The organism is Tardiphaga sp. (assembly GCF_028290495.1).
Lineage (GTDB): Bacteria > Pseudomonadota > Alphaproteobacteria > Rhizobiales > Xanthobacteraceae > Tardiphaga.
In genome coordinates, this window is record NZ_JAQGJT010000017.1 from 1 (window position 1) to 107,115 (window position 107,115).

The 107,115-nt window shown below is 61.5% G+C and carries 127 protein-coding genes, 3 tRNA genes and 1 pseudogene (1 of these 131 only partly in view); 77 read left to right on the top strand and 54 right to left on the bottom strand.

Annotation, left to right across the window (positions count from 1 at the left end):
* From JWQ24_RS01885 to JWQ24_RS01900, 4 genes are all read left to right on the top strand, one after another.
* Nucleotides 1-185, top strand: a 185-nt coding sequence (locus JWQ24_RS01885; protein WP_299803651.1) for a hypothetical protein, incomplete at its 5' end; no start/stop codon positions are given.
* A gap of 82 nt (nt 186-267) precedes the next feature.
* Nucleotides 268-1,290, top strand: coding sequence for a TRAP transporter substrate-binding protein DctP (dctP, locus tag JWQ24_RS01890; protein WP_299803654.1), 1,023 nt, complete (start codon nt 268-270; stop codon nt 1,288-1,290).
* On the top strand, nt 1,290-1,838 hold the full coding sequence (locus JWQ24_RS01895; protein ID WP_299803657.1) for a TRAP transporter small permease: 549 nt from the start codon (nt 1,290-1,292) through the stop codon (nt 1,836-1,838). Before dctP ends, JWQ24_RS01895 begins: the two co-directional genes overlap by 1 nt.
* A complete protein-coding gene (locus JWQ24_RS01900; RefSeq protein ID WP_299803660.1) occupies nt 1,835-3,193 on the top strand; it encodes a TRAP transporter large permease in 1,359 nt (452 codons plus the stop codon). Before JWQ24_RS01895 ends, JWQ24_RS01900 begins: the two co-directional genes overlap by 4 nt.
* A gap of 34 nt (nt 3,194-3,227) precedes the next feature.
* Here JWQ24_RS01900 and JWQ24_RS01905 read toward each other — a convergent pair whose 3' ends face one another.
* The 4 genes from JWQ24_RS01905 to JWQ24_RS01920 all read right to left on the bottom strand — a co-directional run bounded on the left by JWQ24_RS01905 (nt 3,228) and on the right by JWQ24_RS01920 (nt 8,188).
* Nucleotides 3,228-4,130, bottom strand: a complete 903-nt coding sequence (locus JWQ24_RS01905; RefSeq protein ID WP_299803662.1) for a hydroxymethylglutaryl-CoA lyase — start codon at nt 4,128-4,130, stop codon at nt 3,228-3,230.
* Entirely contained in the window at nt 4,127-6,133 is a 2,007-nt protein-coding gene (locus JWQ24_RS01910; protein WP_299803664.1) for an acetyl-CoA carboxylase biotin carboxylase subunit, read from the bottom strand. Before JWQ24_RS01910 ends, JWQ24_RS01905 begins: the two co-directional genes overlap by 4 nt.
* Nucleotides 6,134-6,135: 2 nt before the next feature.
* On the bottom strand, nt 6,136-7,740 hold the full coding sequence (locus JWQ24_RS01915) for a carboxyl transferase domain-containing protein (protein ID WP_299803667.1): 1,605 nt from the start codon (nt 7,738-7,740) through the stop codon (nt 6,136-6,138).
* A gap of 142 nt (nt 7,741-7,882) precedes the next feature.
* Entirely contained in the window at nt 7,883-8,188 is a 306-nt protein-coding gene (locus JWQ24_RS01920; RefSeq protein ID WP_299803670.1) for an ETC complex I subunit, read from the bottom strand.
* A gap of 219 nt (nt 8,189-8,407) precedes the next feature.
* On the opposite strand from JWQ24_RS01920, the gene JWQ24_RS01925 reads away from it, so the two are divergent.
* A complete protein-coding gene (locus tag JWQ24_RS01925; protein WP_299803672.1) occupies nt 8,408-9,592 on the top strand; it encodes an OpgC domain-containing protein in 1,185 nt (394 codons plus the stop codon).
* A gap of 58 nt (nt 9,593-9,650) precedes the next feature.
* Here the strand turns inward: JWQ24_RS01925 and JWQ24_RS01930 are convergent, their stop codons facing one another.
* The 7 genes from JWQ24_RS01930 to JWQ24_RS01960 form a co-directional block, all read right to left on the bottom strand.
* Nucleotides 9,651-9,956 carry a hypothetical protein gene (locus JWQ24_RS01930; protein WP_299803675.1) on the bottom strand — a complete coding sequence of 102 codons (306 nt, stop codon included), beginning with the start codon at nt 9,954-9,956 and terminating at the stop codon, nt 9,651-9,653.
* A gap of 173 nt (nt 9,957-10,129) precedes the next feature.
* Complete coding sequence (locus JWQ24_RS01935; protein WP_299803678.1) at nt 10,130-11,557, bottom strand: L,D-transpeptidase family protein; 1,428 nt, start codon at nt 11,555-11,557, stop codon at nt 10,130-10,132.
* Between the two features lie 84 nt (nt 11,558-11,641).
* Nucleotides 11,642-12,487, bottom strand: coding sequence for a phosphodiesterase (locus JWQ24_RS01940; protein WP_299803681.1), 846 nt, complete (start codon nt 12,485-12,487; stop codon nt 11,642-11,644).
* Nucleotides 12,487-13,548: an ABC transporter ATP-binding protein gene (locus JWQ24_RS01945; protein ID WP_299803683.1), complete on the bottom strand. Its 1,062-nt coding sequence runs from the start codon at nt 13,546-13,548 to the stop codon at nt 12,487-12,489. Before JWQ24_RS01945 ends, JWQ24_RS01940 begins: the two co-directional genes overlap by 1 nt.
* A complete protein-coding gene (locus tag JWQ24_RS01950) occupies nt 13,545-14,330 on the bottom strand; it encodes an ABC transporter permease subunit (RefSeq protein ID WP_299803685.1) in 786 nt (261 codons plus the stop codon). The genes JWQ24_RS01945 and JWQ24_RS01950 overlap by 4 nt, the downstream gene beginning before the upstream one ends.
* A 3-nt stretch (nt 14,331-14,333) precedes the next feature.
* Nucleotides 14,334-15,149, bottom strand: coding sequence for an ABC transporter permease (locus JWQ24_RS01955; protein ID WP_299803688.1), 816 nt, complete (start codon nt 15,147-15,149; stop codon nt 14,334-14,336).
* Between the two features lie 55 nt (nt 15,150-15,204).
* The gene (locus JWQ24_RS01960) at nt 15,205-16,212 is read right to left on the bottom strand and encodes an ABC transporter substrate-binding protein (RefSeq protein WP_299803690.1); all 1,008 of its coding nucleotides are present in this window, start codon (nt 16,210-16,212) and stop codon (nt 15,205-15,207) included.
* Nucleotides 16,213-16,542: 330 nt separating this feature from the next.
* On the opposite strand from JWQ24_RS01960, the gene JWQ24_RS01965 reads away from it, so the two are divergent.
* The 18 genes from JWQ24_RS01965 to JWQ24_RS02050 all read left to right on the top strand — a co-directional run bounded on the left by JWQ24_RS01965 (nt 16,543) and on the right by JWQ24_RS02050 (nt 28,974).
* A tRNA-Pro gene (locus tag JWQ24_RS01965) sits at nt 16,543-16,619 on the top strand.
* A gap of 273 nt (nt 16,620-16,892) precedes the next feature.
* On the top strand, nt 16,893-18,113 hold the full coding sequence (locus tag JWQ24_RS01970) for a phage portal protein (protein ID WP_299803692.1): 1,221 nt from the start codon (nt 16,893-16,895) through the stop codon (nt 18,111-18,113).
* Nucleotides 18,110-18,745, top strand: a complete 636-nt coding sequence (locus JWQ24_RS01975) for a hypothetical protein (protein ID WP_299803695.1) — start codon at nt 18,110-18,112, stop codon at nt 18,743-18,745. Before JWQ24_RS01970 ends, JWQ24_RS01975 begins: the two co-directional genes overlap by 4 nt.
* Nucleotides 18,742-19,071: a gene transfer agent family protein gene (locus JWQ24_RS01980; protein ID WP_299803696.1), complete on the top strand. Its 330-nt coding sequence runs from the start codon at nt 18,742-18,744 to the stop codon at nt 19,069-19,071. Before JWQ24_RS01975 ends, JWQ24_RS01980 begins: the two co-directional genes overlap by 4 nt.
* Nucleotides 19,064-19,573: an HK97 family phage prohead protease gene (locus JWQ24_RS01985; RefSeq protein WP_299803699.1), complete on the top strand. Its 510-nt coding sequence runs from the start codon at nt 19,064-19,066 to the stop codon at nt 19,571-19,573. Before JWQ24_RS01980 ends, JWQ24_RS01985 begins: the two co-directional genes overlap by 8 nt.
* Nucleotides 19,570-20,733, top strand: coding sequence for a phage major capsid protein (locus tag JWQ24_RS01990; protein ID WP_299803701.1), 1,164 nt, complete (start codon nt 19,570-19,572; stop codon nt 20,731-20,733). Before JWQ24_RS01985 ends, JWQ24_RS01990 begins: the two co-directional genes overlap by 4 nt.
* A gap of 5 nt (nt 20,734-20,738) precedes the next feature.
* On the top strand, nt 20,739-21,341 hold the full coding sequence (locus tag JWQ24_RS01995) for a hypothetical protein (protein ID WP_299803706.1): 603 nt from the start codon (nt 20,739-20,741) through the stop codon (nt 21,339-21,341).
* Nucleotides 21,341-21,703: an HNH endonuclease gene (locus JWQ24_RS02000; RefSeq protein WP_299803708.1), complete on the top strand. Its 363-nt coding sequence runs from the start codon at nt 21,341-21,343 to the stop codon at nt 21,701-21,703. The genes JWQ24_RS01995 and JWQ24_RS02000 overlap by 1 nt, the downstream gene beginning before the upstream one ends.
* 68 nt (nt 21,704-21,771) lie before the next feature.
* Nucleotides 21,772-22,080 carry a hypothetical protein gene (locus JWQ24_RS02005; RefSeq protein WP_299803711.1) on the top strand — a complete coding sequence of 103 codons (309 nt, stop codon included), beginning with the start codon at nt 21,772-21,774 and terminating at the stop codon, nt 22,078-22,080.
* 16 nt (nt 22,081-22,096) lie between these two features.
* Complete coding sequence (locus JWQ24_RS02010; RefSeq protein WP_299803714.1) at nt 22,097-22,381, top strand: head-tail connector protein; 285 nt, start codon at nt 22,097-22,099, stop codon at nt 22,379-22,381.
* Nucleotides 22,381-22,785: a DUF3168 domain-containing protein gene (locus JWQ24_RS02015; RefSeq protein ID WP_299803717.1), complete on the top strand. Its 405-nt coding sequence runs from the start codon at nt 22,381-22,383 to the stop codon at nt 22,783-22,785. The genes JWQ24_RS02010 and JWQ24_RS02015 overlap by 1 nt, the downstream gene beginning before the upstream one ends.
* Nucleotides 22,782-23,099: a phage head closure protein gene (locus JWQ24_RS02020; protein ID WP_299803720.1), complete on the top strand. Its 318-nt coding sequence runs from the start codon at nt 22,782-22,784 to the stop codon at nt 23,097-23,099. Before JWQ24_RS02015 ends, JWQ24_RS02020 begins: the two co-directional genes overlap by 4 nt.
* Nucleotides 23,096-23,500: a phage terminase small subunit P27 family gene (locus JWQ24_RS02025; protein ID WP_299803723.1), complete on the top strand. Its 405-nt coding sequence runs from the start codon at nt 23,096-23,098 to the stop codon at nt 23,498-23,500. The genes JWQ24_RS02020 and JWQ24_RS02025 overlap by 4 nt, the downstream gene beginning before the upstream one ends.
* Complete coding sequence (locus JWQ24_RS02030) at nt 23,469-25,076, top strand: terminase TerL endonuclease subunit (RefSeq protein WP_366521404.1); 1,608 nt, start codon at nt 23,469-23,471, stop codon at nt 25,074-25,076. The genes JWQ24_RS02025 and JWQ24_RS02030 overlap by 32 nt, the downstream gene beginning before the upstream one ends.
* Nucleotides 25,073-25,474, top strand: coding sequence for a hypothetical protein (locus tag JWQ24_RS02035; protein WP_299803727.1), 402 nt, complete (start codon nt 25,073-25,075; stop codon nt 25,472-25,474). The genes JWQ24_RS02030 and JWQ24_RS02035 overlap by 4 nt, the downstream gene beginning before the upstream one ends.
* The gene (locus tag JWQ24_RS02040; RefSeq protein WP_299803730.1) at nt 25,467-25,817 is read left to right on the top strand and encodes a gene transfer agent family protein; all 351 of its coding nucleotides are present in this window, start codon (nt 25,467-25,469) and stop codon (nt 25,815-25,817) included. Before JWQ24_RS02035 ends, JWQ24_RS02040 begins: the two co-directional genes overlap by 8 nt.
* Nucleotides 25,817-28,072, top strand: coding sequence for a hypothetical protein (locus JWQ24_RS02045; RefSeq protein ID WP_299803731.1), 2,256 nt, complete (start codon nt 25,817-25,819; stop codon nt 28,070-28,072). Before JWQ24_RS02040 ends, JWQ24_RS02045 begins: the two co-directional genes overlap by 1 nt.
* Nucleotides 28,073-28,227: 155 nt before the next feature.
* On the top strand, nt 28,228-28,974 hold the full coding sequence (locus tag JWQ24_RS02050) for a hypothetical protein (protein WP_299803732.1): 747 nt from the start codon (nt 28,228-28,230) through the stop codon (nt 28,972-28,974).
* A 478-nt stretch (nt 28,975-29,452) separates the two neighbouring features.
* On the opposite strand, the gene JWQ24_RS02055 is transcribed toward JWQ24_RS02050, so the two are convergent.
* Nucleotides 29,453-29,878: a hypothetical protein gene (locus JWQ24_RS02055; RefSeq protein WP_299803733.1), complete on the bottom strand. Its 426-nt coding sequence runs from the start codon at nt 29,876-29,878 to the stop codon at nt 29,453-29,455.
* Nucleotides 29,879-30,070: 192 nt separating this feature from the next.
* On the opposite strand from JWQ24_RS02055, the gene JWQ24_RS02060 reads away from it, so the two are divergent.
* From JWQ24_RS02060 to JWQ24_RS02075, 4 genes are read left to right on the top strand one after another with little or no spacing between them, the layout of a single operon-like run.
* On the top strand, nt 30,071-30,358 hold the full coding sequence (locus tag JWQ24_RS02060) for a hypothetical protein (protein WP_299803735.1): 288 nt from the start codon (nt 30,071-30,073) through the stop codon (nt 30,356-30,358).
* Between the two features lie 40 nt (nt 30,359-30,398).
* Nucleotides 30,399-30,821, top strand: a complete 423-nt coding sequence (locus tag JWQ24_RS02065) for a hypothetical protein (RefSeq protein ID WP_299803737.1) — start codon at nt 30,399-30,401, stop codon at nt 30,819-30,821.
* Nucleotides 30,818-31,018: a hypothetical protein gene (locus tag JWQ24_RS02070; protein WP_299803739.1), complete on the top strand. Its 201-nt coding sequence runs from the start codon at nt 30,818-30,820 to the stop codon at nt 31,016-31,018. Before JWQ24_RS02065 ends, JWQ24_RS02070 begins: the two co-directional genes overlap by 4 nt.
* Nucleotides 31,015-31,194: a hypothetical protein gene (locus JWQ24_RS02075; protein ID WP_299803741.1), complete on the top strand. Its 180-nt coding sequence runs from the start codon at nt 31,015-31,017 to the stop codon at nt 31,192-31,194. The genes JWQ24_RS02070 and JWQ24_RS02075 overlap by 4 nt, the downstream gene beginning before the upstream one ends.
* A 116-nt stretch (nt 31,195-31,310) precedes the next feature.
* Here the strand turns inward: JWQ24_RS02075 and JWQ24_RS02080 are convergent, their stop codons facing one another.
* Nucleotides 31,311-32,576, bottom strand: coding sequence for a hypothetical protein (locus JWQ24_RS02080; protein WP_299803744.1), 1,266 nt, complete (start codon nt 32,574-32,576; stop codon nt 31,311-31,313).
* A 123-nt stretch (nt 32,577-32,699) separates the two neighbouring features.
* Nucleotides 32,700-34,481 (bottom strand): site-specific integrase, encoded by a 1,782-nt coding sequence (locus tag JWQ24_RS02085; protein WP_299803746.1) that lies wholly within the window; start codon nt 34,479-34,481, stop codon nt 32,700-32,702.
* A 315-nt stretch (nt 34,482-34,796) separates the two neighbouring features.
* Here JWQ24_RS02085 and JWQ24_RS02090 point away from each other — a divergent pair, with 315 nt between their 5' ends.
* Nucleotides 34,797-35,165 carry a nuclear transport factor 2 family protein gene (locus JWQ24_RS02090; RefSeq protein ID WP_299803748.1) on the top strand — a complete coding sequence of 123 codons (369 nt, stop codon included), beginning with the start codon at nt 34,797-34,799 and terminating at the stop codon, nt 35,163-35,165.
* 32 nt (nt 35,166-35,197) lie between these two features.
* Here JWQ24_RS02090 and JWQ24_RS02095 read toward each other — a convergent pair whose 3' ends face one another.
* From JWQ24_RS02095 to JWQ24_RS02110, 4 genes are all read right to left on the bottom strand, one after another.
* Nucleotides 35,198-35,674: a DUF192 domain-containing protein gene (locus JWQ24_RS02095; protein ID WP_299803749.1), complete on the bottom strand. Its 477-nt coding sequence runs from the start codon at nt 35,672-35,674 to the stop codon at nt 35,198-35,200.
* A gap of 129 nt (nt 35,675-35,803) precedes the next feature.
* Nucleotides 35,804-36,469, bottom strand: a complete 666-nt coding sequence (locus tag JWQ24_RS02100; protein ID WP_299803750.1) for a cold-shock protein — start codon at nt 36,467-36,469, stop codon at nt 35,804-35,806.
* A gap of 194 nt (nt 36,470-36,663) precedes the next feature.
* Complete coding sequence (locus JWQ24_RS02105) at nt 36,664-37,425, bottom strand: Sir2 family NAD-dependent protein deacetylase (protein WP_299803751.1); 762 nt, start codon at nt 37,423-37,425, stop codon at nt 36,664-36,666.
* 81 nt (nt 37,426-37,506) lie between these two features.
* A complete protein-coding gene (locus JWQ24_RS02110) occupies nt 37,507-37,743 on the bottom strand; it encodes a hypothetical protein (RefSeq protein WP_299803753.1) in 237 nt (78 codons plus the stop codon).
* 151 nt (nt 37,744-37,894) lie between these two features.
* On the opposite strand from JWQ24_RS02110, the gene JWQ24_RS02115 reads away from it, so the two are divergent.
* Nucleotides 37,895-38,302 carry a hypothetical protein gene (locus JWQ24_RS02115; protein ID WP_299803755.1) on the top strand — a complete coding sequence of 136 codons (408 nt, stop codon included), beginning with the start codon at nt 37,895-37,897 and terminating at the stop codon, nt 38,300-38,302.
* 80 nt (nt 38,303-38,382) lie between these two features.
* Here JWQ24_RS02115 and JWQ24_RS02120 read toward each other — a convergent pair whose 3' ends face one another.
* The 3 genes from JWQ24_RS02120 to JWQ24_RS02130 all read right to left on the bottom strand — a co-directional run bounded on the left by JWQ24_RS02120 (nt 38,383) and on the right by JWQ24_RS02130 (nt 39,281).
* Nucleotides 38,383-38,580, bottom strand: coding sequence for a DUF3606 domain-containing protein (locus JWQ24_RS02120; RefSeq protein ID WP_299803757.1), 198 nt, complete (start codon nt 38,578-38,580; stop codon nt 38,383-38,385).
* 88 nt (nt 38,581-38,668) lie between these two features.
* A complete protein-coding gene (locus tag JWQ24_RS02125) occupies nt 38,669-38,911 on the bottom strand; it encodes a hypothetical protein (protein ID WP_299803759.1) in 243 nt (80 codons plus the stop codon).
* Nucleotides 38,912-39,074: 163 nt separating this feature from the next.
* Nucleotides 39,075-39,281: a hypothetical protein gene (locus JWQ24_RS02130; protein WP_299803761.1), complete on the bottom strand. Its 207-nt coding sequence runs from the start codon at nt 39,279-39,281 to the stop codon at nt 39,075-39,077.
* Between the two features lie 318 nt (nt 39,282-39,599).
* On the opposite strand from JWQ24_RS02130, the gene JWQ24_RS02135 reads away from it, so the two are divergent.
* Nucleotides 39,600-39,767: a hypothetical protein gene (locus tag JWQ24_RS02135; protein WP_299803764.1), complete on the top strand. Its 168-nt coding sequence runs from the start codon at nt 39,600-39,602 to the stop codon at nt 39,765-39,767.
* Nucleotides 39,768-39,878: 111 nt separating this feature from the next.
* On the top strand, nt 39,879-40,052 hold the full coding sequence (locus JWQ24_RS02140; RefSeq protein ID WP_299803766.1) for a hypothetical protein: 174 nt from the start codon (nt 39,879-39,881) through the stop codon (nt 40,050-40,052).
* A gap of 86 nt (nt 40,053-40,138) precedes the next feature.
* Here the strand turns inward: JWQ24_RS02140 and JWQ24_RS02145 are convergent, their stop codons facing one another.
* Nucleotides 40,139-40,432: a hypothetical protein gene (locus JWQ24_RS02145; RefSeq protein ID WP_299803935.1), complete on the bottom strand. Its 294-nt coding sequence runs from the start codon at nt 40,430-40,432 to the stop codon at nt 40,139-40,141.
* 250 nt (nt 40,433-40,682) lie between these two features.
* Between JWQ24_RS02145 and JWQ24_RS02150 the strand changes: the two genes are divergently transcribed.
* Complete coding sequence (locus JWQ24_RS02150; protein WP_366521405.1) at nt 40,683-40,931, top strand: hypothetical protein; 249 nt, start codon at nt 40,683-40,685, stop codon at nt 40,929-40,931.
* Nucleotides 40,932-41,164: 233 nt separating this feature from the next.
* Complete coding sequence (locus JWQ24_RS02155; RefSeq protein ID WP_299803769.1) at nt 41,165-41,428, top strand: hypothetical protein; 264 nt, start codon at nt 41,165-41,167, stop codon at nt 41,426-41,428.
* A gap of 7 nt (nt 41,429-41,435) precedes the next feature.
* On the opposite strand, the gene JWQ24_RS02160 is transcribed toward JWQ24_RS02155, so the two are convergent.
* Nucleotides 41,436-41,621, bottom strand: a complete 186-nt coding sequence (locus tag JWQ24_RS02160) for a hypothetical protein (protein WP_299803771.1) — start codon at nt 41,619-41,621, stop codon at nt 41,436-41,438.
* 334 nt (nt 41,622-41,955) lie between these two features.
* Between JWQ24_RS02160 and JWQ24_RS02165 the strand changes: the two genes are divergently transcribed.
* Entirely contained in the window at nt 41,956-42,099 is a 144-nt protein-coding gene (locus JWQ24_RS02165; protein ID WP_299803773.1) for a hypothetical protein, read from the top strand.
* An 80-nt stretch (nt 42,100-42,179) separates the two neighbouring features.
* Here the strand turns inward: JWQ24_RS02165 and JWQ24_RS02170 are convergent, their stop codons facing one another.
* Nucleotides 42,180-42,410 (bottom strand): hypothetical protein, encoded by a 231-nt coding sequence (locus tag JWQ24_RS02170; RefSeq protein WP_299803775.1) that lies wholly within the window; start codon nt 42,408-42,410, stop codon nt 42,180-42,182.
* 141 nt (nt 42,411-42,551) lie between these two features.
* Here JWQ24_RS02170 and JWQ24_RS02175 point away from each other — a divergent pair, with 141 nt between their 5' ends.
* Together JWQ24_RS02175 and JWQ24_RS02180 are read left to right on the top strand one after the other, a co-directional pair.
* Nucleotides 42,552-42,962, top strand: coding sequence for a PAS domain-containing protein (locus JWQ24_RS02175; RefSeq protein ID WP_299803778.1), 411 nt, complete (start codon nt 42,552-42,554; stop codon nt 42,960-42,962).
* Between the two features lie 118 nt (nt 42,963-43,080).
* Nucleotides 43,081-43,530, top strand: a complete 450-nt coding sequence (locus tag JWQ24_RS02180; protein WP_299803781.1) for a VOC family protein — start codon at nt 43,081-43,083, stop codon at nt 43,528-43,530.
* A gap of 44 nt (nt 43,531-43,574) precedes the next feature.
* Here the strand turns inward: JWQ24_RS02180 and JWQ24_RS02185 are convergent, their stop codons facing one another.
* Entirely contained in the window at nt 43,575-43,826 is a 252-nt protein-coding gene (locus JWQ24_RS02185; RefSeq protein WP_299803784.1) for a hypothetical protein, read from the bottom strand.
* Between JWQ24_RS02185 and JWQ24_RS02190 the strand changes: the two genes are divergently transcribed.
* Nucleotides 43,825-44,475 (top strand): glutathione S-transferase family protein, encoded by a 651-nt coding sequence (locus JWQ24_RS02190; RefSeq protein ID WP_299803788.1) that lies wholly within the window; start codon nt 43,825-43,827, stop codon nt 44,473-44,475. The two genes, JWQ24_RS02185 and JWQ24_RS02190, sit on opposite strands and share 2 nt — an antisense overlap.
* Before the next feature lie 2 nt (nt 44,476-44,477).
* Here the strand turns inward: JWQ24_RS02190 and JWQ24_RS02195 are convergent, their stop codons facing one another.
* Nucleotides 44,478-44,630 (bottom strand): hypothetical protein, encoded by a 153-nt coding sequence (locus JWQ24_RS02195; protein WP_299803790.1) that lies wholly within the window; start codon nt 44,628-44,630, stop codon nt 44,478-44,480.
* A 4-nt stretch (nt 44,631-44,634) separates the two neighbouring features.
* Complete coding sequence (locus JWQ24_RS02200; RefSeq protein ID WP_299803793.1) at nt 44,635-44,892, bottom strand: PilZ domain-containing protein; 258 nt, start codon at nt 44,890-44,892, stop codon at nt 44,635-44,637.
* Nucleotides 44,893-45,182: 290 nt separating this feature from the next.
* Here JWQ24_RS02200 and JWQ24_RS02205 point away from each other — a divergent pair.
* The 3 genes from JWQ24_RS02205 (at nt 45,183) to JWQ24_RS02215 (ending at nt 47,254) form a co-directional block, all read left to right on the top strand.
* Nucleotides 45,183-45,257 (top strand) — tRNA-Glu (locus tag JWQ24_RS02205).
* 252 nt (nt 45,258-45,509) lie between these two features.
* Nucleotides 45,510-46,247, top strand: coding sequence for a hypothetical protein (locus JWQ24_RS02210; protein WP_299803796.1), 738 nt, complete (start codon nt 45,510-45,512; stop codon nt 46,245-46,247).
* Nucleotides 46,248-46,273: 26 nt separating this feature from the next.
* Complete coding sequence (locus JWQ24_RS02215) at nt 46,274-47,254, top strand: hypothetical protein (protein WP_299803798.1); 981 nt, start codon at nt 46,274-46,276, stop codon at nt 47,252-47,254.
* Nucleotides 47,255-47,447: 193 nt separating this feature from the next.
* On the opposite strand, the gene JWQ24_RS02220 is transcribed toward JWQ24_RS02215, so the two are convergent.
* A complete protein-coding gene (locus tag JWQ24_RS02220; protein WP_299803801.1) occupies nt 47,448-48,083 on the bottom strand; it encodes a hypothetical protein in 636 nt (211 codons plus the stop codon).
* Nucleotides 48,084-48,325: 242 nt separating this feature from the next.
* Here JWQ24_RS02220 and JWQ24_RS02225 point away from each other — a divergent pair, with 242 nt between their 5' ends.
* The 8 genes and pseudogenes from JWQ24_RS02225 to JWQ24_RS02260 all read left to right on the top strand — a co-directional run bounded on the left by JWQ24_RS02225 (nt 48,326) and on the right by JWQ24_RS02260 (nt 52,896).
* Nucleotides 48,326-48,613: a hypothetical protein gene (locus JWQ24_RS02225; protein WP_366521406.1), complete on the top strand. Its 288-nt coding sequence runs from the start codon at nt 48,326-48,328 to the stop codon at nt 48,611-48,613.
* A 376-nt stretch (nt 48,614-48,989) separates the two neighbouring features.
* A complete protein-coding gene (locus JWQ24_RS02230) occupies nt 48,990-49,181 on the top strand; it encodes a hypothetical protein (protein WP_299803804.1) in 192 nt (63 codons plus the stop codon).
* Nucleotides 49,182-49,226: 45 nt separating this feature from the next.
* Entirely contained in the window at nt 49,227-49,400 is a 174-nt protein-coding gene (locus tag JWQ24_RS02235; protein ID WP_299803806.1) for a hypothetical protein, read from the top strand.
* Between the two features lie 63 nt (nt 49,401-49,463).
* A complete protein-coding gene (locus JWQ24_RS02240; protein WP_299803809.1) occupies nt 49,464-49,934 on the top strand; it encodes a thermonuclease family protein in 471 nt (156 codons plus the stop codon).
* Nucleotides 49,935-49,949: 15 nt separating this feature from the next.
* Nucleotides 49,950-50,170 (top strand): annotated as a pseudogene (locus tag JWQ24_RS02245) (SOS response-associated peptidase); the annotation flags it as partial.
* 147 nt (nt 50,171-50,317) lie between these two features.
* Nucleotides 50,318-51,220, top strand: coding sequence for a hypothetical protein (locus tag JWQ24_RS02250; RefSeq protein ID WP_299803810.1), 903 nt, complete (start codon nt 50,318-50,320; stop codon nt 51,218-51,220).
* Nucleotides 51,221-51,222: 2 nt separating this feature from the next.
* Complete coding sequence (locus JWQ24_RS02255; RefSeq protein ID WP_299803812.1) at nt 51,223-51,747, top strand: hypothetical protein; 525 nt, start codon at nt 51,223-51,225, stop codon at nt 51,745-51,747.
* A 255-nt stretch (nt 51,748-52,002) separates the two neighbouring features.
* Nucleotides 52,003-52,896, top strand: a complete 894-nt coding sequence (locus JWQ24_RS02260) for a TIR domain-containing protein (protein WP_299803814.1) — start codon at nt 52,003-52,005, stop codon at nt 52,894-52,896.
* A 48-nt stretch (nt 52,897-52,944) separates the two neighbouring features.
* Here JWQ24_RS02260 and JWQ24_RS02265 read toward each other — a convergent pair whose 3' ends face one another.
* The 3 genes from JWQ24_RS02265 to JWQ24_RS02275 form a co-directional block, all read right to left on the bottom strand.
* Nucleotides 52,945-53,118: a hypothetical protein gene (locus JWQ24_RS02265; RefSeq protein ID WP_299803815.1), complete on the bottom strand. Its 174-nt coding sequence runs from the start codon at nt 53,116-53,118 to the stop codon at nt 52,945-52,947.
* Between the two features lie 70 nt (nt 53,119-53,188).
* Nucleotides 53,189-54,367: a type I restriction enzyme HsdR N-terminal domain-containing protein gene (locus tag JWQ24_RS02270; protein ID WP_366521407.1), complete on the bottom strand. Its 1,179-nt coding sequence runs from the start codon at nt 54,365-54,367 to the stop codon at nt 53,189-53,191.
* A complete protein-coding gene (locus tag JWQ24_RS02275; RefSeq protein ID WP_299803818.1) occupies nt 54,315-54,890 on the bottom strand; it encodes a hypothetical protein in 576 nt (191 codons plus the stop codon). Before JWQ24_RS02275 ends, JWQ24_RS02270 begins: the two co-directional genes overlap by 53 nt.
* 274 nt (nt 54,891-55,164) lie before the next feature.
* On the opposite strand from JWQ24_RS02275, the gene JWQ24_RS02280 reads away from it, so the two are divergent.
* The gene (locus tag JWQ24_RS02280; RefSeq protein WP_299803821.1) at nt 55,165-55,698 is read left to right on the top strand and encodes a hypothetical protein; all 534 of its coding nucleotides are present in this window, start codon (nt 55,165-55,167) and stop codon (nt 55,696-55,698) included.
* Between the two features lie 317 nt (nt 55,699-56,015).
* Here JWQ24_RS02280 and JWQ24_RS02285 read toward each other — a convergent pair whose 3' ends face one another.
* Together JWQ24_RS02285 and JWQ24_RS02290 are read right to left on the bottom strand one after the other, a co-directional pair.
* Complete coding sequence (locus JWQ24_RS02285; protein ID WP_299803823.1) at nt 56,016-56,807, bottom strand: hypothetical protein; 792 nt, start codon at nt 56,805-56,807, stop codon at nt 56,016-56,018.
* 9 nt (nt 56,808-56,816) lie between these two features.
* Complete coding sequence (locus JWQ24_RS02290; RefSeq protein ID WP_299803824.1) at nt 56,817-57,305, bottom strand: hypothetical protein; 489 nt, start codon at nt 57,303-57,305, stop codon at nt 56,817-56,819.
* Nucleotides 57,306-57,807: 502 nt separating this feature from the next.
* On the opposite strand from JWQ24_RS02290, the gene JWQ24_RS02295 reads away from it, so the two are divergent.
* The 3 genes from JWQ24_RS02295 (at nt 57,808) to JWQ24_RS02305 (ending at nt 59,332) form a co-directional block, all read left to right on the top strand.
* Entirely contained in the window at nt 57,808-58,125 is a 318-nt protein-coding gene (locus JWQ24_RS02295) for a hypothetical protein (protein ID WP_299803825.1), read from the top strand.
* Entirely contained in the window at nt 58,119-58,520 is a 402-nt protein-coding gene (locus JWQ24_RS02300) for a hypothetical protein (protein WP_299803826.1), read from the top strand. Before JWQ24_RS02295 ends, JWQ24_RS02300 begins: the two co-directional genes overlap by 7 nt.
* A 218-nt stretch (nt 58,521-58,738) precedes the next feature.
* Nucleotides 58,739-59,332: a hypothetical protein gene (locus JWQ24_RS02305; RefSeq protein WP_299803827.1), complete on the top strand. Its 594-nt coding sequence runs from the start codon at nt 58,739-58,741 to the stop codon at nt 59,330-59,332.
* Between the two features lie 55 nt (nt 59,333-59,387).
* On the opposite strand, the gene JWQ24_RS02310 is transcribed toward JWQ24_RS02305, so the two are convergent.
* The 7 genes from JWQ24_RS02310 to JWQ24_RS02340 all read right to left on the bottom strand — a co-directional run bounded on the left by JWQ24_RS02310 (nt 59,388) and on the right by JWQ24_RS02340 (nt 65,923).
* A complete protein-coding gene (locus JWQ24_RS02310) occupies nt 59,388-60,032 on the bottom strand; it encodes a recombinase family protein (protein ID WP_299803829.1) in 645 nt (214 codons plus the stop codon).
* 93 nt (nt 60,033-60,125) lie between these two features.
* Nucleotides 60,126-60,458 carry a hypothetical protein gene (locus tag JWQ24_RS02315; protein WP_299803830.1) on the bottom strand — a complete coding sequence of 111 codons (333 nt, stop codon included), beginning with the start codon at nt 60,456-60,458 and terminating at the stop codon, nt 60,126-60,128.
* Nucleotides 60,455-61,054 carry a hypothetical protein gene (locus JWQ24_RS02320; protein WP_299803832.1) on the bottom strand — a complete coding sequence of 200 codons (600 nt, stop codon included), beginning with the start codon at nt 61,052-61,054 and terminating at the stop codon, nt 60,455-60,457. Before JWQ24_RS02320 ends, JWQ24_RS02315 begins: the two co-directional genes overlap by 4 nt.
* Before the next feature lie 496 nt (nt 61,055-61,550).
* Nucleotides 61,551-63,689, bottom strand: coding sequence for an AAA family ATPase (locus tag JWQ24_RS02325; RefSeq protein WP_299803835.1), 2,139 nt, complete (start codon nt 63,687-63,689; stop codon nt 61,551-61,553).
* A gap of 9 nt (nt 63,690-63,698) precedes the next feature.
* Nucleotides 63,699-64,352 carry a hypothetical protein gene (locus tag JWQ24_RS02330; RefSeq protein ID WP_299803837.1) on the bottom strand — a complete coding sequence of 218 codons (654 nt, stop codon included), beginning with the start codon at nt 64,350-64,352 and terminating at the stop codon, nt 63,699-63,701.
* Nucleotides 64,353-64,402: 50 nt separating this feature from the next.
* On the bottom strand, nt 64,403-64,600 hold the full coding sequence (locus tag JWQ24_RS02335; RefSeq protein WP_299803840.1) for a helix-turn-helix domain-containing protein: 198 nt from the start codon (nt 64,598-64,600) through the stop codon (nt 64,403-64,405).
* Nucleotides 64,601-64,861: 261 nt separating this feature from the next.
* Entirely contained in the window at nt 64,862-65,923 is a 1,062-nt protein-coding gene (locus tag JWQ24_RS02340; RefSeq protein ID WP_299803842.1) for a site-specific integrase, read from the bottom strand.
* An 879-nt stretch (nt 65,924-66,802) separates the two neighbouring features.
* On the opposite strand from JWQ24_RS02340, the gene JWQ24_RS02345 reads away from it, so the two are divergent.
* The 5 genes from JWQ24_RS02345 to JWQ24_RS02365 all read left to right on the top strand — a co-directional run bounded on the left by JWQ24_RS02345 (nt 66,803) and on the right by JWQ24_RS02365 (nt 69,040).
* Complete coding sequence (locus JWQ24_RS02345) at nt 66,803-67,345, top strand: hypothetical protein (protein WP_299803845.1); 543 nt, start codon at nt 66,803-66,805, stop codon at nt 67,343-67,345.
* A 140-nt stretch (nt 67,346-67,485) separates the two neighbouring features.
* Complete coding sequence (locus tag JWQ24_RS02350; RefSeq protein ID WP_299803847.1) at nt 67,486-67,839, top strand: hypothetical protein; 354 nt, start codon at nt 67,486-67,488, stop codon at nt 67,837-67,839.
* A 181-nt stretch (nt 67,840-68,020) separates the two neighbouring features.
* Complete coding sequence (locus JWQ24_RS02355; RefSeq protein ID WP_299803850.1) at nt 68,021-68,251, top strand: hypothetical protein; 231 nt, start codon at nt 68,021-68,023, stop codon at nt 68,249-68,251.
* A gap of 117 nt (nt 68,252-68,368) precedes the next feature.
* Nucleotides 68,369-68,593, top strand: coding sequence for a hypothetical protein (locus JWQ24_RS02360; protein WP_299803853.1), 225 nt, complete (start codon nt 68,369-68,371; stop codon nt 68,591-68,593).
* A 153-nt stretch (nt 68,594-68,746) separates the two neighbouring features.
* Complete coding sequence (locus tag JWQ24_RS02365; protein ID WP_299803856.1) at nt 68,747-69,040, top strand: hypothetical protein; 294 nt, start codon at nt 68,747-68,749, stop codon at nt 69,038-69,040.
* A 99-nt stretch (nt 69,041-69,139) separates the two neighbouring features.
* Here JWQ24_RS02365 and JWQ24_RS02370 read toward each other — a convergent pair whose 3' ends face one another.
* Entirely contained in the window at nt 69,140-69,388 is a 249-nt protein-coding gene (locus JWQ24_RS02370) for a hypothetical protein (protein ID WP_299803857.1), read from the bottom strand.
* Nucleotides 69,389-69,506: 118 nt separating this feature from the next.
* On the opposite strand from JWQ24_RS02370, the gene JWQ24_RS02375 reads away from it, so the two are divergent.
* Both JWQ24_RS02375 and JWQ24_RS02380 read left to right on the top strand, forming a co-directional pair.
* Complete coding sequence (locus tag JWQ24_RS02375; protein WP_299803860.1) at nt 69,507-70,523, top strand: PrsW family glutamic-type intramembrane protease; 1,017 nt, start codon at nt 69,507-69,509, stop codon at nt 70,521-70,523.
* A gap of 80 nt (nt 70,524-70,603) precedes the next feature.
* Entirely contained in the window at nt 70,604-71,179 is a 576-nt protein-coding gene (locus JWQ24_RS02380) for an HdeD family acid-resistance protein (protein WP_299803863.1), read from the top strand.
* Nucleotides 71,180-71,248: 69 nt separating this feature from the next.
* Here JWQ24_RS02380 and JWQ24_RS02385 read toward each other — a convergent pair whose 3' ends face one another.
* Entirely contained in the window at nt 71,249-72,049 is an 801-nt protein-coding gene (locus JWQ24_RS02385; protein ID WP_299803865.1) for an invasion associated locus B family protein, read from the bottom strand.
* Between the two features lie 282 nt (nt 72,050-72,331).
* On the opposite strand from JWQ24_RS02385, the gene JWQ24_RS02390 reads away from it, so the two are divergent.
* From JWQ24_RS02390 to JWQ24_RS02405, 4 genes are all read left to right on the top strand, one after another.
* The gene (locus tag JWQ24_RS02390) at nt 72,332-74,128 is read left to right on the top strand and encodes an extracellular solute-binding protein (RefSeq protein ID WP_299803868.1); all 1,797 of its coding nucleotides are present in this window, start codon (nt 72,332-72,334) and stop codon (nt 74,126-74,128) included.
* A gap of 21 nt (nt 74,129-74,149) precedes the next feature.
* Nucleotides 74,150-75,655, top strand: a complete 1,506-nt coding sequence (locus JWQ24_RS02395; RefSeq protein WP_299803871.1) for a class I adenylate-forming enzyme family protein — start codon at nt 74,150-74,152, stop codon at nt 75,653-75,655.
* Between the two features lie 85 nt (nt 75,656-75,740).
* Nucleotides 75,741-76,979: a GGDEF domain-containing protein gene (locus tag JWQ24_RS02400; RefSeq protein ID WP_299803874.1), complete on the top strand. Its 1,239-nt coding sequence runs from the start codon at nt 75,741-75,743 to the stop codon at nt 76,977-76,979.
* A 73-nt stretch (nt 76,980-77,052) separates the two neighbouring features.
* Nucleotides 77,053-77,448 (top strand): PRC-barrel domain-containing protein, encoded by a 396-nt coding sequence (locus JWQ24_RS02405; RefSeq protein ID WP_299803877.1) that lies wholly within the window; start codon nt 77,053-77,055, stop codon nt 77,446-77,448.
* A 193-nt stretch (nt 77,449-77,641) separates the two neighbouring features.
* On the opposite strand, the gene mfd is transcribed toward JWQ24_RS02405, so the two are convergent.
* The 3 genes from mfd to JWQ24_RS02420 all read right to left on the bottom strand — a co-directional run bounded on the left by mfd (nt 77,642) and on the right by JWQ24_RS02420 (nt 82,882).
* A complete protein-coding gene (gene mfd / locus JWQ24_RS02410; protein ID WP_299803880.1) occupies nt 77,642-81,160 on the bottom strand; it encodes a transcription-repair coupling factor in 3,519 nt (1,172 codons plus the stop codon).
* A complete protein-coding gene (locus tag JWQ24_RS02415) occupies nt 81,157-81,447 on the bottom strand; it encodes a succinate dehydrogenase assembly factor 2 (RefSeq protein ID WP_299803883.1) in 291 nt (96 codons plus the stop codon). The genes mfd and JWQ24_RS02415 overlap by 4 nt, the downstream gene beginning before the upstream one ends.
* Before the next feature lie 337 nt (nt 81,448-81,784).
* Nucleotides 81,785-82,882: a hypothetical protein gene (locus tag JWQ24_RS02420; RefSeq protein ID WP_299803886.1), complete on the bottom strand. Its 1,098-nt coding sequence runs from the start codon at nt 82,880-82,882 to the stop codon at nt 81,785-81,787.
* A 148-nt stretch (nt 82,883-83,030) separates the two neighbouring features.
* Here JWQ24_RS02420 and recG point away from each other — a divergent pair, with 148 nt between their 5' ends.
* Nucleotides 83,031-85,136 carry an ATP-dependent DNA helicase RecG gene (gene recG, locus JWQ24_RS02425; protein WP_299803888.1) on the top strand — a complete coding sequence of 702 codons (2,106 nt, stop codon included), beginning with the start codon at nt 83,031-83,033 and terminating at the stop codon, nt 85,134-85,136.
* Nucleotides 85,137-85,218: 82 nt separating this feature from the next.
* Here the strand turns inward: recG and JWQ24_RS02430 are convergent, their stop codons facing one another.
* The gene (locus tag JWQ24_RS02430; RefSeq protein ID WP_299803890.1) at nt 85,219-86,091 is read right to left on the bottom strand and encodes an oxidoreductase; all 873 of its coding nucleotides are present in this window, start codon (nt 86,089-86,091) and stop codon (nt 85,219-85,221) included.
* 168 nt (nt 86,092-86,259) lie between these two features.
* Between JWQ24_RS02430 and JWQ24_RS02435 the strand changes: the two genes are divergently transcribed.
* Nucleotides 86,260-87,207 carry a LysR family transcriptional regulator gene (locus JWQ24_RS02435; RefSeq protein WP_299803893.1) on the top strand — a complete coding sequence of 316 codons (948 nt, stop codon included), beginning with the start codon at nt 86,260-86,262 and terminating at the stop codon, nt 87,205-87,207.
* Nucleotides 87,208-87,213: 6 nt separating this feature from the next.
* Here JWQ24_RS02435 and JWQ24_RS02440 read toward each other — a convergent pair whose 3' ends face one another.
* On the bottom strand, nt 87,214-87,987 hold the full coding sequence (locus tag JWQ24_RS02440) for a DUF502 domain-containing protein (protein ID WP_299803895.1): 774 nt from the start codon (nt 87,985-87,987) through the stop codon (nt 87,214-87,216).
* 142 nt (nt 87,988-88,129) lie between these two features.
* On the bottom strand, nt 88,130-89,956 hold the full coding sequence (gene glmS, locus JWQ24_RS02445) for a glutamine--fructose-6-phosphate transaminase (isomerizing) (protein ID WP_299803898.1): 1,827 nt from the start codon (nt 89,954-89,956) through the stop codon (nt 88,130-88,132).
* Between the two features lie 201 nt (nt 89,957-90,157).
* Here glmS and JWQ24_RS02450 point away from each other — a divergent pair, with 201 nt between their 5' ends.
* Nucleotides 90,158-90,397 (top strand): hypothetical protein, encoded by a 240-nt coding sequence (locus JWQ24_RS02450; protein ID WP_299803900.1) that lies wholly within the window; start codon nt 90,158-90,160, stop codon nt 90,395-90,397.
* 9 nt (nt 90,398-90,406) lie between these two features.
* On the opposite strand, the gene glmU is transcribed toward JWQ24_RS02450, so the two are convergent.
* On the bottom strand, nt 90,407-91,759 hold the full coding sequence (gene glmU / locus JWQ24_RS02455; RefSeq protein ID WP_299803903.1) for a bifunctional UDP-N-acetylglucosamine diphosphorylase/glucosamine-1-phosphate N-acetyltransferase GlmU: 1,353 nt from the start codon (nt 91,757-91,759) through the stop codon (nt 90,407-90,409).
* 184 nt (nt 91,760-91,943) lie between these two features.
* Here glmU and JWQ24_RS02460 point away from each other — a divergent pair, with 184 nt between their 5' ends.
* Both JWQ24_RS02460 and JWQ24_RS02465 read left to right on the top strand, forming a co-directional pair.
* Complete coding sequence (locus JWQ24_RS02460; protein WP_299803905.1) at nt 91,944-93,170, top strand: hypothetical protein; 1,227 nt, start codon at nt 91,944-91,946, stop codon at nt 93,168-93,170.
* 128 nt (nt 93,171-93,298) lie between these two features.
* Nucleotides 93,299-93,679, top strand: a complete 381-nt coding sequence (locus JWQ24_RS02465; RefSeq protein ID WP_299803907.1) for a hypothetical protein — start codon at nt 93,299-93,301, stop codon at nt 93,677-93,679.
* Here the strand turns inward: JWQ24_RS02465 and JWQ24_RS02470 are convergent.
* The gene (locus JWQ24_RS02470) at nt 93,639-95,273 is read right to left on the bottom strand and encodes a beta-(1-6) glucans synthase (RefSeq protein WP_299803937.1); all 1,635 of its coding nucleotides are present in this window, start codon (nt 95,271-95,273) and stop codon (nt 93,639-93,641) included. The two genes, JWQ24_RS02465 and JWQ24_RS02470, sit on opposite strands and share 41 nt — an antisense overlap.
* Nucleotides 95,274-95,507: 234 nt before the next feature.
* Here JWQ24_RS02470 and JWQ24_RS02475 point away from each other — a divergent pair, with 234 nt between their 5' ends.
* From JWQ24_RS02475 to JWQ24_RS02510, 8 genes are all read left to right on the top strand, one after another.
* A complete protein-coding gene (locus JWQ24_RS02475) occupies nt 95,508-96,062 on the top strand; it encodes a beta-1-3, beta-1-6-glucan biosynthesis protein (RefSeq protein WP_299803909.1) in 555 nt (184 codons plus the stop codon).
* Nucleotides 96,063-96,244: 182 nt separating this feature from the next.
* The gene (locus JWQ24_RS02480) at nt 96,245-98,914 is read left to right on the top strand and encodes a glycosyltransferase (protein ID WP_299803910.1); all 2,670 of its coding nucleotides are present in this window, start codon (nt 96,245-96,247) and stop codon (nt 98,912-98,914) included.
* An 86-nt stretch (nt 98,915-99,000) separates the two neighbouring features.
* A tRNA-Lys gene (locus tag JWQ24_RS02485) sits at nt 99,001-99,076 on the top strand.
* Nucleotides 99,077-99,134: 58 nt separating this feature from the next.
* Entirely contained in the window at nt 99,135-99,722 is a 588-nt protein-coding gene (locus tag JWQ24_RS02490; RefSeq protein WP_299803913.1) for a formyltransferase family protein, read from the top strand.
* A gap of 158 nt (nt 99,723-99,880) precedes the next feature.
* Nucleotides 99,881-100,240 (top strand): hypothetical protein, encoded by a 360-nt coding sequence (locus JWQ24_RS02495; protein WP_299803915.1) that lies wholly within the window; start codon nt 99,881-99,883, stop codon nt 100,238-100,240.
* A gap of 21 nt (nt 100,241-100,261) precedes the next feature.
* On the top strand, nt 100,262-100,756 hold the full coding sequence (locus JWQ24_RS02500) for a hypothetical protein (protein ID WP_299803918.1): 495 nt from the start codon (nt 100,262-100,264) through the stop codon (nt 100,754-100,756).
* 193 nt (nt 100,757-100,949) lie between these two features.
* Nucleotides 100,950-101,828 (top strand): DMT family transporter, encoded by an 879-nt coding sequence (locus tag JWQ24_RS02505; RefSeq protein WP_299803921.1) that lies wholly within the window; start codon nt 100,950-100,952, stop codon nt 101,826-101,828.
* Nucleotides 101,829-101,911: 83 nt separating this feature from the next.
* Nucleotides 101,912-103,513 (top strand): carboxylesterase family protein, encoded by a 1,602-nt coding sequence (locus tag JWQ24_RS02510; protein WP_299803923.1) that lies wholly within the window; start codon nt 101,912-101,914, stop codon nt 103,511-103,513.
* 75 nt (nt 103,514-103,588) lie between these two features.
* Here JWQ24_RS02510 and JWQ24_RS02515 read toward each other — a convergent pair whose 3' ends face one another.
* Together JWQ24_RS02515 and cysK are read right to left on the bottom strand one after the other, a co-directional pair.
* Nucleotides 103,589-103,828: a BrnA antitoxin family protein gene (locus JWQ24_RS02515; RefSeq protein ID WP_299803925.1), complete on the bottom strand. Its 240-nt coding sequence runs from the start codon at nt 103,826-103,828 to the stop codon at nt 103,589-103,591.
* A 4-nt stretch (nt 103,829-103,832) separates the two neighbouring features.
* Nucleotides 103,833-104,807, bottom strand: a complete 975-nt coding sequence (cysK, locus tag JWQ24_RS02520; protein ID WP_299803928.1) for a cysteine synthase A — start codon at nt 104,805-104,807, stop codon at nt 103,833-103,835.
* A gap of 216 nt (nt 104,808-105,023) precedes the next feature.
* On the opposite strand from cysK, the gene JWQ24_RS02525 reads away from it, so the two are divergent.
* Nucleotides 105,024-105,236, top strand: coding sequence for a hypothetical protein (locus JWQ24_RS02525; protein ID WP_299803939.1), 213 nt, complete (start codon nt 105,024-105,026; stop codon nt 105,234-105,236).
* A gap of 579 nt (nt 105,237-105,815) precedes the next feature.
* Here JWQ24_RS02525 and JWQ24_RS02530 read toward each other — a convergent pair.
* The gene (locus JWQ24_RS02530; RefSeq protein WP_299803930.1) at nt 105,816-107,015 is read right to left on the bottom strand and encodes a tryptophan 7-halogenase; all 1,200 of its coding nucleotides are present in this window, start codon (nt 107,013-107,015) and stop codon (nt 105,816-105,818) included.
* 3 nt (nt 107,016-107,018) lie between these two features.
* Nucleotides 107,019-107,115, bottom strand: the 3' end of a protein-coding gene (locus tag JWQ24_RS02535; RefSeq protein ID WP_299803933.1) for a LodA/GoxA family CTQ-dependent oxidase. The gene runs 1,904 nt beyond the window's last position; 97 of the gene's 2,001 nt are visible here — the last part of the coding sequence; its start codon lies off the right edge, out of view — the gene reads right to left on this strand; the stop codon is at nt 107,019-107,021.

The following is a 107,115-nucleotide window of genomic DNA, read 5'->3' on the forward strand; positions in this document are numbered from 1 at the left end:
CGCGGCCGGGTTTGTTACCGGCTGTTGGAAAATTTTTCGCAAAGGGCTTTTGCAGGGGGCGCCGGGCCCGGATGAACTCCGGCCAAATTGTGTTATTTCGTCTTTTTTCGGTCGAATCTTTCGGCAAGTGTGCGCCGCAACACGAGCGGCGCTTTCTCGACACCAGCCTCGAACTATCAGACTAGAGAAAGTTCTGAAGAAGACGGGCTAATATGCCGCAACGCCGGCCCGGATATTCCAATCAAAAATAGCTTAAGGGAGATAGCCATGCTCACACGCCGCCACGTCCTCGTCACAGCGCTCGCCGCCCCGGCCATCCTGCGTTTCGGGACCGGAACGGCCCGGGCTGCGACCACGCTGAAAATATCGCACCAGTTTCCCGGCGGCACCGTCGACAAGGGCGATTTCCGCGACCGGCTGTGCCGGGTGTTCGCCGCCGAGGTGGCCAAGCGCAGCGGCGGTGAGATCGCTGCCGAGATCTATCCGAACTCGTCGCTGATCAAGACCAATGCGCAATTCTCGGCAATGCGCAAAGGCGCGCTCGATATCAGCCTGTATCCGATGCCCTATGCCGGCGGCGAACTGCCGGAAACCAATATCGGCCTGATGCCCGGCCTGGTCTCGACCTATGAGCAGGGCCTGCGCTGGAAAGACCAGCCGGTCGGCAAGGCGCTGACTGACTTCCTCGCCGACAAGGGCATCATCCTGCTGACCTGGATCTGGCAGGCCGGCGGCGTCGCCAGCCGCAACCGGCCGCTGCTGACGCCGGACGACGCCAAGGGGCTCAAGGTGCGCGGCGGCTCACGCGAGATGGACATGGTGCTGCAGACCGCGGGCGCAGCCGTGCTGTCGGTGCCCTCCAACGAAATCTACGCGGCGATGCAGACCGGCGCCTGTGACGCCGGCATCACCTCCTCCACCAGCCTGATTTCGTTCCGGCTCGAAGAGGTGGCAAAGCACCTGACCTCAGGCGCCGGCGCGTCGTACTGGTTCATGCTGGAGCCGCTGATGATGTCGAAGGCGATCTTCGACAAGTTGCCGAAGAACCATCAGGACATTCTGCTGACGGTCGGCGCCGAGATGGAAGCGTTCGGCAAGAAGGGCGCTCAGGACGACGACGTCGAGGTCGCCAAGGTGTACGAGAAGGCCGGCGCCAAGGTCAGCGTGCTCGACGCCGCGACCGTCGGCAAATGGCGTGACATCGCCCGCGACACCGCCTGGAAGGACTACAGCGCCAAGACGCCGCTGGCCGCCAACCTGCTCAAGCTCGCCAACGACGTGGCGGCCTGATGCACGGCGCACTGCCCGATCACTTCGATCCTCCCGCTGCCGCGAGCCACCCGCTCGTGGCGGCGCTGGAGCGCGCGCTGGCGTTCTGCAACACCGTCATCGTGGTGCTGTCAGCGATCGCGCTGATCGCCGCCTGCCTGATCCTGAGCTACAGCGTGCTGACCCGCAGCGTGTTCCACAGCGCCACCTACTGGCAGGACGAGGCCGCAGTATTCCTGCTGGTCGGCGCCACCTTCATGACCGCCGCCTACGTGCAGGGCCAGCGCGGCCATATCGGCATCGAGGCCTTTATCGGGCTGCTGTCGCCGATGGTCAACGCGATCCGGCTGTGGCTGGTCGATGTCGCCAGCCTCGTGTTCTGCGGCTTCTTCGCCTGGAAGTCATGGACGCTGACACATGAAGCCTGGGTCGATGGCCAGGTCTCGAATTCGATGTGGTCGCCGCCGCTCGCCATTCCCTATGCACTGATGGCCGCAGGCATGACGTTGCTGTGCGTGCAGATCCTGCTGCAGATCCTGATCCCGCTGACCCGCAAGGCCCGCCCGTGACTGTACTTGGAATTGGAATTAGCTACGGCCTGGCCACGCTCGTCGCGATGTTCTCGGGAATGCCGATCGCCTTTGCGCTCGGCTCCGTCGCCGTGGTGTTCATGGCGATCTACATGCCGTCCGCCTCGCTCGATACGGTAACGCAGAACGTCTACGAGGAAATGGCCTCGATCACGTTGCTGTCGATCCCGCTGTTCATCCTGAAGGGAGCCGCGATCGGCAAGTCGCGCGCGGGACAGGATCTCTACACCGCATTACATGCCTGGCTGCACAAGGTCCCGGGCGGCCTCGGCGTCGCCAACGTGTTCGCCTGCGCGCTGTTCGCGGCGATGGCCGGCTCCTCGCCTGCTACATGTTCGGCGATCGGCTCGGCCGGCATTCCCGAAATGCGCAAGCGCGGCTATTCCGGCGGCTTCGCGGCGGGCATCATCGCCGCCGGCGGCACGCTCGGCATTTTGCTGCCGCCGTCGATCACCATGATTCTGTTTGCGGTGGCCGCCGAGAAATCGCTGGGACGGCTGTTCCTGGCCGGCATCGGCCCCGGCCTGCTGCTGGTAACGCTGTTCGGCACCTATGCCGTGTTCCGGTTCCGGCGCGAATACGCCACGGCGCACGCGGCCTATCTGCAGACCGGCGAGACCTCACCGATCCTCAAGCACGACGACTTCACCATGAAGGAGCGCTTCAGCGTGCTGCCCCGCGTGCTGCCCTTCATCATCCTGCTCACCGGCGTGATGATCGCGCTGTATGGCGGCTACTCGACGCCGTCGGAAACCGCAGGCCTCGGCGGCTTGCTGGCGCTGGCGCTGATCGCGGCAATCTACGGCGTGTGGCGGCCGCGTGACCTCGCGCCGATCCTGAAATCCACCATCCGCGAATCCACCATGCTGATGATGATCATCGGCATGTCGCTGCTGTACTCCTACGTGATGAGCTACCTGCACATCTCGCAGTCGGTCGCGGAATCGATCGTCGCGATGCATCTGCCGCGCTGGGAACTGCTCGCCGCCATTCTGGTGATGGTGGTGATGCTCGGCTTCTTCCTGCCGCCCGTATCGATCATCCTGATGACCGCGCCGATCGTGCTGCCGCCGCTGCGCGCCGCGGGCTTCGACATCATCTGGTTCGGCATCGTGATGACGATCGTGATGGAGATGGGGCTGATTCATCCGCCGGTCGGGTTGAACATCTTCGTGATCCGCAACGTCGCGCCCGACATCCCGCTCAGCGAGGTGATCTGGGGCACCGTGCCGTTCGTGCTGCTGATGATGTTCGCGGTGCTGCTGCTGTGCTTCGTGCCGGGGATCTCGACATTCCTGCCGGACCTGGTGATGGGACCGGACGGGGGACGGTAACTCAAGACTCTCCGCGTGACTGCGAGGGCGGCTGTTACTTCGCCCGCCGGCTCGCATTTATCGCGGACGCCACGCGGCTGACCGGCGGACGGCCGATCAGAACGCTGATCGCATTGGTCGCGGCCAACAGCTTGTCCATGTCCACACCGGTCGAAATCCCCATGCCTTCCAGCATGTAGACCACGTCCTCGGTGCCGACATTGCCGGTGGCGCCGGGTGCATAGGGGCAGCCGCCGAGGCCGCCGGCGGCGGAGTCGATGACGCGGGCGCCCTCTTCCAGCCCCGCGTAGATATTGGCCAGCGCCTGCCCGTACGTGTCGTGGAAGTGCATCGCCAGGTTCTGCATGGGCACCGCCTCCGCACAGGCCCGCAGCAGCGCGCGGGCCTTTCTCGGCGTACCGACGCCGATGGTGTCGCCGAGCGAAACCTCATAGCAACCGAGATCCCAAAGGGTGGTGGTGACATCCACGACCGCCTGCACATCCACCTCGCCGTCATACGGGCAGCCCAGCACGCAGGACACGTAGCCGCGCACCCGGATGCCGTCGGCCTGCGCGCGCGCGATGACCGGCTTGAAGCGCTCGATGGATTCTTGGACCGAGCAATTGATATTGGCCCGCGAAAACCCTTCGGAGGCCGACGCGAACACCGCGATGACTTTCGCACCGACGGCCTTCGCGCCCTCGTAGCCCTTCTCGTTGGGCACCAGCACATGGAATTCACCGGGCAGGTCCGCGACGCCGCGGAACACCTGATCCGAACCGATCATCTGCGGGATAGCCTTGGGCGACACGAACGAGCCGACCTCGACCGTGTCCAACCCGGCCGATACCAGCGCCTTCACGAAGGCGATACGATCCGCGACCGAAACCGGCGTCTTCTCGTTCTGAAGCCCGTCGCGCGGGCCCACTTCGACGATGCGAATGGAGTCGGTCATTCTGGATCAGCTTCAGAAGGTTCGACGACGGCGAGTTCGACGCCTTCCTGGACGATATCGCCGACCTTGCATCGCAGGCTGGTGAGCTTGCCCGCGAACGGCGCGCGCAACGTCTGCTCCATTTTCATCACTTCCAGCGTCAGGATCGCTGCGCCCTTCTCGAGCAGCGCGCCCTCCTCAGCCAGCAGCGCCACCACGGTGCCGGGCAACGGCGCCACGATCTTGTCCTCGCCGACGTGCTCCTCGTCATCGCCGCCGAACGGATCGACCCAATGCATGTCGAAGCGCCCGTTGCGCGTACGCAGATAAAGTTCGTGGCCTTCGATGACTGCATGAGTGTGCGAGCGCGCGCCATCGAGCGTGAGATCGAAATCACCATGCGCGCCATATGATGCAGCGAACGCCAAGACGCGGTCCCCGATCAGCAGTTGCGACGGGCCGCTGCCATAGACCAGCGTTACCTTGTGCTCGCTATCGCTTTGGCGAAACCGGAACACGCGCTGACGGCGACCGACGGGCATCCATCCGGCGCTCTGCCACGGCGACGTCTCGGTGGCCCGTGCCTGCTCGACGCCGAGGATCGCTGCGACGGCGGCGCAGAGTTCGAGTTCGCCGGGAGGCGCACCCGGCGGCGTCAGCGCCGTCAGCTCACGTTCAATGAAGCCGGTGTCGATGGTGTTGGCGCGAACATCGGGATGCGTCACCAGCGCCGACAGAAACGGAATGTTGGTCACGATGCCGCGAACGTCGGTGTCTTCCAGCCCGCGGTTGAGCCGGTCGATCGCCGCCTCGCGCGTCGGCGCCCAGGCGATCACCTTGGCGAGCATCGCGTCGTAATTTGGCGATACGCTGTCGCCTTCGCGGTAGCCGGCGTCGATGCGCAGTCCGTTGTCCTCTGCCGGCGTGCGCCATGTCGTGATGCGGCCGACCGACGGCATGAAATTCTTGTGCGGATTCTCCGCATAGACCCGCGCCTCGACGGCGTGGCCGTTCAATGTGATCTCGTCCTGCGCCAGCGGCAGCCTCTCGCCGAAGGCGACGCGCAACTGCCATTCGACCAGATCGACGCCTGAGATCAGTTCGGTGACGGGGTGCTCGACCTGCAGCCGCGTGTTCATCTCGATGAAGAACACCTCGTGGCCGTCGGAGACGAATTCGATGGTGCCGGCACCGACATAGTTCACCGCGCCCGCTGCTTTTCGCGCAGCGGCGCAAACTGCCTCGCGCTGCGCAGGACCAAGTGTCGGCGACGGCGCTTCCTCGATCACCTTCTGGTGGCGGCGCTGCAAGGTGCATTCGCGCTCGAACAATGACACCAGATTGCCGTGGCTGTCGCCGACGATCTGCACCTCGATGTGACGGGGATTGTCGACGTATTTCTCAATCAGCATACGGTCATCGCCGAACGCAGCTTTCGCCTCGCGCTTGGCGCTGATGATCGCTGCCGCCAATTCACCGGCCGAGCGCACCACGCGCATGCCGCGGCCGCCGCCGCCGGCCGACGCCTTCACCAGAACCGGAAAGCCGATCCGGTCTGCGGCTGACGCCAATGTCGCCTCATCTTGCGCCTCGCCGTGAAAACCCGGCACCAGCGGCACGCCGGCCTTCTCCATCAACGCCTTGGAGCCGGACTTCGAGCCCATCGCGGTGATCATGTCGGCGGTCGGGCCGACAAACACGATACCGGCATCCGCACAGGCCTGCGCGAATTCGGCGCTCTCCGAAAGAAAACCGTAACCGGGATGGATTGCCTCGGCGCCGGTTTTTCGCGCGGCGTCGATCACATTGGCAATGTTGAGATAGGAGTCGCGCGCACGCGCCGGGCCGATCAGCACGGCCTCGTCGGCGTCAGCGACATGCAGCGCGTCGGCGTCGGCCTCCGAATAGACCGCGACGGTGCGAAGCCCCATCGCGCGCGCGGTGCGGATGACACGGCAGGCGATCTCGCCACGGTTGGCGATCAGCAGCGTGCGAAATGGCTTATAGAGAGCGGGAGTGGCCATCATCACATCCTGAACAGGCCGAAGCGCGTCGGCTCGATCGGCGCATTGGCCGAGGCCGACAGGCCCAGTCCCAGCACCAGGCGGGTATCGGCGGGATCGATCACGCCGTCGTCCCACAGCCGCGCGGTGGCGTAATACGGGCTGCCTTGGGTCTCGAATTGCTGCTTCGTCGGTGCGCGAAAAGCTTCTTCTTCCTCGGTCGACCATGAGCCGCCTTTCGCCTCGATATTGTCACGGCGCAGCGTGCTCAGCACCATCGCGGCCTGCTCGCCACCCATCACCGAGATCCGGGCATTCGGCCACATCCACAGGAAACGCGGCGAGTAGGCGCGGCCGCACATGCCGTAATTGCCGGCGCCGTAGGAGCCACCAATCACGACGGTGAACTTCGGCACATTCGCGGTGGCCACCGCCGTCACCAGCTTGGCGCCGTCGCGCGCGATGCCGCCGGCCTCGTATTTCTTGCCTACCATGAAGCCGGTGATGTTCTGCAGGAACACCAGCGGGATATTGCGCTGGCAGCATAGCTCGATGAAATGCGCGCCCTTCAGCGAGGACTCGCTGAACAGGATGCCGTTGTTGGCGATGATGCCGACCGGAAAGCCCCAGATATGCGCGAAGCCTGTGATCAGCGTGGTGCCGTACAGCTTCTTGAATTCGTCGAATTCCGAGCCATCGACGATGCGCGCGATGATATCGTGCATGTCGAACGGTTTTCGCGCATCTGCCGGGATGACGCCGTACAGTTCGTCAGCCGCAAACAGCGGGTCACGCGGCGGCAGCAGATTCAGCGCGGCGCGTTCCGGCTGCTTCAGCGTGGCGACGATTTTTCGCGCGATGCCGATCGCGTGGCCGTCGTTCTGCGCGTAGTGATCGGTGACGCCCGAGTGCCGCGAATGCACGTCGGCGCCGCCGAGTTCTTCCGCGGTCACCACCTCGCCGGTCGCCGCCTTCACCAGCGGCGGGCCGCCGAGGAAGATGGTGCCCTGATTGCGTACGATAATGCTCTCGTCGGACATCGCCGGCATGTAGGCGCCGCCCGCCGTGCAGGACCCCATCACGATGGCGATCTGCGCGATGCCATCAGCCGACATCTGCGCCTGGTTGTAGAAGATGCGGCCGAAGTGGCGTTCGTCCGGGAAAATCTCGTCCTGCTGCGGCAGGAACGCGCCGCCGGAATCCACCATGTAGATGCATGGCAGCCGGTTCTGCATCGCGATATCCTGCGCGCGCAGATGCTTCTTCACCGTCATGGGGTAGTAGGTGCCGCCCTTGATGGTGGCGTCGTTGGCGACGATCATGCATTCGCGCCCGCTGACGCGGCCGACGCCGGTGATGACGCTGGCGGAATGCACGTCACCGCCGTACAGGCCGTGGGCGGCGAGCGGCGACAGTTCGAGGAAGGCGGTGCCGGGATCGATCAGAAGATCGACGCGCTCGCGCGCCAGCATCTTGCCGCGCGCCAGATGCTTCTTCCGGGATGCCTCGCCGCCGCCGCCGGCGACCGCGCCGAGGCGGTCGCGCAATTCGGCGACCTGCGCCTGCATGGCTTCGACGTTGCACTTGAAATCAATTGATCCGGGATCGATGGTCGAGCGAAGCGGCATCGGCTTCCGTTTCCCTGCGGTATTTTCTTGTTTGCACGCGGCCGGTTATCCGGCCGTCGCGATGGTGTCATTGCGTGCAGGTGGGACGCAACCCTGCTTTAGGCTGGCAGGGCCAGCCCGGCCGCCCGGAGCGGTCAGAAACTCAGTGCGTCCAGGGCTCGGTGCGGCGGAACGCGAAATTGTCGGAATAGGCGATGGTGCGCGGCGCCCGCACCTTGGGTTCGATCACCTGGTAGGCGATGCCCTCGTTTTCGCAATAGGCGACCGCCTCTTCCTTGCTGTGGAAGTGCAGCGACAGCTGCTGCTTCATGTCGCCCGAACTGGTCCAGCCCATCAGCGGCTCGATCACCCGCGCCTGCTCCGGCTCGTAATCGAGCTGCCAGTCCCGGGTCTTGGCCAGCCCGGCCTGCATGGCGTTCTTGGCGGCCTTGAAGATGCGTGCGGTCATGAGTGCGACAGCCTCTTGAGATGCGACATTGCGCCAAACTGGTGGAATCGGCGCCGCCGATATACTGATTTACCGCGGGTTGCCCGCGATTCCGCCATCGGGCGGATCCTGGGTTTTGGTATATTCTTTCCACAGCGTCGTGACAATCGCGGTACGAAGCTGCTTAGTTCCCTATATTGCTCGATGTTGCCCGGTCCCAAACCAGCACGAACGGCCCCCATGGACATTCACGCCATTCTCCCCCCCAAAGGCCGCGACCTCCGGCTGGACCTGTTCCGCGGGATCGCCAACTGGGCGATTTTCCTCGACCATATCCCCGATAACGTCGTCAACTGGGTGACCACCCGGAACTACGGCTTCTCCGACGCCGCCGACCTGTTCGTGTTCATTTCCGGCTACACCGCGTCGTTCGTCTACGCCAAGATGATGCTGGATCGCGGCTTCATCGTCGGCGCCACCCGGCTGACCAAGCGGGTCTGGCAGCTCTACGTCGCCCACGTCATCCTGTTCGTAATCTACATCGCCGCCATTGGCTACGTGGCGCAGCGCTACAATGACCCCGACATCATCAACGAGTTCAATGTCGCGGGGCTGGTCGACAACCCGGTCCAGACGCTGAGCCAGGGCCTGCTGCTGAAATTCAAGCCGCTCAATCTCGACGTTCTGCCGCTCTACATCGTGCTGATGGGCTTCTTCCCGCCGGTGCTGTGGCTGATGCTGCGCAAGCCGGATCTGACCATGCTCGGCTCGCTGGCGCTGTATTTCGCCGCCCGCCAGTTCGGCTGGAACCTGCCGGCCTACCCGTCCGGCGTCTGGTATTTCAATCCCTACACCTGGCAGTTGCTGTTCGTGTTCGGCGCCTGGTTTGCGCTCGGCGGCGCCGTCGAATCGCGCTCGGTGATCAAGTCGAAGGTGCTGCTGTATTTCGGCTTCGCCTACCTCGTGTTCTCGCTGATCATGACTATGGCCGGCCGCTTCCCGGACTACGGCCACATGATGCCCGACTGGCTGTTCGACGCCTTCAACCCCAACGACAAGACCAATCTGGCGCCGTACCGCGTGCTGCACTTTGTCATCATCGCCTTCTTCGTGACGCGCTTCATCTCGAAGGACTCGCCGAGGCTGCAATGGAAAATCTTCGAGCCGATCATCAAATGCGGCCAGCAGTCGCTGGCGGTGTTCTGCGTCGGCGTGTTTCTGTCCTTCGTCGGCCACTTCCTGCTGATGGTGAGCTCGGGCTCCCTGCTGGCGCAGATCTTCGTCAGCGCTGCCGGCATCGGCCTGATGACCTGCGTGGCCTATTATATCTCGTGGTCGAAGAAACAGGACAAGCCGCTGCCCAAGCCGGCAGTTGCGGTGGCCGTGCCGACCACGGCATCGGCGCCGGACTCCAACCCGTCCTGAGCATCACCAAGAAAAAGGGAGGGCACCGCCCTCCCCGTCGCCTAAATCGTGCTCTCGCTTACCAGCGACCGCCGCCGTAACCGTGGCCGCGATCCCAGCCGCCACGGCGCGGTCCACCGTAGCCACCGCCAAAACCATAGCGCGGACCGGGACGGCCATAGCCGTAACGCGGGCCGTAACCGTAGTTCGGGCGTCGCCAGCAGCGTCCGTATTCATCGCAGACCAGCCGCACCTGTTCGACCTGACCGGACTGGCCGACGCCACCCTGGGCCGCAAGGCCGTTGGGCATGGCGGAGGCCGAGCCCGCGCCGAGAGCAACTCCGCCGAGCGCAACCAGACCGGCGATTGTCAATTTCAAATTCATTTCAAACTCCTGTTAGACCTCTTGAACGCGCGGTCGACCAAATGGTTGCGCACGACCCGCTGCATCGCAGCCGCGTCATTGGTGGATGGCCATCATGGCCGAACCGTGTGGAGATCTCGTCAACTTTCCGCATCGGACGAAAGACTCAAAGACAGACTTCAAGGCGCCGCGCCTCAATTCGTACGGCTCTTCACGGCCTGATCGAAGAACGCCTTTTCTTCCGAGGTTGCTTCGACGAGCTGCGCGTCCTGGTCGTAGACGTCGCTGCGAAACTGCACGATCTGGTCACGGGTCATCCAGGCCGTGAGATAGATCCAGGCGACCGGCACCTTCTTCTCCAGCTTGAGACTTTGGCGCTGTCCGGTGGCGATCGCCTCGTCGATCTTCGCGCGCTCCCAGTTCGGCGTCTCCTGCAGCAGCCACGCCGCGAGGTCGCGGACGTTGTCGACGCGTACGCAGCCGTGCGAATCGAAGCGGTCGTCTTCGCTGAACAGGTTCTTCTGGTTGGTGTCGTGCATGTAGACGGCATAAGCGTTCGGCATGTCGATCTTGACCTGCCCCAGCGCATTCCATGAGCCGGGCTCCTGCCGCACGAAGATGTTCGGCAGCTTTTCTGCCGCCCAATCGACGCTGGCGGGGTCGAGGACGTTCTCCTTGAAGTCCAGCACCTGCATGTGCAGGCGGCTGAGATAGGTCGGGTCCTTGCGCATATGCGCCGCGATCTCGTTCTTGGTGATCGAGGCCGGCACCGTCCAAGTCGGGTTCAGGTTGATGTTGCTGATCTCTGACGTCACCGTCGGCGACGGCTTGTCGGCCTTGCCGAGCACCACACGGTAGCGCCGCACGACCTTGTCGTTCTCCACCGCCTCGGCGAAGGCCGCCGGCAGATTGACCACGACATAACGCTGCCCGAAGTGGAAGCCGATCGTGGCGATGCGCTGCAACGACGCCTCGAGCTGCTGGATGCGTTTCTCGACCGGCACGTTGAGCGCCGTCAGCGTGCGCGGCCCGATGGCCCCGGTGGTGGCCAGACCATGCCGGGCCTGGAAGCGCTTCACGCCGGATACGAGCGCGGCGTTATACGGCCCCTTGGCCTCTGACGACGCCAGATCGCCGGTCATCACCAGCCGCAGCCGCAGCGTCGCGTCATGCTCGCCGGCGGAGCCGAGCGCGAATTTGGCCTCGACCGGAATTTGCGGCCAGCCGCCTAGCTTGGCGATGGTCGAATAGGCGTCGATGGCGTCCGCGAGGCGCTGGGCAGAGCCCGCGTCAAACGTCGGTTCGCCTGATTGTGCCAGCAGGGCAGCAGAGCGGCTCTCCGGCGTCGCGGCCGGGGCTGTCGCAGCGGCCTTGGCTGGTGCGGCCCTGGTTTGCGGCGCGGCAGTGACGGGGGCAGCGGCGGCCTTGTCTGCAGGGGCTGGTGCAGAGGGAATTGCGGGAGACGTAACCTTAGCGGCGGCCGCCGGAGACGGCTGCGGCGCGGGAGCCGGTGCCGGCGTTACCAAAGGAGCCAGCGGCGCGCCCGAGATGACCTGCCCCGGCGCCGCCTCGATGCCGGCCGGGGCCAGCAAGGCGCACATCAAAACCAGGGAACGCTTCATGATCCATCCTGCGGTTCAGTCCAACGCCGCACGGTAGATCGACAATTACAACCAAACGTTAACCACCCGGGATGACCGCCCGTTTCAAAGCAGCTTGCCGTCGGCGCCGAAGAACGGGTACGGCCCCTCGAACTGCCCGATCGGCACCTGATGCGTCAGCACATCGCCGAACCCATCATCGGCATCGGCAAACCAGGCGTGCAGGTGAAACGCCGGCGGCTCGATGGCGAAGGATGGCACCAGCAATTCCGCGAGATCGAGCGCGACGGCGTGGTTCGGCGCCGGGCAGATCGTGGCCGGGACGCCGGCGAACAAGGTCAGCGTCGCCCGGTGCACGTGGCCGGCAGCGACCAGCCGCACACGCGGGTGCTTGCGGACGATCGCCGCGAGGTCGTCGGCGTTGAACAGGTTCTGCACGTCCATGTGCTCGATCCCGGTGCGGAACGGCGGATGGTGCAGGAACACCAGCGCGGGCCGTGACGATGACGCTGCCAGCGTCGTATCCAGCCAATCCAACGTGGTGGCTTCCAGCGTGCCGTGCGGCTTCGCCGCGACGCTGGAGTCGAGCAGGATGACATCGACGCCGCCGACGCCGCGCGACTGATTGAGCGCGCCGGATTCCGTCGCCCAGGCCTGATCGGGAAACGCCGCCCGCATCATGTCCCGGCAATCGTGGTTGCCAGGAATGCCGATAAAGGGAATCTGCAGCGGCGCCAGCAGCCGCTTGAGATGCTCGTATTCGCCGGGGGTCGGCGTGTCCGCAAGATCGCCTGATATCACCACCAGATCAGGGCGCGGCTGCAGGGCATTGAGCGCGGCAACGCAACGCTCAAGCGCTTTCGCGGTATCGACCTTGCCATAGGCCAGCGCGCCCGGCGCCTTGATATGCAAATCGGAGATCTGGGCAATCAGGATCGGTTTAGACGGCATCATACTTCCTCGGGCAGCAGGCGGATCGCTTCGGGCGCAATGGACAGGCCGACCTGATCCCCGGTTGCTGCGACAATCGTATTGGGAGCATCGACCACCAGCGGCCTTGCGGACGCGCCGGTGACGATGAGACGCTGCTTGTCGCCGATAAAGCTGACGCTATCGACGGTTCCGGTAAGCGAGGCTTCGCCCTGCCCGACGATCCGGATCGTCTCCGGCCGGATCATCGCCACCGCCGCGGCGGCATCGGCCGCATCCGTCAGCGGCAGCCTGCCGCCCGGCAGCACCAGTTCGCCGCCGACCACCGGTCCCTCGACGATATTCGCCGCACCCACGAATTCCGCCACGAAGCGGCTCTGCGGCCTGAAGTAAATCTCGCGCGGCGTGCCTATCTGGGCGATGGCGCCCTTGCGCATCACCACAATGCGATCACCAAGCTCCATCGCCTCGGCCTGATCGTGCGTCACGTAGATCGTGGTGATGCCCAGCGAGCGCAGCAACCGGTTCAACTCGCCGCGCAGCCGGTCGCGCAACGAAGCGTCCAGCGCCGTCAGCGGCTCGTCGAGCAACAGCACCCGCGGGCGGATCGCGACTGCACGCGCCAGCGCCACGCGCTGCCGCTGGCCGCCGGAGAGCTGCTCGATGCGGCGGTTCTCAAGCCCGCCGATATTGGTCAGCGCCACCATCTCGGCGATCCGCGCCGCGCGGGCTTTTGCGTCAACGCCGCGGATCTTGAGGCCATAGCCGATATTGTCGGCAACGCTCATGTTGGGAAACAACGCGTAGGACTGGAACACCATGCCGACATTGCGCGCCTCGATCGGCACCGACGTCATATCGCTGTCATCGAAGCGCACGCGACCGCCGGCATCGGGCTGCTCAAGCCCGGCGATGATGCGCAGCATGGTGGTCTTGCCGCAGCCGGACGGGCCAAGCAGCACCAGGGTCTCGCCGCTGATGATGTCGAGCGAGGCCGGCGACAGCGCTTGCGTGCCGTCGGCAAAAGTCTTGCCGCAGTTTTCGATATGCACGGCGGCGCCGTGTCCTGCGATGGCGTTCATTTTTTCTGGCCCTCATCGGCAAACAACTGCATCGCCACCAGAAGCGGGACAATCATGACAAAGAAAATCAAGGTGTAGGCGGAAGCCACTTCGAGCCGCATCGACGCATAGGCATCAGCGAGGCCGACCGGCAGCGTCTTGGTCAGCGGCGTGTGAAGCATCCAGGTCAGGTTGAACTCGCCGAGCGACAGCGTCACCACCATCAGCGAGCCCGCCAGAATGCCCGGCATCGCATTGGGCACGATGACGTTGCAGAACCGCCGCCACGGCGACGCGCCGAGCGAGGCCGCGCCCTCGTCCAGCGTCTTGATGTCGATGCTGCCGAACACCGCCATCACCGAGCGCACCATGAACGGCATGGTGAAGATCACGTGGCCGACGAGAATGAAGCCCCACGAGCGGCGAAAGCTGCCGAAACCGCCATAGGTCAGCAGCAACGCCAAAGCGATGGCGAGGCCGGGGATCGCCAGCGGCAGCGTGATGATTTCCTCGATCACGCGCGACAGCCTGCCGCCGCGCACATGCAACGCATAGGCGGCGGGGACGCCGACAATCAGCGTCACCACCAGCGTCGCCAGTGCGATCACGAACGACAGGAGAATTTCGCCAGCATAGAGATCCCATACCTGCGTCACCCATTGCAGGGTGACGCCGGACTGGATGCCGCGAAAATAGTTGACGGTGACGCCGGCCGACAGCGACAGGATGACGGGCACCACCAGGAAGGCGGCGACCAGCAGCGTGAAGCCGAGTTGTCCGGCAAATATCAGACGATCGCGCATGACCTACCCCGCCGCCGCAACGGCGCCGCCGCTGAACGAGCGCGCCAGAGCCAGAATCGCCCAGGCGATCACGCCGAGCCCGATCGACAGCGCCGCCGAGATCGAGAAATTCGCGGCCAGCGTGAACTCGGTATAGATCAGCATCGGCAGCACATCGATGTTGGTCGCCAGGGTGAACGCCGTGCCGAACGCGCCCATCGCGGTCGCAAACGCGATCGCGCCCGACGCGACGAAAGCCGGGCCCAGCGCCGGCAGCACCACGTCGCGCTGCACCGCCCACGGGCTGGCGCCAAGCGAGCGCGCAGCTTCCTCGAGCCCGACATCGAGCTTCTGCACCGCCGCCATGATGGTGAGGATGACGCGCGGGATCGAGAAATACAGATAGCCCAGGAAAAGCCCGAAGATCGAATAGGCGAATACGATCTTCTCGCCGAGAACCGCATTGGAGATCGCACCGATCAATCCCTGACGGCCGGCGAGCAGAATGATCAGGAAGCCGACCACCACGCCGGGAAACGCCAGCGGAAACGTCAGCATCGCGATCAGCACGGCGCGGCCGGGAAAGCGATGGCGCTGCAGGAACAGCCCGGCGATGGTGGCGACGACAAGTGTGACCAGCGTCGTCGCCGCCGCCAGCACCACGGTATTGATCAGCGTGGCGCGGTAGCGCGGCTCGACGAGAATGGCGAGATAGGCACCGGGGCCGCGCGGACCGGTGGCGCCGACCACGACCAGTTGCGCCATCGGCAGCAGGAAGAAGGTGGCCGTTACCACGACGAGCGGCAACAGGCAGAGCCAGACGAAGGATTTATGCGACATGATAAAACGGTGCCCCACTCAAGGGGCACCTTACAGTATCAAATGATTTCACGGTTCAACGGACTTCCGCGAGGTAGCGGTCGGTGAAGCCCTTCTGCGCCAGCTCCATCTTGCCCCAGTCCACGCTCTTGGCGCGGGCGTAGTCGCTGTCGGGCAGGAACTTGGCCTTCACGGCTTCCGGCAGATCGATCTTGCGGGCGGGGCGCAGGTAGGCGTTGGTCCAGATCGCCTGGCCCTTGTCGGACAGAAGATAGTCCATGACCTTCTTGGCTTTATCCTTGTCCGGCGCGTTTTTCACGAGGCCGACAACATAGGGAAACACGACCGAGCCTTCGCAGGGAATCACGAACTCGAAATTGCCCTTCTCGGAATACTTGGCGCGGTAGGCGTTGAAGTCGTAGTCGAACAGGATCGGCATCTCGCCGGACACCACGCGGGCATACGACGTCTGCTTCGGCACGATCGGATCGTTCTTCTTGAGGTCCTTGAAGAACTTCAGGGCGGGCTCGAAGTTTTCGGCGGAACCGCCGAGCGCCAGGTTGACCGCAACCGCGCCGACATAACCGACCGCCGCTGAGGACGGGTCGAGATAGCCGACCATGCCCTTGTAAGCAGGCTTGAGCAGATCAGCCCAGCACTTCGGCACCGGTGCGCCAGCCAGCGCATCCTTGTTGACGAAGAAGCCCAGCGTGCCGGAGTGGATAGTCGTCCAGTAGCCCTCGGGATCCTTCAGGCCGGCATCGACCTGATCCCAGCCCGCGGGCTTGTAGGGCTCCAGCGCGTCCTGCGCCTTCGCCTTCATGCCGAAGGTCACGCCGAAATAGCCAATGTCACCGACCGGGTTGGCTTTCTCCGCGAGAATCTGCGCCAGCGCCTGACCGGAATTCTTGTTGTCATGCGGCATGTCGATGTTGAGGTCGGCCTTGACCGCCTTGATCATCGACGCCCAATCGGCCCATTCCGGCGGACAATTGTAGCAGATCACGTCGGCAGCCCGGGCGGGCGGCGACACCGCTGCAAGGAGCACGGCCGAAACGGCGAAGAAAAAAGCGCGCAACTTCATGGAATGTCCCCGGTAAAAATGCATGAGACCGGTAGGCAATTGCCGCACCGGCCTTTCAATGGAACCCTTATAGCGCGCGCATGACACATTTGCGACAGCCCCTCGCCGCCCCGCGGATCGGTCGAATGAATGCATTCCGATCCACAGCCTTCGAAGCGACGACGACCTGGCAGCGGCCCCGCAGCACGCTCTCGTTGAGCCCGTCGGATAGCCACCGCGCCCACATGATCGTGCGGTGCACTACGGCATTGGAGAAATGCTGGTAGTCGGTCGTACGCCACGGATGCGGCTTGCTGGTTCGGACTTAAGCGTGTATCGACACCGCATCGTCGGGGTATAGCGCAGCCTGGTAGCGCGGCAGTTTTGGGTACTGCAGGTCCAAGGTTCGAATCCTTGTGCCCCGACCAGTTTCAACATAATTGAACAATATCAATTACTTAGTCGATTTTACCCTCCCAAAAAACGGCCATACTCGTAACAGTTTGGCGTGTGCCACAAGCGGGTTGCGACTCAATCCCGCCGCAATTCCTCGTTACTTTATTGTCACACCATGTTTCGACCTAGTTCTGGAATTCCCAGCGGGTCAGTCGGCGTCTAGCCATTAGGTGTCATTCCGACGGACCGAAGCGTGTCGCGTCAGCATCCGATCATTTCCATGCTGATGAAAAGACACCTTATATATGTCCGCGACCCGGCGATCCCTCGCGTCACGATTCCAGAAATTTGTAGGTCTTGAAACCAAGGCCAGCCTCGCTTCGCCCGATACGGCGTTGTTCGAGCTATTCGGCGCCCTGCCCTCTGCGTCCGGCATCCGCGTCACGCCGCTGACCGCCATGACCTGCGCGCCAGTCGCCTGCGCGGTCAATGCGATCTCCCAAGCGCTCGGCCAGCTCCCGGTTCACGTCTACCAGCGCGGCGCTGATGGCTCCAAAGAGCGCGCGCCTGATCATCCCGTCTATCGGCTGCTCCACGACGAGAGCAACGAATGGACCCCGGCGACCAAGTTCCGCGAAGAACTGGTCCGGGACGCGCTGCTCTACCGTCACGGCGGCTTCGCTGAGATCATCCGTGTTGACGGTGGCAAGCCCTTCGAACTGATCCGCATCAACCCGGAAGTGACGCCTGTCACTGTCGGCATGTCGCAGGACGGCCCGGTCTACAGCGTCCAAGAGAACGGCAAAGCTCGGCCAATCGATCGCCAGAACATCCTTCACCTTCCGTCGCCGTCGCTTTCCGGCATGGGCTTGGCACACGACGCCCGCGAAGCCATCGGCTTACTGCTGGTCCTCGAACGACACGCCAACCAGCTTTTCGCCAACTCGGCACGCCCCAGCTCCATCTTGTCCGTCAAGGGCACCGGCACCGTTCCGCCGTCCGCCGACATGCTCGCCAAGATTCGCGCCGCATGGCTCGCGGCCTTCGGTAACGGCAAGTCTGGCGGCACTGCCGTCCTTCCGTCCGAAGTCGACTGGCAGCAAGTTACGCTGTCTTCGGTCGATGCTCAGTTCCTCGAAATCTTCCGCTTCTACATCGAGCAGATTTCCCGACACTTCCGCGTTCCGCCGCACATTCTCTATGAGTTGGGCCGCGCTACTTGGGGCAACTCTGAGGAAATGAACCAGCAGTTCCTCGACGGGACGCTGATGAAGTGGATCACCGCATTTGAGGGCGAAGTCCGCTTGAAGCTTTTCGACCGCGAAGAACGCGACACCTACTTTGCAGAATTTCTGACTGATGGTTTCGTTCGCGCAAACTACTCGGCTCGAATGGAAGGTCTGTCGAAAGGAATTGCCGCGCGGATTATCTGTCCAAACGAAGCAAGGGAAATTCTCAACAAGCCGCCTTACGTCGGTGGCGATAAATTCGAAAATCCGCACACCTCGACGGCGGTGGTGTCGTGAACACCATTCACCTCTACGGCAAGCTCCGGAAGCAGTTCGGCCCGTCCTTCAACTTTGAAGTATCGACCGCTGCTGAAGCGCTACGCGCGCTTAACTGCGCGTTCCCCGGCGAATTCGTCGCAGCGCTGCGCACCGGCAACTACAAGCTTGTACGCGGCGCCAAGGCCACCGGCATGGTGCTGGATTTAGACCGAGTGAACGACTTCAACCTTGGTCGTGCTGATCTGCACCTGATCCCGGCCGCCGCTGGCGCGGCCAACGGCAAGGGTATCGCCAAGACCATCATCGGCACCGCCCTTATCGGCGGCGCTATCTTCATGTCGGGCGGCACACTCGCCGCGCCGCTTTCGATGTTGGGCGCCCCGACCGCGATCGGCATGAGCTACGGCAACATCGCCGTTATCGGCCTGGGCATCGCATTGTCCGGTGTTTCGTCGCTGCTCGCCGCTCCGGCCGGCGCTACGGAAGCCGCTGCCGCGTCGGAATCCTTCGCCATCAACGGCCCCAGCAACATCGCGCAGCAAGGCGCTCCGCTCGCGCTGATCTACGGCGAAGTCATCACCGGCTCCACCTGCATCTCCTTTGACGCCGACGTAGAAGACATCGGCGCATATCAGGATGCAGCGGCATGACCGATACGTCACACACCGCATACTTCGGTGATGCCGAATACACCTTCAAGTTCACGCCGGAATTGCTTTTAGAACTGGAGCGCAGGACCGGCGCCGGCTTCGGACAGCTTTGCACTCGCGTCTTCGCCAACGCCTTCACGCATACCGATCTTTTAGAGACCATTCGCCTGTCGCTCGTGGGCTCTGGCGTTGCGCCAAAACGGGCTGACGAAATGATTGCGACTTACGCGATCAACCGGCCAATCATCGAAATTCAGCCGCTCGCCACCGCCATTCTTGAAGCGCGTTGGCTCGGCAAACCTAAGCATGAGGCCGCGCGTGGATAAACTTGAACTCAAGGCTTCACTGAGCGTCACCGACGACGGCCAGATTGCCGGCATCGCATGGCCTTTCGGATCACCCGATAAGGTTGGTGATCTCATTACCATGGGTGCGTTCGGCGTCATCTTGGCGGACTTGCCTATTCTGTATCAGCATAATCCTGCTGATCTCGTCGGCACTTGGACCGAGGCGGCGGAAACTGACGCAGGGCTGGTTGTAAAGGGCCAGCTCCATCTGGATCACGCGCGCGCCCGTTCCGTGCGAGCCATGCTGCGCAGCGGACTCGTCAGCGGCTTGTCGATCGGCTTCCGGACGAAGTCGGCCACCAAGCAGGGCCGCAACAGGATTATCACCGCACTCGATCTCGCCGAGATCTCTCTAGTCCACGAACCCAGCCATCCCCGCGCTCGCATCCTGAGCGCCAAATCCGACATCACGGCAGCCGCCGTTATCGCCGACATCATTAATCGCGCCACGGCAGCGCTTCGAAAGGACTACCTCAAGTGAATAACCTCGCTCTCGCTATGGAATTTAAAGACGACGACGCGGACCCGGTAGCCGCCGTGACTGCAGCGCTCGCCGGCTTCAAGACCGAACTCGACGGCCGTCTGTCGGCTATGGAAACCAAGGCTTTCGATCCCGCTGCGTTCGCGAAACTGGTCAGTCGCATCGATGGCGTCGAAGCCAAGGCGAACCGTCCGGGCGTGACCGGCGACAACGAGAATAACAGCCTGCTCGAAACCAAGGCGTTCGTCTCGTTCGCCCGCCGCGGCATCGAGCGCATGGGCGCCGATGAAGTTAAGTCGCTCACGGTCGCGACTGATGCAGCCGGCGGCTACCTTGCGCCCCAGCAGTTCGGCGCTGAGCTGATCAAGCTGCTTCGCCAGTATTCGCCCATTCGCCAGTATGCCCGCGTCATCACCATCGGCGCATCGGAGATCACCTATCCCCGGCGCACGGGCAGCACGTCTGCATCGTGGGTTGGCGAAACGGAAGATCGCACCGCGAGCGAACCGTCCTTCGAACAGCTCACCATCGCGCCGTTCGAACTGGCAACCTTCACGGATGTCTCGACCCAGCTTCTGGAAGATAACGCCTACAACCTCGAAGGCGAGCTTTCTGCTGACTTTGCCGAAAGCTTCGGCATCAAGGAAGGCATGGCTTTCGTGAAGGGTACCGGAACGGGCCAGCCCAAGGGCATCATGACGGCTACCGGCATCTTGGAAATCACCACCGGCTCGGCTACGGCGTTCCCCACGTCGAACCCCGCTGACGTGATTATCGGCATGTTCCACAAGCTGCCGAACGTCCATGCGCAGAACGGCGTCTGGATGATGAACCGCAACACGCTGGCGGAAATCCGCAAGTGGAAGGACAGCACTGGTCGGTATCTGATCATCGATCCGATCAGCATGGGCGCACCGCTGACCCTGCTGGGTCGTCCGATCGCTGAGATGATCGACATGGACGACATCGGCGCCGGAAAATATCCGCTGCTGTTCGGTGACATGCAGGGCTACCGCATTGTGGACCGCATCGGCCTGTCCATTCTGCGGGATCCCTATTCGCTCGCGACCAAGGGCCAGGTTCGTATTCATGCGCGCAAGCGGGTTGGCGCTGGCCTGACCCATCCTGACCGCTTCGTGAAGCTCAAGGTCGCGGCTTAACGAACATGCAGCTCGCATCGAACGACGTTGAAATTAAAGTAGGTCGGGAAACCCTCTACCTGCGTCCGACGCTGCGGGCTGCTTTTCGCCTAGAGCAGAAATACGATGGCTTTGAGAAGTTAATCCGAGCCATCTATACCGGCCATCTTGCGGCTTACGGCGATGTCATTCGAGAAGGAACCGGCCAGCGCTCAGCATTGACCGACTATCTCGACAATGCCGGCGACACACCTCTGGTCGTCAGCCTCGATCTTTTAGTCGGGCCAATGTGCGATTTCATCGTCAGCCTGACGGGCGATGCTGAGGCCGCTGTAGAGGCCAGCAAGGGCTCACCGATCTCATTCAAGGAATATCACACCAAACTCTACAGGCTGGCTACGGGCTGGTTAGGTTGGCCTCCTGCTGCGGCGTGGGAAGCGACCCCGGCGGAAATCCTAGAAGCCTATCAAGGCCGCACCGAAATGCTCGCTTCGATCTTCGGCGGCAAGAAAGAAGGCGACGAAAACACGCTCGACGCGACCAAGGGTGAAGTTAGTGGCGCTATCCGTGCCGAACTCAATGCGCTCGGCAATCTGACCAAAACCACGATGGCTGAGGTGCGCGGCTGATGCCAATCAAAGCACCTCGCATCTGTAGCTGTGGCAGCCGCATCGCCGGCAACGCCGTGTGCATCTGTCGCCAGCGCGCCAAGGCGGAAGCCGATAAGCGCCGGCCATCGGCAAGCGCACGCGGCTATGACGGCAAATGGCAGCGCGAAAGCAAAGCCTACCTCGCACGACCTGAGAATGCCCATTGCGCGTGTGGTTGCGGCCGACGTGCTGACACGGTGGACCATATCATCCCGCACAAAGGTGACATGAAGCTTTTCTGGAATCGCAAGAACTGGGCTCCGCTCGCCGCCTCGCCTTGTCACAACAGCCGCAAGCAATCGCTCGAACGCCGTAGTCTCAACAATCTGGAATCTCAATGACTCATCACCGTATAATCAAATTCAAAGGTCACGCTGACACTATGTCCGGCTGGGCCCGGAGGCAGGGTATGGACGTCCATACACTGCAGAACCGCTTTCGTTCAGGCTGGACGGTTGAGCGTGCTCTGACAGTTCCGGTTCGCTCACGCGCCACCCGCCGTACAACTGCGCCATCGGCATCTTTGTCGGCGGGTACGATCGTCAAGAACATGATGCGTGCCGACCTCGCTCAGCAGCGTGAACTGACTCGAATGCTCCGTCAGTTCAGCCGTGACTTCGCAATGATCATGGAACGGTCAATGCACCGGGGGGTGGTCGACGACTTAGCCGAAAAGCCTTCTGACCGGTCACTCTCCGTCGCGCAAGATCTGACCTAATTGGAATTTTTCTGAAATGACGATCTCGCTCGCCAACTTGAAGGCGCACCTGAATATCACCACGGATGACGACGACGACCTGTTGCAGGACAAGATCGACGCGGCCAGTCAGTGGATTGCGAAATACACAGGCGTTCCGGTCGATGCGCCGGATACTCCAGCCCCGTTTGACGAGGCGACGCGTCAGCTTGCGGCTCATTTGTATGAGAACCGCGAGGCCACGATGGTCGGCGTCACCGCGCAGTTGCTGCCGCTAGGCCTCTTGGACCTACTCAATCCATACCGGGAATGGGCATTTTGATGGCGATTGAGCCCTCTTTAGCCCTTCAAGCTGCTGTTGGCGCACGTCTCGCGGCGTCCCCTGCCGTGACTGCGCTTGTTCCGGCTGCAGGCATCTTCGATCGTAGCGGCCGCCCTGAGTTGGAGCGCTGCATCATCATCGGTGAAGGGCAGTCGGTCTATGACGACTACCACGGCACCGCATACGCCACGTTGCACGTGTGGGTGAAAGAAGCCGGCCTCGCTACCTCGAAGGAGATCGCTGGCGCTTGCCGTGATGCCCTGAAGGACCGCCCGTGGTCACTCGCTGGTTACGTGACCCATGATCTGCGGGTGACGAACTCTCACTTCATGCGTGACAGCCAGGGCGAATACTCTCACGGCGTCGTCACCGTCCGCGCCATTGTGCAGGAACGGGCATCGTGAGGGCCGGCGACCTGACCGAGACCATCACGCTGGAACGATGCACCACGTCAATGGACGCGAACCGTGCGCCTGTCGAGACATGGGCGTCGTTGGTGACCGTGCGCGCCGGTGTCGTCACGGCTTCAACTGAAGAATTCATCCGCGGTCGCGGCGCGACTTCCGAGACCTCAATCGTGTTCCGTATCCGGTATGTGGACGACCTGACCCTTGCCGATCGGGTGATTTACTACGGCGACGCCTACAACATTAAGGACATGCGCGAGCTAGGCCGCGCGCGTGGCCTCGATATCCGCGTCGAACGGGCGGGCGCATGAGGGGCGTGAAGCCTGCAATCGTTGTTGCGGGAACCATTTACCAGACGCCTGCGGCTCCGGCTTGGCTGTCCCGGCTTGGCAAAACCGAGTGGAAGAAGGTGGCCGCGATTCTGGTTGAACGCCGGCACCTGACCGACGCTGATCTTGGCACGCTCGCGGCGTATGCCGACGCTGTTGGTCAGCTCGCGGAATCGACCCGGATAGTGAACCGGGAGGGCATGGTCATCGAGACCAAGGCCGGCCTGCGGAAGCATCCTGCAATCTCCATCCAGATGAATGCCCGGAACCAGATTCGCCAGCTTGCCGCTGAGCTCGGTTTGACCCCGGTTTCACGGTCCCGCCCATCGATCCGTGATGACGGAGGCGATGATGGCGACGACCTATCCCCATTGGCTCTATGATGGTTCGGCCATCGATGATCCGCTGGGCTTTGGCGAGCGTGCTGTCGAGTTCTTCCGCCGTCTCAAACACCCCAAAAGCCGCCTGCCGAAAAAGGCGTTCCAGCTCGATCCGTGGCAGGAACGCATTGTTCGGCGCATCTATGGCCCGCGTAAAGGCGATGGCTCCCGCATCGTCAGCACTGTCGTCATGCTGTTGCCTCGCGGCAATCGCAAGACTTCGTTCGCCGCTGCGCTCGCACTTCTCCATACCATCGGACCTGAGAAAGTGGTGAACGGCGAAGCCATCTTCGCGGCAAGCGATAGGCAGCAAGCCGGCATCGGGTTCAAGGAAGCGCTTGGCATTGTGCAGGCGGAACCCAAAGTTCTGTCGAAGCTCAAGGTCTATGATGCCCATAACTCAGCCAAGAAAATCGTGTATCCGCGCGGTGCGACGCTTGAAGTTATTGCTTCGGAGGCTGGTGGTCAGCACGGTCGCACGCCCGCGTTCGTCCTGGCTGATGAGTTGCACGTTTGGCCGAACAAATATCTATGGGAAGCTCTGACTACCGGCCTCGATAAGCTGGATGACCCGCTTTTGATCGTTGCCACGACTGCCGGTCGCGGTCAGGAGAACATTGCATGGGAGATTGTCGAGAACGCCCGCAAGGTGGCGCGCGGCGAAATCGATGACCCTTCCATCTTGCCGGTGCTGTTCGAAGCGGATCCTAATTGCGATTACGCGGACGAAGATGTCTGGCGTAGCGTGAACCCCGGCAGCTCGCACGGTTACCCCAGCATTGAGGGTTTCCGGCGTCACGTTCGCCGCGCGAAGAACAGCCCCAGCGAACGGGACAGCCTTCGCCAGTTGAAGCTCAATATTTGGCTGGAAAACAGCACAAGCCCGTTTGTTGATATGGCGATTTATGACGAAGGTAGCGCGCCCATCGACCTTGAAGCGTTGCGCGGCCAGCCTTGCTGGATTGGCGTTGACGTTTCGAAAACGACCGATCTGACGGCCGTCGTCGCCTGTTTCAGGAAAGAGGACGGCTTCGTTGTCCTGCCGCAGTTCTTTTGCCCGGAAGACAATATCCTCGCTCGCTCTGAGCGCGATGGCGTCAACTATGTCGAGTGGGGTAAAGAAAAACTGATCACGCCGACGCCGGGCAATGTCGTAGATTATTTACAAGTTGCCGACGCCATCATTGCGTTGTGCGAACGCTATGAGGTTCGCGAGATCGGCATTGATGTCACCTATGCGCAGGCGATCATCGCCATCCTGACCGAACGCGGCTTGCCTGTTGTCATTCTGCAGCAAGGGTGGAAGACGCAGTCACCGGCGCTGAGCGAGCTTGAACGCGCCATCATCGCGCGCCGTTTCCAGCACGGCGGCCACAAGGTGCTGCGCTGGAATTTCTCGAACGTCGTCATCCATAAAGACTCGAACGAAAATCGAACTATCCACAAAGGCAAGTCGACCGATCGCGTAGATGGAGCATCTGCTACTTGGATGGCGGTCAGTCGCGCCGCCGCTGGCAACAGCAGCCTGTCGTTCCTCAATGATCCGAGCGTCACGGCGGAAGACATGGTGCTTCCATGACCGCAGACGAACTTCAGACCTATCTCGAAAATCTCCCGGACAAGGTGCTGAATGATGTTGCCGACGTGCTTCAGCAGCAGGCGAAGCATCTGTCGGATGCTCAGCGTGCCGCTTTACAGGGTCAACAGAGCGCGCCGGCCGAAACCGGCAACCTCGAAGGAAGCTGTCGCGTCGAAACCGGCGAAGATCCCCTAGACGTGCACGTCGTCGCGGGTGGCGATCTGACCGAGACTGAGGTTCGGACCGGCAGCGGCGAACCTTACGATTACGCGCTGGGCTTCGAATTCGGGAACAGCCGGCAAGCTGCGCGACCCTTTTTCTTTTCGACTTATAGGGCGATGAAACCCGACATTGATACCGCAATCTCAGAAGCTATACAGAAAGCACTTGATGACTGACAACATGAATACGCCTAAGCTTATTTGGGCTGGCGGCGAACACGCCTTCACCCTCAATCATTCTTGGGTGCGCGCTGCGCTCAGCATCCGTGGGCTTCCCGGAGACTATGGAACAACGCCGGCAGCCTGCTTCAAACGGTTCGAGCAAGGTATCTTCAGCACCGCTGACGTGGAACGCGTCATATTCCTGGGTCTGGTCGGCTCTGGGCTATCGACCAACGAGGCTGAAGCGCTGGTCGATCAATTTGTTCGCTCGCGGCCCGTGCTGGAGAACAGTGCCACCGCGTTCTCAGTTCTGGCAACTCTGTTCACGGATGCATCGAACCTTGAGGACGCTGCATAATGGCAAAGCGTCCTTCGCTCGATATAGGTCTCGGCTCGCCTGACATCGATGCGTTCAAGAACAAGATGAACGATGCGAGCAACCATGTCGGCACAGTCGCCCGACAGATGGCGAAGCGCTTCCTCGATATGAACGACGACCTCAAGGCCGGCTTGCTCGCATCCGCGTCAACCATGGCGCTCGGCATGGTCGGCCGAATTGCGCTCGTGGTCGGTTCGTTCAAGCTCATGAGCGACGCCATCGGCGCAACGCGCGACCAGCTCAAGGAAATGGTCAGCATCGCGGACAAGTCGCAGAACCTTGGCGTCTCACCGGCGTTTTTCCAGTCTTTCATGACGGAATCTCAAAAGCTGAAGGTCGAAGCTGGCGAGCTGGAAGCGGCGCTGTCGCACGCGTTCGGCGCGACCAAGGAAAAATCGCCAATCGACGTGGCGAAATGGGAGACAGGCAAGGAAGAGGTAAACAGCGTCGAGAAGGCGCTGCGGGTCTACAATACTACGCTCGCGCAGACTGCCGGAACGAAGCTGGAAGGCTTGGTGCTCTTCCGCGACGCAGATACGCAAGAGAAGAAGATCCTCGCCGTTCTCGCGGCAATGATCCAGCTGGATAAGATCGGCCAACATGCGGCATCGCTCGATCTCGGTGAGAAAATGTTCGGCGCGCAATTTGTCGATCGCATCCGGCAGGGCAAAACGTCGGCGGAAAGCATGTTGTCGAGCATGAACGCCGCTGCCGCCGCGTCCGACTCCATTTTCTCGAACGATCTAGTGATCCGCGCCAAGGCCGTCGATGAGCAGCTTCAGCTTGCCGAAGGGCGGCTGACCCGCTCGCTGAAGCCGACCTTCGAAGACCTCGCCGGCACCATCTTGAGCATCAAGGGCTATTGGACGGATATTGTCGATCTGATCGGCAAGGCCGTCGAGGTCACAAATCGGCTCGGCATCACCAGCGAAACCGCGCGAAAGAAAGACGAGCTTGCTGCGGTCAACACCGCAATCAAGAACAATACCGGCATTTGGGGCGTTCCGCAGGTTCCAGAATCCGTCACCAGTGCGCTCGGCATGATCTCGCCGCAGGAACGGTTGCGGCAGCGCCGCGATCGTTTGCAGGGCGAGATCGACAGCGCTGAGCGCCAGCCGAACAATCTTCCCGATCTGCCGAAGCCGTCGCGCGGCACCGGCGCCGCGCCGACGTTGAAGCCTACCGGAACGACTGAGGTTGATAAGCTCGACACCGCTGCGAACGCCATCGAGAAGCGCACTGCGGCGTTGGGTGCTGAGGCGGCAGCGATTGATCTCGGCACAGCGGCGCGGGAGAAGTCCAAGGTCACCGCACAGTTGGAAACGGTCGCGAAGCAGGCCAACGCGGCGGCTGGGCTTGGCGAGAATGTCATCACCAGCGCACAGCGGGACCGCATCAATGAGGTCTCCGATGCATACGGCAAGGCCGCGTCGGCGATCGAGAAGGCGCATATCGCGAGCAGCATTAAGTTCGGGAGCCAGACCGCGTTGCTTTCGCCGGAAGACGCATCGATCGCCAGTCAACTGAAGGGCATCTATCCCGACGTGGCGACGGCGCTCGGCAGCGTCGAGGCGGCAGCAATGCGCAGCAACGAGGCGCTCAAGGGCATTGCCAGCACCATGTCATCCACCATGACGACCGGCTTGACCAACATCCTCGACGGCACCAAAAGCGTCAGCGCCGGCTTCGCAGATATGAGCAAGGCAATCTTGCGATCATTGGAAGAGGCCCTGATCAAAATGCTGGTCGTCGGGCCGATCATGCGCTCGCTTGGCGGTGCCTTCGGCTTCTCCACTGGCGGCGCGGTTCCGTTGCCTGGTGCTTCCGACTTCATCGGACCGGTGCTGAAGGCGAGCGGCGGACTGATCAGCGGCCCCGGCACTGGGACTTCAGATTCGATCCCGGCGCGACTGAGTCACGGTGAGTTTGTGGTCAACGCCAACGCGACCTCTCAGAACCGCGCGCTGCTGGAGGCGATCAACGGCGGCCGTATCCCCAAGTTTGCCGATGGCGGCCTTGTAGCAGGCCCGCAGGCGGGCGCAGCGCCTATGGTGGGAAGTCAGACGACAATCGCGCCAACCTTCAACGTCACCGTTGCTGGGCAGGCTGGCGCATCGCCGGAAGATCACGCCGCGGTAGGCGCGGCGATTGCGAGATCTGCCGCGCATCATATGCAGACGATGATCATTTCTGAAATTCGGACACAGATGAAGCCCGGTGGAATACTGCGATAAGGCAAATTCGAACAGTTATAGCGGTGAGTGAGCTGGCGCACTCACATCTTTTATAAATAAATGCGACCCGATTTCGGCTCAGTGAAATACAATGAACGTGAAACGAAAAAGGCCAGCGCTGCCCGCACTGGCCTCCTATTCGATGGAGCCGCCGCATGTCAGTGCGATCGACCTGTTTTGATTCTAGTACCAAATATTTTGAAGTTCAAGCGTCGCCTGACGATGCTGACGACGATTGTGATCTCACGCCGATTGAAGAAACAGCAGAGAGCGCGCTTCGCGATCTCGACCGCGACGCCGGGGCTCGCAGCGCTATCAGTTCTTTCTTCATGGCAGCGCACACAGAAAGCACGGTCGATCCGGCGTTGATCGGTCGTGGCTCAAATGCCAACCCTTTCGTCGCTCAGTCCGGCGGCCCTTCCGATCTTAAGCATTGGAAAGCGGCCGCTGCCATTTTTGAGCAGAGACTGGCAGCCACAAAAGCAAAGGGGCAGTCGGAACGACGGGCTGTTGCTCACCTTAAAAAAGCAGAGACGGCCCGCAGGAGGGTGATCGCTGAGCGCGAACGGTCGGCGCAACGGCGGGCGGCGGCTGCTGCATTGAAGGCTGACCCGACTGCCCGCGCGCTGGTTAGGTCGGCACACTTGAAGGCTGCGACCGCGAACGCGCGCGGTGATCGATTCCTGGAGAAGATCGTTGGCCGAGAGAAATCCCTCTCTATGTTCTGGCGGGCGATGTTGGATGCCAAGGCCAAGCACGGTTCGAAATGTTCTGACCGGCGCATCGCCAGCGAATATACGATCCTTACCGGTGAGCTGATGGACAAACGGCGGGCGACGAGCCACCGCAATATCGTCAATAAATTGGAGGCGCCGGGAGGTGCTTGGGCTCGGCTAAAGTAGCGGTTCAGTCCGGTACGGTTTTAGCGGCTGGCCGGTGCATGGGAGCAGCGAACCGTACCGGACTGAATGAAAGTAAGCGTTGCAGCGCAGGAGTTTCCGAAACATGGGTCCGACCGCGATTTCCATATTACTATCTATATATCTACATAGTATATTTAAGAGTGGGAGCGCGCGGTCGCCTACGGCTCCCTGAAGAAAGCAAGACCTCGCTACGCTCGGCCGCGCTCCGCGCGGGCCTTTTTAAAATATCCATCCCGGATATGAATGCTCCCGGAATCTAAATGACCCTCTCAGGAGGTCGCTGGTGAATTCAAGGCCTTCCGGATCCAAAACCAGCGGTGCCGTAATTTAACGAGCCGGCGCGCCCCCTGAGTCGTTTAATGGGTGGTTGCGGGGCGGTGGAGTGTGCGGAATGTTGATTCGTCTTGATCGGGATAGAGCGCAGCCGTTTTGACTGAGACAAAAGACAGCCACGAAACTACTTTTTGAAGAAGGCGAGCACACCAAAAATGCTGCCAATCAAAGCAAGAGCCAGCGTGACTCGGTTGGCCCAATAGTCCCAATCCGCCTTCTGCTCGGCTCGAATGTCTGAGCGGAGCTTCTGTGCAGCAGAGGCAGTCAAATAGCGTTCCTCGTCGGTGGTGGCGAACGCGTGTGATTCCCAGTCATCTTCATTTCCTGGAGTCGGAACGTGATAGATGTTAGCTTGCTCGATCAAATAATCCGACCGAAACTTATCGAGTGTATAAGTATAGAAGTTCACTGTCCTTCCTGCCTGATACTTTGGGAAATTCATTCCTTCGGCATCTGGCTCATCGGGCACTTGATTGTAAGACTGGAACGCCGCTTTGCGATGTTTTAGAAATCTTCGAAGCGCCCAGCGATATTTTAGTTCGTCGAACATGGCGACCTCAGAACTATTCGAAATGACGCGCCAAACACGTGCGGCGCCTAGCTATTAGCGACATGTTTATATACCCGCGCCAACTACGAAGTAAGTCAATACTGACTTATTGTCCTGTAAAAACAATCACTTGCAAAGAATTAGCGGAAGTGCGAATCACCATGTGCGGGCTTTGCCGCATGGGGATTGGGAATGACCACTGACATCTACATTGCGACCGCGCGCTTCGAGCGCATCGCGGCAGAAATCGCAGCATTGGAGCCTTGCCCGCTCTTCGGCGTGGTGACAGCCGATCAGGTCAAGATGGCGCTGGCTGAAAACGACGTGCTCCCGGAAATCATCCGGGCTGATGTTGAGCGGGCGGCGCGCAGAGACGACCAGATCGAAGCGCGCAAGCAGTCCGACGCTATTTCGAGTCCTGTTGCTGATGAGCAACTAGAGCCGATTTCAGCAGCTGCAAAAACGCTGCTCCTAAACTAACCACTCCATTGAGTAATTCGGCCTACCGCCATGGCTTGCCATGGCAGACAACTCAGGAGTTGTGCCGGTGGATCGCGACTCGCGCTCAGATAGCGAAATCGCCAATTCCATTCCTATAGAAACTCATTCACAGAAAATCATCGCTCGATATAACCCGGAGAAATGTATGGCTGCCATTAGTATTAGAGAGCGCGCCAAGCGCGACGCTGAGCTTGAAACGAAGATGGAAGAGTTCGTCACCAAGGTCACGGGATCGGCGGATGAAATAGTTGCGTCGGCAAAGCGAGAGGCTTTAAAAATGCTGTTAAAAAAGGATCTGCCGTGCGGAAAAAAAATTGGCTATCTCTCCAAAACTGAGGCTTTTGACTACAGCAAGAAATTGGTGGCTCTTGCACATATGTTGAATTGTGCTGCACCTGGATTGCGGGACGATGTTGGCAAATCGTCGAGGAACGTAAAATGAGCGGGGTCGATTATATGAAAATCAAGATGCCAAACGGAAAACTGCTCGGCGATTGTTCAGTTCCGGAAGCAAAGAAGCAGTTGAAGTTAATCGAACAGATGACGATTAAAGATGCGCTTGCGGCTGGCTTTATGACTCATTCCGATGCCCATGCGATATTACGCAGCGTGACCGATGCGAACGGGGTAGCAGAATGAGTGAGCATGAAGAGGATGGTGGCGAAGTTTCCATAGTGATCGACGGGATCGCATACATTGCGCCATATGATATTGCCGATGGATACGTCTATTTGCACTATCAGGATTGGAAGAAGGCGCCGGTTAAAATGCTGCCGAACGGGCACGAAGCGACTGCTCGGTGGGCATTGGGCTAGCTGTTGAGAAGCATCAAGCTTGGAGACGCAACTAAACGCAGCTAACGACTTCCTGAATTGGTAAGCTCGGCGCCCCGTAATCCAAGGCCTCCCTCGCACTACCATTTGCGAGGGAGCTAGCGTTTAAATACGCTGGCTAAGTACCTGGCGAATGCCATTACAATCTCTTCGATTGCTATCAGAGGGCCACGGGGATGCTCAGCGACCCATTGGACCGAGTTTAAGAATAGCGTTCGGGTTAGGTCACTTCGCTGAACGAGAACGATGGCCAAGCAAGGCAAGATGTATATCAAAGAGAAGATAAGATCGATTCCAATGGCGTAGTTCAGCAAAGTCTCATGAGAGCCGATGTTGAGATCAAAATTGATAATTCTCCCAAGATCAGCGATCAGTCGCGTCATATTGTTCAGAATGAAGGTCGCGACTGTTGACAGGAACCAAACCCCGATCTGCATAATTGGGATGGAAGTTATGAAAATAGAAATGATTATGGGCACGGCTAAACTAAGTTCCAGCCTGGCGCTTACGCCTGAAGCAAGCATCGTGATCCAAGTCGGCTGCTCGTAGAATGTATAATCAGGCATATTGCCCAAGGTTAGTACTGCCACAAGCGCCATTGCGCACAACACACCTCCAGTGATCAATCCCGGCATGGCAGTTGCCAAAACAAGATCGAACAGCACAATGAGTACGGCGCCAGCCCTAGATTGAGTGACACGAGAAAGAAGCCAAAGCGTGCAGTTAAGCGAAATATAGAGGCCCAAAAGTAGCGGGAGACCAAAAACGAAATTGCTAAGCGTCTCAGAAAATCCGTTTAGGAGCTTGAGTGTCCTTTCTTTTCTTTCAAGTCCTTCAAGGAGAGTGGTCACGCGAGAATTAATTGTCACCAGCCGTGAAATCTCTTTCAGCGGTTCAAATCCCTCGCCCAAGACGCATGTATTTTGTTCAATAGTGAATTGGGGAGGATCATCTTTGTCGGCGTCGCGTTTTAGGTCATCGTAAGAATACTGATATTTGGCACCACGATCGAAGCTGTATTTTACAAGTTCCTTGATTTCAGTCGCTATCTCTGTAGCGTCTCTTTGATAGCCCTTAATGAATCCCGCGACGCAGAGGACTATCAAGATATACGCAAAGCCCTTTATGAAAAAACTCTGCAGACGCCGCATTAAAAAATAACGCGATATCAGCGCGGCCTGAAATTGCTCGTGGACCTCTAGGTTGGCAGTTCTAAACCAGAAAGCTTCGATCCTGTTGCGTATCGACTTGCGATTCCGATCGTTCAACAAATTATTGGTGGTCGTCAGAAGGAAGCCAAACGTCACTAAGCATATAACCAGCATCGTGACGGCGCTTAGTAACAATCCACCTATCGCCGACAAGTGCCGCGCCTCCAAAATGGTGTTTCGGCTCAAATTGAGCTTGTATTACTCTGGCACCTCCCGGCCGTAAACTCAACACTCACCGGAAAGCAGCCATGTGTAGTTTCTGATTGTTCAGCAGCCCTAACTCGCCAGCGACGGGAACGAGACCGCCTCGATCATCTTGACGCGCTCGCTCAGAATGCCTTCCGGCAGGTTGCCATAGCGCCCGGTCATCGTCTCTTTTGCATGGCCTAAGATTGGACCGCCAAATTGTTCGTCTAGGTAGCCACAGCGGCGGAAAGCGTCGGCCATACCGTGACGTAGGCTGTGGACGTTGACTGAGTTATCGACCTTAGCGCCAATCTTGCGGAAATAGCGGTTCAGGAAGCGCGAAGGGGTGGCTGAGTAGAAGCCCCGAATGTCGGGCTGCAATTTCGGGAACAGCCGGGCGTGACCGCCCGCGACCATGGCGTTGTGATACTCGATCAGACCAAGCTTAATTAGCTCTCTATGGATCGGGACCACACGCTGCGATCCGGCAGTTTTGGTCGACTTAGAAATCGCGCCTTCTCGCGTGATGTGAAAAATCCAAACGCCATGCAGCTGTCGCACATCTGCCGTGAGAAGCTGTGCGACCTCGCCAAGCCGCGCGCCGGTGTAGAGGCAAATATAAGGGATCCAATACCGCCAATCTCTAACCGCGATCTCGCCGGGCAAATGCTCGTCGCCATCGCCGGCACAAGTCTTAAAGAGCGGCGAGTGGAAAATCACCTTGAGCTGGCTTTCCGAGAACGATGAGCCTTTTCGCTCGTCATCAACAGCTAGGAACATGCCGCGCATGGCGTCCTGTTCGATAAACTCATTATTCAGCAGCCACTCAGCAAATCCGGCGATTGCCGAAAGGTATTTGTTGATCGTGTTCTGACTGATGGTTGGCTTTTTCTCTGTCGCGTTCGCTTCGATTATTTTGACAAAGGACATTCCTGCGAACACTTTTATCGCAAGCGCCTTCACCGGCCAGAGCGCCAACTTATGCTTCCAATCTCTGACAGCCTTTTTGTTAATGGCGGATACATGCGAACCGGCACCGACAAAATCAACGAACAGCAGGACAATTTTGCGGTTCTGCTCCCAAGTGTCGGTCGTGACGCTGCCTCGTTTCTCCGCTGCGAACCGGTCATGAAGCTCTAAAATCGTTTCGCCCGGCGCCGCGAACTTTTTACCTAGTGTCGCGTCGGGCGGGGTAACGAGCGGATCGGACGGCGTTCCACCCCAGTTGCCCGCATCCCGCTCTGCGGCCCTGAGCAAGTATTCCAGCTCGGCCCGCTGCAGCCGTTGGCAGAGATCGCGATAAGCGGGGGTGCCTTTGCCGATCAAGAGCCGGTCGCGGGCGATCACGTCGTCAGCCGCCCATTCGATCAATGCAGTCTCGCCATCTCTCAGGTGGTTACGCAGGATCCTGATGCGGACTTCCCTCGAATGAATGGCGGTCTGAGCTTGATTGCTCGTGACCTGCAGTTCAAGGGCGGCATCCAATTGGACTAACGGGTCATCGGACCAAGAAACGGCTCCAGCGGCGATTTGGTCCTGCAACGCGAGACTGGCATCTTCGACCATCTGCCCTGTCGCGATGCCGGCTCGCTCTTTTGTGTCGCGGCTCAGTTCGGCGTCGTAGTGGTTCCAGACAGCAGTCTGGAGGTCCACCCCCGTCGGCTCCCGTCGCCTGCGCAACTCCGCAAATTCAGCCCGCCAGCGCATCAGGACGGGCAGCACCTTCTCGCGGGCAACCTTCGGATCGCTGGTGCCCAAAGACTTCCAATATTCTCTTTTCTTAACCACGGATTGGAGATCAGGAGGGACGCCCAAGCGGGCATAATAACGGGCGCTGCCAGAGCGGCGGGCGATGTTCGATCCGAGTGACATGGGAATCCCTGTAACAGCAACTCGTAACAGTTACTCGTAACAGTTCTAGGCAGTAAGCCCATGCGAAACAAGGGTTTATTGATTTTATTGAACAATATGATGGGTAGCTTCGTATCCTTGTGCCCCGACCAGTTACCCCGTTGAATCTGCTCGAATTTCGCAAAGCGATTCTGACGCGATTCTGACAACCGGTTCTGACGCTGTTCACGGCCCACCGCGCCCCGTTTTCGGCTGCCTTGCCGCCGTGACAGGACAATCCACCACGCTCATCGGCTATAGTGATGCCGGACACCGTGAACCCTGGCGGAGGTTGGGATGGATGACGTGCGGGCCGCGCTTGAGCGCCACTGGGCTGCATCGGACGCCAATGATTTCGACGCCGAACACGAAATCTACCACGAGGACGCGGTGCTTCATTATCCGCAGTCCGGCGAGCGCATCCGCGGTCGGCATAACATCCGGCAGAGCCGATTTGTTCAGCCGAACCGGAAACGTTTTGCCGTCCGGCGAATAATCGGCAGCGGCAATCTCTGGGTCACCGAATTTGTCCTGACCTATGACGGTAAACCATCCTACACGGTGAGCATCATGGAATTCCGCGAGGGTCTGGTGATCAACGAAACCCAGTACTTCGCCGATCCGTTTGCCCCTGCCCCCTCACGTGCGCATCTGGTCGAGCGTTAAGCCAAGGTTCGCATCGGCTGTGCTCGCCGTCCTCAGCGCTTGCCGAACAGCGGATGCACGATCTGGTCGCCCGGGGCGATGCCGTATTTCTTGGCGGTGCCTGCGATCACCTCCAGCACGCCCTTGGCGGGGCCGCCGGACGAGATAATGCGAAGCGATTGTGGCTCGGTGTTCTCGGCTATGCGCAGGATGCGACCGTCGGAGCCGATGAAGATCATGTCGAGCGACAGGAAGGTGTTCTTCATCCACATTGAGACCTGCTGTTCCGGGCTGAAGTCGAACAGCATGCCGCGGCCATCGGCCAGTTCCTTGCGGTACATCAGCCCGGTCTCGCGTTCCTTTTCGGTCTTGGCGATCTCCACCGAGAACATCTGCACGCCGGACCTGGTGACGATCTCCAGCGGCTGCACTTCGGCGGCCTGTGACGGGACGCCGACGCACACCCATGTCAGCAGCGCGGCGATGGCCAACAGAGGGGCACGAAAGCGGGCAAAACGAAACAGGCTCATGGACGCGATCCGGGGCAAACCCGGACGAGGCGCCGGGCGCGCGACCCTAGCCCGATGGCGGTGATAAATACCAGTCAGAGATGCGCACAGCCGCGTGATGGCGGCGGTTGGCGTTCAAATCGGTGCCAATTAGTGCGACGACAATCCCGGCGCGCCGGCTTCCGGCTGGATCTCGGCGGCCATCATGCCCTTGGAGCCGGGCCCGAAACGCACCAGCACATACTGGCCGGGACGCAACTCGGTCATGCCGAAGCGGCGCAGCGTTTCCATGTGAACGAAGATGTCCGGCGTACCCTCGCCGCACGACAGGAAGCCGAAGCCGCGCAGCCTGTTGAACCACTTCACCTGCGCCCGTTCCAGACCGCTGGTCGGGGTGACGTTGACATGGGTACGCGCCGGCAGCATCTGCGCCGGATGGATGGCGGTCGACTCGTCCATCGAGACGATGCGGAATGCCTGATAGCCCTTGGAGCGCTGCACGCATTCGACAATCAGGCGCGCGCCTTCATAGGCGGTCTGATAGCCGTCGCGGCGCAGCACCGTGACATGCAGCAGCACGTCGGCCGCGCCATTGTCGGGGATGATGAAGCCGTAGCCCTTGGAAGCGTCGAACCATTTGATGACGCCGCTGATTTCGACGAGATCGGCCGCCGCACCGTCGCCCAGACCTGCGAAAGGGTCCAGCGTATGACGATCGTCGTTCGCGGTAAACTCCGTCGGTACAGAGCTCGATGAACCGGCGATGCTAGGCATCAGCCCCCCCGACCGCTTGGACTCAAATCCGTCCGACCCCATGACCCCGGATCCCACAATCTTGTGCGGCTGCCTGTAAATGGCAGCGCCCCCCCGCGGACCCATCGATGACGATTCATGATGACGCGCCGCGAATCTCGCAGCTGAAGATAACACTGTCGCCTGCCCGGCAAAGACAAAAAATGAACACTAAATTAGCTATGAACAACCTTGCGCAGCGACGAATCAATCACGCATCAGTTGCCGACGAACGGGCTCAGCGCCTCGCCGATATCAAAGCGGATGACGAGATCGGCGTGCACGTCCTGCTCGGTAGGCTCGTTGTTGATGATCACGAGTCGGGCGCCAGCGCGTTTCGCCATAAGCGGAAATCCCGCCGCCGGCCACACCACCAGCGACGATCCGATCGCCAGGAACAGGTCGCATTGCCGCGACAGTTCGACGGCCATACGCATCTCCGCCTCCGGCATCGCCTGGCCGAACGAGATCGTCGCGGTCTTTATCGGCTCTTCGCATCGCGTGCAGTCCGGTGCCCGCTTGGTGTGGTCGAAATGATCCTTCACCCACACCAGATCGTAGCGTTTCCCGCAACCGATGCAGCGCGCGTAAGTCGTATTGCCGTGCAGTTCGATGACGTCGTCCGCTTTGATACCAGAGGCCTGGTGCAGGTTGTCGATGTTCTGGGTGATGAGGCCGGGGATCTTGCCGGCCTTGTAGAGCGATGCCAGCGCGCGGTGGCCCCTCGTCGGCTTCGCGGCGGCGAAGGTCGCCTCCATGGCAAAGCGTCGCCGCCATGCCTCGTCGCGAGCGTCCTGGCTGGCGACGAATTCATCGAACGGGATCGGCTGGTTGCGCGTCCACAGGCCGCCGGGCGAGCGGAAGTCCGGAATGCCGCTCTCCGTCGAGATGCCGGCGCCGGTGAATGGCACGATGGCCGAGGCCTCGGCGATCATGTCGCCAAGCTGTTCGACACCGCTGCGCAGATCTGTTGCTATCATCCGTCAGGTTCCGATGGCTGTTCGTGGCGACAATGCCCGAGATGGCCGGATGGCGCCATCATCAGTCCCGACGATCCGCGCTCAGGCGGCGTGCGGCACGTCCTTGGTGGGCTCGTCCTTGCTGTCGTCCTTGAACTGCCTCGCCACCGGTGTCGCCTGCGACTTCTTCACAGCCCTGCCATATTGCGACAGTTTTTCCAGTTCGGCTTCAAGTTCGGCCTGCCGGGCGGCGACTTTCTCGGCCAGCTTGTCGGCGGCCTGATCACGCAAGGCCGCGAGTTCTTCAATGCTCAGCTGATCCAGATCGATCTTGGCCATGATAGTCTCCCGTTTGTTTCGGGCTAGCGGCAAGCCGTTTGCGCCGCAACCAGACTGCCGCCGTTATCCACGCCAACCTGAATTCGATTGACGTCCCGGTGACATTTCGCTGAAATGCAGCGGCCTTGAGGTAACTAACATGACAACATGGATGGAAGAGCGCGACCGACTGGTCGCGCAGACACAGGCATTCGTGCAGCAGGTCGCCGCGGCGCATCCGAAGGAAACCGCGCGGCCAGAGATCGAGCAGATTTTGGTCGATAAGGTGGCGGTCACGGCGGCGGCTATCGACGCGCCAGCGCCACCCGCCCAGGCTGGCCCTGCCCCCGCAGCGCCGCTGACAGCCGTTGCCCAGCCCGTTGCGCCGACTGCCGTTTCTGCGGCACCCGCGCGCAGCTTGCCGCCGGTGGTCTCGGAGCGGGCGGAGATTTTGGAGCGGGTAGCGGCGTTCCGCGCCCGGCAGGCGCAGATGAATGAGGAGCGCGAGGCCTACTACGAAACCATCAAGGCAAAAATTCGCAGCGATCTGGGGAACGAAGCCGGGACCGGCCGGTTATAGAAACAGAGCAGTCTTCCCCCGATGCTCTATCTTCAGAAAGCCCCGTCCTCCCCCGGCGGGGCTTTCGCTTTTAGGCGGGGTTATTTGCCGAGATGCCGGCGCACCGCAGCGACCGTCGGGCCGACCGCATCGATGGCGGAGGCCAGTTCCCTGGCGGACACGCTGAGGCGGTAAGCCCAGTAGTCGCGCTGGGTATCATCTGCGGAATCGATCACCTGCGCCGGCTGTCCGCCGCGCGTCGGGGCCAGAACGGTGGAAACGGGCACCAGCACGATCATCGCCGCAGGATAGCAGCAGGCAGCCGACCGCCAAGCCAGCCATGAATCGATGCTTAATGGCAGATGTGCCGGATCGCTCGAAAACGCTCTAACGGATGACGTCGAGCGAGGCCTGGAAGGCGCCCATCGGAACGCACAGCTTCTTGCGGCGCAGGCCCCGGATCGCACCCGTCACCTTCAGCACGTGTCCAAAAGAGCATGAACCATCCTGCACCAAGGCGACCTCATAGGGCGCCAGCAGCAACGGCTCCGAAGTCCGTATCGCCTGCGCCGACGACGGCGTCGCCGCCATCATCAGCAATCCCGAAAAACCCAACACCACGACACGCATTACAAATCCTCAACAGCCGTCAGCGCCTCAATACCGTCCCACTGGTTAAGGTTTCACGTCCCGGAATTTTTTGTTGATGCACTGCGTCATCTTGAGCCGATGATCGTCCATCGGCAGGCAAATGCCAAAGCAAATTATGCGCCAGGGAGGCGCGAACTCAGCGTCAGAGCGTGAACTGCTTGTGTCCGCATTCCTTGCAGACATAGTCGACCCGGGACACGCCCTTCGGTGCGGTAACCTTGTTCGGCGCGCCGCACTTGCCGCACACCGCCATGATACGGGTGTCGCCCTGCTTCACGACCAGCGCCTTGCGCTCCATCGTCTCGCGGATCAGCCTTTCGGCCTCTTCGCGCATCGCCTGCTTGTCCATGCCGTTTCCTGCAGAGAAGATGGGGGGCTGCCCCGATCCGTCGTCTATAGCCGATCGCGGAGGCCATTTCCAAACGCCTTCCCGCCATGTTCCGCCGAATTGCCTGACCTGTGCGACATCGGCAACGCCAGCTCTTTTTAGCGCCGCGATACCGACTCCGAACCGCTCCATTTCGATGGCATCTGCACGGCAGCCGATAGACAAAACGGCTGACATCAACTAGAACAAAATGAGAACAAATCTAACCGTCGTCACCCGCCTTTCCTCAGGTCTCAACGGGTTGGCGCGGCAGATTGCTCGCGAAAGAGGGAGAGAAAGATGGATTTGCTGGCGCGTATTGAACTCTGGAAGAGCATCGACCCCGATCCGGAGTTTTGCCGTCGCGCCGAGCGCGAAATGCTGATGCTGTCCTCCTCCGACGAGGACTGGATTGCCGCGCGGATGCGCGATTTCGAGGAGGCGCTGCAACTGGATTCCGTTGGCTAGGCGCATCGCATTTTGCCACCGGTGTTATCCACTGCGCGCCATCGTCCGATCAGATTGACGCCGCATTCGGCTTCAATGGTTACGCTCGAGAATCAATTCAAGGAATACGGCATGAACGAAGACAGGATTTCGGCTGACAGAGCCGCAATCGAACTGCGCGTAACGGCGTTCCGGGAAACCCAGGCCCGATTCCAGCGCGAACGCGAAGACTATTACGACGAGACCATCGAGAAGGTCCGCGCCACCGACTGGAACGAATTCGTCAGCCCGCGATCTTCCGACTGAGCATCCGCACGACGGTGCTCAACCCGCGATTACTTTCCGAAGAAAAAGGCCCGCAGCGAACGCTGCGGGCCTTTCGGTTTCCGGCCTTACCAATATCTGGACGGCCGATAATAACGCGGCCCGCCGTAGTAGGCATAGGGACCGGGGCCATAATCGTAGCCGTAATAGGCCGGACGGTAGTAGCGGCGTGGTGCGTAATACGGCCGGTAATAGCCATAGGGACCGTAAGCCCCATAGGCGCCGGCAGCGAGCGCGCCGGCCGCGAGGCCGAAGCCAATGCCGGGACCGCCCCACCCGCGACCGCGGGCTTCCGCGGGCGCCGTCACAGCGGTCGCGCCAAGCGTGGCCACCGTCGCCACAATCAATGCTGTTTTCTTCAGGATCATCGCGATCTCCTCTCGTCAATCCTCACGCAGATAACGCGCGCTATTTTTGATGGTTTCAGGGGGCGTCCAAATTTTAGGATCGGGTTCCAGTGCCGCGCTGTAAACGGCTGATTACGCCGCGTTTACGCAACGTTAGCCATGGGCCGCACCCACGCGGAACGCGCCGCTTCCGCCGCGATTGCCCTGCCGACGCATCCTGCGTCCGCGTCGTGAAGCGACGCAGCACGTAGCGTGGAGTACGGGCATGATCCAACACATCGAGAAAATCGACGGCATCATCGACGAATTACTGGTGCAGCTCGGTCAGATGGTGATGCGGCTTTCGCATCCAAGCGTGACGCGAACCCGCGAGGAACGCGAGGCGCTGACGCGCTCGGTACGTCAGTATGCGCTCTGCGCCGCGAGCTCCAGGGATCCCCGCGTTCTCCGACTGGCGGAACAACTCGACGACACGCTCAAACCACGGCTGCGGCTGGTGGCAAGCCGAAACTGAAGCGGCAGCCGGTTGCCTTGGAATGTAGACAAACGCGCGTCGGTTGACCCAGCGTGTCGCTTACCGATTGAAATCACAGGATTTTGTCGTTACCGATAATGACATTTAGTATTGATATTTGAATAAATTTCTTTGCAGCCGTTCGGCAAATGCCGCCACGCGAAACGCGGGCCTTCCCTGTGCGTAGCTGTGTTCAGGCCACGTTTTTTTAGGCCATGTATTGTCGAGCCAAAATGCTCCCGACCCGCGACCAGCAGCTGGCGATCCAGGCAAGGCTCAACATGCTGTTGGGCGCCGAAATCTATGACGCCCTGTTTCTCGGGTTCGAGTGTGGCGTGATCTTCGAAGACATCGCCCATGTCTCCGTACCAACCGAAGACGCCGCTGCTGCGATCGACGTGCAATATCCCTGGCAGGTCGCGATCGCCGTCGAGAGCATCATCAAGCTGCCCATCAAGTCCGTGCATATCCTGCCGCGGAATTACCCGAACGTTTAGCGCCAGCTTATTTGACGGGCGGCGGCGATCCCGCAGTACGCACCATCCGGTCGGCCTTTTGCAGCGCGTAGGTATTATCCGGCTGCTCGCGGGCAAAGAAGCTGATGAGCACGAAGGCTGCGCAAAACAGTCCGCCTACGATCATGACGCGCCGGTGGGTCTGCTTGTCGGCATTATGAAACGAACTGGACATGATGCACCTCGCCATAACGACACATACAGGTTGTGCGGGGGACGGCAATCAAACTCCGGTTTTAACCTAAGTTTTATACGTTACTTGGCGCAGCGAATTTGAACGAAGCCATTTTCACTCGTTAACTTCAACGCCACGGGCGCGACCAGCCGCCGCCTGTCGCGAGCTTTCTGCCCCGCCGCACAAAGTTGCGGGCAGCCGTTGTGAATGAGTGCGGCGGACGGCGCGGCAGGTTCAAAACCCCTGTCCGAATCCTTCCCCGGTGTTCACAGCCGGTTTCAGTTGACGGCTAATCGCGGCGCCGATTCTATGTGGCTTGAAACGGAGCCTATCGATGTCCAACCGCCACCTGCTGTACGAATTCATGACCGGCAAATCGCTCGCGGATTCGCCCCGCCGCGATCGCAACATCCAGGTCTTCATTCAACTCGGCATCGGCGCGATGGTGATACTGACGATCTGGCCGTTCTTTATCTGACAGGCAGCGTCCTCCCGCCCCCCCCCCCTCAGATCGCCAGGCCTGTCCCGCTGGTGCGAGCACTGCGCCCAAGACAAAGCCTATTTTTTATCGTGATCGTGATTGTCCTGGACCACCGGGGCGGTCTCGCTGGCATACTTTTCTGCCAGATCGAGCAATTCGCGGCGACGCTTCGGGTCGTTGATTCGCAAGTATGCCAACACCATCTGCAGCGCCTCTTCGTCAGACGCTCTTCCAAACCTCCACACAACAAACCTCGATAACGTTGGCATTTCAATTTCAAGCTCGGTACGGCTTGTTACCGCACACATTTTACGCCTATTTTACGCTGATGCCGAAGATTGGTTCCGGAGGTCGTGATGATTGTAGGGCGACCACTGTCAAAAACATGTCGAGAGCTTGCCGAAATCGCGACGGGAGCGAACGATGACGATCTGGCCCAGATCCTCCGAATGGCGGCGCTGAAGGCCGCAGAAACCGATCTCCGCCATTGCGGGACAGATTCACGCATCGAGGATTTTTTCGTTGGCGTGTGGGACTGGGACGTCGTCAACGACCAGATCTACAGCGACAGCAGCTTCGCCCTTATGTTCGGGGTCGATGCCGAAGACGCCGCACGCGGCCAACCGCTGAACGTCTGGCTGAACGCCATCCACCCCAACGACCTCGACACCGTCATCGTCGACATCGAGAAGGCCAAGCGGGGCCAGCTGTTTTCAAGGGAATACCGAATCGTCACCAAGGGCGAAACGCACTGGGTCCATGCGCACGGCAAATGTACGCTGGACAAGGACGGCAATGCCGTCCGGTTTCCCGGCGCGCTGCTCGATATTTCACATCGACGACCGACGACCATAACCTGAGCATCGCGCCGTCGCAGGCCTGTCCAGATGCTCCCGGCGTGGCGCAAGCTGCGCCCACTGCCCCTCCTCGCCCGTATCTGCTAACCAGCGCCCTACCCCCCACTGCCTGGAGACCGACATGCGCTACCTTCACACCATGCTTCGCGTCCGGAACCTCGACGCCGCGCTGAAATTCTATTCCGAGGCGCTCGGCCTCAAGGAAGTCCGCCGCGTCGACAACGAGAAGGCGCGGTTCACGCTGCTGTTTCTGTGCGCCACCGACGACCAGGCGCTGCTCGACAAGGTCGAGGGCCGCGGCGCGCCGCTGGTGGAGCTGACCTATAACTGGGACGAAGAAAAATACGGCGAGGATCGTTACTTCGGCCATCTCGCTTACGAAGTAAACGACATCTATGCGACCTGCGAACGGCTGATGAAGCTCGGCATCACCATCAACCGCCCGCCGCGCGACGGCATGATGGCCTTTATCCGATCGCCCGACCTGCATTCGATCGAGTTGCTGCAGAAGGGCAACGCGCTTCCGCCGCAGGAGCCCTGGCTGTCGATGGTCAACACCGGCCACTGGTAGAAAACGCGGGCTCCGACGGTGGAACCCGATCGTCCGTAATGCGTTTATGATGAGAACTCAATCATGGAGGCGACGACAATGGGACGCGGACTTTTGCTCTGGCTGATCGGTGTGCCGATTCCGGTGATCATTCTGTTGTGGTTGTTCTTCGGCCGCTGAACTAAGTCGGACGAATCAGAAATCAGGCTCCGCTCGCGCGGGGCCTGATTTTTTTGCGCCGGCGTGCGGTAGGTTGCGAAGCCGCCGCCGGGGATGCCACTCCGGTCTCCACCAAACGCTATCACGAGGCCCATCATGCCGAACCCGACATCGAAATCGACATCGCTGCAGATCTGGGGCCGCGCCAATTCTGTCAATGTGCAGAAAGTGCTGTGGTGCTGCCGCGAACTCGGCGTGCCATTCCAGCGCATCGACGCCGGCATGCAATTCGGCCGCAATACCGAAGCCGATTATCTCGCGATGAATCCGAACGGCCGCGTGCCGACGCTGGTCGATGGCGACTTTGTGCTGTGGGAATCCAACGCCATCCTGCGCTATATAGCGCTGAGCCACGGCGCGACCACCTTGTATCCCGCCAAGCCGAAAATCCGCGCCGGCATCGAGCGCTGGCTGGACTGGACGCTGTCAACGCTGCAGCCGGTCGAACGGCCGCTGTTCTGGGGGCTGGTGCGCACGCCGGTCGCAGAGCGCGATATGGCGGCGATGCAGCAGGCCGCCGACACCGCGGCCGTGCAGTGGCGAATCATCGATCACCAACTGGCCACCCGCGAATACATCGAAGGCGAAGGCTTCAGCCTCGCCGACATCGCGATCGGCGCCTATGCGCGGCGATGGTTCGGCGTCGAGGGCGTCACGCGCCCGGCATTGCCCCATCTCGAACAATGGTTCGCGCTGATTTCGATTCGCCCGGCCTTCCAGGAATTCGTCGCGCCGCCGATGTCGTGAGGCTAAGGCAGCCCGCGTTCGACCAGCAGCACGGCGGCAATCAGCGCCAGCGTGACCGCGGCGATCATCAGCTTCAAGGCCCAGCCGATGCCGCGGCCGATCCACCACAGCAACGCGCAGCCCATCAGCACGGGAATCAAGATGTCGGGGCGCATCGGCCTAGCCGGAGAAGCGAACGCCGAGCGTCTTACCGCGGCGCCACACCACTTCGCAATTGCGCCCGGTCCGCGCGTCGCGGGTAAAGGCAAGCCGCACCTTGGCGGTTGTTACCGAGGTCGGGTCGTCGATCACGATCTTGGCGCCGGTGGCCGAGAGGTCCAGTACGGTGCACGGCCGGGCGGCGAATCCGCCTTCCAGCGTGATCCAGCCGGCCTGCTGCACCGAGCGCCGGACGTCTCGCTTCTTCGTCACCGCCATCGCATCACTCCACGGCCAGAAATTCCGACCCGTTTCTAGCAGAATTACCGCGATGCAGCGGAAAAAAGACCGCCATTCGGGCTCCTCAAAAATGCTGTGAAATCATCGTGGCAGAGCGCTTGCTCCCTCCGACAAACGCCACTATACGTTCGGCCGCTGCCGCTAATCACTCCACCCGGTTCGGCGCAGCCCGCGGCCTTCAAGGCTTTGATGTCGCGGTAATGTTCGTGATAACTTCGCGAAATGGCGGCCTTGGTGATTCTCTTCGGATTACTTGACGGTCACCTTTTGCTCCCTTCGTCTATCGGTTAGGACGCCACCCTTTCACGGTGGAGAGAGCGGTTCGATTCCGCTAGGGAGCACCAACCATTTCAATGGTTTAGCGCTCATTCCCCTGTCCGGCCTCGTTTTCGTTGCTTTTTTCGTTGCAATGAAAGTTTTACTTGCTGCCCGTTGTTCCTGCTCAAACGCTTCACCGCGAACCGACCGAGCAGTCCCTCGCGGACAAGTCGATGCGTACACTTTCATCTCACAATTGCTTAGGGCATTGAGGCGCATCCCCTTGCTCTCGCCCCAAGGTTGCGCTTGGATGGCGCTTTCTTGGGGAATTTTTCAATATGCGTGTTTTGATGGCAGTGGCGCTCAGCGCCGCGCTGACAGGTTGTGCCACCAATACTGAAACGGTTCAGTTCAAGAGCTCCAATCCAAATCAGCAAGCAATGATGCGCGACGGTCAGCCGGCCCTCGTTTCTCGCCAGAAGAATTCCGTCGTGCTCGTTCGCCCGGCGGCCCGCCAGCTCCAGGCAAATGGCCGCCCCGTTTTCGTCGTCGGCATCAACAACTTGAGCCGCGGCCCAATTGATTTCCGCGTTGCACAGGTTGAAGCCAACCAGCGTGTCGGTGCCTCGGACTTTCAAATGCAGGTCGTTACTTTCGAGATGCTGCAGCAGGAAGAGAAGAACCGGCAGGTTGCCATGGCGATTCTCACCGGCGTTGCCGGCGCAGCCAATGCTTATAGCGCCTCACGGGCAGGTTATGGTTCGTACACGACGCCGAACGGCCGGACAGGCACATTCTACAGCCCGACGGCGGCGGCGATCGCTCAGGGCAATGCCGCGGCACAAAACGAGGCCATGTTTGCGTCAACGATCGAACAAGGGCAGCGCAACATGGCGCAGCTCGAACAGGCTGTCATCAAGGACAATACGTTGATGCCTGGGGAGTGGTACGGCGGACAGCTGCACCTTGCGCCGCCAACGGACCAAGCCGGGGGCCAGAAGTCCTACACAATCATCATCACCGTCGGGTCTGATCGGCACGTCGTGGACGTCGCCCAGGGACCAGCGGGCGCATGACTCTTTGATCGATAGGGAGCAATTTCATGTTCTCGAGGAAAGTTTCGCTCGCGGCATTCGTGATCTGCGCTGCGACCAACGCAGTCGCGGCGGAAGTGAAGTCATCCGCCCTCAAAGACGGCCGGATCGTTGTTTCGATCTTTGGCGAGATAGCTGCCGGCGACACTGAAGCTTTCAACGCTGCAGTCAAAGTGGCCAATGACAGTGGAAAGCTCGTTACCAGCATCCGCTTGAATTCGATCGGCGGCAACCTGGTAGAGGGAGTTCGCCTCGCCGAGGCGGTCCGGTTCGGAAAGATCATCACCAACGTCGGTCAAAATGCGACGTGCGCATCGGCGTGCTTTCTCGTCTTCGCGGCTGGTGAGGCGAAGTACGCAAACTATACGGCTAGGATTGGAGTGCACGGCGCTTCGGACAAGTCTGGCGAGGAGACGGTCCAATCCGGCGCGGCGACAGTGTCTATGGCTCGCGTCGCCAAGGAACTTGGCGTCCCGCCGGCGATCATCGGGCGGATGGTGGTCACCCCACCGAGCGAGATGGTTTGGCTCAGCCCGACCGACCTGCAGTCTATGGGGACCACCATGGTCGGGAAGCCGGCGCAGCTGGCGGCGTCATCGGCGACCGCGGGCCCTGCGTCTCAACTCCAGCCGGGAGCCCCGATGCAGCTGCCGTCGGCAGCAAAGGCCGCTGCTCCACCGACCTGGGAACGCATGGTTGATCTGGCGGCTACCAGATCAGCCGAACAGAATAATGGAAAGCCACAAACTCTTCGAGCTTGCCAGCCTGAATTCAAGAGTTGCTACAACGCAGTTATATACAAAAATTCAGATGGATTGGACGTTGCGCTAAAGGTCGTTCGGGACATGAACGACAAGATCGTCCGGCGAGAAGCCTGCACGTTCAATAAGAGCGGGGACATTCGGAGATGCCTAGATTGGGATACAAATTCGTTTCACCGCGACATGCAAGCCCCGAGTGGTGCATGGACAAAGATTGCGGACGAATAGTCGATCGATTGGAAGCTGTAACGTTGGCTTTCGGAAATGTAGCGCTTTAATCCGATTTCGCAGGGGCGGTTTGGACACCCAAATGACACGGGGCTCTGAGTTACTTTTCTCGGTTAAAACGTGACAGTTTGGGGGGAGTAACGGGCGGCGCTCGCCAAAAGGCTGCCGCCTCTGGTCCCGCCGATGTCCTCGCTCAATCTTTGCATGTCGGCGCTTCGTCTTCAGCGGCGGGAGGCGCGGCGGGCGTCGTTGCATGACGCATCGCAAGGACGGACCGATATCGCCACGGGATAAAACATAACAAGCAACTTAGAATACTTCTAGACAGCATCTGACTTGGCCACCATCGATCGCGCATGACGAAGCTTACGAAAACTAGGGCGGAGCTCGAGGAAATCATCCGTGCCCACGCCGCCCGCTCGATTGGCCGCATGAGCGTGATGGTGTCGATGACGGCTGGCGGGCGCTGATCGGTTTTTCCGATGCGTCCCAGACCTGTTTCCGGGACGCCGTGCAGTTGCTGCGCGGCAAGCTGCAGGCAAATATGACCTCGTCGCATGATCGCCGCGCCGGGCGTTGCGCCGCAGCCAAGCCGCTCCGTCAGGCAGGCTTCAGAGCCGCGGCGGCGAGAACGGTCGCCTCCAGCTTCCGCTTTGTCGCTCGCATGGTTGGAGCGGTTTTCCCAGCCGGCGGGCGTGGACCTGCACCGCAAGGATCTTGCGGTTGAGCGCGTCGGCCGCGCGGGCGGCCGTGCACCGGATGCGATGAAGTGCTCAAGCTTCTCGATTTCCTGAGGCGTCCAGGAATTTTTTGTCGGGAGCTTTGCCATACCTCTCTCCGAGTTGTGAGCATTTCGGCGCCGATAATTCAGAAGCCACGCCTGAGTTCCAACTGGACGCCGCCGAAATGGACTCGACTTATGTTCTCGTTACGTTCTAGTTTAGGGCATGAGCGATAGACCTGCGAGCTGGCGCATGCCGACGCCGAAACAGATGGAAAAGCTGGCCCGCCGAGGCAGCGCGCCGCGGGGCGACGGCGGCTCCGAGTCCCGACCTCGGGCCCGCCGACGCGATGCCCGAGGAATACTCGGATGCGGTGCTTCGCAGCCCACAGGCTCACCAGCGAGCGGGCGTTCCGATCCAGCAACGGCGCCTGTCCGAGATCCCGCGCCACATCCTGCGGGTCTCCTGCCGGCGGTGCGACCGCATCGTGGAGATCCAGGCCGCCGACGCGGTTCGGCTCTATGGACCTCACGCGATCTGGAAGGACGTCGGCATGAAGCTCCTGGACAACGGCTGCCAGCAACGGACCGGCGTCCGCGAGGACGACGGCTGCTGGCCGTCCTACGAACACCCGTGACGTCGCTTCAAAGGCTCTCTTCCGACCCATGATGGTCGCTTGCGTACAGGCTTCGACAGACTAAACTAGAAGTGCGCTGCCGAAGAGCTCGATTTGATTCAGGGGAAGCTGATGGCGAGGCCGCCGATAATTTCGCCATGGGGCGCGGAGCCAAACGAGCAACTCATGCAGCTTGCCGCCCAAGGCGTCTCGATCGTCAAGGCCGCCGGCTCGCTCAATCGCTCGATGTCAGCCGTGCGCATCAGAGCCCGCAACCTTGGACTGTCGTTCCCCACGATTCGCGAGACTCGTCGAAAATTGGCACTTCCGCCGCGAGCCAAGAGCGAACTCGCTCCATATTCCAGATAGCCAGCGGCTCGGCCGCAAGCGAGAAACCATGACCGACTACCGCGCCTTCATCGTTGGCATTGACGGGCACTTCAAGTCATCCGAAACCATCGTGGCAGAAAACGACGAGCAGGCCTTGAAGATCGCCGAGAAGCTGGTCGAAAAGCATGCTGTCGAGGTCTGGCACCTAGATCGAAAGATTGCCGTTCTTCCAGTCAAGGATTCGACGGCGCGAGATTGAACTTTTTTGGGTCCGTTTCGTAGGTTCGTGAGGGAGCGGACATACATGGTCCAAAGCACGCATCGCGAAGAACTCTACCGCCGGCTGGAACAGTCTCGCCGGCTCGCAAACGGCGCGGCCGATCCGACCACGCAAGACCGTCTCAGGAATCTTACCGCCGACATCGAGCGTCAGCTTGCCGAGGCTGAGGCGAAGGACGCCGACGCGCCGCCGGAATGATGCTATGATTGCAACATGAAAACCGCGTTTGTCTTGCTCCTCCTTCTCGCCTCCTCCCCTCAAATGGCCACCGCCCAAGAGACCATCGCCGGCCAAGCGTCCGTTATCGACGGCGACACGCTGGAAATTCGCGGCACCCGCATCCGGCTGTTCGGCGTCGACGCGCCGGAAAGCGACCAGACCTGTCGCGACGACGACGGCAAGCTGTACCGCTGCGGCCAGAAGGCGGCGCTGGCGCTATCCGACTTCATCAGCTCCAGGACGCTGTCGTGCATGCAACGGGACACCGACCGCTACGGCCGATCGGTTGCGACCTGCACCGTCGCCGGCGACGACATAGCGGCATGGCTGGTGCGCGGCGGCCTCGCTCTGGACTACCCCCAATATTCGAAAGGCAAGTACGCTGTCGCCCAGAAGGAAGCCGAGCGAACAGGCGACGGCATGTGGGGTGGCCAGTGGGTGGTGCCGTGGGCCTACCGGGCGTGCAAGCGCGCAGGTGGGCGGCCAGATCGGTGCTCCGAAAGCGCGCGATAACTGAGGGGCGGTCCGATGTGCAATCTCTACTCGATGACGAAGGGCCAGGCCGCAATCCGCGATCTGTTCAAGGTCATCAAGGACAGCGCCGGCAACTTGCCGTCTATGCCCGGCATCTTTCCCGACTACCCCGCGCCGATCGTCCGCAATGCCGACGGGGGCCGCGAACTCGCCTTGGCCCGGTGGGCATGCCGTCGTCGTCGAAGGCGCTGATCGACGCAACCACGAAGCGCGCATTTCTTTGGTGAACGGATGCCCACCAGCGCGCACATGAGCCGAGGTATCAATTTCCCGCGCAAAGCTAAATTCGACTGCAACACACCCGCTGATTGACACGAATCGACTTTTTGACTTCCGTCTGTTCGGGACTTAGGGGGATGAGAATGTCGTTCGCGATCGGGCTGCGATTTTACCGCGTCGGTGTCAGACGTAAGGCCGACAAAACATTCATGGTAGTTGGAGTCGGCGCAACGCCGTGTGACCTGCTCGAATTTGCTGAGTCTTTTGTGACCGCAAAGGCAACCCCGACGGTCGAGACTTCCGAATCTCGGACTTGGTTCTTCGAGACACACGAGTCGAATGGTGATCGTGTGCTTCACGGCTACATCAATTATGGAACGCACGGCTTCGAAAGCAAGTTCAAAGACGTAAAAACACGCAAGGAGAAGTACAACAGGAAAGCGACCGATCTGGAAGAGATACCGCTATATTTTCAGATCTGGGCGCCAGACGAAACTAAGTACGCCTTGATGGCTTTTCAGTCGTTCCAAGGTCGATCGTGCGTCACGTTCGTTCGCACTGCAATGACGGCTGATTTTGAAAAGCAGTACCCGGAGTACACGTTGACATTCGCCGCGGTCGCACCGGCAGCGTCCATGCTAGATATGGCACCTGTAAAAACGGTGACATTTTTAAAGCCGAGGGCTTTGAAAGATAAGGCCGACAAGTATTTGCTCGGGCGTCCTATCGATGAAGTCGAATATGAAGTAACTTTGAGGGCTAGGCGGCGCGGGTCGTCTATTTCGACTTACAAAGAGCTGCGAACTCGCTTCGATGATCAGAAGGGATTTGTGACGTTTGAGGGACAACAATTCGAGGGCGTCAAAGCTGACGTCAAGATTGGGAGCAAACGCCGCACCGTCGGTGTCTATGGATCCGGTTACGACGCTGGACTTATCGATGTGTCGGACGATGTGAACAGAGCTCCCTCTGGCCATCCTACATTCGAAAGCATTTGCGCTGAGGTCGATGGTTTGATGGACGAGTTTTACGCTGGAATGGGCTAGGTATGCAGAAGATCAACATAACCAGCATAGTCATGTCGCATCTGAATTCGCTCCGCGACGACGGCGGAACATTTCTATGGTCCGATGTTGCAGTTTTTTTTGGTGCGCCACTGGTGACCGGGGCACTGTTCGGCTATTTCGGCGGTGCGATAAGCAAAGACGCGTTCGGTCAATCGATCACGGCATTTTCGGTTTTTGCGGCTCTTTTACTGAGCGTTCAGGTCGCGCTGTACAATGTGTCACTCAGACCGATCTCAGCACCCGAAGATAGAAGAAAGCGAAAGCAATTCGACGAGGTCAATATGACCCGATTTGAGCTCATGAAAGATCTCAACGATAACGTCTCATACCTCATCCTGCTGTCTGTATGCTTCGTGACAATTTTTCTGGCCGCCTACGTTATGGACTGGAAAGGTGCATGGGTCTCGGCAGCGGGATTTGCAATATATGCCCACTTCTTTCTGACACTTCTCATGGTTGTGAAAAGAGCAAGCATCGTATTCTCACGCGCTTATGAGAGCGTTTGAGCCATCGCTCTAGGCAGTAGAGAGAAGCGGGTTCTAGAATCGGTGTCGGTAGCTGCGTTAACGCCAAGGATGCCGCGTCGTCGGGCAATTCGTCGGTCCGCACACGAAGGGAACGGCTAACTCTCGCTGAACGGGATTAACCCGACGTCGACGCCGTTCGACCTCAGTGCATCGCAGAACCGCGCGTAGTTGCGCCATCGCGTGCCGGAAGTGCTCGGCTTGCACGACTGTTTTAACCTCGAGTGGTAGAGACGCATGAAGCTGTTTATTAGTTGGTCTGGCCCGATCAGTAAGGAAATCGCCGGCGATTTTCGCGAGTGGTTACCGTTGATCAATCAGACAATTGAGCCTTACATGTCATCGGAGGACATCGAAAAAGGAACGCATTGGTCGTCATCCATTCGTCACGAGCTGGAAACAAGTAGCTTCGGCATTCTAATCATGACGCCCGAAAATACCAGTTCTACTTGGCTCCACTTCGAGGCCGGCGCGATCGCCAAGTCGGTCGCGGAGGGACGAGTTGCGCCAATACTTTTTAGTCTAAAACAAACGGATATCGACCAGCCTCTCGCTTTGTTTCAGGCGACACTTTTTAACAAAGACGAAATGCTCAGGCTAATGAGAACGGTCAATCAGGCGGCAGGAGCCGAAGCGAGGCCGGACAAGCAGCTCGAAACAGTTTTTGAATCGTTCTGGCCTAAGCTTGAGGCCTTGATCAAACCACGTTTAGCCAAACTCCTTCTCGACCCCCCGAGGAGGGAGAAGGAAAAGTTGGAATCGGAAAAAATACTACAAGAGCTCGTTGTCTTGGGTCGGCAACAGTTGCGCATATTGTCGACACCCGATGATTTGTTCGGAAAAGAGCTCATGAATTTACTGCTCCGATTGACGCACGAGCCAGACGGGGGCGCCATCCGACTCGCTGCCAGAGAAAAGGACCTGGTAATGGCTTTGTGCGGGAGATGGGGCCACTTAGAAAAGGCATTGCGAATTCACTTCGTCGATTATCCCGATCGAACTCGCGATGCCATTGATCGTTTCTCGGCCTATTTTACTGAACTCGAAGCTATCTTGAGCGGTACGGCGACGACGGAGTCGATCCTGCGAGCATTTGGCCACAAAGGAGTCTTCGGTGAGCCGGCGCAATGAAGGACGATGGTGAAACGCTACCCTAAGGCCGGGCTGCTGTCCTAGGGCCTAATCAGCGCTCTCCCGCACCGCATTGTCCGCCGCCAGCAGCCGGCGCAGGTTGATGTTGTAGGCCGGCACGTTGGCATTCTTGACCGGTCGTTCCAGCAGATATGCAGCGACGTCCGGGTTGAACCACGCCATATGCACGATCTCGTCGGCGCTCTGCTTGTTCGTCGGCAATTGCTCAAGCAGGAGCTTGAACCACCTGATGACGCCGAGGCATGAAATGGCATTAGCTGCCTGCGGATCTTCAAATAATTTGCAAGTCAAACTGGCCGAATGCCCTCACTGACAGTGGGGATACGCCGCCCGCTTTGAAGACAAATTCTTGTTCAATCTCAAAAATCCCTCGGATGCGATCTCCAACTAAATAGCCCACCGCCTTGTTGAAATAATTCACTTGGCAATCAACCGGCACAACCCCGCCGGGCGTCACCGGTGTTTCGGGGAGCCGAGTACCTTGTGGGATTGTAATGTTGAGGATGCCTGTGAAAATGGATGGCTTCTCGCTGTCGGTGGACAGAACAGCGTCAGTCGATCGGAAAATCATCGGGATGAAGCCGAGCGATCGATTCAATTCGTCGAACGCGCCGAACGCAGGCTCCAGCTCCACCCGCAGTTCAATCAAGTCGGCCGAGCGCATTATTGTCTGCCCTCGTACAGCAGATCTCATGCCCTTGAGCTTGGCAAAGGCCGCAGAGGTTTGAGGCAATCCGGTTTCGTGGCCGTCGTAAACAATTGAGCCGCCCACAATTCGAGCTGACGAGCCAAGCTGAAGACCCAGCGACCTTCCCAAGTCGATCCTGACGGCCGCAGCCCGCTGCATAGCATGTGGGCTAAGTATATTTTCGAGCGCGTAGAAGCGATCGTCAGTTTCTTCGATGGCCCATGACAGAAGAGGAGCGTGCGGCGCCCCCGTTTGGTGCAGCACAAATTGGCGACCGTTGGTCACCATGTAGTATCGAGCGCCTACTTCCGGATGCGCAGCGTAAGTGTGAGCTTGATGCACATCGTCTTCGGTAAGGTCCACGGAGGGCGCCTTGACCTCAACTACCCAGCGGCCGTAGGGGGTCGCTTCGCATATGTAATCCGCCCGCCCTCTCAAAACCGGATCCTTCTCCGCGTTCTTACGCCCTAGAAAAACGCGATCATACCGAAGCGGGCACTCCGTTCGAATATTTGCCTGTGAGCCGTGCCTATATCCGAGAGCGTTTAAAAGCGGCCGCACTATTGTCTCGCGCACGTCTGTTTCGTTCATGCGAGTGACATCGGTGGTTTCAAACGCTATCATCCCGCCAACTTTCCGACCCCAACGCCTCAGGTCCAGTGGTATGAGCCGGCACGGGCGGCCGATTCGCAACCATCGTTTTCGACTATCAGTCGGCCCTCGTCTCATTCGACATCTGAATGATCTGTCGAAGCATCGCATCTGTCATCGGTGTCTGTGCAGCCCGTGCCGAAATATCGCGGATTTGCTGAACGCTGTCCGGAGCGAGGAACATATCGGACAGGGCCGTCGTCCCGCGGCCAAGCCACGCGCGCTTCGCCCGATCGCGGATGCCGGTCGGAATCGACAGCCCGGCTGATTTTGCAGCCATCGCGGCTTCCGCGCTGATCGGTGCCACCGACAGGTCGTGCGTGATCTGGCGGTTGAATTCGGTCGCACTCCCCTGCGGCTTGCGCATCCCGGTCGCACGCAGCACGTCGACAAGGTTCTGCAAGTCCGAAGGCGGCGGGCCGCCCGGCTGCCACGGCCCGACACGCAGCGCGTCCGTGACAGCGTTCAAATTCGCCTCGCTCTGTGGCGTGCCGGCGATGTCTTTCGCGAAGCGCGCACCGCCGTACTGATTTTCCCCGCCAACAAGCCGGCCCGCCGTGGCGTCGTACCGATCAGCGAGCCCCTGGCGCACCAGCCCCGAGCCGGCACCGATGTCGCGGTTGTCGATACGCATGATCGCATCCACAAGCTCGCCCTCGCCACCGGTGAGCGGCTTGGGCGGCAGAATGGCGGCGGCGGCCGTCCGCGTGTCGGTTGCTGCTGCGACCTGCCCGAGAACTCTGCCGGCGTCATGCCGTGCGTGGCCTCACGACCTTGCGCTCGGGCGCCCCGCCGCGCGCGCCGATGCGACGGCCGTTCCCGCGTTGCCGCCAGGCCGGGCCGTGAGATAAGATCGCACCGAGGCCATTTGGCTCAGTCGCCTCCATCGTACCTCGGAGCTTCATCCTATGGACCGAGCTTTACTGCAACGTGCCCAGACCGTTTTCGATCGAGCAGATCAATGTCTGGTCGACCTTGGCGCTACTAAACACCTCGATGAAATTGAGATGCATTGGGCATACTTTTTGGTCAACTTCGAACGCATCTTCCACCGGATCGCCGCAGCGGCCGGAGGGCCCGGCGATGCGTGGTATGGCAGGGTGGCAACGTTCCGGAAAACTGACCCGCTGCTCAAGTACCTTCTGCACGCCAGGAATGCGGACGAACACGGCATTGCGGACGTGACGCAACAGAAACCCGAGCAAATTCGTGAAGTGGGCGTCACGCCGATCAGCCCCAATGATGCTACTGAATTGACCGTCCATTTTGACGTCGTAGACCCACACGTCGCGTTGACAGATGTGATCGATCGGTCCGTTAGCTATTCGGTCCCCACAACTTTTCGCGGCGGGGCCATCGCAACAGCTCACCCGTTAAACGTCGGCTTGCTCGCCTTATCCTATGCAGCGGAAGTGCTCAGCGAAGCATGGTCGGATTGTTGATGTCCACGAAGAGCGCTTATCGAAGACCAGAGGACAAGCGATGAAACAAAGATTGGTAGCGGCGTTGATGGTGCCTAGCTCGGTCCCGACCGCTCAGGCCGTTGATCAGATATACAGCGACACGCAGCTTTATTCCGGGGCGAACGGTCCGCCGCCAGGGTGGGCTGATGGCTACACTTATTCGATCCGGTCGGCTTCAGAGTGCAAGCGGCTGATGTCGCGTGTACCGCTCGATGCGCGCGATCGAAACCTTTTGAGCTGTATCACCCGTGACAAGCGCCCTCAAGCACCAACCTCTTAACATCCATGAAGGCAATTTAACGGCCGTAGGTCAGAAATGGCGTCGTGTTGCTGCCCAGCTTCGTCGACTGTCCCATTAATACCCGTCCGCCGAGCGACGTCGGCCCTACCGCACCATCGACCTGTCCGACGAGCGGCTTTCCGCCCACCGAGGTCGGGCCGATCGCGCCATCGATGGAGCCGTCCGCATTGATGATCGCGTCAGGCTGATAATGCCCGGCCAATGCCGCCGTGAGGCCGACCTTGCCGAGCCCGGTCGTGATGTCGGCCCACATCTTTTGGCTGTTACCGGCGCGGTTGGCGTTGTCGAGTTCGAGCGCTTCGACGCCTGACGAGGCCCTCTTGAAGCCGCCTAGCTGACCAACCATCGTCGCGTCGTGCGCCTGGCTGCGCTGGATGCCGCCGAACAGATCGCCGAAAGAGCGCAGATTGCCGAGACTGTCGGCCTGATGGTTCACGTAGGCGTCGGCGATGCCCGTCTTGTCCGCGATTTCGCGATCGACTATCCCACCCGACGTCGGAGGCAATGCCGCGACGGTGTTCGGCGTGGTCGGCGTCGTAACCGGGGTTTTGAAAAAACTCGCCAGCTGCGAAGACTTGTCGGCCAGTTGCGTGTCGAAATTCCCATAGCGGCCGATCGAGCCGTCGTTAATCTTGTCGGCCTCGCCGCTCAACGCCTGCTGTCGCGCTCGCTCATCCTGCGTGACCTTATCGCGCGCAGCGTTTACCTTGTCCTGCGCCGAGCCATTCAGCCATGAGCCAACGCCGGTCGCTGCGCCGCCGAGAAGTGCGAGGGTGATCGGGTCCATGAGACGCTCCTAATGCTTCGTGATGTTTGAAATCGTGCGGTCCGCCATGATATCGCGGAGCAGTCCGCCGCGCCCTGCGATCCGGCAGATGCAGAGAATGGCCTGCAGTTCGGCCATGAGCAACAGGACGTGGTCGAACTGGTCGTGCAGCAGGTCCGGCGTGACCGATGCGGCCGCCCCCGCCCGGGAACGGCCGAACAGCGATGCAATACCGAATGCACCGGCCATCCCTAGAAAATAGCGATCATTCGATACTTTGGTGCCGACCTGTTCGACCAGACGCGGAGCAAGGTCAGAAATAATCTCGACCAGGCGAGATGCCTCGGCCCGGGATACGCAGAAAGCTTCCTCGCTGTCGGCGATGCGAACAATGCAGCTGAGCGCTTCCACGAGGCTGACGATGATGTCGTCCCCTACGCCCGCCCGCTCGAATGCTGCAATGGCCTTCGCGACCAATACGGTCTCTGCGTCGCGTCCATCGACTTCGCGTGAATGCATGGCGGGCCCCGCGCATTGGCTAACGGCGAACACGAAAAGTGTTAAACGCAGCGCCAGATTGTTGCTCTTCCGAGGCTGCCACCGGCAGCAATCACGGTCGAACGTGCTATCTAAGTGCGGCTTCCCGAGTGCCGCGCTTACGGGTGGACTTACTATAGCTGCCCGGCGTGAGAACGCCAGCAGATAACTGCGCCGGCCGGCATGCCAGAAGTTCGGTGCCGGAAAATTTTTATATCGGCGTCCGACGCAGCCCGCGCCTAAGCGTCTAAACCGTACCCGGGGGGCAGGTCCGACGATAACCGTCGATGTCTCTTCGTGAAGCGCCGCGCCCCCGGTACCGGTCTTCACCGCCAGCGGTCTCTGCGCAATGGGACCTTTCGGTCTAATGAAAATTGCATCCGAACCTATCGAAATACTACCACTCAACTATGCCGTGACATGTATGCTGATACACAATAGGCCTTCAACTGAGAGGCCGCTTTTGCACGCAGGGAGTTCCACAATGCGGGTTACATCGATCGCCCTCGCCTCCCTGCTTGCGGGGTGCGTCACCGATGATCGGCAGGCCCGCCTCAAGCCGTACATAGGCCAATCGCTGGCCTCGCTTGCCGCCGCGGTAGGCTCCGCGCCCTCTGCCAGCTATCCGACCGCGCGCGGCCGAACCTTCACTCTGAACGGTCCCGCTCTCGCCGTGGCAGTCGCGCCGGGTGTCGTGGCCGCGGGCGGCTGCAAGATGCAAGTCGACACCGTCCAGTCCGGCGGTGGCAGTACCGCGGACGATTGGCGCGTGGTCGAGATCAACGCGAGCGGCCCATGCTGACCGCCGACCAGTTTGACAAAATGCGTGAACGGCAACGGGCTCATTTTATTTCAGTCTGGCTGGGCTGCTGTTTTTTCGCGTTGCCGGCGCAGGCACAGAACAACGCGCTGGGCTACGGCTTGACCACCTGCAGCGAGTTTGTGACCTCTTATGAACCGCGACAGCGGATGAACGTTTTCGCCTGGACTGCAGGGTACTTTACCGGCATCAACCTGGCATCCGTCACGTCCGTCGCGCGCTACAGGGATCTTAGCGGCCTGCCGCCCGACTTGGTGATATCGCTTCTGCTCGGCCACTGCACACAAAACCCCCGAGATCAGGTGGCAAGGGCCGCAGATATCATCTATGTCAGTCTCCCCCTGGTCGTTTCGAAAGCGGCGCCGGCTGTCAAATGATCTGAGGGGCAGGTCTAAACCAAAGCCGTCAGTAGCCGAAGCGCTTCCTGATTTGCTCGATTGCGCTGAACTACTGTATCCCATTGTATCTTTTTTTATAGGCTTTGGCGTATAAGTGCCTGTAATCAACCCTTGTTTTTGTATGCTGATTTAGCGCTTGCAATACAGCACCCCTATGTGCGCCGATATCCAAATTAGAAAACGACAAGGGGTGTAAAATGCTCGACCAGATAGCTACTACGAAACAAGAAGAGACGCATTACACAGCATCTGAGACCAAGCGTTTCTTTCGCGTGTTGGCTGACCTCAAAGCGGCGCACCGCGCCGCGCAAAATCAAAAGAATAGTGAAAGATACTGGCTTGCTCGCTTAGATGACGTTGCCTTCTTCGGTGGCGAGATATCAACAATCGAGACACATACCGAAAGCGCGCATGTACGCCGGCTCTGCGAAGCAGCGATCAATAAATACGATATCGATCGCGACTGGTCGCCGGCCATTTCCGAAGACGACGAGCATATCGATGGCAAGACGGCCACGTCGCCGGCTGAGCTTGAGAATCGGCTTCTATTCGAAGCATCGTACCTACGTGGCGCGGAGAGTGATCTCGTCGCAGTGGTGGATCTTCTTAGCCAGCCCGATCTGCCGAGAGATGAGCGTGCAAAATTAATTAAAGTGCGCCGGCTTCATGAGTTCGAATTGGTTTGGCTCTCGTCCGTGATGCACAGTAACGCCGGCCGTTCCGAATGCACCGACATCATCAAAAAGCACAATATTGATCCGGCGACGGCCCGTAAGCGGCACAAAATCTAAGTTGGAGGTCGGCACCTATCGGGTGACATTCCAAGGCTGCCGACCTTTAGTCTTCCTATTGCGGCAGTCGCTTCTGCACGCGGATGACCGTCACCGCGTGCCAAGGGCCGCCGTTCGGCGTAGCGATCTTCCGCTCGTTCAGCGCTGCAGCGATCTTCCGTGCCGACAATCCCGCCAGCTCTTCGAAGATCGGGCGCAGCTCGACGGCGCGAGCCGCCGCGGCGTCGCGGTTCTCGATGCCCTTAGCGTTGAGGCCGCCCAGCTTGACGCCCTGAGCCTTCTTCGCCGCCAGGGCGTCTTTTGTCCGGCGGGAGATCATGCTGCGCTCCTTCTCGGCAAGCGCGGCGTAGAGGTGTAGCATGAACGGATCGGCGTCGGCGCCCAGCTCGGCGACGATGAACGGCGTGCGGTGTGACATCAGCCCGCTAATGAAGTGCACGTCGCGGCTCAGCCGATCGAGCTTTGCAACGATGATCGGCGCCTTGTGCTGCCTGGCCGCTTTGAGCGCGGCGGCGAGCTGGGGCCTCCGATCGAGAGCATCAGCGCCGTTTCCCGTTTCAATTTCCTCGAACTTCTCGATCAGGTGATAGCCCTCGGCCTCGGCGAAGCGGGCGAGCGCCGACTGTTGAGCTTCAAGCCCCAAGCCTGACTTGCCCTGCTGTGCCGTCGACACGCGGGTGTAGGCAATGGCGGTTTTCATGGCTCAATCCGATTTTTGGAACAGGTCAACGAACGTCGCTATGTTACACATGCTAGGTGTAACATAGCAAGGGGTATGTTTCAGACGATCGCTTTAGTCGAAAAGACTGTCGCCAGCGCCGCGCCTGTCGAGTGCTTCCAAATCCGCCTTGGCTTTGCGCGACGCGGCGCGAAGTTCGTCGGCGGTCATTTCGGACAGTTGCTTTACAGCACTGGCATCGGGGTCCTGCGGAGCAAAGAACCCGCCGGCTCTGAAAAGTGAATTGACCGCAGACGCTTTCGCCGCAGCGGTCGCCTTCGGATCATCACAAATCGAGATTGCAGTCCGGTAGGCTTTCACCGCGCCGGCCGTCCGCATTTTATGCGACAACTCGTCCCGCAGCTGATCCTCGGCGACGTCGTCGAGGCCGTCATCGAAATCGTTCATGCGAAAATTCCCTTGTTGTCGCTATCGGCTTCGATCGTTGCGGCTTTCAACCGCTCAAGCTCAGCCGTCACGGCGGCACGCTCGGCCAGCAGTTGGATCATTTCCGGGCTCTGAGGTCGGCAGGGAGCTTCGCCGGAGAGCAAAAGGCGGATCTCTGCGTTATGACGCGCCCGAGCGCGTTCGGTGCTCCTGGCGGCCCCTGCGCCCGGTTTGTGGGTCCGATGCCAAGCCTCATGTCGCGCTCGCTGCTCAGGCGTCATGACCGCGAGGTGGGCAGCCCGCTTTTCGGCATATCTTTTCTGCATGCGAAGCTTGCGATTGAACTTCGCTTCACCCTGCGGCGTCGAGCAATCCGGATACTGCACAACGTGCCACTGCTTGCCGCTCGGCGTCTTCCCGCCATGCAGGCCGCAGCGGCCGTTCTTCATCGCAGGATTGCAGCACGGTTCGCCGTCTCTCTTCCGCGCAGCACCGCAGCGGGGCGCCTTGGCGAAGGTCGCAAGATTGGCGTGCGCCGACGCGCTGGCGATCTGTCGGAAGTCGGCCCCCTTGCGCCACCGGTCCAAGCGTGCGGTGCGTGAGCGTGTCGCCCTCATGGCACCCTCGCCGATATGCGCCGATGAGGTAATCCGGCTCGTCCACTGCTGACGCCGTGCCGATACATCAGGCGATCGCCAAAACGTATGCCATGACGACGGCCTCCGCCGAGGCATACAATGGATGCTGACAAAATCTCGCTATCTTCAAAAGAGAGCGGCGCGGCGGGCAGGCAGCGGAGCAAGCCGCCTCTCTTATAGGGTCTAGCTCCGCCGCTCCGCCTATCTGGCTCCGCCACATAAAGCCGAATCGGATCAAGAACTTGCAGGCGTAGCTCCGCCGCTCCGCCCTTGCTCCGCCGGCTGCTCCGCCTTCTAGCTCCGCCCAATGATATCAATGGTTTACAGGCGCCGCTCCGCCCTGCTCCGCCGCTGCTCCGCCCACACAACGAGCATACGAAACGGAGACACTCCGCCCGAAAAATATTGGTTTTCGGACCGCCTTTTCGGGGTGCGATCACGGGGTCTGAGTGTGTGATCATGACGCCTTTCCTTTTCAATCGAAGAGGCTGGTGCCGGCTTCCACCGGTGCCACATCAAGCCGGCGCACGACCTGAAAGCCTTTGCGCTTCGTCTTGGCCGAGTGCGTCGCTTCGACAATGTCGCCGGACGCGATCCAGAAGCCGATCATCTGTTCCGCCTTCTCCATGCTGAAATCGAAGTCTTCCACCATGCGCCGCGAAGCCATCAGCTCGCGCGAGCGATAGGTCCGTCCCCACGGCTCACCCGCGGACCAGGCCGACGCCATGGCCCCGAGCACCTCGATAGCCAGCACCGGTGTCAGCGCCTTGTCGGGGCCGATCGACTGCTCGCATCGCTCAGGCACCCAAGAGCTTTCGCCAGCGTCGAGGCTGACGTGATCGAAGCGATACGGCTCGGACCATCCGTCAGGGCCGTCCTTCTGCTTCTCGCACCACAGGCGGCCGACGCTGGCGCCTTCCTTGCGGTCGAGCCTGAATACGAAGTCGCCCGCGCCGCGCAGCACCGTCGAGCCCCGCATGTCGCCGTTCTTGCCGGCGTGATGGATGCCGAGCACAGCGCAACGGAACGTCTCCTTGACCCGGTTGCAGGCTTTGACGAACAGCGTCATCTCCTTCTGCAGGTTCTCGTCGGCGCCAGGGATGGCCTGCGACACCGTGTCGACTACGATCAGCACCGGTCGTGCGCCAATGACCGACGACACGGTGCGCAGAAGCCGGTCGATGTCCCCCGCTTCCATGAAATCGATCGTCCGCTCGATCATCACGAAGCGATCGCTGTGCACTGTTTGGTTTCGCTTTTGCAGCCATGCCAAGATCCGGTTGCGGAAACCGAAACTGCCTTCCGCGGCAATATAGACGACGGCCGTGCCTGCCTCGGCCTTGATGGCGTCGCCGTGCCAGGCCGGCAACGCGTAGGCAATGTGAAGCGCAGCATCGAGCGCGAGGAACGTCTTGCCGGCACCCGGCGCCGCGTACAGGAAGCCTACGCTGATTTCGGGGAAGTGGCGCTTGATGAGATAGATCGGCGGCGGCCGATTTACGATGTCACCGATGCGCAGGATCGGATAGGTGTCCGTTTTGGCCTCGGGCGTTGCGGGCGCGGTGTCGAACAACGGTTCGGCCTCGTCGGGGATGACATCAAAGAACCTGTCGACGTTCTTGAACGCCTCGGGATTTTCTTGTTCGGCCAGCTCGAACAGCCAGGACGCGCCGCGGCGGTACGGGCCGCGCATCCGGCGCCAGTCAGCGGCGACGATAGCTGGATCATTGGTGCCGTCCTGCCACCTGTCGCACCATTCCTGAAATAGCTCGAACGCCTCGGGCTCCTGCTCAGGCAGCGCCGCTTTGATCGCGTAGCCGAAGTCGCGGTACGCCTCGCGCGTGCCGAACGTCTTGGATGTGTTCGGCGTGGCCTTCACGGCCTTGCGAACCGTGTCTAGATCGCCCTTCAGGCTGGCCTGCGGGACGTCCGCGCCGCCGCCTTCCGTGATGACCTTCGTGGCGGCAGGCAGGATGGTGCGCAGCTCGTCGAGGAACGCGATGACCTGGGCCGGCGAGAAGACGGGCACCTGGTCGAACGGGACCAGTGGCGTGACCCATGTGTAAGGCAGCTTGGTCTTGGGATGCGTGCCGGCAAAGACCGCCTGCTTGCCCTCGCCGAGGATCTCGACGCGCTCGAACGTTCCGGCAGCATTGGCGGGGCCGAAGTCGATCCGCATGTAATTGAGCGGCGCCGAGAGCCTGATCAGATACCCGGCCTTCGGAAAGTTGCCGACCCGACAGCAGAGAACGCCGAAGTGCTTGACGACCGTCATGTGGATGTTCGCAGCGAGCAACTTGTCCATCGTGTCTGCATCGATGAAATAGAGGCCCGCGCCCATCTTGACGCCGACGCCTGCTGACATGGCCTGCCATCGGGTAAGATCTCGGGCGTCGGCCTCATGCTTCGTCCAGTCGAAGCTGTACCAGAGCCCGTCATTGCCGCGCACACCGGGCGTCTTGCCGCGACCGTCCTGGCTGGTGCCGACACGACTGAAAAGCGAGGATTTCACACTGATCGGGGCATCGTGGGGTATCACGGGGACCAATCTAGCGAAGCCCATGGCGAAGAATTCATCGAACCTCGACGGGGAGCGAGCGAAAGGGGCGTTCATGATCGTTCTCTAGCCGTGACCAGCGACGGCGCCGGAAGCGCATGCCCATGTCGGAAAAGTGGTGACAATGGCGCGAACGCTGCATTTTGGACGCTGGCTCGTCGACCCGATGGAATTGAGCGCGATCGCCAGCACCGGTGTGCCACCTGCCATCGCGATTGCGTCGAGCTGGCCGCGCACTGATGCCGAGCGCGAGAAGAGCGTGCCTACCGCCAAATCCGGCAAGGTTTTAGAAGACGTCTCGTTGCCTCGAATGCTTGTGAGGGCCTGACCGGTCCAATTGGCCCATACGACGCTGATAACCTCATCGGGGCTGACGTCGGATCCGATGCTCCTGCAGTCACGTATTGTAGCTTTGAGCGCCTGGTCCGCAGCGGTCGATATGGGGCCGACGTCATGCTCGCTGTAAGCCGTCACCGCCGCGGCATCGGTCCAACTGGCGTCGCTGATCGCCACGATTATTTGCCGAGCGTCATTGATGAAAAAGCTGTCGAAATCAGGCTGACACACGGCCGCGTCGAGACGCCGGCCGATGCAGTCGAAAACCGGCGCAAAGGCGTTAGCGTGCTTGGTCGAGAGGTCGAAGCCCGCTCGGACGGCGCTCAGCATCGGCCCGTCGCTCGGTGACTGCGCGCTACGGCCATGCAAAATGCGCCACGGCATGTCTTGCTCATCACGTCGGATGCCTCCCCGCGATGTAAGCAAAGCGGTGCTCACGCTGCCTCGACCGCGCGAGCGAGAAAAGCGTCCAGGTCGACGCGGCGGATCACGACGCGGCCACCAATGCGAGCGCGGGCGAGCATCTTGTTTCGGAGAAGCCGCCAAACCGTCGCGACCGAAATTCGAAGATAGTCAGCGGCTTCGGGCACAGTGAGCGCGCCGCTAGGAATTGGGAACGAGTGCTTGGTCATATTTTTGTGTCCTCGATTGTCAGTGGCGACAAGAGAGAGACATGCGTTATTATGAATTACAAACGCGCATACGCCTATTTCCATAGTGTTTGGGCATACAAACGACATACAAGCGGCATATTTTTCAGCCGGCAGATCATTGAACTTAATGGTTTCTTCAAAACGAAACTCGGTTGGTCTTCACGGCAAAAATTTATTTTTAACGCCCTCGTAAACGCGGCTTTTCAGCCAACCATTTGGGCGGGCCGAACAGCAAATCGATCACCAAGCCGAAATTAGGTTGGGCGCGGTGCGTCGAACCGTCTCTGCAACGAATGACGGCGCGAGGTGAGCGTAGTGCTTTGTGACCATGCGAACGTCGCTGTGCCCGAGCGCTTCGGCGACGATGATCAAACCCGCTCCCGCCCGCACCATCGTGCTCGCGTAGGAATGCCGCAGTTCGTGAAAGGTGATGTGCTCGAGCCCCGCCGCGGCGACGGCCGCCTTGTATTCATCGCTGTACTCGCGCGGCTTCCAGCCCTTGCCGTTTTCTCTGGTGAGAAGAAACGCGCTCGACGGACGGCCGGTCGCGAGCGACGCAAAGAGGGCAAGGCCGCCATCATTCAACGGGACGTGCCGCGGCTTGCCGCTTTTGCTCTTCGCAATAAAGATCGAACCATTGGCCGGATCGAAATCACTGACCCGGAGGCGCGCAAGCTCGCCGAACCGTGCGCCGGTCATGAGCGCAGCGGCCACCAGGCGGCGCAGGGCGCCCGCGGCAGCTTGCAACAGGGCGTTCTGCTCTTCCGTGTCCAAGAACCGCACACGGGCAGCTGTGGTACCTTTGAAGGGCTTCAACAATCGCCAAGCTGTGTCGTCCGTCACAAGCCGTTCGCGATACGCCCAATTCAGGGCCGCCTTCAGGACCGTCAAGACGCGGTTCGTCGAATCCCGCCGGCGACGCATGCCCTCTTCGTCAGCCGGATCGATGACGACGATGCGGTTTTCCTTCGAGCTGTTACCGGTCCGAAAGCGTTTCGGCTGTTTCGACAGCGCGTCGCGCCAGTTTCGCAGTCGCTCTGTCGTCAAATCCGCGACGCGCAGCTTGCCGAGCGGCGGGCTGATGTGGGCATTGAACGACGAGCGGACGTCACTGCGCGCGCCTTCCCCTTCGCGCATGGCAAGGTATTTATTGAGGATGTCATCAACGGTCAGCTGCCGGCTGGCCGGCCCCCCGGTTTTCAATGACTTGGCCCAGGCCTTGGCCGCTTCTTTGGCCTGCTCGTGCGTCAGGACATTTTCTGCCGAAGCTAGGTCGTCGGCGCGACCGAGACGGGTTTGCACTCGGGCACCGTTCGGCGAGCGGGTTGCTGACAACCAGGAACCGCCCCGCCCCGTGGTACCGCGCCCTCGGCGATATCCGAGCCGTACCCCCGGCCCGATGATCTCCCATTCCGGGGCGTCAGAGGCCGGCAAGTCCAAACGGCTAGTCCGGCTGGACAACAAACTTCGACGACGCGCCATGATGCTCTCCGGCAATTTTCGTTGTCGGTTTCGTTGCTTTGTGCCCCTTGAAACCGCCTGATACGCTCAGACATTAAATGCGAGAAAGCTATTGTAAATCAAGACTCTAAGGCAGTGTCATAGACTGTCAGGAAGTACTTAGACGCCCCTTTCACGGTGGAGAGAGCGGTTCGATTCCGCTAGGGAGCACCATCAACCCAAAATGGCGTTGATATTTCTCACATTTTTCCTGTTTATGGCAAACTCGCACGGCCGGTTTGCCACTTTTTGTTTGCATCCACCGCCAGTCGTTCCCTGTTGCGGATGACACCGGATACCCCATCGATTGATATTCGGCAGGAAGTGCCGGACTTCTCGCTATCCCGGACGCCTATTTCACGTGTGTTTATGTAAGACAAGCATCTTTGCTTGCAGATAGGTATCTTTTGCGGGTATACGATACAACCTTCGGGAGTATCGACGTGAACATGCACATGGACACCCAAACCAGATTGTTCCTCGGAGTCATCGCTGGGTTGTTCGCGCTCGGTTATGTGATCGCTTGGTGCACGGATTTTATTCAATACGGACCCATCCTGATTGCACGATAGTCGCTCCGCAGCACCACGCTCGGCACAGCAACCGTTGTTTTTCGCCCTGCCCTCGATATGATCGCGGCCATCGTTCGGAACTATCGTTCACAATTGGAATTCCACTCCAATGATCGATGTCACGCCACGACAACCCGTCAGCCCCATCCTGCAACCGAACCACCGCACCGCATGGCGGATCGGAACGCAGCCGATTGCGATCACGGCGGCCGTGCTGGTGTTGTTGATTGGTGGCGTTGCGACGATCGCGGTCTGGCGCAGCTATACCGGGGCGCCGGAGAAGGACCGCGTCGTCACCGCCCGCGTCAACCAGGCCCGGGTTGCCCAAGCCTCCGAGCAATTGGTGGAGAAGACCAAGGGCCTCGAGGAAACCCAGCAGCAGTCGATCGACCAGTTGCAGTTGGTGCAGGATCAGCTCCAGGTGATGACCCGGCTACTCGCGTCGCAACAAGCCGAGACCCGCAAGCTAACCGATCAGGTCGGTAGCCTTACTGGCGCGCTCGACAATCTCCGGCAGTCGTTCGCCAGCATTCCGCCGGAAGCCAGCCAGCCGGAGGTCCGCGAGCGGCCACGCACCAAGGCTAGCGCTTCGATCCGCAAGGGGCGCTCCAAGGCCGTGGCCCAGCGCAAGCGCGGCAAGACCCGCGGCTGACGCCGCACCCGGGGCATCGCGGTTCCCTCAATGGCATTGGTTCGGAACTCACATTCGTTTGAAAATTCAGCGAACTCATTTCGGAACGATGGCCCGTGCCGGCGATTAGTTGGGCGTTCCTCACAACGAAGGAGAAACCAATGACAAGGATGAAACTCGTGGCAGCCGCTGCCATTCTCTCGTCCGTGATCGCCACCCCGGTTCTGGCGCAGGACATGACACAGCGCAGCATGCGCAGCCAATCCTACGACCACACCGCCTACGATCGCCGTGATACCGGGTTCTGGCCAGCGGACACCGCAGCCGGGATCGTCGGCGGTGTAGTCGGCACGGCGGGCGCCATTGCGACGGCTCCGTTCCGCGGCAGCTATGCCTACGACCAGCGTTACAACGACACCTACGGCGGCCAGAGCTACGCACAACGCAACGGCTTCGTCTGTCAGCCCGGCACCTTGTTCCGCGGCGAGGACGGTCACCGGCACATCTGCCAGTAACAAGCCTGGTTTCCGAGATGAGAGAGGGCGGCCCATGGTCGCCCTTTTTCGTGGGCCATTGCGGTTAGGTCGTTGGTGGAAAGTTTCGCTTGTCCGCCGGAGCCAGACGTCTACTCTTACCTGCCGGACGCAATCCGCATCGTTCAAGATGCCGGGTCATGCCTCCCGCAGGGAGCTACCGATGAAGCACACTCCGCTTGAAAAAAATCACGACGCGGATATCGACAACAAGCACGGCGGTACAACTCTCGCCACGCTGCGTAAGATCTACGGCAAGTTCTTCGCCGCCGGGCATTCCGAAACCGCCACGCTGACCGACATCCTTCCCAAGCTCAATGAAACCTCGCTGAGTCAGCTCCGCCGCGACTACGAGACCGGCCACTTGCACAAGAAGATTTCGAAGGCCGGATAGTTGTCCAGCGGCCAACTGGCTCCCGGCGAAATCCCTGTCGCCAGCCGCTGCTGAGCCAACCAAGACTTCAGCAGCCGCGCTGCCTGGATTGCTTCATCGAAAGCCCAGAACGAAGCGATGTTCGCTGCGACCATCGAGCGCGGGAAGCAGAATATGGCTCAACTTGAGCAATCCGTTATCAAGGACAATACGTTGATGTCTGGAGAATGGTACGCAGGACAGCTGCACCTGTCGCCACCGACAACACCGCCATCGGGAAATCAGAAGACCTACTTCATCATCATCCAGGTAAGAGCGGACCGCCATGTCGTCGAAGTCGCTCAGGCACCGGCAGCAAGCTAGGGTCAAGCACATGACCGGGCCTGGCCGCGTGGCGACGAAACAAAACCCCGCCGGACGAAACCATTCTCCGTGCCGCGCGAAAAACTCCTGAAGCGATGATCCTCTATTCCTCCTGACAACGAAGCGGGCGCTTCGCCTTTGGAGGGACATCCCATGACATTCACCGCCGCAGCCAAACTCACCGTTGCCACCGCACTGACGCTCGGTGCGCTGACCACCATCGCGCAGGCGCACACTGCCGAGCAGGAGCAGCTTTGCACCGGCGACGCGATGCGATTGTGCAGTTCGGAGATTCCAGATGTCGGCCGCGTCACGGCCTGCATGATCCAGCGGCGATCGCAGTTGAGCGAGGGCTGCAAGTCGGTATTTCAAGCCCCTCAGCCGGTAAACTACACACAGCCGCGGGCATCCAAGCCCGTCAGCCTGGTGCCTAAAAACATTCGCTGACACTCGTCGAATGGGCCCGCGTCGCGCGACGTCGGGCGCGGCTGTGCATGAATAATTCTGCTGCCACCGAGGACTAATCCGGCAAATACGAAACAGGCTCTAGCGACGTCGCGCCACGGCCATGCCGAGCAGGAACGCCGCCAGCAATGATCCCAGCGGCGCTTCGCGGGCCATGTTGGCGAGAAGGCTGAGCGGCATGCCCGGCTTCTTTCCAGTCTCGATGGCGTCGCCGATGCGGTGCACGGTCTGCTTCACGGTGTCGGACACCTCGGCGATGGTCGATTTCGGCTCGGGCACGGGATCGATACCTTCATAGATGTAGGGAGGCATCGTGTCGTCGTCGGTCATGGCGTTGTCTCGCATATGAAGTTGCAACTCCAATCGGCCGGACGGCAAATGGTTCCCGCTGGCGCGGCCGGCACAGCAGTCGCTATCGCACGGGCGCGCCGCCGCTATACTTCACGGCATGAACCCGCTCGAATCGCTTCCCACCGTGATCGGCATCGCCGCCGTCGCGCCGGCCTTGCTGGCGCTGTGGCTGGTGATTGCCGCGGACGAGCGGCCGGGTCCGCCCTCCCTCGTCTGGGCGGCCTTCGGGCTCGGCGCCGCCAGCATCTCGATCCTCGGCTATGCCCGCGCGCTGTTCGCCGGCATTTTCGGCCTGACCGACAGTCCCGCGCTGGCGCTGCTGCTGCACGCGCTGTTCGGCGTCGCCGCACCCGAGGAAGTCGTCAAGATCGCGGTGATCCTGATTGTGGCCCGCCGGCACAGCCATTCCGCCGACCCGATGGACGCCGTGGTGTACGGCGCCGCCGCCGGCCTCGGCTTCGCCGCTTACGAGAACCTGGTCTACCTGCTGCAATATCCGGAGATGTGGCGTTCGCTGGCCGTTCTGCGCAGCGTACTGACGGTGCCGTTCCACGGCGCGCTTGGCGTCATTGGCGGCGCCTATATTGCGATTGCACGGGCCGGCAACGCGCTTGGCGCGCACCGCCGCGACCGCTTCGCCACGTTGCGCGCGAGCGCGCTGATCATCGTGGCGCCATGGCTGCTGCACGCCGCATTCGACCTGCCGCTTCTGGTGTTGCAACAATATCCGGAATTCGTGGGAATCACGCGCCGTGCGCCGGAGGGCGCAGGCCTGTTGATCGGCTTCGGCACCATCGCGCTGGCGGCACGGCTGGTGCGTCGGATCGGCGCGCACCACGCGCCACACAGCGAGGTGTCGCGCGCCCGGCTGAACCAGTTGCGCACGATGTGGGCGCTCCTGATTGCCGGCGGCTGCGCGGGCTTCGCCGGCACCGCATTCCTGTTGTCATCGCTGCGGCACTGGCTCGCCGAGCCAGATCGCAACGTGACGATGCTACTGGTGCCGCTCGGACTGGCCTCGATCGTCGTCGGCATCGTCCTGCTGGCATTGGCCGCGGCCGCCTATGTGCTCGGCCGCAACCGGCTGCGCATCGCGGCTCCCGCGCAACAGTGAACAAATCTCCGTTACGGCAATTCAACAGGGTGTAACCTACGCGCCACCGGCCAACCGGTGCCAGCATCAGGATTTTGCACATGACGCTTCCCCATGACCTCACCGCCCTGCAATCGAAGATGAGCGATGCCGTCCGCGCGCACTGGAAGGCCTTCCTGTTCGAGGGCATCATACTGGTGATCCTCGGCCTCGCCGCGATCCTCGTGCCGCCGATCGCCGGCATTGCCGTTACCGTGATGCTGGCCTGGATGTTCCTGATCTCCGGCATAGCCGGCCTCGTGATGACATTCTGGGCGCGCGGCACGCCGGGCTTCTGGTGGTCGCTGGCCTCCGCCGTGCTCGGCATCGGCGCCGGGCTGATCCTGCTGGCAAAGCCCGCGCAGGGCTTGCTGACGCTGACGCTGGTGGTCGGCGCCTACTTCCTCGCCGAAGGCGTCGCCACCATCATGTACGCCTTGCAGCACCGCAAGGAATTGTCCGACCGCTGGAGCTGGATGGCATTCTCCGGCCTGATGGACATCCTGATTGCATTCTTCATCATCTCCGGCCTGCCCGGCTCCGCCGAATGGGCGATCGGCCTCCTGGTCGGCATCAACCTGGTGATCGGCGGCTCCTCGCTGATCGGTCTCGCACTGGCGGCCCGCAACAAGGTTTGATGCGCCGCCCTGCTGCGCAACAAAAAAGGCGCCCCAAAGGGCGCCTTTTCGTGTTCTGCGATGAACTGCTTACTTCGGGGCAGCGGCCGGAGCGGCGCCGGCGGGCGGGGTCGCTTCCAGCTTGGCGCGGGCTTCGGCGGCGCGCTTCTGCAGTTCTTCCTGCAGCTTCTTCTGGGTTTCCTCGAACACCTTCGGATCGGTCGGCGGGCCGTCATAGGCCTTGGCGAATTCGGCCAGCGGCAGCGGCAGCGTCAGCGGTGCGCCGTTGGAGTTGATCGCCTGCACGATCAGGTTCTGGCCCTTCTTCAGATTGGCCAGCAATTCCGGGGTCACTTCGTAATCCGACATGCAGCCATTGGCGAAGCAGATCACGTAGGGGCTTTGTGCCGGCGCGTTGGCGTCAATGATGACGCGGGTGCCGTGCACCAGCTGCATGCCGAGCGGCAGCGTGACGCGCAGGATCTTCTTCGGTTCGCCTTCCGGCTCGATGATCACGGCAGCGATCACCGGCTGGCCGGATTCGATGCGGCCGTCCTTGCCGGTGAAGCAGACCTGCTTGGCGTTGGCGTCCTGGCCCTTGAGGCAGAACTTGGTCCACGGCGCGTAGATCAGCTGAACCTGCTGCTCGGGCGGGGTCGCAGCAGCGGGTGCCGCGGGCGCCTGGGCGGCGGGAGCCGGTGCGGCCTTCGGCGCGGCTTTCGGCGCAGCCTTGGGAGCAGCAGCCTTGGGAGCCGCGGCCGGCGCACCGGGCGCAGGCGCCTGGGCGAAGGCGTCGGGGGCCAGAACGGTCGCCGTCAGCGCACTCGCCGCCAGCAGGGCGAGAACCCGCCCGCGCGGCAACACCGACGCAGCCAAGAGACGGAAATTCATTGCGGAAAACCCTTTCTGAACGGTGGCGCCCGAAACCCGGAGGCGGCGCTGACTCTGACCCGTTGGCGGGTGTCTCGTAGCCAATTAAGGCAGATACGTGACCGGCCGCGCCGTCCTCGTCAATTGCATGCCTTCAATACAGCGGCGGACGAAAAGATCAATGGCGACAACCGTATTTGCTGCGTCCGCCGGGGATGTTGATAGCAGCCATGCTAGAGTACTGGCGTGAGCTGTCGCGAATCAAATCGAACAAGCGCTCCTGTATTTCCGGCCCGGTCGCGCGTGGCGACCTTCGCCGTGGCGTTGGCCGTGCTCTCGGCCATCGCCAGCCGTCCGGTGGCGGCCGAGCCCCGCCATGCCATTGCCATGCACGGCGCGCCGGCTTTGCCCGCAAACTTCACGGCGATGCCTTACGCCAACCCCGACGCCCCCAAGGGCGGCCGGCTGGTCTACGGCCTGCACGGCACCTTCGACAGCCTCAACCCGTTCATCGTCCGCGGCCTCGCCGTGCAGCAGACGCGCGGCTTCGTGGTCGAAAGCCTCATGGCGCGCGGTCAAAACGAGGCCTTCACGCTGTACGGCCTGCTCGCGCAGAGCGTAGAAACCAACGACGCGAGAAGCTTCGTTACCTTCCGGCTCGACCCGCGCGCGGCCTTTTCAGACGGCACGCCGGTGCTGGCCGAAGACGTATTGTTCTCCTGGCAATTGCTGCGCGACAAGGGCCGCCCCAACCACCGCCAGTATTACGCCAAGGTCAGCAACGCCGAAGCGCTCGACGCCCGCACCGTGCGGTTTGACTTCGGCGGCCAAAGCGACCGCGAGCTGCCGCTGATCCTCGGCCTGATGCCGGTGCTGCCGAAACACGCCGTCCATGCCGAGACCTTCGAGGAAACCTCGATGGCGCCCATGCTGGGCTCCGGGCCCTATCGCGTCACCGCGGTGAAGCCCGGCGCCGCGGTGACGCTGACGCGTAACCCCGACTATTGGGGCCGCGATCTGCCCGTCAATCGCGGGCTGTGGAATTTCGACGAGATCCGGCTCGACTACTACCGCGAGGCCAACGGGCACTTCGAGGCGTTCAAGCGCGGGCTGTATGATTTCCGCGTCGAGAACGAGCCGTTGCGCTGGCACGACGGCTATGACTTTGCGGCGGCAAAATCCGGCGAGGTGATCCGCGACAGCATCACGACAGGCCTGCCGAAGCCGTCGGAATTCCTGGTGTTCAACACAAGGCGTCCGCTGTTCGCCGATATTCGCGTCCGCCAGGCGCTGACGCTGCTGTTTGATTTCGAATGGATCAACCGAACGTATTTCTTCGGCCTCTATGCCCGCTCGGCCGGCTTTTTCGCCGGCTCCGAACTGTCCGCTTATACGCGCCCCGCCGACGACCGCGGGCGCGCGCTGCTGCAGCCTTATGCCGCGCAAATGCCGGCAGACGTGCTCGACGGCAGCTACCGCCTGCCGGTCAGCGACGGCACCGGCCGCGACCGCCCGGCCCTGCAAAAAGCCCTCAAACTGCTGGCGCAGGCCGGCTACGACCTCGACGACAACGTGCTGCGCAAGCGCGGCAGCAAGACGCCGTTCGCCTTTGAGATCCTGGTGACAAGCCGGGACCAGGAGCGCATCGCGCTGGCGTTTGCCCGCGACCTCAAGCGCGCCGGCATCGCGATGAATGTGCGGGCGATCGACGCCGTGCAGTTCGACCAGCGCAAGCTTACTTACGACTTCGACATGATCCAGAACCGCTGGGACCAGTCGCTGTCACCCGGCAACGAGCAATCCTTCTACTGGGGGACTGAAGCTGCCGACCTGCCCGGCACCCGCAACTACATGGGCGCCAGGGATCCGGCGATCGACGCGCTGATCGCCGCGATGCTGGAGGCGCGCGACCGCGGCCCGTTCGTCGATGCCGTCCGGGCGCTCGACCGCGTGCTGATCGCCGGCTTCTACGCCATACCGCTCTACAACGTGCGTGAACAATGGATTGCGCGATGGAATCGGATAGAACGGCCACAGGCATCGGCGTTGACGGGCTATCTCCCGGAGAGCTGGTGGTCGAAAGCCGCAAATCGCAAGTAGCCTCGGATCGGAAGTGACAACGTGACCACCCCCCCGAACGCCTCACCGACCCTCGATGGCCTGTTTCAGCGCGTGCTTGGCCGCCAGCCGGAAGCGCTGGCGCTGATCGACCCCGCCGACAAGATGCGCGTCACCGGGACTGCGCCGATGCGACTGAGCTTCGCGCAGGCCGAACGCGCCATCGCGGCGCTGACGGCGCATTTCATCGAATACGGACTGCCGGCCAATTCGGTGATCGCGGTGCAGATGCCGAACACCGTGGAATTCGTGCTGACGATGCTGGCTGCGCATCGCGCCGGCCTGATCGTGGCATTGCTGCCGCAGCTGTGGCGGCAGGCTGATCTCACTATTGCACTCAATCGCAGCGGCGCCCGCGCGATCGTCACGTCGAGCAAGATCGACGGCGTCAGCCATGCCGATCTCGCGATGAACGCCGCCGCCGAAGCTTTCTCGATTCGCTATGTCGGTGGCTTCGGCCAGGATCTGCCGGAAGGCATGGTCTCGCTCGACGACGTGATGGCAGCCGACTTCGCCGAACCCGTGACCGTCCCCGCCGATGCCCGCCGTGCCGCGATCGTCACCTTCGACGTCACCGCCGACGGTTTTCGCGCGGTGCCGCGCTCGCATCTGCACCTGATATCCGGCGGATTGTCGGTATTCCTGGAAAGCGGCCTGCCGCAGGGCGCTACGCTGTTGTCGGCGCTGCTGCCGTCGTCCTTCGCGAGCCTTGCGGCATCGCTGGTGCCGTGGCTGTTGAGCGGAGGCGTGCTGGCGCTGCACCATCCGTTCGACATCGAGGTGATGGAGCGCGAGATCAATGCTGCCGCCTGCGACGTGCTGGTCGCTCCCGCGCCGCTGGCGCAGCGCCTCGCCGAAGCCGGCCTGCTCGACCGCACGCCGACCCTGCGCCACGTGCTCGGCCTGTGGCGCGCCCCCGAACAGGTCGCCAGCAGCGCAGCGTGGGACCATCCGCAGGCAACCTTCACCGACCTCTATCTGTTTGGCGAGGCCGGCCTGTTCGGCGCGCGCCGCGCGGCCGATGGCCTGCCCGCGACGATCATGCCGGGAGCACACGGCGCGCCGCGCGCGGTCGCCAGCTCTTCGATCGCCGGAGAAATTTTGATCACGCCGAAGGGAACGCTCGGGCTGCGCGGCCCGATGGTCCCGGCCGTGGCCTATGCCCCGACCTCGGAGTCAGGCAACTCGCTGGTGAGCGGCAAGGCGATCGATTACGTCGATACCGGTTTTGCCGCACGGCTCGATCGCTCGACCGGCGCGATCTGCATCACGGCCCCACCGATCGGGATCATGGCCGTCGGCGGCTATCGCTTTTTGTCGCAAGACCTTAGCGAATGGGCCAAGCGGCTCGGCCAGAACGCGATGCTCACGGCATTGCCGGACCGGCTCAGCGGCTACCGCCTTGCCGGCCGCACCAGCGACAATGCGCGCGCCCGCGACGCCTTCACCGAACTCGGGCTCAACCCGTTGATGGTGGAAGCGTTTCGCGATCGCCCCGCGGCTGATTGATCGGCACTCAGCGCTCCGTATTGACGCGCTATTAAGGACGCCCGGCTAGCGTGTGACACCCCGCAGGTGCACACCGGAAACCAGTATGTCCGATCAGGCTACCATCGTCGTCGTCTCCAACCAGCAGCCCGCAACATTCGCGGCGGCGCTGGTCGCGACGAGAATGTTTCCGCTGATCGATGCGACCTGGCACGACGCCCTCGATGCGGTGGCGCGCGTGCAGCCGGCGGCGGTGCTGGTTTCGGCGGAAGAGGCCGACATGCCGACCTTCCAGGCGCTGGCGAAACGGCTCGGCGCCAAGCAGCCTTACGTGCCGCTGATTGCGATCGATCCGACGACGGACCTGCCGGGCCATGCAATCCCCTTCTCGCATACTGCCGGCAATTACGATCGCCTCAGCGCGCGGCTGCGCAACGCGCTGCGGGTGCGCACGCTGCACGCGACGGTAATGCGCCGCCTCACCACCGAGAACGTCCAGCGCACCGCTCTGCAGACGCCGGACCCGCTCGAAGACGCCACCGTGATGCTGATCGGCCGCGGCGCCGGCTATCCCGCTCTATCCGTGGCGCTCGGCGAACGCGTCGGCGTGGTCGGCGCGCTCAGCATCGAGTCGGCGGCGAAACATCTCAACTCGCGCGATCTCGACGGCATCGTGATATCAGAGGGTTTCAGCCAGCGCGTCATCGACGCTTTTCTCACGGTGCTTGCCGAAGACGCCCGCTTCCGCAACCTGCCGGTGATCGTCGGCGCACCCGGCCTTGCACCGAACTACGATCTGGCCAATCTCGAAATGATCGCGGGCGACGCTGCCGATGTCGCAGCGGCAGCCCTGCCGCTGGTTCGCCAGCATGCGCTGGAAGTCCGGTTGAACCGCAGCCTGAAGGCGATCGAGTCCGATGGGCTGCTCGACGCCACGACGGGATTGCTGACGACCACCGCGTTCGAGCGCGACCTTGCCACCGCCGTCTACCAGACGCAGTCGCGTGGCGGCGGCCTCGCCGCGGTGCGGTTCTCGTTCGACTCGATCCCCGACCGCGTCCGCCGCGATGCTTCGCGGATTCTCAGCCGCCTGATGCGCAAGATGGATTTCGGCACGTTGCGCGAGGACGGCTCGATCATCGTGGTATTCGCCGAGACTGACCTGCGCAACGCGCACATGATCGCCAAGCGGCTCTCCAGCGTGATGAAGCACACCATGCACGGCCCGAAGCGCGACACCCGCAACGACCCCAACCTCACGCTCGCCGCCCTGCTGCCGAGCGACACCGCCAAATCGATTCTGGCGCGTCTGCATGGCGACACCGCGCAGCGCGAGGCGTCCTGAGATTGCGCAAATAATCCGGAACGATACCGCAAGGCTTGCATTGTAATTTCATCGTTACAATGGAGACTACATCATGAAAAAGCTTGCACTGATCACCGCATCGCTCGCCTTGCTCGCCACCCCGGTCCTGGCTCAATCGACCACGACTACCGGCGCGGCCCCCGCTGACGCGAAGTTTTCGACCGTATCGAAGGACGAGATGTTCAGCTCGAAGCTGAAGGGTCTCAACGTCTATAACCAGAAGGAAGAGTCGATCGGTGAAATCACCGATCTGGCACTAAAGAACGACAAGATCGATGCGATGATCCTGTCGGTCGGCGGCTTCCTCGGGATGGGCGAACACTACGTCGCGGTCTCGCCGTCGTCGGTCAACGTCAAGTACGACACCAAGAACAACAAGTGGCTGGCGACCATGAACACCACCAAGGAAGCGTTGAAGGCGGCTCCGGAATTCAAGTATCCGAAGTAATTGTCGCGCTTCACAGAACGAAGGCCGCCGGCAGCAATGCCGGCGGCCTTTTCGTGTGGGCTTTCGTTCCCCGGATGCTGCGCAACGCGCGGCGCATGCAGCGTGGCGCGCTGCTGATCCGGGGTCCCAACCGGGATCCCCGATCTGCGGAGCGGCATAAGAATGCCGCACCGCGTCCGGGAAACGGAGCCGCTTAAGCCGCCTTTTTCTTCTCTGCCAGATTGGCCAGCGCGCGCATGATCTCCGTCGCGCCTTCGAGGCGTTCTTCCGGGGTTTCCCATTCCTGCAGGAACACGACCTTCATGTCCGGACGAACCTTGGCGGCCTGACCGTAAGAGCGGATGAAATACACAAGCCGCTCCGGCTGCGCGAACTTGTTGTCGCGGAAGGTGATGACCGCGCCCTTCGGACCGGCATCGAGCTTCTCGACATTGGCGCGGCGGCAATAGGCCTTGATCGCGGCAATCTTGAACAGATAACGCACTTCGTCAGGCAATACGCCAAAGCGGTCGCGCAACTCGGCTGCGAAGTTGTCGATCTCGTCGTCGGTTTCCAGATCGGCCAGCCGGCGATACAGAGACAACCGCACCGCGAGGTCGTTGACGAAATCCTCGGGGATCAACACCGGCATGCCGACGGTGATTGTCGGCGACCACCTGTCCGCAACAGGCTCCGAGACGCCGGCCTTGAGGTTGAGGATCGCCTCCTCCAACATCGACTGGTACAGTTCGAATCCGACTTCCTTGATGTGGCCGGACTGTTCCTCGCCGAGCAGGTTGCCCGCACCGCGGATATCGAGATCGTGCGAGGCGAGCTGGAAGCCCGCGCCGAGCGTTTCCAGCGACTGCAGCACCTTGAGCCGGCGCTCCGCCTGCGCGGTGACCTTGGCCTGCGACGGCAGCGTGAACAGCGCATAGGCGCGCAGCTTGGAGCGACCGACGCGGCCGCGCAGCTGGTACAATTGCGCCAGGCCGAACATGTCGGCGCGGTGCACGATCAGCGTGTTGGCGGTCGGAATATCCAGGCCGGACTCCACGATCGTGGTGGAGAGCAGCACGTCGAACTTGCCGTCGTAGAACGCGGACATGATGTCCTCGATCACGGTCGGCGCCATCTGGCCATGCGCGACCGCGACCTTCATCTCCGGCACGTGCTTGTCGAGGAAGTCCTTGACGTCGGCGAGGTCGTCGATGCGCGGCACGACGTAGAACGCCTGGCCGCCGCGATAACGTTCGCGCAGCAAGGCTTCGCGGATCATCAGGGGATCGTGCGGCGCCACGAAAGTACGCACCGCCAGACGATCGACCGGCGGCGAGGCGATGATCGAGAGATCGCGAACCCCGGACAGCGCCAGTTGCAGCGTGCGCGGGATCGGCGTCGCCGACAGCGTCAGCACGTGGACGTCGGCGCGCAACTGCTTAAGGCGTTCCTTGTGGGTGACGCCGAAATGCTGTTCCTCGTCGACCACGACGAGGCCGAGATCCTTAAACTTGATCGCCTTGCCCAGCAGCGCGTGGGTGCCGACGACGATATCGATGGTGCCGTCCGCCAGGCCTTTCTTGACCAGCGTCATGTCCTTCGGCGTCACCAACCGCGAGGCCTGCGCGACATTGACCGGGAAGCCCTTGAAGCGTTCGGTGAAATTCTTGGCGTGCTGGCGCGCCAAGAGCGTGGTCGGCACCACGACGGCGACCTGCTTGCCTTCCAGCGCCACCGCAAAGGTCGCGCGCAGCGCCACCTCGGTCTTGCCGAAGCCGACGTCGCCGCAGATCAGGCGATCCATCGGCCGGCCGCTTTCGAGATCGCCGAGCGCGGCGTTGATCGCCGTCTGCTGATCCTCCGTCTCCTCATAGGGGAAGCGCGCGCAGAACTCGTCATAGAGATGCGGCTGCACGACTGTCTTCGGCGCCTCGCGCAGATGACGCTCGGCGGCGATCTTGATCAGTTCGCCGGCGATCTCGCGAATGCGGTTCTTCAGCTTCGCCTTACGCGCCTGCCAGCCGGAACCGCCGAGCTTGTCGAGTTCGACGTTGGTGGTGTCGGAGCCGTAGCGCGATAGCAGCTCGATGTTCTCGACCGGCAGAAACAGTTTGGTTTCGTTGGCGTAGCGCAGTTCGAGGCAGTCATGCGGCGCGCCGCCGACCTGCAGCGTCTGCAATCCCACGAAGCGGCCGATGCCGTGTTCGACGTGGACGACGATGTCGCCGGCCGCGAGGCTGGTGACTTCCGAGATGAAGTTGTCGAGCTTGCGGCTGGCCTTGCGCGGCCGCACCAGACGGTCGCCGAGAATGTCCTGTTCGCTGATGACGGCGATCTGGTCGGTCTCGAAACCGGATTCCATGCCGACCACGGCCAGCATGGTCAGGTTGCGCGGCGTCGCCAGCACGGTTCGCCAGGAATTCACGCTCTGCAGGTTAAGCAGCTTGTGGTCCTTGAGCATGCTGCCCATGCGGTCGCGCGAGCCTTCGCTCCACAACGCTACGACGACCTTCTTGCGCGCCGCATGCAGCGCCTCGATATGCGCGACCACGGAAGCAAACACGTTGATCGAGGCATCCGCGCGCTCCGGCACGAAGTTGCGCCCTGCCCGCGCGCCGGCATCGACAAAGCCCGCGCTCTGCTCAGGCACGGCATACGGTGTCAGTCTTACCAATGCTGCGTCAGTGAGACGGTCGTGCCATTCCTCGTCGGTCAGGTACAACCGGTCGGGCGGCAACGGCTTGTACAGCGCGCCGCCGCCGGGAATGCCCATCGCTTCCTTGCGGGCCTCGTAATAGTCGGTGATCTGCCGGAAGCGCTCGCTGGCAGCCGCTTCGCCTTCGGGTTCGACCACGATCGGCGTGCCGTCGAGATAGTCGAACAGCGTGTCCATCCGCTCCTGGAACAGCGGCAGCCAGTGCTCCATGCCGGGATGGCGACGGCCTTCGCTGACCGCCTCGTAGAGCGGATCGTCGCGTTCCGGAGCGCCGAAGATCGCGACATAGCCCATGCGAAACCGCTTGATGGTTTCGGTGACGAGCTGGAATTCCGACACCGGCACGAGATCGAGCGCGCGCATATCGAGATGGGTGCGCTGCGTTTCGGGATCGAAACTGCGGATCGATTCCAGGCTGTCACCGAAGAAGTCGAAACGCACGGGCTGGTCGAGGCCGGCCGGAAAAAGGTCGAGGATGCCGCCGCGCACGGCGTATTCGCCGGGCTCGCGCACCGTGGAGGAGCGGTTGTAGCCGTTGTGCTCGAGCCAACTGACGATCGAGTCCATCGGCACGACATTGCCGGGCGCCACCGACAGCGCCTGCGCCGCGATCACCTCGCGCGCCGGCACCCGTTGCACGATGGCGTTGACCGTGGTCAGCACGATCAGCGGCTTCTCGCTGCCCTTGAGGCGCGACAGCCGCGCCAACGTCGTCAGCCGCTGCGCCAGCACGCCACCATGCGGAGAGACGCGGTCATAAGGCTGGCAGTCCCACGCCGGAAACTGCATCACCCCGATGTCCGGCGCGAAGAACTCCAGCGCACGCGCCAGGTTCTGCATCCGCGTGCCGTCGCGGCATACGACCGCAAGGGTCACCGCCGGCGGTTTCGGCTTTGCGGCGACGGCGCGGGCCAGATCGCTGACGATCAGCCCTTCGGCGCCGTCGGCGACATTGGCGAACGTCAGCGCACGGCCGGGCGCAAGCTGCGCCGCGGGGGAGACGGTCGGCGCTTTCATGCGGGCTTGTCCAGATTACGGAAGCTCTTGATGCGCTCAAACAGCGGGGTGCGAAATTCCGGCGCCAATTCTGTGTAGCCGACGAAGGCCGGATATAGGTCCGGGTCCTCCAGGTCGATCAGGGCCTCGAGCTGCATGACCTCCAGGTCGGCGAGACCCGCGATCTCGGCATCCGCGAAGCTGCCCAGGATCAGATCCATCTCGCGGGTACCGCGGTGCCAGCAGCGAAACAGCAGCCGCTTGCGGCGATCATCCAGACCGCTGCTCGATCGTGTCGTACCCGTCATCCGCCCATCCCGTCCAAACGCCGAAAGCCCGGACGTGCCGGGTTGGCCTGATATAGCGGTCGCCTCCCGCCCTGTCAGCACCCGCTGACGCATTGCAATCCGGCCGAAATGCATTCAAGTCTGGGCCATACCGCCGGCCCGTCCGCCCGAAATGAGCTTTCCAACCGTAATGCGCCCTGAACTGCTCAATCCCCTGTTCGTTCCGGTCACCAGCCTGACCGGGGTCGGGCCGAAGCAGGACAGACTGCTGCGGTTCCTGCTTGCAAGGTTGATCGAGCATTCTGACCTCGCGTCCGCTACTTCACCCTATCGAACGCCGTGGCCTGTTATGGTTATATTACAAAGGGGAGGCTTGAGCAGGAGCCAGAACTCCACCCAATAGATGGGGCAACAACTCTGGTCGCAATTTAGACCACCTCGACAACATCCGGTCCGAGTAGATATTCCAAGGGGCACGTTCACTTCCATCGAAGAAAAATCCTCGGAGATCGCCGTGATTTTGAAGAATGCGCGACCCCGTCAAGGCCTCCTCTGCGGCAAAGATGCACTCCGCAGCTTCGGCAAGCCAGGATTGCAGATCAATTCCAATGCCGGGCTTTTGCTGCAAAAAGGCGCCTCCCCACGTCGCTAAGCTAGAGCATCGGATTAAGGCAGGTGGATGAGAGTATGCGAGAAGATTATCTACTGACCAATCGGCTCGATCGAAGGTTCTCATAATCGCGTACAAGCTCAGAATAAACAGACGAAAAGCTCCCATGTTGTTGTTTAGTACGGGATGATGAGGGTGCTGCGCTGAATATCCGATAATCCAACTGACCATACGACCAGACGCAAACGAATCAGCGTCCATCTCGAGGGTATGCTGTGTCAAGTTGTTGTCTTGGAGATTTGTGAGTTGCATTGCTTCCGCAGAAAACATGCCGTGAGAAATACGATTAGAGAGGTGAAGATGACCGTTCTTGATGTGCGCCAACTCATGATTGACCAGCCACAAGAATGCTGAGGTTACCATCGTTGAGAGAACGACGACTTCATCAGGATGGTCTATCTCACCCAATGATTCCGGCAGTCCCAGAAGTCTACGAACAGCGGGATGCGCAATCAGCTTTGGAAAGATCACGTTTGATTGCAACGCACCTAAGAAAATAGCAATGTAATAGGTGTTTGGGACTGCTGGCGTGTATGCAGCAAAGGCATTCGCATTCGCCGACAAAACAAAGCAATGCTGCACATCAACGGAGATTTGAAAGCGAGTTTTCCATGCGTTGATTTCATACTTTGCAGACAGGTCACGTGGCGATATGAAATTCCGACTTTCATCATCGACTAGATCCGGCGTCACTATGGGCGCGACAACACCCTGTTTCATCAAGATGCTTTCGATAAATCCGAAGTGCTTAGAGTCAAGCGATCCAATGCGCGAACTATCGACCATTTGCTGTCTCGCCCAGATAAAAATACACTCTGCAACTGATATTCCCTCGCTACTCGTATACTAGGTTTCTCGTTTAGCTTTTTTGACTTTTTCCGATACTTCAATGCTATTCGTTGACGCCCCACTCTCAAGCCCTACTTGACAATAAATGCGCCCTGAACTGCTCAATCCGTTATTCGCGCCGGTTACCACCATGCCCGGCATCGGACCGAAGCTGGACAGACTGCTGCGGTTCCTGCTCGACCGCGACGACACCCCGCGGATCGCCGACCTGCTGCTGCATCTGCCGGTCAGCGTGATCGACCGCCGCGCCCGGCCGAAGATCCGCGACGCCGAGATCGGCAAGATGGTGACGCTGGAGGTCACCGTTGACCGGCATCGCCCCGCCCCCACCGGTCGCTCGCGCGCGCCGCATCTGGTCTATGCCAGCGACGACACCGGCGATGTGATCCTCACCTACTTCCGCGCCTATCCCGGCCAGATCGAGAAGATCCTGCCGGTCGGCGAGAAGCGGTTCGTCTCCGGCACCACGCAATTGTTCGACGGCATTCTGCAGATCGTGCATCCCGACCGCGTCATCGACGAGGAAGGCTTTGCCAAGCTCAGCGGCATCGATCCGGTCTATCCGCTGACCCAGGGCCTCGCGATCGGGGCGTTGCGCCGCGCAGTCGGCCTTGCTTTGCAGAGACTGCCGGCGCTGCCGGAATGGATCAGCCCGGAGGTGATGCGACGCTGCAGCTTTCCGTCGCTGAGCGAGGCGCTGCACCGCGTCCACGTCCCCGTCGAGATGACCGACATCCTGCCGGAAGGGCCGTTCTGGTCGCGGCTGGCGTTCGACGAGTTGCTGGCCGGGCAACTGGCGCTGGCGCTGGTCCGCGCGCAGGTGCGCCGTCCCGCCGGCGACCGCAATGCCGGCGACGGCCACCTGCGGCGAAAGATCATGGATGCGCTGCCTTACGCGCTGACCCGATCGCAGCAGGAAGCCTCCGCAGCGATCGCGGAAGACCTGACCAAGCCAATGCGCATGCTGCGGCTGCTGCAGGGCGACGTCGGCTCCGGCAAGACCGTGGTGGCGCTGCTTGCCGCCGCGGCCGTCGCCGAAGTCGGCAAGCAGACCGCTTTGATGGCGCCGACTGAAATTCTGGCGCGCCAGCACATCAAGACCATTACGCCGCTCGCCGAGCGCGCCGGGATGCGGGTTGCGATCCTGACCGGCCGCGAGAAGGGCCGCGAGCGGAAGGATATTCTGTCGCGCCTCGCGGCCGGCGAGATCGACATGCTGGTCGGCACCCACGCGCTGATCCAGGATGACGTGATCTACCATTCGCTGGCGCTGGCAGTAGTCGACGAGCAGCACCGCTTCGGCGTCCGCGAACGCCTGGCGCTCACCAACAAGGGCAGCGCCGTCGATGTGCTGGTGCTGTCGGCGACGCCGATCCCGCGCACGCTGGTGCTGACCTATTTCGGTGACATGGATGTCTCGGAACTGCGTGAAAAGCCCGCCGGCCGGCAGCCGATCGAGACACGGACGGCATCGAGCAGCAGGTTGCAGGAAGTCATCGACCGCGTCGGCCGGCAGATCGACGCCGGCAAGCTGGTGTACTGGATCGTGCCGCTGGTCGAGGAATCCGAAATGGATGGCCCGAAACTCACCAATGCGGAGGAGCGTTTCGAAAGCCTGCAACAACGTTTCGGCGACAAGGTCGGGCTCGTGCACGGCCGGATGCGCGGCATCGAGAAAGATCAGGCGATGGCGCGTTTCGCGTCGGGCGAAACGCAGGTCCTTGTCGCCACCACCGTGGTCGAGGTCGGCGTCGACGTGCCGGCGGCCACCATCATGATCATCGAGAACGCCGAACGTTTCGGTCTGTCGCAGCTGCACCAGCTGCGCGGTCGCATCGGCCGCGGCTCGGAGGCCTCAACCTGTCTGCTGCTGTACAGGGAGCCGCTCGGCGAGATCGCCGCCAAGCGCCTCAACGTCATCAAGGAAACCACCGACGGCTTCCGCATCGCCGAGGAAGACCTGAAACTGCGCGGCGAAGGCGACGTGCTCGGCACCCGCCAGAGCGGTTTGCCGGGCTTCCGCATCGCGCGCGCCGAGGTGCACGCACAACTCGTGACGCAGGCCCGCGACGAAGCACTGCGGATTCTGCAGGACGACCCCAAGCTCAAGGGCGAACGCGGCGAAGCGCTGCGGTGTCTGCTGTATCTCTACGAGCGCGACGAGGCGCTGCCGCTGATCGGCGCGGGGTGACTGTCATTCCGGGGCGCAGGACAGCGGCGAAGCCGCTGGCATGCGAACCCGGAATCCAGAAGCGCCCCGGAACGACAGAGGTTTAATCGACTTTCGCCGGCGCATGCATCGGCGCGCTCGCTTCAACGAAGTCCGTCGACACCGTCAGGCCCGCCCACTCCGTGATTTCCACACTGAGCGTATCCAGCTTGTCGCGCACCAACTTCAGCGCGTCGCTGCCGAGCAGCAGATGCACCGGCGGATGCACGGCGTCCACGATCTGCAGCAGCGCCTGCGCGGCCTTCGCCGGGTCGCCCGTCTGGCGGCCGCTCTTGTCTTCGCGGGCTTTGCGGATCGGATCGAACAGGCTGTCGTAGTCGGCGATCGACCGTTCCGAACGCACCATGGAGCGGCCTGCCCAGTCGGTGCGGAACGAGCCCGGCGCGATCGCGGTGACCTTGATGTTGAGGCCGGCCAACTCCTTGGAGAGCACCTCCGAAATGCCTTCCAGCGCGAACTTGCTGCCGCAATAATACGCGATGCCGGGCATGGTGACGAAGCCGCCCATCGAAGTCACGTTGATGATATGGCCGGAGCGGCGCTGCCGCATGGCGGGCAGCACCGCCTTGATCATCGCCACCGCGCCAAACACGTTGACGTCGAATTGCCGCCGCATCTCCGACAGCGGCGATTCTTCCAGCACCCCTTCATGACCATAGCCGGCATTGTTGACGAGGACATCGATGCGGCCGACTTCGCGCTCCACGTCGGGGACCGAAGCCTCAATCGCATCGAAGTCAGTGACATCGAGCAGCACCGCCCTGGCGCGGCCAGGCATGAGGGCCTCAAACGCATCGCACGCGGCCTCGTTGCGGGCGGTCCCCACGACGACATGGCCAGCATCGAGCGCCGCGCGCGCGAAGGCCTGGCCGAAACCGGAACTGATGCCGGTGATGAGAAACGTCTTCTTGGTCATGACGGCGCCTGTGCTGGGAGAGTGGCCTCTCCGGGATTGCTCGCATCGACAGGCCCGATCGCGCCGCTGCGCGGCCGCCGGCTTCCTTCGACGACAGCAACCTATGATCTCCTTACTATTTGGGATATCGTACAGAACCTGCATTCGATCATTGGAAAATAGAGCATAATGCGCGGCTCCGAATATGCCGACCTGAGGGCCTTTGCGATGATTGCCGAGCACGGCAGTTTCGCCCGCGCTGCCGAGCAGCTGCGGATCTCGCCCTCTACCCTGAGCCAGACGATCCGCGAGCTCGAACAGCGCCTCGGCATTCGCCTGCTCAACCGTACCACCCGCAGCATGTCGCTGACCGAGGCGGGTTCGCGGCTGCTGGCCAGGTTCAAGCCGGCGATGGAGGAGATGGCCGCGGCCGTCAGCGACGTCAGCCATTTGCGCGATCGTCCTGCCGGAACAGTCCGGCTTCATTTGCCGCGGTTGGCCTCCACCACGCTGATCGAACCGCTGCTCGGCGAATTCCACCGCGCCTATCCCGACATCACCCTGGAATTGTCGATCGACGATGCTGTCCGGGACATTGTCGAGACAGGCTTCGATGTCGGCATCACGCTCGGCGAGTTGCTCGAAAAGGACATGGTCGCGGTCAAGCTCGGCGGCGAGATCCATCAGGTCGCCGTGGCATCACCGGACTACATTGCCCGCCACGGACGCCCCGCTGTTCCCGCCGACCTGCATCAGCATCGCTGCATCAACTGGCGCAAGCCGGGCAGCGGCAGACTGTATAACTGGGAGTTTCAGCAGGACGGCCACTGGATCGCGATTGCCGTCGAAGGACCGCTGATCGTGTCGCATCGCGAGGTCGCGCTGGCCGCCGCGGCGCAGGGCGTCGGCATTGCTTTTGCCTATTGGTCGGATCGCTGGATGGCGCCGCTGCTGCAGAGCGGCGCGCTGATGCCACTGCTGCAGGAATTCTCGCCGCCGTTTCCCGGCTGGCACCTGTATTATCCCCGACAGCGCTACACCTTGCCTGCCGTCCGTGCCCTGATCGACTTCCTGCGTCGTCATGCTTCGGGCACGATGGAGCAATCGCACAATACGCCACAGCATGCGGCGGAGTAATCAACCTTAATCGACCTTCGCCGGCACCGGCCTTAGCGTTGCCATGTTCGCGACCCGCGCGGCATTCGCCACCTCGGCCAAAGCCGCGATCTTCTTCTGTGGATCAGAGCCGGGCTGCACCACGCCAGCCGACATGATCAGCGTCGCGGCATCCTCGGCCGACATGTCGATATCGATGATCTTGCTCTTCGGCACGTAGAAGAAGAATCCGGTGGTCGGGTTCGGTGCGCAAGGCAGGAACACCGAGATATGCTCCTCGACACCGGGCAGGCTGTTGCTGATTTCGACGCTCGGCGGCTGCGAGATCAGCACGATCGACCACATGCCCGGCGACGGGAATTCGACAAGGCCGACGCGCCGGAAGCTGGAGCCGTTGCCCGAGAACAGCGTCTCGAACACCTGCTTCAGCCCGCGATAGATCGCGCGCACCACCGGCATCCGGCCGAGCAAGTTTTCACCGAGATCGACCAGCGTGCGGCCGATCAGGTTGGCCGTGAGGAAGCCCAGCAGCGTCAGCGCCACAAAGGCAACGATCAGCCCGGAACCCGGAATGCCGTACGGCAGGTATTGTTCCGGCCGGTAAGCTTCCGGCACGAACGGCCGCACCAGCCCATCGACCCAGGTGACGAACCACCAGGTCAGATAGAAGGTGATGGCGATCGGGCCGGCAACGATCAGACCGGTAAGAAAGTAGTTACGGAGCCGGGCCATGAAGCCCCGCGGCGCGTCCGGCGGGAGGTCGCCGGCAGGCGGGGTCGGCGGCAGGTCGGTGCGGTCCATCAGTGATCCAAATCCCGGGCGGCGCGGCGCGGAGCGCCGTTACCCCGCCATACTAACAGCTTTTCGCGGCTGCGGTGCAAAGTTGCCGAGCGACAAAAAGTCGTGGACCGGGCCGGATCGCCTGAAAACCGGCCGGGGCGCCCTATTCCACCGTGACCGATTTCGCCAGATTTCTGGGCTGGTCGACGTCGGTGCCCATGACGACGGCGGTGTGATAGGCCAACAGCTGCACCGGGATTGCATAAACCAGCGGGGTGAAGGTCGGGGCCATGTCGGGCATCACAATGGTCACCAGCGAGTCGACGGTGGCCTCCTCCGCGCCCTTGGCGTCGGTCATCAGGATGATCTTGCCGCCGCGCGCCGCGACCTCCTGCATGTTCGATACGGTTTTCTCGAACACCCGGTCGAACGGCGCGATCACCACCACCGGCATGTTTTCGTCGATCAGCGCGATCGGACCATGCTTGAGTTCACCGGCGGCGTAGCCCTCGGCGTGGATGTAGGAGATTTCCTTCAGCTTGAGCGCGCCTTCCAGCGCCAGCGGATAGCTGGTGCCGCGGCCGAGATAGAGCACGTCCTTGCACTTGGCGATGTCGCGGGCGAGCTTCTCGATCTGCGGCTCGGTGGTGAGGGCTTCTGCCATCAGCCGGGGAATCTCGACCAGGCCATGCACCAGCTTGGCCTCGTCGCTATCCGACAATTCGCCGCGAGCCCGGCCGGCGGCAACCGCCAGCGCCGCCAGCACCATCAACTGGCAGGTGAAGGCCTTGGTCGAGGCGACGCCGATTTCCGGGCCGGCCAAGGTCGGCATCACCGTCTCGCTTTCGCGCGCGATGGTCGAGGTCGGCACGTTGACCACCGACAGCGTATGCATGCCCTGCTCTTTGGCGTAGCGCAAAGCCGCCAGCGTGTCGGCGGTCTCGCCGGACTGCGAGATGAAGATCGCCAGATCGCCCTTGCGGACCGGGGCCTCGCGATAACGGAATTCGGAGGCGACATCGAGTTCGACCGGCACGCGGCCGAGCCGTTCGAACCAGTATTTGGCGACATAGCCTGCATAGCTGGCGGTACCGCAGGCGGTGATCGAGATGCGCTGGATGTCGCGAAAATGGAACGGCAGCGTGACCGGCAGCGAGACCCGCTCATTGGCCATGTCGACATAGCGCGTCAGCGTGTGGCCGACGACTTCCGGCTGCTCGTGGATTTCCTTGGCCATGAAATGGCGGTAGTTGGCCTTGTCGACCATGAAGGACGACGCGCCGGACTTCATGACATCGCGCTTCACGACGTCGCCGCGCTCGTTGTGCACCGTGGCGCCCTTGCGGTTCAGGATCACCCAGTCGCCGTCTTCGAGATAGCTGATGTTATCGGTGAACGGCGCCAGAGCGATGGCGTCGGAGCCGAGATACATCTCGCCGTCGCCATAGCCGACCGCGAGCGGCGATCCCTTGCGGGCGCCAATCATCAGGTTGGGGTGGCCCTTGAAGATGAAGGCCAGCGCGAAAGCGCCGCGCAGATGCGGCAGCGCCTGCTTCACAGCGTCCGGCGGCGAGGCGCCCTTCTTGACGTAGGAATTGACGAGATGGGCAACCACCTCGGTATCGGTCTCGCTGACGAACACCGCGCCCTGCTTCTCCAGCATGATGCGCAGTTCGCGAAAATTCTCGATGATGCCGTTATGCACGACAGCGACGCCGTCGGCGGCATGCGGATGCGCGTTGGTCTCGGTCGGCTTGCCGTGGGTGGCCCAGCGGGTGTGGCCGATGCCGATATGGCCGTCCAGCGGCGATCCCTTCAGCCGGGCTTCGAGGTTGCGCAGCTTGCCTTCGGCGCGCCGGCGCTCCAGGTGGTCGCCATCCAGCGTCGCCACACCCGCGGAATCATAGCCGCGATATTCCAGCCGCTTGAGCGAGTCCACGATCTGGTTCGCCACCGGACCGCGTCCCAAAATTCCGACAATGCCGCACATGCAGGTCAATCTCTCCGAGGTATGAAAATGCCAGAATGCTTCGGCCTCTCTTACTTAGCGAGAAACGCGAAGCTCTTGTTACTCAATAATTATTGCCGATTGAGACAGATTGCGGCGGATCTGCCGGCGATTTTTCGAGACGGGTTTAACAGAGCGTCAACAGATTTGGCGGAGCCTCTTTATCTACCGGAGGCAACCGCCATGAAGGACACCCGCGGGCCAAAACCACCGACCCAGAGCTATTTCGCCTCGGCCCGGCCGCGGCCGGTCGAGGCACGCTCCGAGGGCAGCCGGCTGGCGCACTGGCCGCCACCGATGCGCAGCGCCGAGATCATCCGCAAGGTCATCAAGCAACCGCACAAGCCGGACGAAGCGCCGAACCGGGCGGTGCGCCGCGGCTGGCGGCTTAAGCGCGAACTGTTCTCCGACGAAGAGTCCTGACCCGGTCGCTTACTTCAGCTTCTTGGCGGCTGCTTTTTCATCGCGAAACCGCTTCGCCCAGCCATCCTTGACGACCACCGGGCTGCGCTCGAAGGCCAGCGCATCGTCAGGCACGTCCCGCGTAATCACCGAACCGGAGCCGATATAGGCCCCCGCGCCGATGTTCACCGGCGCCACCAGCGACGAATTGGAGCCGACAAAGGCGCCGGCGCCAATCAGGGTCTTGTGCTTGTTGAAGCCATCGTAATTGCAGGTGATGGTGCCCGCGCCGATATTCGCGCCGGCGCCGATATGGGTGTCGCCGATATAGGTCAGATGGTTGACCTTGACCCCGGCCTCCAGGATCGCGGCCTTGGTCTCCACGAAATTGCCGATCCGCGCGCCCTCGCCCACCATTGTGCCCGGCCGCAGCCGCGCATAGGGGCCGATCGAGGCTTTCTTGCCGATCGCCGCCTGCACGAGGTGCGAGAAGGCGTGGATTACCGCGCCGTCGGCGATGCTGACGCCCGGGCCGATCACCACGTAATGTTCGAGGGTGACGTCCTTGCCGAAGGTAGTGTCGGCAGCGAGGAAGACAGTTTCAGGCGCGACGATGGTGACGCCGGCATCCAGCGCCGCCTTGCGCAGCCGCGCCTGCATGATCTGCTCGGCTTCCGCGAGCTGCGCCTTGGTGTTGATGCCGCGGACTTCGTCTTCGCCGGTTTCGATCACGGTGGCCTGCAGGCCCATCGCCCGCACCACCTCGACGGCGTCGGTCAGGTAGAATTCGCTTTTGCCGTTGGCGTTGCCGATCTTTTCGATGATCGCCAGCGCAGTCTTGCCGTCAAAGGCCATCAAACCGGCATTGCAGAGATCGATGCGGCGCTCGGCCGGCGTGGCGTCGGCGTGTTCGCGGATCGCCGTCAGTTGGTTGCCTTCGACCAGCAGCCGGCCGTAGCCGGTCGGATCGCCGGCGCGAAAGCCCAGCACCGCCAGAGCGGCGCCGGCCTCCAAGGGGGCGCGCAGCCGCGCAAACGTTTCGGCGGAGATCAGCGGCGTATCGCCGAACGCGATCAGCAGGTCGTCGGCGCCTTTGGCGATCGCCTCGCGGGCAGCCAGCACGGCGTGCCCGGTGCCCAGCCGTTCGTGCTGGATATAGGTCGCGGCATCCGGCCGCGCCCGCTTCGCCTCCTCCGCCACCGGCTGATGGTCGGGACCAACCACGACTGCGAGCGAAGCCCCCTCGCCCGCCGGCGCCGCGCCCAGGACATGCGCCAGCAACGACTGGCCGGCGACCTGGTGCAGCACCTTGGGCGTCGAAGAACGCATCCGCGTGCCTTCGCCCGCGGCAAGCACGATGGTCAGGCTGGTTCTGCCGGTCATCCGAATCCCCGTGTTGTGGCGCGCAGAGGCGCAGTCGCCCTCATAGAGCGTTTTCAACCAAAGGGGAAAGTGGTTTTGCCGCGCCCTGCGACGCGTGACGCTCAGGTTCCCGCTGGTTTCCTGATATTGTCGAAACGTGATTCGAATGGGCGCAGGGGGCGCCCAGGAACCACCGAAGGCTGGAATGGCAGACGATCGCGACAAATGGGCCAACCCGCTTTCGGCCGAGCCCGCCGGAGGCTGGACGACGGGTTTTCTGGCGGAGGAAGATTCGTTCGATCGTAAAACGCTGTGGCGGCTGGGCTCTTGGGGCACCGGCGCGGTCGCGGCAGTCATCGTCGCCATTCTTGCAGCACAGTCGCAGTCGCAACAGCGTCGCGAACAGACCGCCTCCACCGAGCTGCTGGCGCGACAGTCGCAGCAGATCCAGTTTGTCGCCAAGGAAACCCAGAACGAGGCGCGGCGGCTGTCGCAGGCCATCGAGACGCTGAATAGCGACCGGGACCGGCTGTATTCCCGCGTCACTTCGATGGAACAGGGGCTCGAATCCGTCACCGGCTCGATCAAACGCCAAACCGTCGCCGCAGCCACGCCGGCTCCGGCTCCTGCAGTCGTCGCCTTACCCTCCGCAGCCCTGTCAGCCGTCACCGTCGAGCCAGTGCCGCACATTGCGGCCGTACCCCCGCCCCCCGCACCACCCCCGCTTGCGCCAGTCGTTGCGCCCGTTGCCGCCGTACCATTGCCTGCCGAGACGCCCCGGCCCTCGGCCGCCGCCGCGATTGCGGCAGCCCCCGCGCTGATGACCGCCAAGTCGCTGATGGCTCCGCCCGATGCCGCCGCAAGCAAACTCAGCGAACCGCCGGCCAAACCCGAACCAGCCCCGGCGGCAACCGCAGCCCCTGAAACCACCGCCTCCATCCAGGCCGCCGCCCCCGAACCGGTTGCGATCGCCGAGCCCGCCGCGGTCCCGGTGCCGCGCACCGAATTCGGCGTCGATCTCGGCGGCGCCTATTCGGTCGATGGCTTGCGCGCGATGTGGCTTGGCCTTGCCCACAACAAGGAACTGACCGGGCTTCGGCCGATCATGACCGTGAAAGAGCGGAGCGGCAGCTACGGCATGCAACTGCGCCTGATTGCCGGTCCACTCACCGACGCCGCGGCGGCAGCCCGGCTCTGCGCGACGCTGATCGAAAGAAAGCGGCCGTGCGAAACCTCGGTGTTCGACGGCCAGCGGCTGGCGCTGAAGAGCGACGCGCCGCAGGACACAACACCCGCCCGTCCGGCGCCGCGCAAGCGTGCCACGGCCAAACCCGAGCGCATCATCGAACGCGCGCTGCCGCCACCGCAGGAAGAGCCTGCTCCAGCGCCCAAGCCAGCGCCGTCGCTAACCTCGATTCTCGGCATCCGCTGAGGCAAAACATTCGCAGATCGAATAGATTGCCGCGGGAACCTGCTGCGTCACGCGAAGCGCGCGGGGGGCAGCGTCCTCGATCGCCTGCCCGGGTTGTCCCGCGGCGCGATCCGAACCATAGTCAGGCCATGAAAAAAGATCCGTTCCGCCTCACCGCACGCCAGGTTCAATGGCTTCTCGTCGTCGGCTTCCTCAGCGTCGGCTATGCGATCTACCTGCGCTATATGGCCATCGAACTGTCATCCGTGGCGCTGGCCTGCGACGCCGGCCTGCCGACCATGCTGTGCAAGACGCGGCTTTTGATGACGTCCCTGTTCAAGAGCTCGGTGTTCGGCATCGTCGCCGTGGTGATCGCGCTGCTCAACCTGATGCGGCCGTCGATCGTGCTGATCACCGGCGGCCTGGTCGCCGCCAGCTTCGGCATCGTCCTCTACAATATCGGCCTGTCGGGCCTCGCGATCGGACTACTTATTCTGGGATTTGCACGGCCCGCGCCCGCCACAGCGTAACGCCGAACAGCAGGAAGATCGCGCAGGTCCACAGTGACTGCCAGTTGTCCGGACCTTCGTTGAAGCCGATATAGATGACCGACAGCACCAGAATGGCGGCAAATACCGACTCGGCGATCGGGCGCACGCCCTCCTGCGGGCGGTTGACCAGCATCAGCCCGGCGAATGGCACCACCGCCATCGTCAGCGCGGCGAACGGAAAATCCCGATAGCGCGGGTCGAACACGAAGCCGAGTGCCGACTCGGTGCCGATCAGCGCCGTCACAGCCAGCGTCAGGCCAAGCAACACCGTCACGAACGAGCCCGTCCGGTACGGCCGGGGGCCGAGCAGTTCGAGGAAGGTCGGCAGCGAACGGCCGGCCATCGTCGCATAGGCGCAGAGCAACGGCGAAATCACGCCGGCTGCCAGCAGCGCGCCCCAGCGCAGCCAGACGCCGCTGCCGAAGCTTTCATAGATCAGCTTGTCGCCGGCCACGCCGAGCAGGATGCCGGCAGAGGTCGCCGACACCGCCACTGTCACCCAGGCCGTCAGCCGTGGCGACCACGGCCGGCGCCGCAGTGTCAGCATGCCGACGGCGAAAACGAGAAAGCTCAGTCCGAGGCCGAGGCCCATCTGCAGTTTCCACGCCGGATAGTTGGTGATCGGCACACCGGCAGGATATTTCAGCGCGCGATCGTCGGCGCTGATCAGCCCCCAGTAGCCGCCGACGGTGCCTTCCAGATTGCGTTTCCACGGCTGGTCATAGGCTTCGATCAGATTGACGCGAAAATTCTCGCGCTTGGCCAGATCGAGGATTTCCGACACCACCCGTGCCTGGTTGGTGCGGGACGGCAGCGCGCCGTCGCGCATCCGTCCGGCGCTCGGCCAGCCGGTCTCGCCGATCAGGATTTCCTTGTTCGGAAATGCGACGGCAACGCGCTTGCGGATCTCATCGACATGAGCGGCGGCGTTGCGGGCGCGGATCGGGAAGTCTTCCCAATACGGCAGGATATGGATGGTGATAAAATCGACCGCGTCATAGATCTCGCGGTTGCGCAGCCAGAATTCCCAGACGTCGGCATAAGTGACCGGCACCTTGACCTGCGATTTCACCGAACGAATATTGGCCGCAAGATCCGCGGCGGTCATCTCGCCGCGCAGAAGGACTTCGTTACCGACGACGACGGCGCTGATCACGCCGGGATATTCCTTGGTCAGTTCAACGACGGTAGCGATCTGCGCCAGGTTCTTGATCCGGCTGCTGCCGAGCCAGATGCCCTGGATCACCTTGAGTCCGACCTTGCCGGCCAGCTCCGGCACCTGGTCGAGACCGTTGTCGACCGAATAGGTCCGCACGCATTTCGAAATCTTGGCGAGCTGCGCCATATCCTGCGCCATCTGCTCGGTCGAAATCATCGTGGTCGGGATCAGCGGGGTCTGCTCGCCGCGGAACGGCGCATAGGACACGCATTCCAGTTTGTCGGCGGGATCGATTGGCGCGCGCGCCAACGAGACGGGAGTGGCCAACCACCACCATGCCGCTACGATCGAGCAAAGGGATAACAGGAGAAGAGCCAGCGGCGTGCGGTAGGAAATTGGTTCCGTCCTCCATATAAGCCCGTCGATTAGCCCGTCAGCGCCGTTCTGCCAAGAGCAGCTTGCAGGCAATCACAGCCTTGTCGTCGCAGTTGCCGGCCAAATGCTCACAAACTTCGCGCATTACTGGACAAAATCCAAAATGTCCGTCATGGGATTCAAGTGTGGTTCCGCCGTATTGGGGACCCATTTTAACGGCATCTGACAAGTCGGTCAGAAGACGTTGTAGCTGCCAACTTTATCGGGGACTTTATGCGTCGATTGGTGTTCGGGTTCCAAAATGCGTTCCTGCGTAGCCTGGCCGTGCCGGCATTCGCGTTGCTGCTTGGTGTCAGTGGCGCCAGCGCCCAGAGCGGCGCCCAGGAGCAGAAGCCCGCAGCCAACGCGCCGTCCCCGGCCGACGTCGCCAAGGACAGCCAGAAGAAGACCGACGAATTCGTCGAGGCGACCAACGCCATCAACGGTCCCGCCGGCAACCCGGAATGCGTCTGGCTCGGCCGCCGCGTCGTGGTGCTGATGTGGCGTGACGATCTCGACACCGCCTTCCGCCATCTCGATCTCTACGACCGCTTCGGTTGCCCCGGCGGCCACGTGCAGGCGACGTTCCGCTGCCTGGTGCGCTTCGGTGCGCTCGATCCGAAAGTGCCGGACAGCCTGAACGGCCGCGTCCACGCCTGCTGGATCAATCCGAACGCGCAGCCGCAGAACGCCTCGATCGCTCCCGGCGCGCCGTCCCTGCCCGGCCCGGCCGCAGCTCCCGCCGCAGCCACTCAGCCCGAGGCGAAGCCGGCCGACGCACCGAAATAATCCGGCGGCGCCGGAACGGCGGCCACTATTCGCGGTTTGAATAGGCCGCCCTCAAAACGCCACGGCGCCATATGAGTTGTTAATCCGCGTGGCAGGGATAATCTCTGCTGCCGTCGTACTGGTCGGACCTAGGGGACGGGTCCGTTAACCTGCCACGCTCGCCCCGTCATGGTTTATTCGCGATGCGCGCCGTCGTCGCCGTTCTGTTGTTTGTCACTGCAGCTCATGCCGCCCTGTGGGGCATCTTGCAGGAGAAGCAGGAAGCTCCCGACTTCAAGGGCATTCTCCCCAGCGTCTCCTACGCGCCGTTCGACGGCACGGCGCATCCCGACACCGACAACATCCCCAATCCCGACAAAATTCGCGCCGACCTGAAAAAACTGTCAGGCATCAGCCGCGCGATTCGTTTGTACTCGTCGACCGGGGGCGTCGAACTGGTGCCGCCGATCGCCAACGAAGTCGGGATGAAGGTCACGGTCGGCGCCTGGCTCGACAAGAACGCCGACCGCAACGAGCGCGAGATGGTGTCCGCGGTCGAACTCGCCAAGCGCAACAGCAACGTCAACGGCATCGTGGTCGGCAACGAGACCCTGTACCGCGGCGAGTTGAAGGTCGACGACCTCATCAAGATGATCCAGCGGGTCAAGAGTCAGGTCAACGTTCCCGTCACCACCGGCGAGATCTGGAATCTCTGGATCGAACATCCCGAGCTGGCGTCCTCGGTGGATTTCATCGCGGCGCACATCCTGCCTTATTGGGAGGGCTTCTCGGAGAAGCAGGCGGTCGATCAGGCGCTGATCATCTACCAGAAGCTGCGTGACGCCTTTCCCGGCAAGCGCATCGTAATCGCCGAATTCGGCTGGCCGAGTGCCGGCTACAATCTGAAGAGCGCGATCCCCGGCCCGTTCGAGCAGGCGGTGACGTTGCGCACCTTCGTCAGCCGCGCTGAAGCGATCGGCATGGAATACAACATCGTCGAGGCGATCGATCAGCCCTGGAAGTTCTTCGAAGGCGGCGTCGGACCGTATTGGGGCATCCTGAACGCGGCGCGTGAGCCGAAGTTCGCCTGGACCGGCCCGGTGGTCGACCAGGCCTACTGGAAACTCGCCGCCATCGCGTTGCTGGTCGGGATCCTGCTGTCGCTCCCCGTGCTGCAACTGGTCACCCCAACCGCCATGCAGGCGCTGCTGCTGTCGGCGGCGGCCAACGGCGTCGGCGCCTGGGTCGCCACCATCTTCTCCTACCAGCAAACCCATTACTTCGTCTGGGGCTCAACCTTCGCGCTGACGCTGGGCCTGATCCTGCTGGTGCCGCTAATCCTGATCGCGATGGCGCGGATCGCGGAGATCGCTGCGATCGCCTTCGGCCGCGCGCCACGCCGCCTGCTCACCCCCCAACAGACCTCGCTGATCGCGATCCCGCCGGACGGCGTGTTCCCGAAAGTGTCGATCCACATTCCGGCCTACCGCGAATCGCCGGAGATGCTGAAGCAGACGCTGGACGCCGTGGCACGGCTGGATTACCCGAATTTCGAATGCGTGGTGATCATCAACAATACGCCCGATCCGGCGTTCACGCGGCCGATCCAGGACTATTGCCGGACGCTGGGCGAACGATTCATCTTCATCAACGCCGAGAAGGTCGAAGGCTTCAAGGCCGGCGCGCTGCGCATCGCCATGGAGCGCACCTCGGTCGATGCCGAAATCATCGGCATCATCGACGCCGACTACATGGTCGAGCCGAACTGGCTCAAGGACCTTGTCCCGGCGTTCCTCGATCCCAATGTCGGGCTGGTGCAGGCGCCGCAGGACCATCGCGACGGTAACCGTTCGATGATGCACTACATCATGAACGGCGAATATGCCGGGTTCTTCGATATCGGCATGGTCCAGCGCAACGAGAGCAATGCGATCATCGTGCACGGCACCATGTGCCTGATCCGCCGCGCTGCGATGGATATGGCCGGCGGCTGGGCCGGCGATACGATCTGCGAGGACAGCGACCTCGGCCTCGCCATCATGCAGCATGGCTGGCTGACGCATTACACCAACGTGCGCTACGGCTACGGCCTGCTCCCGGACACCTATGAGGCGTTCAAGAAACAGCGCCACCGCTGGGCCTATGGCGGCTTCCAGATCATCAAGAAGCATTGGCGCCGCTTCCTGCCGGGCGCGAGCCGGATGACGCAGGACCAGAAGCGCGAATTTGGCCTGGGCTGGCTGAACTGGCTCGGCGCCGAAAGCCTTGGCGTGGTGGTCGCGATCCTCAATCTCGTCTGGGTGCCGATCGTCGCCTTCGCCGACATCGCCATCCCCGACAAGATCCTGACGCTGCCGATCATCGCCTCCTTCGTGGTGTCGCTGGCGCACTTCATCACGCTGTACAGGCTGCGCGTCCATGTGAAGACCTGGCAGATGCTGGGCGCCATGGTCGCGGCGATGTCGGTGCAGTGGACAGTGTCGCGTGCCGTCGCTAACGGCCTGATCACCGAACATCTGCCGTTCACGGTCACCTCCAAGGGCGGCCTGTCCAACATGTCGATCGAATTCCAGGCGTTCTGGGAGGCGGTGATCGGCGTGCTGCTGCTGATCGGCGCCGGCGTGCTGATCATGTCCAACAGCTTCAAGCAGGTCCACGAGATCTACATTTTCGCCGGTGTACTGGTGCTGCAGAGCCTGCCTTTCCTGTCGGCGGTGGCGATCGCCATTCTGGAGAACTCCCGGACCAACGATTTCGCGTGGTGGCGCGACACGACCGTACGCACGGCCGAGCTGATCGGCCTGCGCCCGGTGGCGATGCCCGCGATCGATGTATCGCAGCCGGTGGCCTCAGAAATCCGCCGCGACAGCTGATACTGCCGGCAATCAGCACGGCGATGTCCACAACGGCGGTTCGCGCACTTGACCAGCGCGAACCTGCTCTCTATGCACCCCTCTGGGGGCGGGTAGCTCAGTTGGTAGAGCATTCGACTTTTAATCGAATGGTCATGGGTTCGAGCCCCATCCCGCCCACCACATCCCGGATCGTTCTTTCCGGGCCTCTCGATCCTCCCTGAACATCGGACCTCCACCCATGCGGATTACGCTCGTCGGCTCCCGTCACTTTGGCGTCATCACCCTTGAGATGCTGCGGAACCACGATGTCGAGATCGCCCGGGTAGTGGTGGCCGATGCCGAGGACCGGCTGGCTGCGGCCGCGAAGGCCGCGGGCATTCCGGTGACCGTCCAGGCCAATTCGAAGAACGTGGTGGCGTCGGAGATCGCAGAGGGTACCGATCTGATTGTGACCGCCCACAGCCATGCCCGAATCGGCCGTGACGCGCTGGCGGTCTCAAAGATGGGTGGCATCGGTTACCACCCCTCGCTGCTGCCGCGGCATCGCGGCATCGCCGCCGTCGAATGGACGATCAAGGAAGGCGACCCGATCGCCGGTGGCAGCATCTACCACCTCGCCGATACGATGGACGGCGGCGCCATCGCCCTCCAGGAATGGTGCTTCGTCAAGAAGGGCGAAACCGCTCGCGAATTGTGGGAACGCGCGCTCGCGCCGCTCGGCCAGAAGCTGCTCGGCGACATCATCGACCACGCGGTCGCCCATGGCAGCCTGCCCGCGGTCGCGCAGGACGAGCAGTTCGCCACTCTGGCGCCGAAGCTCGCTTGACCGGCTGACGGTACTCCAATATTACGCGCGACGGTGGAACCGATTGCGCTTTCGGCCATTGTGTCTGCAACAGACACAGGGCCGTCGCTGCAGCGCAGCAATTTTTTGACACAATACTCGTGAATAGAAGGCCCATCATTACATCAGGGATCTTATTCATGCGCCTCAACCGCATTACTGCGCTGTTTTGCAATTCGCTCCTCGTCAGCGCTGCTGTTTTCGCCGCCGTTCCGGCTGCTTCCGCCGAACCCTATGACGGCCTCTGGAACGTGACGATCGTTACCAAGACCGGCAGCTGCGAGCCGACCTCGCGTTACCCGCTGACGGTCACCGAAGGCCGCATCACCGCACCGGGCGCCGATGTATCCGGCAAGGTCGGCCACGAAGGCGCCGTCAAGGTGTCGATCGGCGCCGCTTACGCCAATGGCCATCTCTCCGGGAATACCGGCTCGGGCAAATGGAACGGCGCCTCCGGCGGCGTGCCGTGCAGCGGTCGGTGGGAAGCTTCGCGTCAATAACCAAAACTTGGGAATGACCTCATGACATCTCGTTCTGCTTCTTCGCTGTTGCTGGGGATCGCCGTCGTCGGCACGGTTCTCGGCCTGTCCAGCCCGGCGGCGTTCGCGCAGTCGGCGCCGTTCGCCGGCATGGCCGGCGTGTGGTCCGGAAGCGGCACCATCTCGCTGGAGGGCGGCGCCAAGGAGCGCATCCGCTGCAAGGCGACCTATGCGGTCAGCAGCGAAGGTAACGGGCTTAACCAGGCCCTGCTCTGCGCCAGTGACAGCTACAAGTTCGAGTTGAAGAGCGATGTCATCGCCAAGGCCGGCGTACTGTCCGGTAGCTGGGAAGAAACCACGCGCAGCGTCGCCGGCTCGCTCGAAGGCCGCGCCGGCAACGGTCATTTCGATGTCACCGTGTCCGCGCCGGTGTTCACGGCCAAGCTGGTCATGACCACCAATGGCAACAAGCAGAATGTTGCCATCACTTCCGACGGCCAGTTCAAGGGCGCCAATATCGCGTTGACGCGCAGCTGATCTTCACACCTTTCGTCTTTAAAAAAGCCCCGGCTGCCATCGCGTAGCCGGGGCTTTTCCTTGCGCGAGCGCGCGCATCGCAGCCCGGCTGATTTGCGCGTTGCAAAGCGCCGCGATGTCGCCGATACAGCCTGCCCTTGCATGACTTCGACGTTGCCCGAATTTCGCAACGCAACAATCGGTTCGCCAAACGATGGATCGCCCGCCGTCCAAACCCCGCGCCGCGCTGTGGATGTCCGGCTGGCTGCTGATGATGCTGTTCGTGGCCATCGCAGGCCGCGAGACGCTGCGCGAACTCAACGTGTTCCAGGTGATGGAAATCCGGTCGCTGATCGGCTTCGTCATGCTGCTGCCGATCCTGTATTTCAACGGCGGCTTCAAAGCGATGAAGACAACGCGGCCGCTGACGCATGTGGCGCGCAACCTCGTGCACTACATCTCGCAGATCGGCTGGTTCTTCGCGCTGACGCTGATTCCGCTGAGCCAGTTGGTGTCGATCGAATTCACCATGCCGATCTGGATCGCCATCATGGCGGCATTCTTTCTGGGCGAGCGGATGACGGTGTGGAAAATAACCGCGATCGTGCTCGGCTTGATCGGCGTCGTGGTGATCGTTCGCCCGACCGCCGGCGCGGTAAATATCGGCCAGCTGGTCGCGCTCGGTGCCGCGTTCGGCTTTGGCATTTCGATCACCACGGTCAAGTCGCTGACGCGCACCGAGACCGCGCTGAAAATCATTTTCTGGATGATCGTCGTGCAGGCCAGCGCGGGTCTGCTGCCGGCACTGTATTTCTGGCAATGGCCGACGCCCTATGTCTGGGGCTGGCTGGTGGTGATCGCGTTCTGCGGCACGTTCTCGCACTTCTGCATGGCGCGGGCGATGCTCTATGCCGACGCCACCGTCGTGGTGCCGATGGACTTTTTGCGGGTGCCGCTCAGCGCCACGATCGGCTGGATGCTCTATGCAGAACGGCTCGACATCTTCACCGTACTCGGCGCGGTGCTGATCCTGGCCGGCAACATGCTGAACCTGCGCAGCCCCAATCCTGTTCCCGTTCGCAGCGCGACCTGACACACGGATTTGTTGCCGCGGCGCACTCGGTGACATGTTACACGCTACGCAACATCATCACGCCTTCTCTCCGGATAATGCTCATGATCAAAATGCCAGCGCGCCACATGCATCTCGCCGCGATACTTTTCGGCTGCCTGTTCGTTACATCTGCGCAAAGCCAGAGCGCGGCGCCCGTTGTCACAACTGCCGATGGCCCGGTGCGCGGCACGGCGCATGACGGCGTGCGCGAGTTTCGCGGCATCCCCTATGCGCAGCCCCCGGTTGGCGCGTTGCGCTGGGCGTTGCCGCTTCCGGCCAAGCCTTGGACCGAGACGCGCGACGCCACAGCCTATGGCAATGGCTGCCCGCAGCTCGCACGCTATGGCCTCACCGAGGCCGGCTACAACGAGGACTGCCTGACCATCAACGTCTCGGTGCCGGAAGCGGCGGCGAAATCCGGCAAGAAGCTGCCGGTGATCGTCTGGATTCATGGCGGCGCCTTTGTCGGCGGCTCCACGGCGCTGTATCCGCTGGCGCATATGGCGACCAGCGGCAATGCCATCGTGGTGTCGATGAACTACCGGCTGGGCGCCTTCGGCTTCATGGCCAACCCGGCCTTCGACGCGGTCGCCAACGGCGCCTATGGCCTCGAGGACCAGCGCCTCGCACTGCGCTGGGTGCAGAACAACATCGCGGCCTTCGGCGGCGATCCCAAGAACGTCACCGCCGCCGGCGAATCGGCCGGCGCGGCGTCGATCTGCATGCAGGTGATAGCACCGAAGGAATCGAAGGGCCTGTTCCACAAAGCGATCATGCAATCCGCCGGCTGCGCGCAGAAGTTGCGCAGCGTCGCGGACGCCGCCACGGTCGGCCAGAAGGTCGGCGACCTCGTCGGCTGTCCAGCCGGCGCGGATGCGCTGACCTGCCTGCGCGGCAAGCCGGTGAAGGATTTGCTCGAAGCCGCGTCCACCGTCGCCGGTAGCGACCTCATGGCCTATGCGCCGACCGTCGGGACCCGCAGCGTACCGATGCAGGGCGCCGAGGCGCTGCGCACCGGTCAGTTCGTGCGCGTGCCGATGATCAATGGCGGCAACCGCGACGAGCTTCGGCTCTACGTCGCCTACGACACCCAGGCTGGACGACCGGTGACGGCCGACAACTACATGGCGCATCTCACCGCGGTGTACGGCGAGCGTGCCGCCAAGGTCGAGAAGAAATACCCGATGAAGTCGTTCTCCTCGCCGCCGACGGCGTTGGGCTCCGTGATGTCGGACTACACGCCGAGCAACGGACTGAACAACTGCCTCTACCTGAAGGCCGGCAAGCTCGCCGCGAAATACGTCACGGTCTACGAATACGAATTCGCTGACCGCGCGGCGCCTGACGTGACGCCCAATCCGGGCTTCGAGATGGGCGCGGTACATTCCGCCGAGCTGCCCTATCAATTTCCGGGTTTCTCCAACACCACCAGGCTCGACGGACCCAAGCTTGCGGCGCCGTCGCAACTGATCGCCGACCAGATGATGGCCTACTGGACCAGCTTCGCCGCCAAGGGCATGCCGCGTGCAGCGGGAGCCAAGCCGTGGATTCCGTACCAGTCGGGCCGCCACGTGATGCGCTTCGAGCCCGGCAAGCTCGGCCCGTTCGATGGCTCCGCCGCGCATAACTGCGCGTTCTGGCAGAAGCTGTATCCGGAGCTCTGAGGCCAATGCATACGAGCCCGGATCAGCGGAGCGGCATAACATTGCCGCACCGTGTCCGGGACGCGAGTTCAACCGTTACTTGCCGGCGGCGATGCGCAGTGCGTCGTTGATACGGTCCTGCCAGCCCGGGCCGCCTTCCTGGAAATGCTCCAGCACGTCTTGATCGATCCGCAGCGACACCAGCTCGCGCACGCCGGGGACCGCAGGTTTTGCAACCGGCGCCTCGACGGGCTTGGTGGTGGTCTGCCTGAACGCGGCCTCGGCCTCGCTACGGGCATCCTGAAGCGTGCGCGGGCGCCGCGGGGTCTGGGCCATCTCGTCAGATTCCTTCGAACAACAGCGTCGAGAGATAACGCTCCGCGAACGACGGCACAATCGCCAGCACGACCTTGCCGGCATTTTCCGGCCGCTGGCCGATCTGCAGCGCCGCGGCGATCGCCGCCCCCGACGAGATGCCCCCCGGAATGCCTTCGTGGCGCGCCAGCGCGCGCGCGGTCTCAAGCGCGGTGACGCTGTTGATCTTGACGATCTCGTCGATCACCGCGCGGTCGAGCACGTCAGGTACGAAGCCCGCGCCGATGCCCTGGATTTTGTGCGGCGAATGCGTGCCACCAGACAGCACCGGGCTTTCCTCGGGCTCCACCGCGACCATGCGCAGCGAAGCCTTGCGCGGCTTCAACACCTGGCCGATGCCGGAGATGGTGCCGCCGGTGCCGACACCGGAAACGATGAAATCGATATTGCCATTGGTGTCATTCCAGATTTCCTCGGCGGTGGTGCGACGATGCACTTCGGGATTGGCGAGGTTCTTGAACTGCTGCGGGATCACCGAATTCGGGATGGTGCGGAGCAACTCCTCGGCCTTGGCGATCGCGCCCTTCATGCCCTCGGCGGCCGGCGTCAGGATCAGTTCGGCGCCGAGATAGGCCAGCATCTTGCGGCGCTCGATCGACATCGAGTCCGGCATCACCAGCTTGAGCCGATAGCCGCGCGATGCCGCGACATAGGCCAGACCAATGCCGGTATTTCCCGAGGTCGGCTCAATCAGCACGGTATCGGCATTGATGATCCCGGCCTTTTCCATCGCGACGACCATGCTCGCTGCGATGCGGTCCTTCACGCTGGCCGTCGGATTGAAGTATTCCAGCTTGGCGAGAATGGTGGCGCCGACATTGTGCTGCTGCGGCAGCCGCACGAGCTTGACGATTGGCGTATCGCCGAACGCTTCGACGATGCTGCCGAAGACACGCCCGCGACCGGGGCGATGCGTGACGCTGTCCGTGGATGTATCCATGATCGATCCCCTGCTCTCGATTGTGCGTTGCGGTGGAAATTATCAACTATCCGTCATGTGTGGTGGACAGCATAGCGATACAAGCGCCTCGCTGCATTGCGAAACATGACGCAAATCAAAAACGTAAAATCAACGCAATTTTGTTGCGACACGGTCAAACAAATCGGCTTAAACTGCACGATGACAGATGACGTACTCATTCCCGAGGAGGTCACGATGCCAGCGCTTGCTGTTCGTTCGATCAGGAAACTTCGTCCGTCGCCACGCGGCAGCGATCTGCCGACCTGTCCTGTATGTGCCGACACGATGATCGCCGCGGAAGCATCGGCTTTCGTGGCCGATGACGAAGTCAGCTATCTCTGGACCTGTGACACCTGCGGCTATGGCTTCGTCACCAAGCACGCGTTCCGGAAGATCGCCTGCAACTAGTCTGGAGAACGCATAGTTCGTCCATCCGAGTGTTTTTTTGACCATTATGCAACGCCTCCGATGACCATCAGGTCCGAATCCTTATAAAATGACGGGAAGTGGCCCCCCGATATTGGCGAGTGTCGCAAGGACTATTCCGGCGCACAGCCCCCTTTGCTTAAACAGGCCCGGTGTTGAATCCGCTGGTGATCCAAGTATTTTTTGCATCAAAGCGCTAACAAATTTTACTCAAGTTCTTTCACGCTTTGAGGATTTCACAATTTTATCGAGTTGAAGGTACACATAGCGTTCTAAGGATTTTCACTGCTCTACGTTCGTCACGCGCTTTGGTTCTTGCAAACAACGGTATTGAACGCCCCGGACGACCGAATATCAGGCGCCTCCGAATCCTGACCGACCATCCGGGTAAATCCAACCGCTCGAACGAACTCCGAACTGGATAATTGTTGGGGGCAACGTCAGTGCGCCCGCGATAAACAGCGACCAGGATTCCGGCCTCCCGTCGGGGAGGACCAGCGATCCGAAAGCCATTTGAGCATGGTTTCACAATGCAAAATGGTGCGGTTCGATGGCAGGAGGCTACCGACTAGCTTCATTCGCCAACTGCCGCCGACGTTGCCAGAACGGCTGATCAGACCAGCGGGGCTGGATGCCATAGTAGTAGCCGCGTTGCGACAAATAGGTTTGCCAGAGTTGGCGCTGTTGCTCGTTATATTTTTGGATGTACGCATCGCGGCTGCCCAATCCTGCGGTGCCCTGCGGGCAGTCTGTCAACGCATAATGGATCATATGTCCGGCGTGGCTGGCGGTCCTCAGCGCCTTGTCGATACCTTGCGACGACAGCGGATCATAGGCTTGCGCCGCATCGCCCACCGCCATCCACGCGTCACCGCAGAAGTCACGTAGTCGCTGGCTGTTGGCCGGTGCGCCCCGGATTGTCCCGCAGGACTGATAGCCCCCGGCTTTAAGCAACGGCGCGAGATGCGTCGAGGCGTCCAGTAGCTGATCAAAGCCTTGCTGATCCGCAGCCATTCGCGCTGCCGGCAGGTCCTTGTCGGTGTGCAACACCACCAATCGTCTGGTGTCATCGCCTTTAGGACCTGGCAATCGGTTGCTATACCACCAGCCGTGTGGCGCGGCCTCAATCCTTGTATAGCGGTCATCATCACCGACGCAGGAAAACCATTGCGCATAGGCGAACAACCGGTCGTCATTTTCGACGGTCGGGACACCGAGCGTCCTGGCCACGACCGCCCGCCGACCGGAACAGTCGACCAGATAACGCGCGCGATGCTGCCGCGTGCCCGTTTCCGGGGCGAGCGTCAGCTGCCAATTGAAAGACCCGTCAGCGATACGTGCACAGGATTGGAAGCGGACTCCTGTGAGCAAAGTTGCACCGGCCGCAACCGCCTGCGCCCGTAGGGCCTCATCGAAAGCCAATCGATCGACACAGAGGCCGAATCCGGCCGATGTGAAGAAGAAGTCCGCGATATCGGCCTGCTCCGTCGCCCAAAGCGAGAAATTGCCAGCCGTTCTGAAAATGCCTGGAAGTTGCTGCTCTGGATCTTCAGGGTCTCCCAAGAAGTATTTGACCATACCGATGGAGGTCGGCGGCAGAGATTCACCCAGCTTGAATTTCGGTGATACCCGCTCCTCCACCAACAGCACACGCTGGCCAAACCTGGCCAGCGTAATCGCGGTTGCGGCTCCCGCCGGTCCGGCACCGACGATAACAACGTCCCATGTTGTATCGACGCGGTCGCGTATCGGCGAGGGCACGAATTATTTGCCTTTGGTGGGCGGCCGGTTCAGTGCCGGATCACGCTCCTGTTCGACGAACACGATCTCTCCGTTGTCTTTCAGGAAACTGCCATCCGCG

What these genes read in the sequence shown, in the direction of transcription:
- dctP (WP_299803654.1), top strand. Translation starts at nt 268, where the DNA reads ATGCTCACACGCCGCCACGTCCTCGTCACAGCGCTCGCCGCCCCGGCC.
- JWQ24_RS01895 (WP_299803657.1), top strand. Translation starts at nt 1,290, where the DNA reads ATGCACGGCGCACTGCCCGATCACTTCGATCCTCCCGCTGCCGCGAGC.
- JWQ24_RS01905 (WP_299803662.1), bottom strand. Translation starts at nt 4,130, where the DNA reads ATGACCGACTCCATTCGCATCGTCGAAGTGGGCCCGCGCGACGGGCTT.
- JWQ24_RS01910 (WP_299803664.1), bottom strand. Translation starts at nt 6,133, where the DNA reads ATGGCCACTCCCGCTCTCTATAAGCCATTTCGCACGCTGCTGATCGCC.
- JWQ24_RS01915 (WP_299803667.1), bottom strand. Translation starts at nt 7,740, where the DNA reads ATGCCGCTTCGCTCGACCATCGATCCCGGATCAATTGATTTCAAGTGC.
- JWQ24_RS01920 (WP_299803670.1), bottom strand. Translation starts at nt 8,188, where the DNA reads ATGACCGCACGCATCTTCAAGGCCGCCAAGAACGCCATGCAGGCCGGG.
- JWQ24_RS01925 (WP_299803672.1), top strand. Translation starts at nt 8,408, where the DNA reads ATGGACATTCACGCCATTCTCCCCCCCAAAGGCCGCGACCTCCGGCTG.
- JWQ24_RS01930 (WP_299803675.1), bottom strand. Translation starts at nt 9,956, where the DNA reads ATGAATTTGAAATTGACAATCGCCGGTCTGGTTGCGCTCGGCGGAGTT.
- JWQ24_RS01935 (WP_299803678.1), bottom strand. Translation starts at nt 11,557, where the DNA reads ATGAAGCGTTCCCTGGTTTTGATGTGCGCCTTGCTGGCCCCGGCCGGC.
- JWQ24_RS01940 (WP_299803681.1), bottom strand. Translation starts at nt 12,487, where the DNA reads ATGCCGTCTAAACCGATCCTGATTGCCCAGATCTCCGATTTGCATATC.
- JWQ24_RS01945 (WP_299803683.1), bottom strand. Translation starts at nt 13,548, where the DNA reads ATGAACGCCATCGCAGGACACGGCGCCGCCGTGCATATCGAAAACTGC.
- JWQ24_RS01950 (WP_299803685.1), bottom strand. Translation starts at nt 14,330, where the DNA reads ATGCGCGATCGTCTGATATTTGCCGGACAACTCGGCTTCACGCTGCTG.
- JWQ24_RS01955 (WP_299803688.1), bottom strand. Translation starts at nt 15,149, where the DNA reads ATGTCGCATAAATCCTTCGTCTGGCTCTGCCTGTTGCCGCTCGTCGTG.
- JWQ24_RS01960 (WP_299803690.1), bottom strand. Translation starts at nt 16,212, where the DNA reads ATGAAGTTGCGCGCTTTTTTCTTCGCCGTTTCGGCCGTGCTCCTTGCA.
- JWQ24_RS01970 (WP_299803692.1), top strand. Translation starts at nt 16,893, where the DNA reads ATGTCCGCGACCCGGCGATCCCTCGCGTCACGATTCCAGAAATTTGTA.
- JWQ24_RS01980 (WP_299803696.1), top strand. Translation starts at nt 18,742, where the DNA reads ATGACCGATACGTCACACACCGCATACTTCGGTGATGCCGAATACACC.
- JWQ24_RS01995 (WP_299803706.1), top strand. Translation starts at nt 20,739, where the DNA reads ATGCAGCTCGCATCGAACGACGTTGAAATTAAAGTAGGTCGGGAAACC.
- JWQ24_RS02000 (WP_299803708.1), top strand. Translation starts at nt 21,341, where the DNA reads ATGCCAATCAAAGCACCTCGCATCTGTAGCTGTGGCAGCCGCATCGCC.
- JWQ24_RS02005 (WP_299803711.1), top strand. Translation starts at nt 21,772, where the DNA reads ATGGACGTCCATACACTGCAGAACCGCTTTCGTTCAGGCTGGACGGTT.
- JWQ24_RS02010 (WP_299803714.1), top strand. Translation starts at nt 22,097, where the DNA reads ATGACGATCTCGCTCGCCAACTTGAAGGCGCACCTGAATATCACCACG.
- JWQ24_RS02015 (WP_299803717.1), top strand. Translation starts at nt 22,381, where the DNA reads ATGGCGATTGAGCCCTCTTTAGCCCTTCAAGCTGCTGTTGGCGCACGT.
- JWQ24_RS02025 (WP_299803723.1), top strand. Translation starts at nt 23,096, where the DNA reads ATGAGGGGCGTGAAGCCTGCAATCGTTGTTGCGGGAACCATTTACCAG.
- JWQ24_RS02030 (WP_366521404.1), top strand. Translation starts at nt 23,469, where the DNA reads ATGGCGACGACCTATCCCCATTGGCTCTATGATGGTTCGGCCATCGAT.
- JWQ24_RS02035 (WP_299803727.1), top strand. Translation starts at nt 25,073, where the DNA reads ATGACCGCAGACGAACTTCAGACCTATCTCGAAAATCTCCCGGACAAG.
- JWQ24_RS02040 (WP_299803730.1), top strand. Translation starts at nt 25,467, where the DNA reads ATGACTGACAACATGAATACGCCTAAGCTTATTTGGGCTGGCGGCGAA.
- JWQ24_RS02045 (WP_299803731.1), top strand. Translation starts at nt 25,817, where the DNA reads ATGGCAAAGCGTCCTTCGCTCGATATAGGTCTCGGCTCGCCTGACATC.
- JWQ24_RS02050 (WP_299803732.1), top strand. Translation starts at nt 28,228, where the DNA reads ATGTCAGTGCGATCGACCTGTTTTGATTCTAGTACCAAATATTTTGAA.
- JWQ24_RS02055 (WP_299803733.1), bottom strand. Translation starts at nt 29,878, where the DNA reads ATGTTCGACGAACTAAAATATCGCTGGGCGCTTCGAAGATTTCTAAAA.
- JWQ24_RS02060 (WP_299803735.1), top strand. Translation starts at nt 30,071, where the DNA reads ATGACCACTGACATCTACATTGCGACCGCGCGCTTCGAGCGCATCGCG.
- JWQ24_RS02065 (WP_299803737.1), top strand. Translation starts at nt 30,399, where the DNA reads ATGGCAGACAACTCAGGAGTTGTGCCGGTGGATCGCGACTCGCGCTCA.
- JWQ24_RS02070 (WP_299803739.1), top strand. Translation starts at nt 30,818, where the DNA reads ATGAGCGGGGTCGATTATATGAAAATCAAGATGCCAAACGGAAAACTG.
- JWQ24_RS02075 (WP_299803741.1), top strand. Translation starts at nt 31,015, where the DNA reads ATGAGTGAGCATGAAGAGGATGGTGGCGAAGTTTCCATAGTGATCGAC.
- JWQ24_RS02085 (WP_299803746.1), bottom strand. Translation starts at nt 34,481, where the DNA reads ATGTCACTCGGATCGAACATCGCCCGCCGCTCTGGCAGCGCCCGTTAT.
- JWQ24_RS02090 (WP_299803748.1), top strand. Translation starts at nt 34,797, where the DNA reads ATGGATGACGTGCGGGCCGCGCTTGAGCGCCACTGGGCTGCATCGGAC.
- JWQ24_RS02095 (WP_299803749.1), bottom strand. Translation starts at nt 35,674, where the DNA reads ATGAGCCTGTTTCGTTTTGCCCGCTTTCGTGCCCCTCTGTTGGCCATC.
- JWQ24_RS02100 (WP_299803750.1), bottom strand. Translation starts at nt 36,469, where the DNA reads ATGGGGTCGGACGGATTTGAGTCCAAGCGGTCGGGGGGGCTGATGCCT.
- JWQ24_RS02105 (WP_299803751.1), bottom strand. Translation starts at nt 37,425, where the DNA reads ATGATAGCAACAGATCTGCGCAGCGGTGTCGAACAGCTTGGCGACATG.
- JWQ24_RS02110 (WP_299803753.1), bottom strand. Translation starts at nt 37,743, where the DNA reads ATGGCCAAGATCGATCTGGATCAGCTGAGCATTGAAGAACTCGCGGCC.
- JWQ24_RS02115 (WP_299803755.1), top strand. Translation starts at nt 37,895, where the DNA reads ATGGAAGAGCGCGACCGACTGGTCGCGCAGACACAGGCATTCGTGCAG.
- JWQ24_RS02120 (WP_299803757.1), bottom strand. Translation starts at nt 38,580, where the DNA reads ATGATCGTGCTGGTGCCCGTTTCCACCGTTCTGGCCCCGACGCGCGGC.
- JWQ24_RS02125 (WP_299803759.1), bottom strand. Translation starts at nt 38,911, where the DNA reads ATGCGTGTCGTGGTGTTGGGTTTTTCGGGATTGCTGATGATGGCGGCG.
- JWQ24_RS02130 (WP_299803761.1), bottom strand. Translation starts at nt 39,281, where the DNA reads ATGGACAAGCAGGCGATGCGCGAAGAGGCCGAAAGGCTGATCCGCGAG.
- JWQ24_RS02135 (WP_299803764.1), top strand. Translation starts at nt 39,600, where the DNA reads ATGGATTTGCTGGCGCGTATTGAACTCTGGAAGAGCATCGACCCCGAT.
- JWQ24_RS02140 (WP_299803766.1), top strand. Translation starts at nt 39,879, where the DNA reads ATGAACGAAGACAGGATTTCGGCTGACAGAGCCGCAATCGAACTGCGC.
- JWQ24_RS02150 (WP_366521405.1), top strand. Translation starts at nt 40,683, where the DNA reads ATGATCCAACACATCGAGAAAATCGACGGCATCATCGACGAATTACTG.
- JWQ24_RS02155 (WP_299803769.1), top strand. Translation starts at nt 41,165, where the DNA reads ATGCTCCCGACCCGCGACCAGCAGCTGGCGATCCAGGCAAGGCTCAAC.
- JWQ24_RS02160 (WP_299803771.1), bottom strand. Translation starts at nt 41,621, where the DNA reads ATGTCCAGTTCGTTTCATAATGCCGACAAGCAGACCCACCGGCGCGTC.
- JWQ24_RS02165 (WP_299803773.1), top strand. Translation starts at nt 41,956, where the DNA reads ATGTCCAACCGCCACCTGCTGTACGAATTCATGACCGGCAAATCGCTC.
- JWQ24_RS02170 (WP_299803775.1), bottom strand. Translation starts at nt 42,410, where the DNA reads ATGTGTGCGGTAACAAGCCGTACCGAGCTTGAAATTGAAATGCCAACG.
- JWQ24_RS02175 (WP_299803778.1), top strand. Translation starts at nt 42,552, where the DNA reads ATGGCGGCGCTGAAGGCCGCAGAAACCGATCTCCGCCATTGCGGGACA.
- JWQ24_RS02180 (WP_299803781.1), top strand. Translation starts at nt 43,081, where the DNA reads ATGCGCTACCTTCACACCATGCTTCGCGTCCGGAACCTCGACGCCGCG.
- JWQ24_RS02190 (WP_299803788.1), top strand. Translation starts at nt 43,825, where the DNA reads ATGCCGAACCCGACATCGAAATCGACATCGCTGCAGATCTGGGGCCGC.
- JWQ24_RS02185 (WP_299803784.1), bottom strand. Translation starts at nt 43,826, where the DNA reads ATGATGGGCCTCGTGATAGCGTTTGGTGGAGACCGGAGTGGCATCCCC.
- JWQ24_RS02195 (WP_299803790.1), bottom strand. Translation starts at nt 44,630, where the DNA reads ATGCGCCCCGACATCTTGATTCCCGTGCTGATGGGCTGCGCGTTGCTG.
- JWQ24_RS02200 (WP_299803793.1), bottom strand. Translation starts at nt 44,892, where the DNA reads ATGGCGGTGACGAAGAAGCGAGACGTCCGGCGCTCGGTGCAGCAGGCC.
- JWQ24_RS02210 (WP_299803796.1), top strand. Translation starts at nt 45,510, where the DNA reads ATGCGTGTTTTGATGGCAGTGGCGCTCAGCGCCGCGCTGACAGGTTGT.
- JWQ24_RS02215 (WP_299803798.1), top strand. Translation starts at nt 46,274, where the DNA reads ATGTTCTCGAGGAAAGTTTCGCTCGCGGCATTCGTGATCTGCGCTGCG.
- JWQ24_RS02220 (WP_299803801.1), bottom strand. Translation starts at nt 48,083, where the DNA reads ATGGCAAAGCTCCCGACAAAAAATTCCTGGACGCCTCAGGAAATCGAG.
- JWQ24_RS02225 (WP_366521406.1), top strand. Translation starts at nt 48,326, where the DNA reads ATGCCCGAGGAATACTCGGATGCGGTGCTTCGCAGCCCACAGGCTCAC.
- JWQ24_RS02230 (WP_299803804.1), top strand. Translation starts at nt 48,990, where the DNA reads ATGACCGACTACCGCGCCTTCATCGTTGGCATTGACGGGCACTTCAAG.
- JWQ24_RS02235 (WP_299803806.1), top strand. Translation starts at nt 49,227, where the DNA reads ATGGTCCAAAGCACGCATCGCGAAGAACTCTACCGCCGGCTGGAACAG.
- JWQ24_RS02240 (WP_299803809.1), top strand. Translation starts at nt 49,464, where the DNA reads ATGGCCACCGCCCAAGAGACCATCGCCGGCCAAGCGTCCGTTATCGAC.
- JWQ24_RS02250 (WP_299803810.1), top strand. Translation starts at nt 50,318, where the DNA reads ATGTCGTTCGCGATCGGGCTGCGATTTTACCGCGTCGGTGTCAGACGT.
- JWQ24_RS02255 (WP_299803812.1), top strand. Translation starts at nt 51,223, where the DNA reads ATGCAGAAGATCAACATAACCAGCATAGTCATGTCGCATCTGAATTCG.
- JWQ24_RS02260 (WP_299803814.1), top strand. Translation starts at nt 52,003, where the DNA reads ATGAAGCTGTTTATTAGTTGGTCTGGCCCGATCAGTAAGGAAATCGCC.
- JWQ24_RS02270 (WP_366521407.1), bottom strand. Translation starts at nt 54,367, where the DNA reads ATGCGATGCTTCGACAGATCATTCAGATGTCGAATGAGACGAGGGCCG.
- JWQ24_RS02275 (WP_299803818.1), bottom strand. Translation starts at nt 54,890, where the DNA reads ATGCGTATCGACAACCGCGACATCGGTGCCGGCTCGGGGCTGGTGCGC.
- JWQ24_RS02280 (WP_299803821.1), top strand. Translation starts at nt 55,165, where the DNA reads ATGGACCGAGCTTTACTGCAACGTGCCCAGACCGTTTTCGATCGAGCA.
- JWQ24_RS02285 (WP_299803823.1), bottom strand. Translation starts at nt 56,807, where the DNA reads ATGGACCCGATCACCCTCGCACTTCTCGGCGGCGCAGCGACCGGCGTT.
- JWQ24_RS02290 (WP_299803824.1), bottom strand. Translation starts at nt 57,305, where the DNA reads ATGCATTCACGCGAAGTCGATGGACGCGACGCAGAGACCGTATTGGTC.
- JWQ24_RS02295 (WP_299803825.1), top strand. Translation starts at nt 57,808, where the DNA reads ATGCGGGTTACATCGATCGCCCTCGCCTCCCTGCTTGCGGGGTGCGTC.
- JWQ24_RS02300 (WP_299803826.1), top strand. Translation starts at nt 58,119, where the DNA reads ATGCTGACCGCCGACCAGTTTGACAAAATGCGTGAACGGCAACGGGCT.
- JWQ24_RS02305 (WP_299803827.1), top strand. Translation starts at nt 58,739, where the DNA reads ATGCTCGACCAGATAGCTACTACGAAACAAGAAGAGACGCATTACACA.
- JWQ24_RS02310 (WP_299803829.1), bottom strand. Translation starts at nt 60,032, where the DNA reads ATGAAAACCGCCATTGCCTACACCCGCGTGTCGACGGCACAGCAGGGC.
- JWQ24_RS02315 (WP_299803830.1), bottom strand. Translation starts at nt 60,458, where the DNA reads ATGAACGATTTCGATGACGGCCTCGACGACGTCGCCGAGGATCAGCTG.
- JWQ24_RS02320 (WP_299803832.1), bottom strand. Translation starts at nt 61,054, where the DNA reads ATGAGGGCGACACGCTCACGCACCGCACGCTTGGACCGGTGGCGCAAG.
- JWQ24_RS02325 (WP_299803835.1), bottom strand. Translation starts at nt 63,689, where the DNA reads ATGAACGCCCCTTTCGCTCGCTCCCCGTCGAGGTTCGATGAATTCTTC.
- JWQ24_RS02330 (WP_299803837.1), bottom strand. Translation starts at nt 64,352, where the DNA reads ATGCCGTGGCGCATTTTGCATGGCCGTAGCGCGCAGTCACCGAGCGAC.
- JWQ24_RS02335 (WP_299803840.1), bottom strand. Translation starts at nt 64,600, where the DNA reads ATGACCAAGCACTCGTTCCCAATTCCTAGCGGCGCGCTCACTGTGCCC.
- JWQ24_RS02345 (WP_299803845.1), top strand. Translation starts at nt 66,803, where the DNA reads ATGATCGATGTCACGCCACGACAACCCGTCAGCCCCATCCTGCAACCG.
- JWQ24_RS02350 (WP_299803847.1), top strand. Translation starts at nt 67,486, where the DNA reads ATGACAAGGATGAAACTCGTGGCAGCCGCTGCCATTCTCTCGTCCGTG.
- JWQ24_RS02355 (WP_299803850.1), top strand. Translation starts at nt 68,021, where the DNA reads ATGAAGCACACTCCGCTTGAAAAAAATCACGACGCGGATATCGACAAC.
- JWQ24_RS02360 (WP_299803853.1), top strand. Translation starts at nt 68,369, where the DNA reads ATGTTCGCTGCGACCATCGAGCGCGGGAAGCAGAATATGGCTCAACTT.
- JWQ24_RS02365 (WP_299803856.1), top strand. Translation starts at nt 68,747, where the DNA reads ATGACATTCACCGCCGCAGCCAAACTCACCGTTGCCACCGCACTGACG.
- JWQ24_RS02370 (WP_299803857.1), bottom strand. Translation starts at nt 69,388, where the DNA reads ATGACCGACGACGACACGATGCCTCCCTACATCTATGAAGGTATCGAT.
- JWQ24_RS02375 (WP_299803860.1), top strand. Translation starts at nt 69,507, where the DNA reads ATGAACCCGCTCGAATCGCTTCCCACCGTGATCGGCATCGCCGCCGTC.
- JWQ24_RS02380 (WP_299803863.1), top strand. Translation starts at nt 70,604, where the DNA reads ATGACGCTTCCCCATGACCTCACCGCCCTGCAATCGAAGATGAGCGAT.
- JWQ24_RS02385 (WP_299803865.1), bottom strand. Translation starts at nt 72,049, where the DNA reads ATGAATTTCCGTCTCTTGGCTGCGTCGGTGTTGCCGCGCGGGCGGGTT.
- JWQ24_RS02400 (WP_299803874.1), top strand. Translation starts at nt 75,741, where the DNA reads ATGTCCGATCAGGCTACCATCGTCGTCGTCTCCAACCAGCAGCCCGCA.
- JWQ24_RS02405 (WP_299803877.1), top strand. Translation starts at nt 77,053, where the DNA reads ATGAAAAAGCTTGCACTGATCACCGCATCGCTCGCCTTGCTCGCCACC.
- mfd (WP_299803880.1), bottom strand. Translation starts at nt 81,160, where the DNA reads ATGAAAGCGCCGACCGTCTCCCCCGCGGCGCAGCTTGCGCCCGGCCGT.
- JWQ24_RS02415 (WP_299803883.1), bottom strand. Translation starts at nt 81,447, where the DNA reads ATGACGGGTACGACACGATCGAGCAGCGGTCTGGATGATCGCCGCAAG.
- JWQ24_RS02420 (WP_299803886.1), bottom strand. Translation starts at nt 82,882, where the DNA reads ATGGTCGATAGTTCGCGCATTGGATCGCTTGACTCTAAGCACTTCGGA.
- recG (WP_299803888.1), top strand. Translation starts at nt 83,031, where the DNA reads ATGCGCCCTGAACTGCTCAATCCGTTATTCGCGCCGGTTACCACCATG.
- JWQ24_RS02430 (WP_299803890.1), bottom strand. Translation starts at nt 86,091, where the DNA reads ATGACCAAGAAGACGTTTCTCATCACCGGCATCAGTTCCGGTTTCGGC.
- JWQ24_RS02435 (WP_299803893.1), top strand. Translation starts at nt 86,260, where the DNA reads ATGCGCGGCTCCGAATATGCCGACCTGAGGGCCTTTGCGATGATTGCC.
- JWQ24_RS02440 (WP_299803895.1), bottom strand. Translation starts at nt 87,987, where the DNA reads ATGGACCGCACCGACCTGCCGCCGACCCCGCCTGCCGGCGACCTCCCG.
- glmS (WP_299803898.1), bottom strand. Translation starts at nt 89,956, where the DNA reads ATGTGCGGCATTGTCGGAATTTTGGGACGCGGTCCGGTGGCGAACCAG.
- JWQ24_RS02450 (WP_299803900.1), top strand. Translation starts at nt 90,158, where the DNA reads ATGAAGGACACCCGCGGGCCAAAACCACCGACCCAGAGCTATTTCGCC.
- glmU (WP_299803903.1), bottom strand. Translation starts at nt 91,759, where the DNA reads ATGACCGGCAGAACCAGCCTGACCATCGTGCTTGCCGCGGGCGAAGGC.
- JWQ24_RS02460 (WP_299803905.1), top strand. Translation starts at nt 91,944, where the DNA reads ATGGCAGACGATCGCGACAAATGGGCCAACCCGCTTTCGGCCGAGCCC.
- JWQ24_RS02465 (WP_299803907.1), top strand. Translation starts at nt 93,299, where the DNA reads ATGAAAAAAGATCCGTTCCGCCTCACCGCACGCCAGGTTCAATGGCTT.
- JWQ24_RS02475 (WP_299803909.1), top strand. Translation starts at nt 95,508, where the DNA reads ATGCGTCGATTGGTGTTCGGGTTCCAAAATGCGTTCCTGCGTAGCCTG.
- JWQ24_RS02480 (WP_299803910.1), top strand. Translation starts at nt 96,245, where the DNA reads ATGCGCGCCGTCGTCGCCGTTCTGTTGTTTGTCACTGCAGCTCATGCC.
- JWQ24_RS02490 (WP_299803913.1), top strand. Translation starts at nt 99,135, where the DNA reads ATGCGGATTACGCTCGTCGGCTCCCGTCACTTTGGCGTCATCACCCTT.
- JWQ24_RS02495 (WP_299803915.1), top strand. Translation starts at nt 99,881, where the DNA reads ATGCGCCTCAACCGCATTACTGCGCTGTTTTGCAATTCGCTCCTCGTC.
- JWQ24_RS02500 (WP_299803918.1), top strand. Translation starts at nt 100,262, where the DNA reads ATGACATCTCGTTCTGCTTCTTCGCTGTTGCTGGGGATCGCCGTCGTC.
- JWQ24_RS02505 (WP_299803921.1), top strand. Translation starts at nt 100,950, where the DNA reads ATGGATCGCCCGCCGTCCAAACCCCGCGCCGCGCTGTGGATGTCCGGC.
- JWQ24_RS02510 (WP_299803923.1), top strand. Translation starts at nt 101,912, where the DNA reads ATGATCAAAATGCCAGCGCGCCACATGCATCTCGCCGCGATACTTTTC.
- JWQ24_RS02515 (WP_299803925.1), bottom strand. Translation starts at nt 103,828, where the DNA reads ATGGCCCAGACCCCGCGGCGCCCGCGCACGCTTCAGGATGCCCGTAGC.
- cysK (WP_299803928.1), bottom strand. Translation starts at nt 104,807, where the DNA reads ATGGATACATCCACGGACAGCGTCACGCATCGCCCCGGTCGCGGGCGT.
- JWQ24_RS02525 (WP_299803939.1), top strand. Translation starts at nt 105,024, where the DNA reads ATGCCAGCGCTTGCTGTTCGTTCGATCAGGAAACTTCGTCCGTCGCCA.